This window comes from Nocardia sp. NPDC055050, from assembly GCF_053608345.1.
The window spans coordinates 1-111627 of record NZ_JBSGVG010000023.1; the positions used below are offsets into that span (position 1 = coordinate 1).

The following is a 111627-nucleotide window of genomic DNA, read 5'->3' on the forward strand; positions in this document are numbered from 1 at the left end:
GCGCCGTCTTCCGGCGCGACCGAGATCGCCGGGGCAGGTGGGGCGGCGGATTCGGTCCCGGATTCGGTGGGTGAGCCGCCGCAGGCCGCGACCAGCACCAGGAACCCGGCGGCTAGGCCGGCTCGGAAACGTCGTCCTGACATGCGCCCCTCCTGTGCTCGGTGCCGCTCAGCTCTGCAGGCCGACCTCGACGTCGAGCGAGAGGTTGATCTTGTCGCCGATCACGGCGCCGCCGTCGGCCATCGGGATGTCGGTGGTGAGGCCGAAATCGCGGCGGTTGATGGTGGCGGTCGCGGAGAAACCGGCGACCGGGGCATCGGCCATCCCGGGGCCGGTGCCGAGGAATTCGACCTCGAGGGTCACCGGGTGGGTGTTGCCGCGGATGGTGAAGTCGCCGGTGACGGAGAACTCGGTGCTGCGCGCCGTGAAACCGGTGGCCTTGAAGGTGGCGATCGGGTGGTTGGCGACGTCGAAGAAGTCGGCGCTGGCCAAGTGCCCGTCTCGTTGCGCGTTGTCGGTGGTGACCGAAGCCACCTTCATCTCGACATCGGCATCGGCGGAGCCGTCGGGATGAACCACGAGCGTGCCCGCGAAATCGGTGAATCGGCCGCGCACTTTGCTCACCATCAGATGGCGCACGGAGAACTGGAGCGTGGAATGCGCGGGGTCGATGACCCAGGTTCCAGCGGGTAGTCCGGTAGGGGCCGACATGGTCTCTCCTCACTTGGCGATCCGGCCGTGTGGGCCGACGGGCGTGAAGCGATAGCGCCAACCAGCGTAACCCCGTTCACCGCGGGCGGGTCAGTCCTCGCTGGTGGCGCGTTCGCCGAGAAACCGCAGGAGCGCGGGATCGGTGGAGGTGAAGCGGTCTGCTTCCTGCCCGCCGGTGCACTCGTAGAGGGCGATGGTCACGGAGTCGGGTCGGCGGCTGACGACCCGCCAGACCGCGCCGGAATCCTGCCAGCGGAGAAGGGTTTCGACGGGGTCGGTGCTCACTCGATCCACCGTAATGTGCCGCGATCGCGGATCGTCGGGTCGGCCGATGTGCTGGCCACGGTTTCAGCGGGACAGAGTTGCGCTCAGATCCGTTCGCGGTAGTTCGCGGCGACGAGCGCGAGGCAACCGGCGGCGATCGCGGCGGTGACCAGATACATGGCGGGGTAGCCGAAACCGAGGCCGCTGTGCAGGGACGACAGGACCGCGGGCACGCCGAAGCCGAGGTAGCTCACCGAGTAGAAGACCGCGTTCAAGCCCGCGAGGTCGCCGGGGCCCGCGAGACGTTCGATCTGCTGCAGCCCTGCGACGAGGCCGATGCCGTAGCCGCTGCCGAGCACCACGGCGGTCAGCAGCGTCACCCAGATGCTCAAAGTGGCCGCCGTCCACGCCGCCAGAACCATGCCGGTGGTGAGCAGCACGAGCGCGACCACCGCCGCGCGCGCGGTGCCGGGACGGTCGATGCGTCGCGCCACCGATTGGATGGTGAATCCGCAGCCGAGCGTCACCATGGTGACCAGGGCGGAGAAGGCGATCGGGGCCTGCTGCACGCGCGGCAGCATCAGCGTCGGCAGGACCGCGTAGGCGGTGGCGTTGGCGGTGAACAGCCACAGGGCGATCGGCACCGCCACCCGCAGGAATCGCCGGTGCCCGGCGGCGGGGATCTTCAAGTCGTCGCGCAGCCTGCCCGGATTCGCTCGGCGGGTCACGGTTTCCGGTGTTCGAGCCACCCAGAACGCGGTCGCGACGCAGAGCGCCGCGTTGACGAGATAGGCGGTCGAATCGGGCAGCGGACCCCACTGCGCGAGGGTGCCCGCCACACCCGCGCCGAGGGCGAACCCGGCGGTCAGGCTCATCGCGGATCGCCGGGCCCCCTTGCCTGTGGCAGCGGCGGCGAACGGAGGTTGCGACAGTTCCTTGAGCCAGCTGCCGCCGACCGCCATCGCCAGTCCGAGCGCGACACCGCACAGCATCCGCCCGGCCGCCAGCATCGGCACCGAGGCCGCGCCCACCGCGAGCAACAGCGAACCGGCCGCGGCGATCAGTGGGGCGGGCAGCATCAAGGGGCGGCGGCCGAACCGGTCGGACAGTGGGCCGCCGATGAGCAGGGCGGGCACGATGCCGAGGACGTAGTAGAACAGCAGCAGGTCGACCGCGGTCAGCGCAAGACCGTGGGCTTTGTACATCACCAGCAGCGGCGTGAACTCGTTGCCGCCCCACGCGATCGCCACCATGGCGGCGGACACGCCCAGCCAGGCGCGGGTGACGGAGACAGCACTGGGCCGCTCGGTGGTGAGAATCGCCATCACAGGCCCTTTCCGTTGTGCGCGCACCGGAATTCATGGATGTGGCGGTCGTACGGTCGCCGATCTGCTCGGCCGGACACCGCTACTCCCGCCGCCCGCGCACAGGGCGAACTGGTGGCAACCGGTCTCATTTTAGGGGCGGCCGGTCGCTGTATTACCGTCGGCCTGTGCGTGAGCTGCGGATGGGGTGTGCGATGTGGACGCATCCGCAGTGGCAGCAGCGGTTGCCCGCGCCGGGGGAGCGCCTGCGTGCCTACGCCGGGCACTGCGGTGCGGTCGAGGGCAACACCACGTTCTACGCGACGCCGTCCGCGTCCACCGTCGAGTCATGGGCCCGACAGACCGCGCCCGATTTCCGGTTCGTGCTCAAGCCGCCGAGGGCGGTGACGCACGAGCGCCGGCTAATCGACGCGGGCGCCGAACTCGGGGCGTTCCTCGACGTGATGGCACCGCTCGGGCCGCGGGTGCACGCGTTGTGGATCCAGTTGCCCGCCTCGTTCGGCCCGACCGATCTCGGCGCCCTCGCGCGCTTCCAGCGCGAGTTGCCCGGTGGACTGCGCTGCGCGGTGGAAGTGCGTCATCCAGCGTTCTTCGACGACGAGCGGGCCGCGGTGCAGCTGGAACGGGTGCTCGGGCGGATCGGGGCCGAATGGGTGCCGTTCGACACGACGGTCCTGTTCGACGGGCCACCGGGTGACCCCTCCGAATTCGAGGCACGGGCGAAGAAGCCTCGCGTTCCGCGCCGGATGCGGGCGCTCACCGAGTACCCGATCGTGCGCTACCACGGGCGCGCCGACACCGACCGCACCGTCGCGGGCTGGCAGCCGTGGGTGGAGACGGTCGCGGGTTGGCTGCGCGAAGGTCGCTCGCCGACGGTCTTCGTGCACACGCCCGACAATGCCGCGGCCCGTGGCCTGGCACGCCGTTTCCACGATGAGGTCCGCGCGATCGTCCCCGACCTGCCCGCCCAGCCGACACCCGAGTCCGACGAGCCGATGACGCTGTTCTGAGCGGATGTCCGGAATCCGGCCAGGTTCTCAGAGGCTGCTCCTATCGCGCGTTGTCGCTTCATGCCGACGTTGGCATGAAGGTTGACCGACACCCGATCCGCAAAGCCCGGGCTGTTCGAGAGAAACTCCGTTTCGCCGAGCGGCGCCCATCGTGGACACCTAGGGTTGGTTCGGGGGTGCCGGGGGGTTCGCACACGCCCGTGAGATCTACTTCGGAGTGACGAATTGACCGAGCACACAAGCGAACTCGACCAGGCGATCGCCGAACGACTCGAACCGTGGACCGCCCGGCTCGGCGCCGACCGCAAGGCCTATTTCCATCATGTGCTGCGGGTATTGCGCTCAGCCGATCTCCTGTTCGCCCGCAGCGGCGAGCCGGGGCCGCCGCCGAGTTCGCGGGAGGAGTTCCGCACCGCGGCGACCTTCCATGATCTCGGCATCTGGGCGGCATGCACCTTCGACTATCTCGAACCGTCGTGCGCGCTGGCGGGCGACTGGCTGATCACGCACGACCGGGAGGACATCGCCGAGCTCGTCGCCGAGATGATCCGCGACCACCATCGTGTGCGCCCGGCGGGCGCCGCGACCGATCCGGTGGAGCTGTTCCGGCGGGCCGATCTGATCGACGTGACGTTCGGCGCGCGCCGCTACGGACTGCCTTACGCGGCCTACTCCGCACTGATGCGGCGGTACCCGGACAGCGGCTTCCATCTCGAGCTGGTGGAGCTGACAGTCCGGCGCGCGCTCATCCATCCGTTCTCACCTTTACCGATGATGCGCTGGTGAGAGCCTATTTCGGCAGCACTATTGTCACGACGCCAATACTGCGGCACACTGGTGTCCGTAACCACCGGTCACGCCTGGGCCGGTGCTGTGCCGAGCCGAACAAGGAGACTCGATGGCCGCCAATCGGTCCAGCTGGATGAACGAGGACCTGGACGCCCTGCGTGACATGACCCGTGCGTTCATGGCCAAGGAACTTGTCCCCAACATCGACAAGTACCGCGAGCAGCACCACGTCGACCGCGACCTGTGGAACAAGGCGGGCGAAGTCGGCCTGCTGTGCATCTCGATCCCCGAGGAGTACGGCGGCGGTGGCGGCACCTTCGCGCACGAGGCCGTGCTCATGGAGGAGCAGGCCCGCGCGGTCGACACCTCGTGGGGAATCAGCCTGCACAACGGCATCGTGGCCCACTACCTCCTCGCCTACGGCACCGAGGAGCAGAAGAAGCACTGGCTGCCCAAGATGGCCAGCGGCGAGGTCGTCGGCGCCATCGCGATGACCGAGCCCGGCACCGGCTCCGACCTGCAGGCCGTCAAGGCCAAGGCGATCCGTGACGGCGACGAGTACGTCATCAACGGCTCCAAGACCTTCATCACCAACGGCGCACAGGCCGACCTGATCATCCTGGTCGCCAAGACCGACCCCACCCAGGGCGCCTCCGGCGTCTCGCTGGTCCTGGTCGAGGCCGATCGCGAAGGGTTCCGTCGCGGTCGTGTGCTCGACAAGATCGGCCAGAAGGGCCAGGACACCTCCGAGCTGTTCTTCGAGGACGTGCGCGTCCCGGTGACCAACCTGCTCGGTACCCAGGAGGGTCAGGGCTTCATCCAGCTGATGCAGCAGCTGCCCCAGGAGCGCTTGATCGTCTCGATGGGCGCGGTCGCGGGCATGGAGGTCGCCCTCGACCACACGCTGCGCTACACCAAGGAGCGCGAGGCGTTCGGCCGTCCGGTGTTCGGTTTCCAGAACACCAAGTTCAAGCTGGCCGAGGTCGCCACCGAGGCCCGCATCGCGCGCGTGTTCATCGACAACTGCGTCGAGAAGCACCTCCGCGGCGAACTCGACATCCCCACCGTCGCCATGGCGAAGTGGTGGACCACCGACAAGGCGATGCAGATCGCCGACACCTGTCTGCAGCTGTTCGGCGGCTACGGGTACATGAACGAGTACCCGATCGCCCGCATGTGGGTCGACAACCGCGTCCAGCTGATCTACGCGGGCACCAACGAGATCATGAAGGAAATCATCGCCCGGAGCCTGTGATACTCCAGCTCGATCGGTGATCGCGACCGGCCGTGAACTCTTGTTCGCGGCCGGTTTTCGCTGTTGGGGGGTCATTTCGTGACCTATCCGTCGTCCCCGCCGAGACGAATGTCCTTCGACAAGCGGTACAAAACCGACGACGGGGACGGTGCGGCAACAGTGGACACGGACGGCAGCGGTTCGACGGGACGACCCGGACCGGAACCGGTACTGCCGGACCGAGCACAGATGATGCAGGCGGTCTGCGGGGTCGCCGGTGCGAGTGATCCCGTCCTCTCCGCCGCGCACGAGCTGGCCACGCTGCACGAACGCCGCGAACAGCAGATTCCCGGCGATACCAGCGAGATCGACTGGGCGCGTGCGCGTCTGGTCTGCGAGATCGACCGCTGGGTGGTGATCCGCTCACCCACTCCGGCGACCTCCGCACCCATGCACACCGAGAGCATCGGCGCCGTCGTGGACCGCATGGCCCATTTCGCCGCGCTCACCTACCGCGCGCTGGCCTGCGGGGCCGAAGCCCAACTGCGTGCCGCGCAACTGCGCCTGCACGAATTGGCTTGTGGTTACGACGATCTCATCGCCGAGGTAGCCAGTGGGGCGCGGCGGCTACCCGACGGACTCGACGGCGACCCACCGCACAGCGATGGGACACAGCAGCTGCGGAAGATGCCGCGCGACGACTAGCGGCGGCGTCATCGCTTTCCGGTCGCTACCTGGGCGATCAACGTCCACATCACCGCCCACGGGTGTTCAGCCGGGCGCCGTACCGTCAGCGAGAGACGGCGAACGGAGCCCGGCATGCTCGATCCGCGACTGCACACCGCATGGTTGGTCAACGCCGCCTCGGGGGCGGCGGCGGCCACCGTGCGTGCGCCGATGGCGCGGCCGTATTCGTGGAGCGGCGTGCGTGATCGGCTCGTCGTCACCGATCTCGAGGTCGTCACGGTCACTCACGACACGGCGATCCTCACGTGGTCGACCCATCGACGTGATCGCGCGGGACAGCTTCGCCCGGCCGCGGCCGACACCGAAGTATTGCTCGCGCCCGCCGACAGCTCGGCCACACCGGTGACCCGCTACCTCGACGGCCGTCGCACCGCGCACCACTACGCGCAAGTGCGCGGTCTCGAGCCGGGCCGCCGATATCGCTTCCGGGCCTGCTCCGACGGCGAAACCGCTGTTCCCGGCCGTACCTGGGTGACTCGACGCCCTGGAACTCCGGAGGTCGCGGGCGTTTTCCTCACCGCGCCGCCACCGCCGGGGCGACTGCTGCGCACGATCGCCCTCGCCAACGACCTGCACTGGGGCGAGGACCGCAGCGGCTTGATCGTCGCCGGGCTGCCGCCGGGTCTGCGCCACGACGACGGCCACTACCCGCAGGTGATGACCGAGGCACTGCTGCACGACATCCGCCGACCCGAGCGCGCGGCCGATCATCTGGTGGTCGCGGGCGATCTCACCGATTGTGGCACCGCTGAACAGTGCGCGGGCATCGCGGCGCGTCTGGACGCCTGGGGCAGGGCGGGCAGCGACCACTTCGTCTGCCGTGGCAATCACGACGTTCCGCGCGGCGCGAATGATCACTGGGGCCAGGTGTTTCAGCCGTTCGGGCAACTCGCCTGCCATGAGCTGGGTGGCTTGCGTCTGATCGGTCTCGACACCACGCGCAGGCGTGGTTCCGGCGGCACGATCGGCGCCGGCCAACTCGCCGAGCTCCGCGCGACACTCGCCGCCGACCCCGACCGCCCGACGCTGATCTTCGGCCACCACCCCGCGACCCGCTATGCGGCACTGAGCAACCCCGGCGGCCCCGGTTTCGTTCTCGATCGTGCGAGCGTGGCCGCACTGCAAGCCTGCTACCGAACGGCCCCTGGCGTATTCCTGCACCACAGCGGCCACACCCACCGGAATCGCCGCAGCCGCCCCGATTCCGGCCGCGTCGAATACCTGGAGGTAGCTGCCGTGAAGGAGTACCCCGGGGGCTACGCCCTGCTGCGCATCTACGAACACGGCTACACCGTCCACTTCCACCGCATCGCCGCAGCGGCGGCGCTGGCCTGGACGAGCAGGACCCGCAGGCAATACTTCGGCCTTCACCCCGACCACGCTCTCGGCAGCCTTTCCGATCGCAATCACCGTGCACCCCATGACTTCTCGGGAGTCACCGCGCTGCGTTGAGGCAGTCGACGGACCTCGCTCAGGAGCTCGTCGAAATCGACTTCGGCATCCACGCTTCGACCGTCGGTGGCGATCAGAACATCCGCACCGCGACCAAGCGCCAGCTGTCCTTGGTCGACTCGATGCGGCCGGCGATAGCGAGAGTTCGCGGCCCACGCTGATACGAAGCGAAGACTTCGGCGGCACCCTCTTGTGTCGCGGTCAGTTTCACGCGGGTCAGGGTGGCGCTGCCCAAGCCCCGGCCGGGGACCAAGTCCTGCGCGAGCATGGTGTTGATGGCGGCGAGTACTCGCGCGTCTGTGTGAGCGCGCAGGTGAGTCGACGATCTGCGCCGATCGACCACCTCCAAGAGCAGCCGGAGCACCTGTTCGGCGAATCGCTTTGCGGTCGCGACAGATTCGCCGGTCGGCGCTGCCTGCGTGCAGGAGGCGCGTACCGCCCTGCGGATACTCGCCGGCGTTCCGCCCGCGGCCCTCGGTCGACCGGACCCAGTAACCCGGTGGGGCACAGCGGTATTCACGGCGCCAGAACGCGGCACCTCTTCCCCACCCTCCAACCGCGGCTCGCAATGCGGCGCGGGCGACAACACCGTTCCCTCCGTAGACATGCTCGTCCCCTTCGAGTCAGTCCACCCACTCCCCAGTGGTGGCGCACAGCATGACACGGAGCTCCGACAAGTGTTCGCGAAATCAACGCACGTCACCTCGAGATGTCCGCTCTGAGCGCACACCTGGAACTGTCCTGTGGCTGTGCGTTCAGTGTGGTGTCGGTGGCCTGTGTCACACTCGCTGATGATGAGCCGCCACACGACTGTCGAACGCGGTCCGCAATGTAAGCGGATCGGGGTTTCCCCGTTTCGAGAGTAAGGGCAAAACTGTCCCGTCGTTTCGGCTCCGCAGCATCCAGGCGAAAACCGGGCGGGCGTCTGTCCGGGTCGGTGACCACGACACAGCGCGGTCAGTGACTCTGCCCGGGTCAGCCTGACTACCGAATCGTCCGATCTGCATCCGGCGCACCGTCATGAGCCGCGCGAAGACAGTGATTGCCAGGGTTGGGTCGGGATCGACCGCGCCGCGTTGTGGTCACGATCTGCGCTGAACCCACACTCGCAGAGGAACACTCGATCCGCCAACGCCAGGGCCGCACTGATCGTTCCACAGGCAGAGCACCGTTTTGCGAGACAACGACTGCGCCAGGTGTCGTTCCTGACTCAGCCCAGCGGCCAACGGTTCAGGAGCGGTATCGAAGCGGGCGACCTCCACCCCGTCGGCAGTAGCGGCGACAGCAAATACTGTCAGCCCGACGACGCCCGAGAAGGGCGGTGCCTGAAAACTATCGGAGTTTCCAGACATGCTGTAAGAATGGTCCGTGCCGTTCACACCTGTGGTCACCTGCCTGCCTTCGCGCGCCCGGGGCGGTGGTCTGGCATGACGATCGAATCCGGTCTCGAGGACGACGTCAGCCAGCTCGCCCAGCGAGTCGAACGTGCCCGCGGGCGTCTCGCTTACCAATTCGATCCGGCCCTCACCGACGCGCTCTCCGAAGATGAGCTGCGCGCCGAACGCGAACTCGCCGAACGCATCCGTGAACAGGATCGCGAACAGCGTTGGAAGCACACCCAGGCGATGGCGTCCGCATCGGACCGCAGCCGACAGACCACCGAAGCGATCGAGAAGGCCGACATGCGAGATCTGCTGCTCGCCAGGAAGGCGATGGCGTCCCAGCGTCGCGAATCGAGCCCGCACGCGAAGCTCGCTTCGCTGTACCGGCACCGGTCGTGGTCGCTGAAGGCACTGGCCGGCGTAGTCGGCGCGGGCATGCTGTGGTCCGCGGTGAACGTGCAGCAGAACATCGCGCCCGGTGGGCCGAGCGATCCGCTGTTCTGGTTCAGCTATCTGCTCGAAGCGATGATCAGCGTGTGTCTGATCATCATCATGGTCGGCACGAACAAGGTCGCCGAGTGGGGCGTGATCGACAACCGCCGCCAGGTCGCGCTCGCCGAGCTCGCGCTGCTGGGGCTCACCGTCACCCTCAACACGTACCCCTACGTGCGAGAAGGGCGCTGGTACGACGTTGCCGTGCACGCGGTCGCGCCGGTGATGATCGGTGTCGCGCTACTGATCCACGACGCGGTCAGTGCCCGGTACGGCTTGGCCATCACCCGCGCGACCAGCCAGGTCAGGGACCTGCCCGACCCCGCCGACAACATCCTCGGCCGCCAGGCCACCGAGGGTATCCGCCTCACCTACACCCCGCCGATGACGGGCGCGGCTCGTGCCGAGGCGATCGCTGCCACCGAAACGGCCGCCACCACGCCGATCACCCGCGAACCCGCCTGGACCCCCACCGAGCCGGTTGCCAACGGCAACGGCCGCTCGCCGGAGAAGCGCAAGCGCTTCGGCATCGGCAAGCCGTCTTCCGCGGACAAGGCCACCGCCAAGAAGTCAGCTCCCGCGCCCGTGGTGGCACCGGAGCCCGCCAAGGAGCCGGCCAAGCCGGAGCCGGCCACCGATTCGGTTCCCGCCGCCCGCAAGAGCGCCATCTCCGACATCGAGGCCCGGGTCGAAAAGGCTTTCGCCGAAGCCAATTTCGGCTACGAGGCGATCGAGCCGACCAGCATCTACGACACCGGCCAGTTCCGCATCGCGGAGAGCCTGGAACAGGAACTCAACGACATGCGTGAGGCCCGCCGCCAAGCCCGCAAGGAGCGCGCGAACTAGCAGGAAGGACAGAAGGCCGATACCCGCGACTGCGCGGGTATCGGCCTTTTCCCTGTTCGGGTCAGCCGAAGATGCTGCCGCCGGTGCCAGCTTGCTGGCCGCCGCCGGTGCCGCCGATGAGGCCGCCCGGGGGAAGTTCGGAGGGCTGGACGATGACGAAGCCGCGGCCGGAGAACGCGAGGGTGCTCGCTTCGCCGGTGCTGCGGCCCATCAGGCGGCCGAGGCCGAAGGAGTCGTTGCGCTTGATGCCGGTCTGCAGGCTCGACGACCACGCTACGGCGGCGTTCGGGTCGGCGTAGGTGGCCTGGTCGACGGTGAGGACGACCGGGGTGCCGTGGGTGGTGATGGCGATGCGGCCGCGGCCGGTGAAGACGCAGTTGAACAGGCCCGCGTTGGAGGCGTAGCCCGCGGCGCCCTGGACGCGGCCGATGTCGTAGCGCAGCGTGGAGTCGAAGGCGAGGACGTTGGCGCCGTTGATGGTGAGCCCGTCGGTGCCGTCGAGGTCGATGATGTGCACGTCGGCGGCGCTGTTGGCCAGGAACAGGTCGCCGCGGCCGGTCACCTTCATCAGCGGCACGCCTTCACCGGTGAGATGCTGGCGGATGGCGCGGCCGATGCCGCCGGAGCCGAGCGCCTCGAACTTCAGGTCACCCTGGTAAGCCACCATGGACCCGGATCGCGCCATCACCTCCCCGTTCATGCCGACCTTCACCATCTTGCCGCCCTGCTTCTGGATACCGAGGCCGTTGACCTCGGCATGCGAGGGGTCGAACAGGTCGCTGTGCACGGGCTGGGCTCCTTGCTGAGATGCATACGTTGGCTGTTGAGCGGGTCCGCCGGGCTGTCCGTAGGCGGGTGGCGGGTAGGCCGGTGTGGGCGCGGCCGGGTAGGCAGGTGCGCCCGGCGGGGGTGCGGCCGGGTAGCCGGATGGCGTCCCCGGCTGACCCGGAACAGGGGGTGCCCCAGGGGGCGGCGCGAATTGACCGGGTGGCATCGGGGCGTGGGAACCGGGAGGGTGCGGCGGCAGGTGACCTGGGCCGGGTGCGCCTCGGGAGTCGCCGGCAGTGCCCGCCACGGCACCGGAATTACCCTGCGCCGCAGCGGGTTCGGGCTCGTCGTCGAGGTTCACACCATAAGCCGACGCGATGCCCGCGAGCCCGTCGTCGTAACCCTGACCGATCGCGCGGACCTTCCACGCGCCGTTGCGGCGATAGATCTCCACACACACCACACCACTCTCGGTGGTGAGTCCGGGGATCGAGAAAGTCAGTGCGGTGGAACCGGATTCGATGGTGGTGGTCAAGGTGCCGACGGCGGCGAACGTCGCGGGTCCACGACCGTCGAGGCTCGCGGTGACCACCACCTTGTCCACATCGGCGGGCAACGCCGAGGTCTGCACGCCCACCACATCGGGTCCGCCGTTGCCGTGCCGGTACACCACGCCCGGCCCGGTCGGCTGATTGAAGAAGACGAAGTCGGCGTCGGAGCGCACCTTGCCCGCCGCGTTCACCAGCAGGGCCGACACGTCGACCGACGCCGAACTCGCGACCGTGACGGTCAGTTGGTCACCGGGCGCGGGCCGGTTCTCGCCGGGAGCCAGCGCGGTCACGACACAGCACCCGAACGTCGCGCGATTCGCAAGTGTTCCACGCGTTCGATAGTGCCGTGTATGCCGTCACCGCGCCAGCAGGGAACCGTCAGACCGGCTGTTGATCGCCGCGATCCAGCGGAATCTCCAGGTGCACCGTCTGGAAGCCGCCGTGTGGCCCTCGGGCGTCGCACACGATGTGGCCGAAGGTCAGCCAGAATTCGAGCGCACCGGGTGTCCGGGCGTCGGTGTGCAGATACAGCCGCTCGAAAGCCGGGGTGGCGCGTACGTGCTCGACCGCCGCGGTGACGAGCCGGGTGGCCAGTCCGCGTCGATGGTGCTCGGGCCGCACATAGACCCGGAACAGCTGCGCGGTGGTCTCGTCGGGGTAGCGGCGCGCGAGCTCGGCCGGATGCGGGGGATGGGCGGGCCCCTGCGCCCGGATCGCGGTGGTGCCGACGATGACGCCCTCGTGCGCGGCGACCCACAGCCGGTGGCGCGGATGCCGCAGATACGCGGTGTCCGGGTCGATCACGTCCTGGTGATATTCGGGCAGATAGCCGATGCCGAACACCTGGTAGAAGGTGTCGAGCATGACGCTGCGCGCGCCCGCGAGATCCGCGGTGCCTGCCTCGCGGACGAGGTAGCCGGTGGTGGCGGCGGTCATCGCAGCTGCGCCAATTCGCGGTCGAGCACTTCCAGACCCTCGACGGCTACCGGTCCGGGCCCGGTGTAACCGAAGGGCGCCACGATGATCCGGTTCTCCCGAATCGCGCGCAGCCCGGCCAGTTCGGGACGTTGGCGCAGGGCGGTGCGCACCGAGTCGGGTGTCTGGTCGCCCTGGGTGAGCAGGATGATCACTTCGGGATCGGCGGCGATGAGTGTTTCGGTGTTGGCTTCGAAGTTGCGCTTGTCGATCTGGCCGTAGACATTGCCGAGGCCGAGGATCTTCAGCTGTTCGTGGACGGTGCTCTTGGCGCCATAGGCTTTGAGCTGGGCGCCGTCGCGCGACAGGATCAGTGCGGCGGCGGGACGGGGAGTCGTTGTGCCACTGTGCCGTTCGGTCACCGCCTGTACGCGCTGCTTCAGTGTGGTGACCTCGGTGTCGGCCGCGGTCTCGGTGCCGAAGAGCTTTCCGTAGAGGGCGATGTCGGCGAAGACGTCCTCGAAGGTGCCGGCCGCGTCGCGGCAGTAGCCGCGGGTCACGATCAGCGGAATGCCCACCTGGGCGAGGTCGTCGGGGGTCACTGAGAGACCTTCGACGCTCACGACCAGGTCGGGCGCCCGGCTGATGATCTCCTCGCGGGCGAGTTCGGCGGTGGGCGCGGTGATTTCGATGCCCTGCAATGCCTCGCCGTACTGGCCGGGGAAGGCGGCGGCTTCGAAGGTGCGGGTGACGATGCGGTCCGCGGCGCCCGCGGCCGCGATCAGCGGTGCGGCGATGGAACCGACCGTGACGACGCGCTGTGGGGGCGAGGAGAAGGTGACGTCGCGACCGCAGCTCGAGATCGTCAGCGGGAAACCGCTTGCCGAGGGTGCGGTGGCGGGAGCTGGTGTGCCGCAACCGGTAACGATCGCGCTGGTGAGGAGGGCGAGTACAGGAACGGCGGAGCGGCGGGCGGAGATGACACGGGTGAACACGGTGGTGGTCCTCATCGATCGGTGGGGGATTTCGCCCGGTCGTCGTGACCGGGACAGCGGGGGTGGAGTGCGGGTTTCAGGACTCGCCGGTGGCACGGAAGCGACGGATCAGGACGAGGAGCAGTGGGGCGCCGACGGCGGCGGTGACGATCCCGATGGGCAGTTCGCGTGGCGCGAAGACGGTGCGTGCCGCCACATCGGCGATCACGAGGAAGAGCGCGCCGATGAGCGCGCTCACCACGAGTAGGTGCCGATGTGTGCCACCGGTACACAGCCGGGCCACGTGCGGCACGATCAGCCCGACGAAGCCGATCGCCCCGGCGACGGCGACCACCGCGCCGACCGCGAGTGCGACGATCAGCAACGCCCACAGCCGAATGCGATTCGGTGCGATGCCGAGCGTGCGCGCGGTGTCGTCACCGGCGGCCAGTGCGTCCAGCCGGGGCGCCATCAACAGCACCGCGACCAGTGCCACCGCGACGACGGCGACGGTGGTCGCCACCGAGGACCAGGCGGCAGGCGCGAGCGAGCCGAGCAGCCAGAACAGCACGGTGCGCGCGCCTTCGGGCCGGTCGGAGGCGAAGATCAGGAAGCTGGTCGCGGCCGAGAAGATGTAGCCGATGGTCACCCCGCCGAGCAGCAGCCGCAGCGAGGTGAGCTGGCCGTTGATCCGCGAGATCACGAACAGCAGCGCGGTGGCGATCAGCGCGCCGATGAACGCGCTCGCCGCGAGGGCGGTGGCGGTGGTCGCCGCGGCGACCCCGAACAGCAGATACACCGCCGCGCCGGTCGACGCGCCCGAGGTGACGCCGAGGATGTGGGGGTCGGCGAGCACATTGCGCACGATGGTCTGCAAGACGGCACCGGTGATCGCCAGGGCGGCGCCCACGAGTGCGCCGAGCAGCACGCGCGGCACCCGCACCAACCAGACGATGGAGTCCTGGGCGGCGCTCCAATCGACGGATACCGGGTGACCGAAGACATGGTGGCCGATGATCCGCGCCACGGTGCCCGGCGGGACGGCGACCGGTCCGAGCCCGGCTGCGACCACCAGCGTGCAGGCGAGCGCGATGGTGAGCCCGGCTGTCAGCAGCACCGCGCGGTCGCGGTGGCGAGCGTGATCGAGGTCGTCGATGGCCGGATCGGCCACCAGGGTCGCGGTCATGTCGTGGCCGCCTCTCTGGTCTCGGACGGAAGTGTTGTGGCGGGGGGTTCGGTAGCCGGGCCGAAGAGGAGTTGGACGGCGCCGAAGGCCGACGTTCGGCGAACGGGGATCTTGTAGACGGGTTCGAGGATCCGCGGGGTCAGGACTTCGGCGACAGTGCCTGCGGCGGCGACGCGCCCCTGGTCGAGCAGGACTAGGCGGTCGCAGTAGCGGGCGGCCAGGTTCAGCTCGTGCAGCACCACGATCGTGGTGGTCGCGGTGAGACCGCGGACCAGGGTGAGCAATTCGTGCTGGTAGCGGATGTCGAGGTGGTTGGTGGGTTCGTCGAGGAGCAGGTGGTCGGCCTGCTGGGCGAGTGCTCTGGCGATCAGGACGCGCTGGCGTTCGCCGCCGGAGAGCGTCGCGAAACGGCGGTCGGCCAGCGCCCGAGCCCCCACGTGTTCGAGCGCGGCCGCGGCGGCGATCCGGTCGGCGCGCGAATACCCCTGGAACGCACCGACCCACGGCGACCTGCCGAGCAGCACGGTCTCGGCCACGGTGACCGGCGTATCCGGCGGCGCTTCCTGGGCGACGACGGCGAGGCGACTCGCGAGCTCGCGCCCGCGCAGCCGCTCCACCGGCACCGCGTCGACGACGACGGATCCGCCCGCCGGGCGCAGCGCCCGGTACATCAGCCGCAGCAGCGTGGACTTGCCCGAACCGTTGGGGCCGATCAGTCCGAGCGTGCTGCCGGGTGCCACACGAAAGCTGATGTCGTCGAGCGTGATTCGGCCGTCGTAGGCGAAGCGGATCTGGTCGACGGTGATCATCGCGGAGAGCTCTCTGTTCGGGGAATCGTCACCGGGTGTGGGTGATCGACGGTGGGAACGCGCTGTGTGCCGGGTCGCCACGAGTGATGCACCGCCACCGAGCAGGCGAAGGCGGCGCAGATCTCGTGCGCGGCGAGGACCTGCTCGCGCAGACGTGGATCGTTGTCGGCGAGCAGGATTCCGGTGGTCGTGCCGCTGTGGGCGACGACGACTCCGGCCGCGCCGATGGCGCGCGCCGCCCGGATGGTCGCGTCCAGATGCGGACGGTCACGCGATGCGGCGCTCAGCACGGCACTGCGGGTGGCCACCGCGCCGATCGCGGCGATGTCACCGTGGGTGATCGCCGGGCCGAGTTCGCCGAGCAGCCTGTCGAATTCGCGTTTGTCGGCGGCGCTGAAACCGGGTTCGCCCCGGTTGAATTCGACGGTGTCGACCGAGCCGCCCTCGTCGCCGGTGACGATCGTCAGTGCCGGGAGGGTGCCGAGGCGGGCGAGTAACCGCACCTCGCGATGGAAATAGGCGACGGTGCCCGGGTACATGACGCCGTCGGACGGTTCGATGGCGCGCAGGTCGGCTTCGAGTTCCGCGACGGGCACCGAGCGACCCTCTGCGTCGGCGACCGCGCGGGCGGTGGCGACGAGATCGGCGGTGGAGCTGGCCAGCCCCTTGCCTTCGGGAAGTTCGCTGTGCAGGGTGAGTCGCCCGCCACCCAGCACGCGCGACCTGCCGACCATCCCGCTCGCGAGTCGCGCCGCCTTCGACTTGCCCTCCGGCACAACATCTATGCGGTCGCCGCCCGGCTCGAAGACGGCCACCGTGCCGCGCCGAATGGGGAGCGTGACCAGGAAATGCCGATTCTGTTCGGTGACGCCCTGGAGCAGTTCGCCGCAGCTTCCGTAGGCGCGGCCGACACCGATTCCCGGCGTGGCGAGATCAATGGTCATCGGAGTCATCGCCTTTCGCTGGGGGTGTTGTCGTCGGCGACCGGTGCGAGTTCGGGCCGGATCGCTGCGGGGCCGGGCAGCAGGTGCCGGCGGTGTAGCCGCAGCAGCGCGAGGGCCGACAGCACACCGGCCGCGGCGCACAGCAGCGAGGGCGGCCAGCTCAGGGGGCCGCCGGTGTGGTCGAGGACGGCGCCGGTGATCGAGGTGGCGACGACCGTGAAAATGCCGGACGCCAGATAGAACGCGCCGAAATAGGTTCCGGTCAGCCGAGTTCCGGCGAAGCGGCCGATCGCCTCGTTGACGAAGGGTTGCACCGCGGTCACGCCGATCGCGAGCAGCACCGCGGCCGCGACCACCGGAGCAATCCGGATCACTGTGCCCACCACGCTGTTTCCCTCGAACGGCACCACCCCCGCGACGGCGGGAGGCAGGAGGAACGCGGCTCCCATGACGGCCATCCCGAGCGCCATCGCGGGCCCGCGCTGTGGTCTGCGCGCCAGCACCGTGGTGACCCGAACCTGGAGTGCCACCACGGCGATCGTCTCGACCACGAACAGCGCCGCCACCGCCGCCGGACCGTGCCCGGGCCCGGCACTGTCCTGCGCTTGGAGGGTGAACAGGAAGTAGATCTGGCTCTGCAAAGCGAACATCGGCATCAGCGCGAGGGTGAACGCCCAGAACCGGCGATCGGTGAACACCGTCGCGAAGTCGGTACCGACCCCACCCTCGTGCGCGGGCACCGGTCGCGCGGGCAGCAGCAGCCATTGCACCACGGCCAGCACCGCGAAGATCGCCGCCGCGACCAGGGCCGATATCCGGAAGCCCGCCGCTGTCAACACGGTGCCGAGTACCGGTCCGATCGCGGAGCCCGCATTGCCGAAGACGTTGAACAGCGCGAAGGCCTGCGCCGAATGCGCACCGCTGTCCCTGGCGATGAACGCGCGGACCGCCGGATTGAACAGTGCCCCAGCGAAACCGGTGAGCACCGAGGCCGCCAGCACCACCGGCAGCGAACCGCCGACGGCGAACAGCGAGAAGCCGAGTGCCCTGATCGCCAGGCCGACCATGATCACGCCGCGCGCGCCGAGCCGGTCGGCCGCCGAGCCGCCGACGAGGAACAGACCCTGCTGGCTGAGATTACGCACCCCGAGCACGATTCCGACAACGGCCGCCGACAGCGCGAGGTCGTCGAGGAGGTAGTCGGCCAGAAACGGTACGAGGAGATAGAAACCGATATGCCCCACAAGATGATTCACGAGCAGTAGCCGGACGGCCCCCGGTAGCGCGCGGAAGGTGTCGATGCCGTTCATCTGCCGGTTCCGGGCTGGAAAGCCGTTGCGGGGGTCACACGCTCACCTCGGCGGCAGGGTCGCGGACGATCGAACATCGGCCCCAGCCGAGCACTTCGGCGCTGTCCGGGGCGGCGATCGTGGTGGGTGCGGTGGCGGGCGCGCGGAAGAGACCGTTGGTTCGGCACCAGTCGTCGTTGTAGATGGTGCCCAGATAGCGGTGTGGCCCGTCGGGGAACACGGTCAGCACGCGGGCGTCGGGTTCGCGCTCGGCCACCCAGCCCGCGACCAGGGCGGCGGCGCCGGTGCTCCAGCCGCCCGCGATGCCGGTGGCCGCCGCGACCCGGCGACACGACGCGACCGCCTCGGCGGCGTCGACCCAGTGCACCTCGTCGAAGTCGGCGTAGGCGACATTGCGGGGCAGGATGCTGCTGCCGAGACCGCGCATGAGCCGGCGGCGATCTGGTTGGCCGAAGATCCGGGAGCCGACGGCGTCGACCCCGATCACCCGCAGCCGGGGCCACCGTGTGCGCAGAACCCGGGCGAGCCCGGCGCAGTGCCCGCCGGAACCGATCGAGGCGACCAGCACGTCGACGCCGTCGACCTGGGCGAGGATTTCCTCGCCCATCGCCTGATAGCCGCCCGCGTTGTCGGGGTTGTCGTACTGGTCGGGCCAGTACGCACCCGGTGTGGCGGTGAGCAAAGCGGCCAGCCGATCCAGCCGCGCCTGCTGCCAGCCGCCGGAGGGGTGTGGTGCGGTGACCACGTCGAGCGGGATCTGAAACGCCGAAAACAATGCGCGCAGATCGGGTTCCAGCTCGTCGTCGACCACCAGCAGCACCGGATGGCCCAGTGCCTTGCAGGCCAGCGCCAGGCCCAGTCCCAGTGTGCCGCTGGTGGATTCGATGATCGTCGCGCCCGGCGCGAGCTCACCTCTCGCCGCAGCGCCGCGCAACATCGACACTGCCGCACGGGCTTTCATGCCCGCTACGCTCGCTGCCTCGAGTTTCGCTGTGTACCAGCTGTTTCCGGACGGAATGGGCACGGCGGGCGTGCCGCCGATCAACTGCAGAAGCGCGGGTTGCGGGGGTGTCATGACAGCTCTCGGTAGGTGACGACGGCACTCGGCCCGCCGTCGAGGGAGAAGAACGGGTAGGGCTCGGCCGAGACCGCGTGCACGCCCGCGCCCAGGAACCAGGGCAGCACCGCGCTGCCGGTCTGGGCGAACAGCACCAGCGGCAGGCCGCGCCGGTTCGCCACGGCCCGGAATTCGTCGAATGTCTCGTTACCCAGCGACATTCCGGTAACCAGCAGCGCGTCGTAGTCCGACGGAGCGTCGGCGACCGACTCGAAGACCGGCTCACCCCATTCGGTGACGCCACCGGCGAGGTCGCACGGCAGATACGTGATGGCGCGCGCCCGCAGTTCGGCGAGCAGCGAACCGACGACGCCCACCACCAGTACCCGCGACACCCCGGCGGGCAGCAGGTCGACGACGGTGCTCGCCCGGCGGCGCGACTTCGTCAGCGAGGTCGGCCCCTCGATCACCACCTGTTCGCCCTGCACGCCGCCCGCGTACGGATGCGGACGCACGTGCATCAGATAGGCATCGAGCGCGGCGATCCGGACCGCGGGCATCGGATGCGCGAGCAGTTCGTCGATCGTCGCCGCGACACAGCTGTCGACCAGATCGTCGGTGGCAGAGCCGGGTTCGAGACCGCACGAGCCCACCGCCGCGCCGACCCGCAGGCTCAGCACCTCGTTGCGGTATCCGCGAGAGCGGCCCGCGTGCCGGGTGCCGTAGGCGGTGCGAAACGCCGTGGACGCGTGCAGGGTTGTGGGTTCGGGTCCGAGCCTGCCCCGGCGCGCCCACGTGATGAGCTCGGCGACGGAGTCGGGGCGCACGGCGGCGGCGATCATCGCGCAGCGTCGAGGTCGAAACGGAGATCGGCGATCAACCGCTGTGCGAGGTCGCCGGTGGTGCGGTGCGTGTCGTCCACCACCATGACGTGACCGAGATAGGTGTTGTTGTCGGTCGCGGGACGCACCTCGGTGCCGGGATCCGCCAGTTTGCGCTCCACGATCCTGGGGTCCGCCGCCCAGTTCTGTGCTCCGTCCACCGTGGTCAGCAGGCCGGTATCCGTCGGCACGGCGAACGCGACGGCCGCGCTGGCGATACCGGTCTCCCGGGGTGTGACGTCGGGCTCGCCGCCCGCGACAGCTTCGGCGTGCACGGCGGTGAGGTCGATTCCGGTGACCCGTCGCACCAGTTCGGTGATGCGATTCCCGGCGGGGCGGGGGTTCACCTCGATCAGGCGGGGGCCGTGCGCGCCGAGTTTGACCTCGGTGTGGGCGACGGTCGCGTCGAGACCGAGCGCGGTGATCGCCGCGACTGCCAGCTCGGCCACCGCGGCGGAATCGCCGGGCTCGAGGGCAGCGGGGAACATGTGGCCCGACTCGATGAAGGCGGGGGCACCGGTGATCCGTTTGTCGGTCACTCCGATCACCGTCGTCCGCCCGGCGACGGTGACGGTTTCCACGCTGAATTCCGGTCCGTCCATGCACTCTTCGAGCAGGACGAGTGGTGAGCGGTGCTGTCCTCGGGCGTTGATCGGGAATCCGGCGATGGCGTCCACCGCGACGCGCAACTCGGCCTCGTCGCCGACCCGGCGGACGAACATCCCGCCGCAGAGGTCGACCGGCTTGACCACCAGGGGATAGCCGAGTTCGGCTGCGGCGCCCACGATCTCATCCCATTCCCGCGCGACGGCGAAGGCGGGACCGGCGACACCGGCGGCACGGCAGATCAGCCTGGTCCGGTACTTGTCGCAGGCATCGGCCACCGCGGTCCGGCCGGGCCCGGGCAAGCCGAGATCGGCGGCGATCGCGGCGACGGTCGGCAGATAGTAGTCGCACGAGGTGAGCACGCCGTCGAAACTGAATGCCGCCTGCAGTTTTCGCACGTACGGCAGCAGTGTCGACTCGTCGTTGGTGTCGGCGGTGAACACGTTGGCCGCCCCGAGCAGGGGATGCGGCAGGGGTGTTCCCGGCCGCAGGTAATGCCCGAGATCTCGGGTCAGGAAGCTGAATTCGTGGCCACTGTCCTCGATTCCCGCCGGGAGCAAGGTGCTCATCGAACCGACCCAGCTCTCCACCATCAACAGGTGTCCCACATGTCCTCCAACCTCGAGCAAGATGCTAATGATAACCATTTTCAATAGAAATGCGATAGTCGAGAAGGGTCAGCAGGTTCGTTACTGCTGCGAAGGGACCCGGGCTCGCATTACGCTGCGGATATGAGCTCTGCCGTGCACGGATTCACCGACGATGCCCTGGGAACGCTGGACGCGGTCGGTGTCGCCGCGGCGTTGCGCGCGGGGGAGGTGAGCCGGTCGGAGGTTCTCGAGGCCGCGATCGCCAGGACGCGGCGGGTCGATCCGAGGCTGGACGCGGTGCAGGTGACGTGCTTCGATCGCGCGGCGTCGGCGCCCGAGACCGCGGGGGTCTTCGCCGGGGTGCCCGCGTTCGTGAAGGACAACACCGATATCGCGGGGCTGCCCAGCTGCCATGGCTCGGCCGCGTTCACGCCGCATCCGGCCACGGTGACCAGCGGTCCCGGCGCGCAGTTCCTGCACTCGGGCGTGATCGTGCTCGGTAAGTCGACGCTGCCGGAATTCGGGCTCACCGCGAGCACCGAATTCACCGATCGCGCGCCGACCCGCAATCCGTGGAATCCGGAGTACTCGGCGGGCGCCTCCTCGGGCGGTTCGGCGGCGCTCGTGGCGGCCGGGGTGGTGCCGATCGCGCATGCCAACGACGGTGGCGGCTCGATCCGTATTCCCGCCGCGGCCAACGGTCTCGTCGGCCTGAAAACCACCCGCAACCGCCTGCTCGACCAGCCCGGCGCCCGCAAACTGCCGGTGCATCTGGTCGCCGAGGGCGTGGTCACCCGCTCGGTCCGCGATACCGCGCACTACCTGGCCGCCGTGGAACGATTCGGCGCGAATCCGGCGCTGCCGCCGGTGGGGCTGGTCGAGGGGCCGAGTGCGCGACGGCTGCGGATCGGCCTGATCACCGCCGATGTCCTCGGCCGGCCGGTGCACGCCGACAACGGCGCGGTCCTGGCCTCGGCGGCGAAGGTACTCGAAGGTCTCGGCCACGAGATCGTCGAGATGCGGCTGGATGTGGATCCGCGCTTCGTCGAAGACTTCAAGCAGTACTGGGCGGTGATGGCCGCGGCGATGGCGCTGTCGTTCCGGCTGGGCCACCGCGGGTACTTCGATGCGCGCAAACTCGACCCGTTCACCACCGGTCTGATCGGGCTGGCCAAGCGCAATCCGCTCGCGGTGGCCGCGTCGACGTGGCGGTTGCGCGGGGGAGTCGCGGCCTATGACCGGCATTTCGCCGAGGTCGACGTGCTACTCACCCCGGTGCTCTCGCATCCCGCGCCGCGCATCGGCGAGCTCGCGCCCGGCCAGCCGTTCGACGCGCTGTTCGCCAAGCTCGCCGACTACGTCGGCTTCACCCCGCTCAACAACGTCGGCGGGGGACCCGGCATTTCGCTGCCGCACGGCCTGGTGCCCAGCGGTCTGCCCGGATCGATCCAGCTGGCCGCGCGCCGTGGTGACGAGCGGACGCTGCTCGACCTGGCCTACCAGCTGGAAGCGGCAAGCCCGTTCCCGCGGATCATCGATCGGGCTGCTGCCGCGGGTGCCGCCTGATCATGTGGTGCGCACCGCGCTGATCAGGCGCTCGTCACCGCGTTGATCAGTTGTTGCGCGCCGCGACGTTGATCGGGCGCAGCCGTCCCGGGCTGTCGGTGCCCGCGTCGAACGCCCAGTGCTCGCCGTCCCAGCCGGGGTAGTCGGCGCGCCATCGATCCACGAGGCGGGCGTCCTCGAGCGAGGCGACCACGCCGGCCGAACCGGTGTACTGCAGCCGCTCGTACTTGTGCCGAGTGACGGTGTCGACGGTGTGAACGGTGACCAGGGCTGACATTGACCCTCCGGGATCGAGACGAACGGTGACGTGACGAGTGCGCTACCCGGACCGTCGGCCCGGGTGCTGCGGTGGCGCGTCACCGCTCGATCCGAGAGTATGCCGCTCGCCGTGACACCGCGCAGGTTTTGAAAATCCAGTTCTTCGGATTGTTGGGTACCCGTTATGCACATCGTCGGTTTGCAAGATTTGGTTACGGCGGTGGTGGAGGTTCACCAGCTCGGGCGGACTCGCCCCGGGGTGACGACGCGACCCAGCGCCTTGCTGACCTGGGTGAGGGTGGTCGCGCCGAGGGTGTCCGACCAGGTCTGGGTGAACTCGGCCATGGCGGCGTCGGCGGCTCGCGTGCACGCCCAGCCGCGTTCGGTGAGGGTGATCAGGCGGGCGCGCGCATCGCGCGGGTGTGGATTGCGATCGGCATAGCCCTTGGTGACCAGCTCGTCGACCAGCTGACTGGCTGCCTGTTTGGTGACGCCGAGGTGGTCGGCGATCTCCCCGACCGTCGCGCCGTCGGGCGCCATGCGGACGAACGCGAAGCCGTGCGTCGGCCGGATGTCGGTGAATCCCGCCGCGGCGACCCTGGCGTGCACCGCCTCGGTGACCTCGGCCGCTGCCGCGAGCAACAGGAGGGGGAGGTCTGCGTTCACGGGCACGACAGTCATTCTGGCACTTGACACAATAGTCAATCTACTTGACTATATAGACAAGTTGCTTGACCTTATGGAGGTTTCGAATGCCGGTGATCCGTTCCGCAGACGCGCAGGTGCACGAGGTGCACAACGCCCGCTTCACGTCCCTCGTCCGACCCGGCACCGGCAGTGCCGAGCTGTGCGTCTGGCAGACCGAGGTTCGGGCCGATTCGGTCGGCGTGCCCCATCGCATCCTGGGCGAGGAGGCGTTCGTTGTGCTGTCGGGCGAGGTGACCATGACGATCGACGGCGAATCCGCGCCGATGAAACCCGGTGACGCGGCGGTCGCGCCCGCCGGTTCGATGATCGCCCTCGCGAACTCGGCCGACGAGATCGCCAGGCTGCTGGTGACTGTGCGGGTCGGCTTCGCGGCCGAGCTCCCCGACGGCTCTACCTTCACCCCGCCCTGGGCATCCTGAGCCGTCCTCGCGACTGTTTCTAGCCCTGAACTTGAAAGTTCGGCTACCCGAACAATATAATTCTGGAATGAGGGTTGGGTTCTACCGTTCGCCGGCGCGCCGCCGGGTGCTTGCGGCATGTGTTCTGAGTGTCATGGCGTTCGCGCTCACTGCCTGCGGTGGGATCACCTCCGATGACGACGGGAAGAAGGTGGTTCTCACCACCTTCACGGTCCTGGCCGACATGGCGCGGAATGTGGCAGGCGAGCATCTGCGGGTCGAATCGATTACCAAGGTGGGGGCAGAGATCCATGGGTACGAGCCGACGCCGGGCGATATCAAGAAGGCCGCCAAGGCTGATCTGATCCTGGACAACGGGCTGAACCTCGAGGCCTGGTTCACCCAGTTCGTCGCCGACCTCGATGTGCCGCACGCCGTGGTCAGCGAGGGGGTGGCGCCGATGGACATCAGCGAGGACGCCTACCGGGGCAAGCCCAATCCGCACGCCTGGATGTCGCCGGTGAACGCGCAGATCTACGTCGGCAACATGGTCCGCGCGTTCACCGATCTCGACCCCGAACACGCCGACGCCTACCGTGCCAACGGCGATGCCTACAAGACGCAGCTCGGCGCCGTGCGCGACGATCTCGTCGCCGCGGTGAACACCCTGCCCGCCGACCAGCGCGCCCTGGTCACCTGCGAGGGCGCGTTCTCCTACCTGGCTCGCGACGCGGGGCTGACCGAGAAGTACATCTGGCCGGTCAACGCCGAACAGCAGGCCACCCCGCAGCAGATCGGCTCGACCATCGACTTCGTTCGCCAGCGCGGCGTGCCCGCCGTGTTCTGTGAATCGACGGTGTCGGACGCGCCGATGCAACGCGTGGTCGAGGCGTCCGGTTCACGGTTCGGCGGCGTGCTCTATGTCGACTCGCTCTCCGAGGCCGACGGACCGGTCCCGACCTACTTGGACCTGATCCGCCACGACGCGAAGACCATCGCGACCGCACTCGCCGGAGTCTCGAAATGACCGCACCGGTAGTCGAAATCCAGGACGTGACAGTTCACTACGGTGATGTGCTCGCGCTCGACACTGTCGAACTGACCCTGAAATCGGGCCGGGTGTGCGGGCTGATCGGTATGAACGGCTCGGGCAAGTCGACGCTGTTCAAGACCGTGATGGGGCTGGTCACGCCCGATCGAGGCCGGGTGCTGATCAACGGCCGCCCCCCGGCTGCCGCGCGCAAGGCGGGCAGTCTCGGTTACGTGCCGCAGTCCGAGGACGTGGACTGGAGTTTCCCGCTGTCGGTGCGCGATGTGGTGATGACCGGGCGCTACGGGAAAATGGGTTTCACCCGCCGGGCGAGCAAGGCCGACCGTGCCGCCGTCGACGCCGCGCTGGCCCGCGTCGAGCTCACCGACCTGGCCGACCGGCAGATCGGGCAGCTGTCGGGTGGCCAGAAGAAGCGCACGTTCGTGGCTCGGGGCATCGCCCAGGAGGCCACGATCCTGCTGCTCGACGAGCCGTTCGCCGGTGTCGACAAGCGCTCCGAGGCGACCATCACCGCGCTGTTGCGTGAGCTCGCCGCCGACGGGGCCACCATCCTGGTGTCCACCCATGATCTGCACGCGTTGCCCCAATTGGCCGACGAGGCAGTGCTGTTGAACCGCCGGGTGCTCGAGCACGGCGACCCCGATGTGGTGTTGCGCCCCGAGAACCTGGCCAAGGCCTTCGGCCTGGATGTGGACGGAGACCGATGAGCCTCGAGGAATTCTTCATCGACCCGCTGCGCTACGAATTCATGGTGCGCGCGCTGGCCACCACGGTCACGGCCGCCGTGGTCTGTGCGGTGTTGTCGTGCTGGCTGGTGCTGATCGGCTGGTCGCTGATGGGTGACGCGGTGTCGCACGCGGTGCTGCCCGGTGTGGTGCTGGCCTACATCGTCGGCTGGCCGTTCGCTGTCGGCGCGGTGATCTTCGGGTTCCTCGCGGTGGCGTTGATCGGCGTGGTCCGCGATACGAGCCGGGTGAAGGAAGACGCCGCCATCGGCATCGTGTTCACCACCCTGTTCGCGTTCGGCTTGGTGCTGGTGTCGGTGACGCCGAGCCAGACCGACCTGAACCACATCGTCTTCGGCAACCTGCTCGGCGTGAGCCGCGGCGAGATGATCCAGATCATGATCCTGGCCGCCATCGTCCTGGTCGCCCTGGTCCTCAAACGCCGCGACTTCACCCTCTACGCCTTCGACGCCACCCACGCCCACGCCATCGGCCTCAACCCTCGCGTGCTCGGCACCGCCCTGCTGGCCCTGCTGGCCCTGACCTCGGTGGTCGCGTTGCAAGCGGTCGGCGTGGTGCTGGTGGTGGCCATGCTGATCATCCCCGGCGCCACCGCCTATCTCCTGACCGACCGCTTCTCCCGCATGCTCGTCATCGCCCCCACCATCTCGGTGCTGTGCGCGGTGACCGGCCTCTACATCAGCTACCACCTCGACACCGCCGCCGGCGGCATGGTCGTGGTGACCCAGGGCGTCGCCTTCACCTTCGTCTACCTCTTCGCCCCCCGCCACGGCGTGATCGGCCGCCGGATCACCGCCTCCCGCGCCAGGAAAACCGTCGCCACCCTCGGTGCCGTCGACTAGCGGTCCCGGTCCCGCGGCGATGGATCCGATCGTGTCGGTGTGTGGTGTCAGGATGTGGGCATGAATGTCACCGGGGAGGACGTCCGCGCCTTCGTGCTGTCGCTGCCGCAGACGACAGAGCATTTCGCCTGGGGCATGCCGATTTTCAAGGTCGCGGGCAAGCTGTTCCTCACCCTGCCCGAGGACGAGACCTCGATGGCGGTCCGCTGCCCGATTCTCGATCGCGACGAACTGGTCCTCGCCGAACCCGGCAAATTCTGGATCGCCTCGCACGAGTCCGGTAACCCCTGGGTCCGCGTCCGCCTGGCGTCACTCGACGATCGCGAGGAACTGGAAGCCATCGTCACCGACTCGTGGTGTCAGGCCGCCCCGCGGGCCTTGCTGGATGCGGATCAGTGAGCGCGAGACAACTCGTCGGCCGCGAGGTCGTTACAGCACCAGCGTGATCGTGGCCTCGATCGTCTGGATGGAGTCCACCGGGATGACGAAGGTCTCGGTGATCTCCACGGTGGTCAGGCGGATGTCGGCCACTCCGGCGTCGAGGAGGTAGTGGGTGGTGACCGTGTCGCCGGATTCGGACATGGTGAGGTCGCGAATGCCCTGGATCACGCGGTACTGGAGGCCGTTCTCCAAGTCGGCGCTCAGCTGGGGGCCCGAGTAGCCGGTTCGGATGCCGACCTCGACGCGGGTGGCGTCGGGGGCGAAGGGGACCGCGCTCGCGTCGTGGGACACCAGGGCGTCGAGGTAGGCGCGGGCAATGGCCTGACGGGGTGAGTCGGCCGCATTCGGTGCTGCCGCAACGGTTGCCGTGCCGAGTGCGAGGAAAACGGCGGCCAGAGCCGAAACGTGAGTGATTCTCATGTACAGATGCTGGCGGTCCGGACCGGTCAGCGCAACCGGGAGTGCGCGAGTAGTCGACGTCGCGGCCCGGTAGGGTCGGAGCTCCTATGGCACTCAGCGCAACACTGCACAACTTCGCCGTTCAGCTCGCCGATGTGGATCGGGGGGTGTACGAGGATCTCGAGTTGCGGGTTGCCCGGCACCCGTCGGAGACGGCCGAGTACATGATCACCCGGATCCTCGCGTACTGCTTGCAGTACGAGGAGGGGATCGTGTTCAGCGACGGCGGGATCTCGGCCACCGATGAGCCCGCGGTGCAGGTTCGGGATATGACCGGCCGGACGACCGCGTGGATCGAGGTCGGCGCGCCCGACGCGGACCGTATTCACCGCGGGAGCAAACTCGCTGGTCGGGCCGTGGTCTATACCCACCGCGACCCGGCGAAGGTGCTCGCGCAGTACGCGGGCAAGAAGATTCACAACGCGGCGCAGATTCCGCTGATCAGTTTCGATCGCGCGTTCATCGACGAGGCCGCGGGACTGGTCGACCGTCGCAATACCGCCACCCTCTCGGTCACCGAGGGCGTGCTCTATCTGGACCTCAACGGCACCAGCTTGCGCACCGATATCACCGAGCAGCCCCTCGGCTGAGGCCGGCACGGAGTAGCTTGGCTGGCACCGGTGACGCTCGGCCCGAGCGCTGTGGACCGCACCGGTCTCGTCGTCGAGTGGAGGTCGCGGTGCCCGGTGTGATGAGTCGGTTCGTGATTCCGGGCTTCCTGCGGGTCACCCGGCGCAACCGGAATTACGTCGATGCCGAGCTGGCCGCTGCGCACGTGCGCGAGCGCGCGCTGCGCCCCCTCGCCTACGGTCCGCCGCGCACACTCCGCGGTGTCGAGATCTCGGTGGAGCACGACCGTGGCTGGCCGATCTACACGCTGACCCCGTCGGACGGGATCTCCCGCGGTGGCCTCGTGTACGCGCACGGTGGCGGCTGGGTGGGCGAAATCGCTTCGCAACATTGGCAACTCGCGGCCAGGATCGCCGCTCGGACGCATCTCGTCGTGACGGTCCCGATCTATCCGCTGATTCCGTTCGGCACCGCGGCGGAGGTGATTCCCCGCGTCGCCGAACTGGTCACCGCGGCCGACGAGCGCTACGGTCCGACCTTCCTCGCCGGCGACTCCGCGGGCGGTCAGATCGCGCTGTCCACCGCGCTGCACCTGCGCGACGCGGGTCATATCGTCCCCCGCACGCTGCTGATCTCTCCTGCGCTCGACCTCACCCTCGAGAATCCTGAGATCGACGCGGTTCTGTTGCGTGACCCGTGGCTGGGTCGCGACGGTGGGCTGGTGTTCGGCCGGATGTGGAGCGGCGAACTCTCGATGAAGGACCCCCTGGTCAGCCCCCTGTTCGGCGACTTCGGCGGGCTGGGCCCGATCACCGTGTTCACCGGCACCGACGACATCCTGAACCCCGACGCCCGCCTGCTGGCGGCGAAGGCACGCGCGGCGGGCGTCGACCTCGACTATCAGGAAGAATCCGGACTCGTGCACGTCTACCCGTTGACGCCCAGCCCCGAAGGGGCGGCGGCCCGTCGCCGGATCATCGCCACCCTGCGCGCCGAACTCGATGCGGCACACAGCATCTCGTGAGACGGCTCACCGTTCGGTCAGGTGCACCTTGAACAGGATCGTCAGCTGAGTGACCGCCTGGTCGAACGGATGTGCGGACTTGAGCGCGCGGCTGTGCACGATCGTGCCCTCGATGGTGGTGAGCAGGAACCCGGCCAGCGACACCGCGGTCGATCGCTCGATCCCGGTGGCGACGATCCCGTCGGCGAGCCGGGCGGTCCATTCGGCGAACGCCTGGCCCGCGATGGACTGGACGGCGGGGTCGAGTTCGTCGAGAGCGGCCGCCATCATGAACGAGCCCGCGGTGTAGTCGGATTTCTCCAGCGGGGCGCGCCAGAAGGCGAGCAGGTCGGTGAGCCACTGCTGGGCCGACGGCGCGGTCTGCAGGGCGTCCGCCATGGCGCTCACATGTGAGTACACCAGGCGTGCCACGATCCGTGCCGCTGTCTGCACCAATTCGCCCTTTCCGGACGGGAAGTGCTGGTACAGCGAGTTGCGTGAGGTCCTGCTGCGCTCGAGTAGTTCGCTGAGGGAGGACGCGTGCACGCCGTGTTCCTGGACGGTGCTGATCGTGTGCTCGATGAGTCGGGCGCGTGGTCCGGCGGCCATCCGATCTTCTCCTACCCCTTGATTGAACCGATCGGTTCATGTTAGACCTATTCCTACGTGAACCGATCGGTTCATATGGAGAGGATGTCATGCCCACCCCCATTGCCACCGCGGTTCCGGTCACCCACGCGGGAATTCTCGGCCTCGGCGTGTACCGCCCGCGCCGTGTCGTGCCCAACTCCGAGATCGTCGACGCGATCGAGTCCTCGGACGAGTGGATCAAGACCCGTTCCGGGATCGCCGCCCGGCACTGGGCCGAGCCCGACGAGACGATCGTCTCGATGAGTGTCGCGGCTGCTCGGGACGCGCTCACGGCGTCGGGGGTGAGCGCCGAGCAGATCGACGCGGTGGTGCTGGCGACGTCGTCGCAGATGGTGCTCGGTCCGTCGGCGGGCGCGGTGGTGGCGACCGAACTCGGCATGCACGACACCGCCGCGTTCGACATCTCCGCGGGTTGCGCGGGCTTCTGCTACGCGTTGGCCGATGCGGCGAATCTGGTGCGCTCGGGTCAGGCGCGGCAGGTGCTGGTGATCGGTGTGGAGCGATTGTCGGATCTGCTCGACACCACCGATCGCGGGTGCGCGTTCATCTTCGCCGACGGTGCCGGTGCGGTCGTCGTCGGGCCGGCCGAGCAGGAGGGGATCGGCCCGGTCGCGTGGGGGTCGGATGGCGCGCGCACCTCGGCGATCAAGCAGGACAAGGACTTCCTGGAGTATTTCGCCGAAGTCGCCGCGGCGGAGGCCAGCGGTGGCACGTCGCAGCGTCCCTACATCCGGATGAACGGCACCGAGGTCTTCCGCTGGGCCGTCACATTTCTGGAGAAGGCGTGTCGTGACGCGCTCGACCTCGCGGGCCTCACGGCTCACGACCTCGACGCGTTCGTTCCACACCAGGCCAATATCCGCATCACCGACGCGCTGGTCCGCACCCTCGGCCTGCCCGAAACTGTCGCCGTCGCGCGCGACATCATCGAAACCGGCAACACCAGCGCCGCCTCCATTCCGATGGCCATGGAACAGCTGGTGCGCTCCGGCGCCGCCGACCCCGGCGACACCGCGCTGCTACTCGGCTTCGGCGCCGGTCTGGCCTACGCGGGCCAGGTCGTTCACCTGCCGCCGATCGCCTAGTTCTTCAGCGCACGCAGATATTGGCGGTAGACGCATTGTGCGACAAAGGAATTCTCTGCTCAGGTCGTCACGCGTTCGCCTTCTCGCGCAGCGACCGCTGGGTCACCGGTACCGCGTAGGCCGCGCCGTCGCGGATGCCGAATTCGAAGCGGCAGGGGAACAGCGAGGGTAGGCCGGTGGCGCGTAGGTCGAAGTTCGCGGCGAGGGTTTGCATGGCCCAGTTCTGCAGCGAATCCGGGAGCTGCAGGGTGGTGCCGTCGACGCAGCACACATAGGCGTGGGCCTGTTCGCCGTCGACGGGGAGGGGGTTGCGCAGACCGACCGCGCCGATTTCCAGAATTCGTCCGGCGTTGTGGGAAGTAGCGACGCTCGGCAAATCCAACTCGATGTCGTCCATGCGGAAAACCGTAGCGCAGCAACTATTCAGGGAACACCGAAATCGCGTGGTCTTGACGAACTTCGCCGATGTCGCAAAAGTGGGAAAGTGCGAGGTCTGTTCGCCGCGCCACGGCGGAGCTCGGCGCACTGCGCGCCGGGCCCTGCCGCCGCGACGTCAGCCGATCGCGAAGCGCAGCAACGCCTGGCGATCGCCCTGCTTGATCTTGCCCTTGCGGTCGAGGACCTCCAGCTGCCACACCGGACCGTTGCGGAAGGTCCGCGCGATCGCGTTGGCGTTCTCCGCGCCGAGCAGCGACGGCCAGATATCGGCGACAGGCTGGGTATCGCCCCCGGTCGCGTCGTAGATCTTGAACGAGACGTTGTTCGCCTTCTCGAAGGAACTGCCCTTCTTGAACGCGACGGCCACGAAGACGATGGAGTCGATCGCGGGGGGAACAGTGGCGAACGTGACGTGCACGGTCTCGTCGTCGCCCGCGGCCGCACCGGTCTGCTCGTCGCCGGTGTGCAGCACCGATCCGTTGCCGAGCGGATCGAGTGAATCCAGGCCGGCGAATCGCACCGGCTCAGCACCCTGGAACAGCACGGCGATCAGATCGAGGTCGACACCGCGCTTGCGCCGGGCCATTCCGAGAATTCCACCGCTGGAACCCGCCGACGGATCCCAGCTCACCCCCACGCTCATTTTGGTGATACCGGCGAGATCGGCCGCGCCGTCTTCCTTCTTGAGAGTAATCACGATTTTCAGGCTACGGACTTCGCTCGCCGCGTGCATGGCGACGGAATGCGCTCGTCAGCCGGAGTGGGTCGCGAGGTAGACGAGGGCCGTGACCGCCAGCGCGATCGCGCCGAGGATGCCGCCCGCGATCGTGTCGGCGCGGTTGGTGGCCACACCGTTCTCGATCCGATCCCAGCCGATGAACGCGGCGGCCACGGCGCCGATACCGGCTGGGGCGGCAACGAACTCGCTGACGACGGGAATGAACGAGACCGCGCAGGCGATGATGCCGAGCACCAACGACGCGAGGCCGACACCGTTGCGTGGCGGCGGAAGGGTCTCTGGACCGGGCATCGCCTGAGCGTAGTCCCGCCGCGGGATGGGTGCTGGTCGCGCCCGGTCACAAGCCCCTCGGTCACAGCTTCGTCATGGTTGATCGAGCAGGGGCCGGGTACTCCATGGAAATGGCAGCCCTGCAGGGATTCATTTCAGCGTCCCGGTTTCCGGGCTGTGGAGTTCGAGGAGGGATAAGGTTTGTCGATTTCAGCTGACGAATCGAAAAGTCGAAACCCGAACAAAGGTTATGTGGCCCTGCTGGGCTGGAGTCTGAATGCGGTCGAGGCGGTTGACCGGTTCGACCGCCGCTATATCGTAGTTGCGCCCGAATGGGCGGAAAGTTATTGCACGGAGCACGGCATACCCTATATCCCCTGGGATTTCGAGCGGCTCAACGATCGTTCGATGGAGATCGCCGAGACCCTGAAGAAAAAGGGAGTCGACGTCGCCATTCCGATCTTCGAGGAGACGGTGGAATGGGCCGGAGCGATCAACTCCGTCCTGCTCGACAATCCTCGCCTGCTCGGGCAGTCGATGCTCCTGCGTGACAAGTCGTTGATGAAGCGGCGCGCGCAGCTCGGCGGTATCCGGGTCGGGATTTTCGAAGAGGCGCACGAACGCGATGACGTGATCCGCTTCCTGAAGCGGGTCAATCAAACCCTGCTGAAACTCGACGGTGATCCCAACGATCCGATTCACCTCAAGGCGTTCGACAAGGCGGGCTGCCTCGGTCACCGGATCATCCGGACCCCCGACGAGGTGGACTTCATCCCCGACGACGAGTTCCCGATGCTGATGGAATCGCACCTGGACGGCTGGGAGTTCGCGGTCGAGGCCTGGGTCCACAACGGCCGCATCTGCTTCCTGAACATCTCGGAGTACGTGACGCTCGGATACTCGGTGTTCGTGCCCGCGACGCCGGAACTCGAGAAATATCGGCCCGAGATCACCCGGCAGGTCGAAAAACTGATCAAGACCTTCGACATCGAATTCGGCTTCATCCATCCGGAGTACTTCGTCACCAGCGACGGGGAAATGTATTTCGGCGAGGTCGCCTACCGGCCACCGGGTTTCAAGGTGTTCGAACTGCTGGAACGGACCTATGGTTTCAACGCCTACCACGCGCTGGTACTGGCGTTCGACCCGAAGTCCACCGACGAGGAGATCGACGCGTTCTTCCCGAAGGAAGTGGTGGATGCCACCGGCCACGCCGGGTGCTTCGGCGTGTATCCGCGTCGACGTGTGGTCAGTCGGCTGTCGGTGCCGCCCGAGACCGAGGATCATGATTACTTCGAGACGCACGAGCTCACCGCGCCGCAGGCCGAAAAGGTCACCAAACGCACCGCATTCGGTAATCACTGGGGTCTGCTCTATTTCTTCGGCGAGGACCCGTACACTCTGCGGGATCTGTTGAAGCGACAAGAAGAGCTCGACTTCTATATTTGATCCGTTGCCAGGGGCAGCGGAGTGCGAAGGGATCGGCGATTGAGTCCGGACGGCCACGACCCGGCGAGCTTGGACCGGCGTCTCGCCACGGTGGACCACGCCATACAGTCCCTCGCGGACGCGGGCGATTTCGGTAAGCAGGTCAAGCTGCCCAGGGTGATGGACTCGCTGCGGCGGGTGCTGCTGCTGCCCGGTGGTTGCGCGGCGGTGCGTGAACGGGCCGAAAAGCTGGAGACCGCGGGCCTTTTCCTCGGGACCGACTGGGCGCAGCCGCAGATCCTCATCCCGGCGCTGAGTACCGGCTCCTTGCGCAGCGCCAACGCCGACACCATGGTGTTGGAGGCGGTGAGTGATCTGCGATTGCTCGCGGTCGCCAAGGGCGAATATCAGCATGCGCTGGTGTCGGCCGAAGAGGCCGAGGATCACCTGTCGCAGGTGCTCGCGGTGAATCTGTCGCTGCTGTTCTCCCCGCCCACCGAGGCGGAGCGGGAACAGCAGGGGCGGATGGCGCAGGTCTCGCGCGAGCTGCTGCACTACCTCGTCGCCGAGGTCGGGTACGAGAAGGTGCTGGAGAACCTGGTCGACGAGATCTGGCGCATTCTGCGGCAGCGGCCCATCCAGGTCGACGGGGTCAAACGGATGATCACCCAGATCGCCGTCGCCCGGGCGAATCCCGACGTGGATCTCGGCGCCAGCGGCCTCGGCGCCGACCGGCTGATCAGCAGCCTCTACGGAACCACCGAGGGGTGCAGGGAAGACCCCGGGGTCGAGATCTACCGCACGCGGCTGGAATCGATGGACGACAGCGCGTTGCAGTACGAGGCAACGGGATTCGCGCGGTCCATGCACGACACCGGGCTGGTCTCGCCGTATCACGCTGTGCTGCTGCGCTTTCTGCTCACCAAGGGTGAGTATCTGCTCGGCGAGGCGATGGGCTTGTCCAGCACCGGCCGCGACAGCCTGCTCTGCTATCACGAACTCGTCCACAGCCTCATCGAGCAGGCTGTGCACGTCGAAACGGCGCAGTGCGTGTACGGACTCACTTTGCTGCTCGAACGCGGCATCCTCTATCAGCCGCCGGTCGCGCCCGCGCTGTGGCGCCAACTGGCACTGCGGCTTTCACCGCACTCGCGCCGGCGGCTGACCCAGGTGTTCGGGCCGACGCCGGAGCCGCGGGCGTGGCTGCTGTCGGGGATGCTGTCGGTTCTCGGCCTGCCGCTGGGAATCGGGCAGGGCGACAACCCCACCTGCCAATCGGCGCGAGCACTGTCGATGTGGGCCTACAACGACCCCGACTATCTGCTGCAGACGCTGGTGTGGGCCGCGCGCGACGACGAGATCGTGATGCACTTCGAAGGGCAGCCGATCTCCTCGCGCGAGACCGAGGACACGGAATCGACCGCGCTGCAACTGGATCTGGACCCGGTCTCGCTGCTGGTGGTACCGCACCTGGACCGGATCTACGCGCAGATGGGACGGCGCTGTATCGGCCGCGACGGCGACCCGCACCGCTGGATCAACCCGGAATTCCACGGCTGGTGGTCCGGCCGCGGCTTCCGGATCAATGTCGATGTCGCCACCGGCTTGCTGACCGACCTCGACGAGTTCCTGCGCCACTTCTACGCGGGCTATCACCCCTTCTACAACGGCAACCAGCCGGTGATCCACCCGCAGCCCGCCGGTATCGCCGTCACCGACAGCGCGGCCCGCTTCGTCGGCTGGCACGCGATCACCGTGCTGCGCGTCAGCCTCGACCCGCAGGACGTGATGCGGGTGTACTTCTACAACCCGAACAACGACAGCGGCCAGGACTGGGGCGACGGGGTCGTCGTCGGAACAGCCGGGCACGGTGAGCGTTTCGGCGAAGCGTCGCTGCCCTTCGAGCAATTCGCCTCGCGGCTCTACATCTTCCATTTCGACCCGCTCGAGCCGGGTGAGCTGGCCGCCGTCGAGCGCGCGGAGCTGGACCGGGTGATCGGCTATCTCCGGCGCAGTTGGGGCGCCGACCGCATGCCCGTGGAAACAGGTGCGGCCGAACAGGATTGATCACAGCAAACGTTCAGAGTCGAACGTTAGGGTGTGGTCGTCGGCGCGCTTCGTGCCGCGATGAGCAAGGGGATTCGATATGGGTGTCAGCTTGTCCAAGGGCGGCAATGTCTCACTGACCAAGGCGGCGCCGAACCTCACCGCCGTCGCGGTCGGCCTCGGCTGGGATCTGCGGACCACCACCGGCACGGACTTCGACCTCGACGCCAGCGCCATCGGCCTCGGCGCCGACAAGAAGGTGGTGTCGAGCGGGCACTTCGTCTTCTTCAACAACCTGAAGTCGCCCGAGGGCGCGATCGAGCACGCGGGCGACAACACCACCGGCGCCGGCGACGGTGACGACGAGACGATCAACGTCGACCTGGCCAACACCCCGGCCACGATCGACTCCATCGTGTTCCCGGTCTCGATCTACGACGCCGCCACCCGCAACCAGTCCTTCGGCCAGGTGCGCAACGCCTACATCCGCGTCCTCGACCGCAGCAACGGCGAGGAACTGGCGCGCTACGACCTCTCCGAGGACGCGTCCACCGAAACCGCCATGGTCTTCGGCGAGCTGTACCGCAACGGCGCCGAGTGGAAGTTCCGCGCCACCGGCCAGGGCTACGCCTCCGGCCTGGAAGGCATCGCCCGCGATTTCGGCGTCAACCTCTGAGGCACCAGCACTGCCGGTCAGCTGCGGGAACTCCCGAAATCTGGGTCGCCCACGCAGCTGACCAGCGCGCTATCTGTACGCCACGATGAGTTCGGCGCTGTCGACGATGCGCGTGTCGACGAGTTCTGCGAACGGGGGTGGTGTGCGAACCATTCTTTCCTGGTGAAGAATTCGCATCCATCGGTCGCTGGCCTCGGCGTCGATGCGCACAGTGTCCCAGGTTCGAGAATCCTTGATGCGCTCGCAGGAGCGAGCCAGGGTCGCCGGGGCGAGGTGGGGCCAGTGCTCTGCGAGCAGTGGCCCGAGCTCAGGGACCGTCGTCGTCCGCAACCGCCGCATCGACTCGCTCAGAGCCGAGGTGAAGCCGACGAGCCGGTCGAAGAGCTCCTCGACGCGGTCGGTCCGGCAGTAATAGACACTGTTCGGGCCGAGACCGCCGACTTCGGCGTAGTCGATCGCGATGGTGCCGGTTCCATTGTCCTGCAGCACTTGCGCGGTGGTCATGTCGAGGACGATCGCATCACCGAGCCCGGCCTCGAACAGTTCGACGAACATCGGGGTGGACAGATCACGCAGGAAGGTGATGCCCGCGGGGTCGACGCCTGACTCGCGGATCAGTCCCGCGGTGAAGGCGTACGGGGCGCTGCCGCCGATCCCCGGCGCGAGGACGGTGCGGCCGGTGAGATCGGCCCAGTCGATGGCACCGGTACCGGGACGGGTCACCAGCGCCTTGGGGAACTGGTGGTTGAGCTGGGCGAACACCGTGAGTTCGCGCGGAGTTCCCCAGTACATCCCGGGTACCCACAGCCCGCCAAGGGCGATATCCGCCGCTCCGCTGTCGAGATCGTCGAGCACCCCTGTCCAGGGATCCTTCGCTGTCGCAGTGACTTTCACGTTGCGCTCCGCGAACAGGCCGAGGTGATCGGCGTAGTACTCCGGCAGGTAGTTCAAGCCGTGTGCGGTCGCGGATATCGTCAGGTCGAGCATGGGGTCGGCTCCTCAGCGGGGTTGTTCGGTGACGGCTTCGAGTGACTTACCGAAAGTTTCGGGTCCGAATCGGGCGGCCACCACCAGCAGGGCGTACATGACCGCGATCATGAAGAACACGCCGGGCACGCCGGCGAGGTCGAAGAAGAACAGCGCGGCGAACGGCATGACAGCGCCGGCCACATTGCCGATGCCGTTGACCACCGAGGTGCCCATGGCCCGGACCGAAGTCGGGAACAGCTCCGGCGACCACACCGACAGCATGGTGTTGAGCATCATGGTGAAGAACTGGAAGATCATGCCCAGCACCAGGATCAGCGCGGTCGAGTTCGCGAAAGTGGCGAAGGCGATCGCGGAGACGCAGCCGAGCACCGCGGCGGACATCACCGTGCGGCGCCGTGGCGCCCGCCCCGCGAGATACGACGCCGCGCAGGCGCCCAACAGGCTGCCGACATTCATGATCATCGTGAAGGCCAGCGAGTCCGACAGCGAATATCCGCGCGATACCAGCAGGATCGGCATCAGGAACAGCAGTGTCACCTGCGCGCCGAACGACATCCAGGAGGCAGCGCCGATGGCCACGGTGTTGCGGAGATTGCGACCTCGGAAGACGGTGAGATAGGACGACTTCGTGGGAACCGGAATGTCGGCTTCGGTGACGTACGGGGTGACGACGCCGGGATGACGCAGTCCGGCGACACTGCCGCTGCCCAGCTTCGACAGGCTCACGTTCGCCGCGTGAATGTTGCCCTTCGACAGCAGGAACCGTGGCGATTCGGGCAGGTAGCGGCGGAAGAACACGACCAGCACGGCAGGCACGGCCAGGATCACGTAGGTCCAGCGCCAGGAGCTGTCGTTCCCGCCGAGGACGTTGTTCAACGGGCCGAGCACCAGCCAGAAGAACCCGAACGACGCGATGTTGCCGATGCCACCGGAGGAGATGTTGAGCGTCGCCAGCAGTGTGCCGCGATGACGCGTGGCCACGATCTCGGCGAGAATCGCCAACCCGACGGTGAATTCGCCACCCAGTCCGATGCCGACGACGAATCGGCTGGCGAGCAGCATCTCGTAGTTCACCGCGACCGCGCTGACCAGACCGCCGAGGGTGTAGACGAGCAGGTTCAGACTCAGCGCGGTGCGCCGGCCCCACCGGTCGGCGAGGTAGCCGCCGATGAGTCGACCGGCCAGGCCGCCGAGCACAGTGACGGTGTTGATCATGGTCAGCTGCGCGTTGTCGATGCCGAAGGATTCCTTCAGCAGCGGACCCATCGCACCGGTCGAATTCTGTTCCAGTGAATCGAAGAACAGGCCCGCCATCAGCAGCGAGATGACGACGATCTGTACTCGGCCGAAACCGATGCGGTCCAAGGCCGAGGACAACCCGGCGGAGACGCCGGGTTCGGTGGCAGGCGACGGAGAGGGGACGGTGACGGCGGTGAGTTCGCCGGGGGCGGTGTGGGACATGTCGGAACTCCGGGTACGGGAGTGTGACGCCGACAACGGTCGTATCGGCGAGCCGACTACAGCGTGGAACTGGAATCGCACTGCCTAATTTGTATACAGTTCCTGTGACGTACGAGTTTCGCTCCCCGTACTTCATGTTAAGCCATCGATATATTCGACTGGACTGTATACAACTAGTGGCAGTAGTTAACGATCGAACTCCGCCGAGAAGAATTGTTCGTCCCGGCGCAGGTGCTCGTCCATCAGATAGCCCGCCTGGACCGCCGCTCCGTTACGGATCGCGATCGCCACCGCGCGATGATCGTCGGCCGAGGTCTCCGGGTTGTGGCCGAGACTCCACTGCACCCGCTGGTTCAGCGTGGCGAGCATCTCGCGCAGCTGTTCGTTGCCCGAGGCGGTCGCGACCAGCTCGTGGAACGGCGTCTGCGTGTCCGTCTCGCCGTCGGCGACCCGCGAGATGTCGTCCGCGACCACGCCACCCCGTCCTTCCGCCGCGAGCTGTGCCGCCAGGACCTCGAGACCCCGCCGCACCTGAAGTAGCTCGCGACCGTCGTGGATCAACGACGACGACACCGTCGCACCGCGATGGCGGACGATGGTGACGAAACCTTCGGTCTGCAGCCGGGCCAGTGCCTCGCGTACCGGAATCCTCGACACCCCGAACCGTTTCGCCAGGGCTTCCTCGACCAGCCGTTCCCCGGCTACGAGCCGACCGGCCAGGATCTCCGCGCGCAACGCCCGCGCGATCGCGTCTCCCGACGAATTCTCAGCCGATACCGGATCTGCCACACCCGCAGCTTAGGCGGATGCTCGACACGACCCCGCCGTGGCGCCGCCGACCTCGCGTGCGCAATTCACCCGCTGCGGGTGAGGTGGCGAGCCTGCGGGACGCCGAGCATCGAGTCGACGCGTCGACCGAGCTGAGGAGCTGATTTGCGATGGCATTGGACTACGACGATCGCACCGATTTCGAGAATGCTGATCGCGGGTTCATCAAGACCCTGACGCCCATGCGGATCGCCAAGGCTGACGGCACGGTCGTTTTCGACACCAGCGGATACGGGTTCCTCGACGGGCCGTGTCCGGAAACGATCAACCCGAGTCTGTTCCGGCAGGCCCAGCTCTGTGTGAAGAACGGGCTGTACGAGGTCGTGGACGGCATCTATCAGATCCGTGGTTTCGACATCTCCAATATGACGATCGTCGAGGGCGATACGGGCATCATCGTGATCGATCCGCTCATCTCGGCCGAGTGCGCGGCGGCCGGGTTGGCGTTGTATCGCGAGGAGCGCGGCGACCGGCCCGTCACCGGTGTCATCTATACCCACTCCCACGGGGACCACTTCGGCGGTGTCGACGGCGTGCTGCCCGACGGCCGTGGTGACGTGCCGATTCTCGCGCCGGCCGGTTTCATGGCGGAGGCCGTCTCGGAGAACGTCTACGCGGGTGTCGCGATGACGCGGCGCGGCACCTACATGTACGGCATGGGGATGACGCCCGGACCCGAAGGCCAGTGCAGCACCGGGCTGGGCATCCAGGCCTCCCATGGCACGTTCGGGCTGATCCCGCCCACCGTCGACATCACGCGTACCGGCCAGCAGGAGACCGTCGACGGCGTGCCGATCGTCTTCCAGATGACCCCGGGCACCGAGGCTCCCGCGGAGATGAACTTCTATTTTCCCCGCCACCGCGCCCTCTGTCTCGCCGAGAACGCGACCCACAATCTGCACAACCTGCTGACCCTGCGCGGCGCGCAGGTGCGCGATCCGCGGATCTGGTCGCGCTACATCGACGAGGCGATCGAGATGTTCGCCGTCGACGCCGATGTCGCGTTCGCCTCGCACCACTGGCCCACCTGGGGTGCCGAGAACATCATGGGATTCCTGTCGGTGCAGCGCGACCTGTACATGTACCTGCACGACCAGACACTGCGGATGATGAACGAGGGACTCAACGGCCCGGAGATCGCCGAACAGTTCGAGTTGTCGCCGAACCTGGCCGACGCGTGGAGCGCCCGTGGCTATTACGGGTCGGTGAGCCACAACGTCAAGGCTGTGTACCAGCGCTATCTCGGCTGGTTCGACGGGAACCCGACCTCGCTCTGGGAGCACCCGCGTACGGCGAAAGCGGTCCGGTACGTCGAGACCATCGGCGGCATCGACGCGGTGATCGAGAAGGGACGTGCCTACGCCGACGCGGGCGATCTGCGCTTCGCCGCTGAGCTGCTCACCCATGCCGTGTTCGCCGAGCCGGACAACAAGGCCGCGAAAGACGCACTCGCCCAGACCTATCGAACACTCGGCTTCGGGGCCGAGAACGCCACCTGGCGCTGCTTCTACCTCACCGGCGACAACGAACTGCGGCACGGAATCCAACGGACCGAGCTCGACCTCGGCGGCGGGATGGCCGCGGCACTGTCGGTGGACCAGCTGTTCGACTCGATCGCCATCCGGGTGAACGGTCCACGCGCGGCGAAGGATTCGTTCCGGATCGAATGGCATTTCACCGACCAGGACTCCGTCGTGCGTCTCACCCTGTCCAACGGCGTCCTCATCCAGACGCCCGACCCACGGTCCAAGGCCGATATCGACCTCACCGTCACTCTCACCAAGCCGCAACTGCTCGGCATTCTCGCGGGCAAGGGCTTGGCCGGGATCGACCACACCGGCGACCCCGGCGTCCTCCAGCGACTGTTCGGTCTCCTGGACACCCCCGACCCGAATTTCGCGGTCGTGACACCGTAACCGTGCGTCGATGCGGCCGCCGCCGAAGCTGGGCGCGGCCGCATCGCCGGTCAGGGCCGCGGGCAGCGCGTTCCATTCGTCCAAGACCGCCGACCGCGCCCAGTCTTAGCGTTGCCGCATGGCAACAACACGAACTTCTTCCGGTCGCACGGTCGATGACCAACTCCTGGCCGTTCTGGACGAGTGGCAGGTGGCGATCGTCGCCAACGATGCGGACCGGATCGGCTCCTATATGGCCGACGAGTGGATCATGGTCTCCGAGAACGGCATGACCACCGCCGAACAGTTCCTGGCCTTCGTCCGATCGGGTGACCTCACACACTCGGCGATGGAGCGCGTCGGTGAGCCCAGAATCCGCTACCACGGCGAACTCGCCCTGCTGACGACCAGGGTCACCAATACCGCTCACTACCAGGGCATTCGATTCGACGCCGACGAATGGACCACCGACGCCTTCCGCCACACCGACGGCCGATGGCGCTGCGTGCTGACCCAGATCACCGCTACGAAGAGGTAGCCATCTCGGTCACGGGGACCACCTGCACGCTCAGGCCCGGTCGGGGGTTCCAGGTGGAGATGGCCCAGATGACGACGAGGTCGATGCCGATGATGATCACCGACCACCACGGGCAGTACGGCAGGGACAGGAAATTGGCGATGATCGAGAGGGCGGCCAGACAGTAGGCGGCGATGCGGGCCCAGGACGCGGTCAGAATCATCCCGACGGCGACGGCTACGAGGAGTACACCCAGCGCCAGGTGGATCCAGCCCCAGGCGCTGACGTCGAGCTGGTAGCTGTATTCGCTCGGGATCAGGAACAGCTCGTCCTCGGTGACGTCGGCGATACCGCGCAGGATGCTCAGTGTGCCTGCTACCAGGAGCATGATCACCGCGAGCATGGTGACGCCCGCCGCGAGACCCTGGCGGACGGGATGCGAGGTGATCGTCATGGATTCGACGGTAGGGGCTGTCGGGGACGATCCGGATCCCCCGTTATGGGTGAGGTCGAGCGGTGCGGACGGATTCACCCGATTCGGATGATGTGTGCGGGCAGGGGCTTCGCGACGATGGCGGCAAGGGTTGAACCGTAACCGCCGCCCGGTGGTCACGCATCACAGAAGTGAGGTCGAATCATGTCGTCGGTGTGGGACGTTCTCTGGGTCATCATTGTGAGCTTCTGCTTTGTCGCCTACCTGATGTTGATGTTCTACCTGCTCACCGATCTTTTCCGCGACCGGTCCACCTCGGGTTGGGTGAAAGCGGTGTGGGTGGTGTGTCTGATCCTGTTCCCGCTGATCACCGGACTGGTGTATCTGATCTTCCGCGGTAGCGGCATGGCGGAACGGACCGCCGAAGCGCAGAAGCAGGCACGCACGGAGACCGACGATTACATCAGGCAGGCCGCGGGCACCAATTCCGCCGCCCAGATCGCCGACGGGAAGAAGCTGCTCGACGCCGGCGCCATCACCGAGGCGGAATTCCAGCAACTCAAGGCCAAGGCTCTCTCCTGAAATCCGCGAACGACTGCGCGATCCGGCGTCGCTCACAGACAGGAACACCATCTGATGACCAGTCAGCAGGATGCCTCGGCCAGCGTCGAAGCCAACAACGAGACGTTGCTGCGCACGCTACCGTTCGATGACAACCAGGATTTCGCCGATGCCGAGCGTGGGTTCGTCGCGGCGCTGACGCCGGGGGTGGTGAAGAACGCCGCGGGCAAGGTGGTGTGGGACATCGACGCCTACTCGTTCCTCGACGGCGAGTGCCCGCCCACGGTGAATCCGAGTCTGTGGCGGCAGTCGCAACTGTGTGTGAAGCAAGGCCTGTACGAGGTCACCGACGGCATCTTCCAGATCCGCGGATTCGATCTGTCCAATATGACGCTGGTCGAAGGCGACGCCGGCGTGATCGTGATCGATCCGCTGATCTCGGAGGAGACCGCCGCCGCCGGGCTCGCGCTGTACCGCGCGCATCGCGGCGACCGCCCGGTGACCGGGGTGATCTATTCGCATTCCCATATCGACCATTTCGGCGGTGTGAAGGGGGTGACCACCGAAGAAGAGGTGGCGGCCGGGCATTGCCCGATCATCGCGCCGGTCGGTTTCACCGAACACGCGGTCGAGGAAAACGTGTACGCGGGCACCGCGATGGCGCGCCGGGCGGCCTATATGTACGGCGCCGCACTTCCCCGCGGACCGAAGGGGTCGGTCGGTGCCGGCCTCGGGCCGACGAATTCGCTCGGTACCCCGACCTTGATCTCGCCGACGGTCTACATCGACCACACCGGGCAGACCGTGACAGTAGACGGGGTGAGCATCGAATTCCAGATGACGCCGGGCACCGAGGCGCCATCGGAGATGAACTTCTACTTCCCCGACCGGCGGGCGCTGTGCATGGCCGAGAACGCCACCCACACCCTGCACAATCTGCTGACATTGCGCGGTGCGCTGGTTCGCGATCCGCACGTGTGGTCGAGTTACCTCACGCAGGCGATCAACCGATACGCCGCCCGCACCGATGTCGTGTTCGCCTCGCACCATTGGCCGACCTGGGGAACCGATCGGCTGACCGAATTCCTTTCGGTACAGCGCGATCTCTACGGCTATCTCCACGACCAGACTCTGCGGGCATTGAACAAGGGCTCCACCGGCATCGAGATCGCCGAGGACCTGCCCTTGCCGCCCGCCGTCGTGAACTCGTGGTCGACCCACGGCTATTACGGGTCGGTGAGCCACAATGTCAAAGCGATCTACCAGCGATACATGGGCTGGTTCGACGGCAATCCCGCCACGCTGTGGCAGCACCCGCCGGTCGCGAACGCCCGGCGCCATGTGGATTTCATGGGCGGTGCCGACGAAGCCGTCGCCAAGGCGCGAAAGTCCTACGACGAGGGCGACTTCCGCTGGGTGGCCCAGGTGCTCAACTACGTCATCTTCGCCGACCCCGATAATGCCGAGGCGAAAGCGCTACAGGCCGACACGCTCGAACAGCTCGGCTTCGGCGCGGAGAACGGCACCTGGCGCAACTTCTTCCTGATGGGCGCCTACGAATTGCGCAACGGCAATGTCGGTACTCCGCTGGCGACGTCGTCGGCCGATATTTCCGCCGCCCTCTCCGTGGAGCAGCTGTTCGACGCGATCGCGCTGCGCGTCGACGGCCCGCGCGCGTGGGACGCGAGGATCGTCATCGATTGGCGCATCACCGATTCCGGCACGGTGCACCGCACCGAGCTGCGCAACGGACTGCTCGTGCACTTCGACGTCGAAGGCGACCTCCCACCCGCCCAGGCGACGTTCACGCTCACCGAAGCGGACCTGCGCGCGGCACTGCTCGGTGGCCAGGATCTGGCGAAGATGATCGGCGACGGTCGCGTCACCGCCGAGGGTGATCCCACCAAGCTGGCCGAACTGGTCGGCTACCTCGACGCCCCCGACCCGGATTTCGCGATCGTCACCCCCTGATCCACCGGTCCGCCGTCGAAGGAGCTGCGATGGGCGCGAGGGCGACGGTGCGGCGGCGGACCGGTGACTGACATCGTGCGGCGGGTACGACGGTGGTTCGTGACCGAGCGCATGTCGAAAGCCGATGTCGTCGCGGGGATTCCGGGTGCGATCGGCGGGGTGCCGGACGGGATGGCGGCGGGTGTTCTCGCGGGGGTGAGTCCGGTGCACGGGCTCTACGCGAGCATGGCCGGGCGATTCTTCGGCGGGTTCGGTACCAGCACGCAGCTGATGGTGGTCACCACGACGAGTGCGTCCGCGTTGGCGGTGGGTTCGACCCTGACCGATGTCGAACCGGATCAGCGGTCGGGCGCCATCGTGATGTTGACGCTGGTCGCGGGCGCGATGATGATCGTCGCCGCGATGTTGCGGCTGGGCAAGTACACCCGGTTCGTCTCACACTCGGTGATGACCGGGTTCCTGCTCGGCATCTCGGCCAACATCCTGTTCGGCCAGTTGCCGAGTCTGCTCGGTGCGCCGGTGCGGGGGTCGATCGCGGCGGAGAAAGCGCTGCACGTGGTGCTGCATCCGTTGGACTTCGACTGGCGGGCAGCCGTTGTCGGCGTACTCGCGATGATGCTGCTCATCGGGTTGGCACACACGCGGCTGCGCACGGTCGCCGCCCTGTTCGCCTTGGTGGTGCCGATGATCGTCGTGCTCGCTTTCGGCTGGAGCGAAGTCGGCACGGTCGCCGACACAGGCGAGATTCCCACCGGGATTCCGCTGCCGCACCTGCCGGACTCGAGCACGCTGTCGCTGTCGTTGGTCGCCGGGGCGTTGGCGGTGACGCTGATCGTGCTGGTCCAGGGGGCGGGGGTTGCGGAGTCGGCACCCAACCTCGGCGGGACGCGAAGCTCGGTCGATCGTGATTTCACGGCGCAAGGCATCGGCAATGTCTTCGCCGGGTTGTTTCGTGGAATGCCGGTCGGTGGGTCGGTGGGGCAGACGGCGATCAACGTCTCCTCCGGTGCGCGTGGCCGCTGGGGCGGAATGTGGTCGGGGCTCTGGATTCTGGTGATCCTGGTCGCGCTGGCCGGGGCGGTGGGCAGGGTGCCGCTGCCCACGCTGGCCGCGATACTGATGGTCGCCGCAGCGCGGTCGATCGATCCGGACCGCCTCGTCGCCATCTGGAGCAGCGGCGCGATCTCACGGATCGCGCTGCTGGTGACCTTCTTCGCCACCCTGCTGTTGCCCGTGACGGCGGCAGTCGGTGTCGGGGTCGGGTTGTCGCTGCTGCTGCAGCTGAACCAGGAGGCCATCGATTTGAAGGTGGTGCGGTTACGGGTCGAGGGTGAGCATCTCGTCGAGGCGAAGGCCCCGACCTCGCTGTCCGACAACGAGGTCGTGATCCTGGATGTCTACGGCAGCCTGTTCTACGCGGGCGCGCGCACGCTGCAGGCCAAGCTGCCCGACCCCGACGGCGCGCACGAGCCCGTCGTCATTCTGCGCCTGCGAGGGCGCACGAGCGTGAGCGCGACCTTCCTGCACGTGGTCGGCGACTACGCGCGCCGGCTGGACTCGCTCGGTGGCCGCCTCTACCTCAGCGGTGTCGACCCGCACATTCGCGACGTCTGGACCGACGACCTGCTGCACGCACAGGGCCTGCACATCGAATTCTTCCCGGCGACAAGCACACTCGGCGAGTCGACACTGGCCGCCTACGCCGATGCCGAGGTTCGGATCCACCGAGAGCGGAGGGCGTGACGTGGGCGGACTGATGGCATTGCTGTTGCCGGAGATCGTGGGATTGATGGTCACGCCGGGCGCGGTGATCGGCTGTGTCCTGTTGCTGCGCTCGCGCGACCCGGTGCGCAACGCATCGATGTTCGGGCTCGGGTTCCTGGTCGTGTATTCGATCGTCGCGCTCGCCGCGTGCATCGGCGGTGCGCCGGACCCGGGAGCTACCACGGCCCAGACCTCCCACATCGCCGGACTCGTGGTCGGTCTGATCTTTCTGGCTCTCGGCGTCGTCATGCTGGTGCGGCCCCGCCGGAACACCGGCGAAAAGCCACGTGTGCTCGATGAACTCGCCACCGCGGGCCCCCGCAAGGCCTTCGCGATCGGGGTCGTACTCGGGGTGTTGAACCCGAATCTGTTCATCATGATGTCGGGGATGAGCGTGATCGCCAGCTCCGCCGTCGGCCTGGCCGACGCGCTGTTGGCGACCGCGATCCTGCTCGTCGCGGCGGTCGTCGACTTCCTGATTCCGATCGGGATCTATCTCGCGATGGGCGAACGGGCCGAGCACAGTCTGGCGGTCGCGCAGGCGTGGATGTTGAGCCACAGCCGGATGCTGACGTTGTCGGTACTGCTCGGATTCGGTGCCCTGTTCACCGCTCGCGGCATCGTCAACCTCGCCGGCTGAGGTGACTCTTCGGAAAGGACGCACCCGCGCTCGCCGGTGGCGCGTTCGTGCTGTTCGCGTCGAATGTGGTCGCGATGATCATCACGTCGACGATCGTGCTGCTCATCGCCGGGTACGCGGGCGAGGCCGATCCGGCGACGATGCGGCGGGGCCGGGCCTACCTGGTGCTCGGCGCGGCGCTGGTGCTGGTGGCGATCCCGATGGTGCTCAACTCGCTGTCGACGCTGTGGGCCGGTCAGATCGCCGACGCGGCCGGCGACTGGCTCCGGGACACTCCGGACGCGCAGGTCATGGACGTCACCCTGCACAGCGATATCGCGACCGTCTCGGTGCTGGGCCCCGCGCAGTTGCCGCCGCGCGAGGAGTTGCAGCGGAAGGTGGACGAGCTCGTGCCGTGGGACCCGAAGGTGGTCATCATCCACACGGTCGGTGGTCGTGTGCAGTGATCACAACCCGCCGCCCCCGGCACCGTGGCCGGGGGCGGCGTTCGCCGGAAACTCAGCTGAGCAGTTTGGCTTTCGCGGCGGCGAATTCGGCGTCCGACAGTGCGCCTGCGGAATGCAGCTCGGCCAATTTGCCGAGCTGGGCGACGGTGTCGTTGCCCGCGCTCGGGGCAGCGGGCGGCGGGGGAGCCTGTTGCGGCGGCGGAGGCGGTGCCTGCTGTTGGGCGTAGGCCTGTTGTTCGGCGGCCCGCTGCGCGCCGCGCCGGTTCATCGCGTTCGAGGTGGCGGTCGCGGTACCCGCGACGACCGCGGTTCTGGCGATGGTGCCGATCAGTCCCGGTCGCCCGACGCGACCCCGGCGAAGTGGCATATCGATTCCTTCCTAGGCGAGGGCGAGTGCGGCGTCGACGGCATCGCGCGGTACTTGCACGTGCAGCGCGACCTCACCGTCGGCCGCGCGCACCGCGCCTGCCAGGCGCAGCGCCCACGTTTCCTCGAAAACGATGACGACGGCGGTCGTTCCCGGTTCCATCGACGCCCGGACTACGTCGAGGTCGTCGTCGCTGACGAGGTCGATGTCGGCCGCCGTCAGACCCGTCAGACCCACCGCGGAGATGTCGTCGTCGATCTCGCGTTCGGTGATGGCGCCCGCGTCGTCCATGGACAGCACGATCAGATCGAGCAGCGTGACCGTGCCTTTCGCGACGATCTCGGCCAGTGCCGCGGACACGGATTCGTCGATCTCGGTGCCGGGAAAGGTGAGCACAAGGAATTCGACCGGTCCGAGCGTTGCTGGTGATCCCATGGGCAGATCGTGCCCCCGGCGAGTGCTGGGCCGCTTCACCCGATTCGGATGAAACAGCGAGCGCGCAGTTCACCCGGAAAGTGTGAGGCGCGCCGGGATCGGCCCGCTTAGCGTCGTGGCATGGGCTCAGTAATCGGCGGTCTCCTGCCACTGGCGGTGGGTGTGGCGGTCTCGCCGATCCCGATCATCGCCGCCATTCTGATGATCCTGTCGAAGAACGCGGGCGGTGCCGCGAAGGGCTTCGCCGTGGGGTGGGTGGCCGGCATCCTCGTCGTGACCGGCGTGATGACCATGCTCGCCGGGACACTGGGCGGCACGGACAGCGAACCGTCGACCGGCGCCTCGATCGTGAAGATCATTCTCGGCGTCGCGCTGGTGGTCCTGGCGGTGATCCAGTGGCAGGAACGGTCGCAGACCGAGGTGCCCGGCTGGATGAAGGCGATCGATACGCTCACACCGGTGAAGGCGCTGGGGCTGGGAGCGCTGCTGTCGGGCGTCAATCCGAAGAATCTGCTGCTGTGTGTGTCGGCGGGTGTCGCGATCGGGGCAGGCGGTCTGAGCGCGGGGGGCGACCTGGTCGCGATCGTGGTGTTCACCTTGCTCGCCTCGGTCACCGTGCTGGCCGTGGTCGTGGGATACATGCTCGCGGCCGACAAGCTCGGTCCGATGCTCGACAGCCTGCGGGAGTGGTTGCAGCTCAACAACCATGCGGTGATGGCGATCGTGCTGTTGATCATGGGCGCTGTGGTCGTCGGCAAGGGCATCGGCGGGCTGTAGCGGTGTCGATACCGGTGTTCGAGTCACTGCAGGGGTATCGGCGGGCGTGGCTGCGGCCGGATGTGATCGCCGGTCTCACGGTGTGGGCGGTGCTCGTGCCCGAAGCGCTGGCCTACGCGTCGATCGCCGGGGTGCCGCCGGTGGTCGGCCTGTACGCGGCGGTGCCGTCGCTGGTGCTCTACGCGCTGGCAGGCAGTTCGCGGCACCTGGTGGTCGGGCCGATGTCGGCGACCGCGGCACTGTCGGCGGCGATCATCGCCCCGCTCGCGGGCGCCGACAACGGCCGCTACATCGCGTTGACGGCCGCCCTCGCCATCGCGACCGGCTTGGTAGGTCTGCTCGCCGGTCTCATCCGGCTCGGCTTCATCGCCGCGTTCATCTCCGAACCGGTGCTCAAGGGCTTCATCGTCGGACTCGCCCTGGTCATCATCATCGGGCAGGTGCCCAAGTTGCTCGGCGTCGACAAACACGACGGCAACTTCTTCCGGCAGGCGTGGGGCATCATCACCGAGCTGGGCCATGCCCAGTGGCGCACCGTGACGGTCGGCCTGATCAGCCTCGCGCTGGTGCTCGCACTGCGCCGCTGGCTGCCGTTCGTTCCGGGCGCGTTGGTGGCGGTGGGGTTCGGCATCGTCGTCGTGACCGTGTTCGGACTCGACGACAAGGGTGTCTCGATTGTCGGTCATATCGACTCGGGACTGCCCACGCTCGGCCTGCCGTCGGGAGTGTCGTTCGGTGACTACCTCGATCTGCTCGGACCCGCCGTGGGGGTGTTGCTGATCGGCTTCGCCGAGGGCCTCGGCGCCGCGAAAACCTATGCGGCCAAGGCGGGTTACCCCATCGACGCGAATCGGGAGCTGTTCGGCCTCGGCGCCGCCAATCTCGGCTCGGGGCTGAGTTCGGGGATGGTCGTCAACGGCAGCTTGTCGAAGACGGCGGTCAACGGTGGCGCCGGGGCGAAGACCCAGCTCAGCGGGCTTGTCGTGGCCGGGCTCACCGTCGTCACGCTGCTGTTCCTGACCGGGTTGTTCGAGAAGCTGCCGGAGGCCACCTTGGCGGCGGTCGTGATCGCGGCCGTCATCGAGCTGGTCGACATCGCCGCCCTGCGCCGCCTCTACCGGGTCTGGACCCACATGCTCGCCAGCATCTACGGCAAGGCGGCACGTGCCGACTTCCTGGCCGCGATGGCCGCGATGCTGGGCGTGCTGATCTTCGATACGCTGCCCGGCCTGCTCATCGGTATCGGTGTGTCGATGCTGCTGCTGGTGTACCGGGCCTCGCAACCGCATGTGGCCGAGCTCGGTAAGGAAGGGTCGTTGTGGGTCGCCGCCGTCCGGCACCCGGACGCGGCGACGCGCCCCGATCTGCTGGTCGTCCGGGTCGAGTCGGGGCTGTTCTTCGCCAACTCCGGTTATGTGAAGGACCAGATCGAGGGGCTGTGCACCGACCGCACCCGGATGGTCGTCCTCGACGCCGAGACCTCGCCCTCGGTCGACGTGACCGCCGCGGCGATGCTGCTCGCCCTGCGTGACACGCTGGCCGCCCGGCGCATCGGGTTCGCGATCGCGCGACCGGTCGCCCAGTTCGGTGACGCCCTCGGCTCGGCCGAGCACGGTGACGTCCCGGTCCCGATCTATCCCACCGTCGCCGCCGCGGCCGCGGCACTGTCCGGCTCATGAACATGCTCGCCTGCCGAAAGGAACGCAGATGAACGGCATTCTGGTCGCGCTCGTCGGAGCGCTGTTGTGCTTCTACGGGATTCGCTCGGTCCACCTGGGCTTGCTCGCGATCGGGTTCGGTCTCGGCTGGCTGATCGCGGACCTGTTCAACGCGAGCTTCTGGTGGCTGTTGCTGGCCGCGCTGATCGGCGCGGTGTCGGTCTGGGTGGTCACCTCGCTGGTGTTCCGTTTCGCCTCCTATTTCATCGGCGGTCTGACCGGTGTGATGATCGGCACCAAGCTGGCGACGGTGTTGCAGCCCGGCGACAAGAACGTCGCCCTGAGCATGATCGTCGCGCTCGCGGTGGGCGTGTCAGGCGCGTTCCTGGCACAGAAGTTCCGGGCCCGCGCACTGCTGTGGTTGACCTCGATCGGCGGCGCGAGCATGATCTGCAGCGGTGTCGCGCTGTTCAGCGACTCGCTGTCGTTCCTGCGCGACCCCGAGCCCGGCTGGCAGCAGGTCACCGCCACCCTGGCCTGGGTGGGTCTGTCGATCCTCGGCTGGATCACCCAGCGCCACCTGTTCGCCGAGAAGCTCGGCATCCAGCACCTGGTCGGTGACGACGACGAGCCGGACATGAGCGACCGCAACGGCGGCTGGCCCACGAGGTGACCAGCCGGCGGGAGACACCACCGGCTGGTCGAACCCGGATCAGTGGGCGGTGCCGCCCGTGGCCGGGGTGCGGCCGTGCTTCATCACCAGGGCGAGGGTGAGGGCGACGGCCGAGGCCGCCGCGCAGACCCAGAAGCCCAGTTGGTAGCCACGATCACCGAACAGGTCGGGCAGCGGGGTGGCCGGTTGAGCCTGTCCGCCGACGCTCACCAGGGCGCTCATGCCGTTGCTGTGCAGGAAGGCAGTGACGATCGCGAGACCGATCGCGACACCCATGGACTGCATCACGCCGAGCATGCCCATGCTGACGCCCTGCTGTTCCTGCGGAACCGCCTCGACCAGCAGGATCGGCATACAGGCGTAGTACATACCGAAGCCGATGCTGAAGATCGAGTTCACGATCAGGAAGTTGGTGGCGGTCAGCGGCAGGACCGCGAACGCTACGGCCGCTGCGGCGAAGATGACCAGTGCCGCGACGAGCGGCAGCCGGGCACCGACCCGCCTGGCCAGCAGGCCCGCGACCGCGCCGAAGATCATCGTGACGACCGAACCGAGCAGCGCGATCCGGACGGCGAACTCGAGCAGGGTGTATCCACTGCCGTAGGTATAGCCGGGATCGAGGGTTACCTGCACGGCCTCGATCGGCAGCGCCTGACCCGTCAGCTGCTGGATCTGGGCCAGGGTGCCCTGCGCGACACCGTCGACGACGGTCGACTCCGGCGGGGTCTGGGACATGTAGGCGATGGCGTAGGACACGATGCCGATCTGCAGGGACGCGAAGAGCGCACCGGCGAGGACCAGCGCCACGCGCGGATGGAACAGCAGCTGCATGTCCATGATCGGTGTGGTGGCCCGCTTTTCGACGAGAACGAACAGCACGAGCAGCACGAGGCCCGCGATCAGCCAGGCCAGCGTGGTCGGCTTCGACCAACCCCAGTCGTGGCCCTTGTCGACGTAGATCAGGGTGAGTGCGGCACCACCGGCGAGCAGCGCGGCGCCGACGATGTCGATGCGCTCGGACACGCGGAGTTTGGACTCGGGCACGATGAACCACACCAGCGGCAGCATCACCACAGTGAATGCCCCCAGTACCCAGAAGATCGCACGCCAGCTGTGGTTGTCGACGAGGTAGCCGCCCAGCAGCGGGCCCGCGATGGAGGCGACGCCGAAGCCGGTCGCGGTGAGACCCAGCGCGAGCGGAACCATCTTGCGCGGCATCAGGTCCCGGATGAGGCCGTAGGCGATCACCGCGGTCGCGATGGCGGTGGCTTGCAGGCAGCGACCGAACAGGAACACACCCCAGTTCGAGGTGGTCGCGTCGAGTACGCAGCCGATCACGAACAGGGCGCCGCAGATGAGGAACATCCGCTTCTTGCCCCAGACATCACTCATCTTGCCGATCAACGGAGACGCGGCCGCGCCGATCAATCCGAAAACGATGATGGCCCAGTTGATGTTGGCGCCGACGCCGGGGAAGCTCGGGGCGATCTTCTGTAGCGCTGCCGCGACGATCGTGTACTGCATGGGTGCGATCTCGGAGAAGAGAACGATCACCGCTAGCACCGTGAAAATTCGTGCGCGCGAGGCGCCTTCGAGCCTTCCGGTGTCGTTGTCGGGCTGGATGGTGCTGGTGGACATGGCCACGCTCCGTTGTTCGAGCTGATAGAGATTTCGAGCTGGTAGATCCGCACGGCGAGCAGGGTTGTGCTCACGATCGTGGACGTTAGGTCCGTCCAGGGCAGGAGGAGCTCGGCCACGCCCCTTCTGCAGACAGTTGCAGACCCCGCACGCGGACCAGCACGGCGACGTACGCTTCCAACGATGATCGACCCGACTCATGCCGCGAGGCCGACCTCATGACCGAGGTCGGGCGCGCGCTGCGGGCCGCGCGCACGGCGGCGGGCCTGAGCCTGCAGGCGATGGCCGCGCGGACGAACTATTCGAAGCCATACCTGGGCCAGCTCGAAACCGGCGTGCGGATGGTGCGAGCCGAGCATGTCGCCGCGTACGAGTCCGTGCTGCACACGTCACTGTGGGACTTGCACGACCGGCTCGCCGTCGAATCGGTCGGCGTCGCGCGAGACCTGCCCGCCCAGTTGGCGCCGCTGCTGTCGTTGTTGCCCGACGCGGACCTGCCCGCGCAGTTCAGGCAATTGTTGCGGCAGCCGCCGCCGACCCGTTCGCGCGACGGGTTCGCGCCCGAGGACGTCGACGCGGCCGAGGAGCTGGCGCGGTGGGCTCGCGCCAGACAGTGGGACGACGAGTCACCGGCGCGAGCGCCGGTGACCGCTTGGTTGGCGATGAACATTCCTCGGTTACGACGCCTGTCGCCGGGAACCTCGAATGCGCCTGCGCTGCTCATCGGTGCCGAATTGGCCGATATCGCGGCCACCATGAGCTGGGATGTGGAGGACAACCGGGCCGCGCGGCGCTACTTCGTCACCGCCGCGCGGCTGGCGCACGCCGCCGGCGACCCGGCGCTGACCGGCGCCGTCCTCGCTGAGACAACCTGGCAGTGCCTCGACAACGGCTGCCCCGCGGAGGGGCTGGAGATCGTCCAGCTCGCGCAGTACATCGCGCGCCGCACCGCGACGCCACATCTGCGGTCGATCCTCGCCGAACTCGAGGCCTGCGCGCACGGCATCCTCGGTGACCGGGCCGCTTGCCTGCGGGCCAGCATCGTCGCCGCCGAATGTCGGGCAGAGGCGAACGAAGTGGTACGTGAGCCGGTCCCGGGCGATACCAGTCTCGCCGCCGTCGCGTTCAGCATGGTGCTCGGCCCACGCCGCGATTGGCCCGGTCCCGGTCGGCAGTCCCAATTACTCGGTCCGACCTACCGGGACCTTGCCGTCACCCGCCCGGATCTGGTTCGCACCGCCTCGGCCCATATTCGAGCACCGCGGCTCGACAGCTTCATCCCGGCCGCGATGGCATTGATCTTCTCGGCCAGACTCCAACTGATGCTCCGCGAACCAGAGCAGGCCGCCGCACAGATCGAGCAGGCACTGGCGACGCACGGGGCCGAGATGCCTGCCCGCACTACCGCCCGCCTGCGCGACTTCCATTACGAAGCAGCCGAATTCGCCGCGGTTCCCGCCGTGCGCGGGGTCCGTACGACCATCGCCGAACTGGCCACTCACCGTTGAGTTGCGGCGATGGCGCGCTCACTCGCGTTGCCGCCACTGCCGGGGGCTGACTCCATACCTGGCACTGAACCACCGCGAGAAGTTGCTCACCGACGAAAAGCCGAGCAGGTCACCTACTTCGGTGAGGGAGTGGCGGCGGTTGGCCACCATCCGCTCGGCCAGTGCCCCGCGGATCTCGTCGACCATCGAGGTGAACGTCGTGCCGTCCTGGGCGAGCTTGCGGTGGACCGTGCGCCGGTCGACCCCGAGGCTGCGCGCCACCTGTTCGACGGTGCACCGGCCCGTCGGCAACAGCAGTTCGACGAGTTCGCGGACCCGGTCGGCGACCGTGGCCTCCCGCGAGGGCGCCATCGCGCCGAGTAACTGCTGCGTGTAGGCGTGCAGCAGCGGGTCGGCCATCGCGTTCTCCGCGTCGAGATCGCTGCTGTAGGTGAGGATTCCGTCGAAATCCTGATCGAACTCGACATGCGGGCCGAACATCTTGAGGTAGGTGGTGCTCTCGCGCGGGGCGGGGTGGGAGAAGCACACCTGCATCGGCCGCCAGGTGGGTCCGACGAAACCGCGGAGCAATCCGTGCAGCACCCCGGTGGTGAGTTCGACGGCCTGCCGCACGGGCACCGCTCGGCCGACGTCCACGCTCACCCGAATGGTGGCCATGCCGTTCGCCTCGATGACCTCGGTGTGCAGCGCCTCGTTGTACATGTGCTCGTGGCGCGACAGCAACCGCAGCGCGCTGCGCACGTCCGGTTCCTCGCGGATGACCAGGCTCAACGGGCCGAGGTTGGAGAAGCGGCGCAGCTGCGCCAATCGCACACCGAAGTCCTCGCGGCCGGATTCGGCGGCCGAGCGTTCCAGTAGCTCGGCGACGGCTTCGGCCGGAATCCAGCGGTCCTGCGTGCCGAAACCGGCTGGGTCGAGTCCGCAATCGCGGATCAGCCGGGCCGGTTCGAGCCCGAGCGAGCGCGCCAGTTCGACGTAGTCGTTCAGTGACGCGTACCTGGACAACGGCTTCATCCGACATCCTCCTCGCTGTCCCGAAATGAATAGTTTTCTGTCCCGTGAGGGCAAATATCTCGGTGTGACCCACCCTACAGTTAGCTGCATCACACAGGAGGAGATGGCAGTGGCACACGCAATTCGATTCGCTGAAACCGGTGGTCCCGACGTGATGCGGTGGGAGTCCACCGAGGTCGGTGAGCCGGGGCCGGGCCAGGTCCGGATCCGGCACGAGGCGGTCGGTCTCAACTTCGCCGACACGTATTTCCGCACCGGTCTGTACCCGGCGGCGTTGCCTGCGGGCCTCGGCGTGGAGGGGGCGGGCGTCATCGAAGCCGTCGGCCCCGGCGTCGATTTCGCGCCCGGTGACCGCGTCACCTACACCGGCAGCCCGCTCGGCGCGTACAGCACCGAACGGATCATGCCCGCCGAGCACCTGATCGCCCTGCCCGATGCCATCGCGTTCGACACCGCGGCCGCGACCACCATGCGCGGCCTGACCACCGCCTACCTGTTGCGCCGCATCCATCCGCTGCGTGCGGGCGACACGGTGCTCCTGCACGCGGCGGCGGGTGGGGTCGGTCAGCTGTTCACCCAGTGGGCGAAACTGCTCGGGGTCAGTGTGATCGGCACCGTCTCCAGCGAGGAGAAGGCGGCGGTCGCCCGCGCCAACGGCTGCGACCATGTGGTGATCTACACCCGCGAGGACGTCGCGACCCGGGTCCGTGAAATCACCGACGGCGCGGGCGTTCCCGTGGTCTACGACAGCATCGGCAAGACCACCTACCAGTCCTCGATCGCCTCCCTCGCCCGGCGCGGGCTGCTGGTGTGCTTCGGCACCGCCTCGGGTCCGGTGCCGCCGATCGAGCCGATGCAGCTGGCCGTGAAGGGCTCGCTGTACGTCACCCGGCCCGCGCTCGCGGACTACATCGCCGACCCGGCCGAACGCGCCGAACTGGCCGGTGAACTGCACGACCACCTCACCGCGGGGCGCCTGCGGGTCGAGATCAATCAGCGCTACGAACTCCCGAACGCCGTCCAGGCCCATCGCGACCTCGAAGCGGGCCGCAGCGTCGGCGCGTCGGTCTTCGCGATCTGACGCGCCCACCGGAAAGGAACAAGCCAATGACCGTTCGAACCGCGATCCACGCGGTGCCGCTGACCGCGACCATCGGCGCGCAACTGCACGGGGTGAGCCTCGCCGAGGCCGCCGTCGACGACGCCCTGTTCGCCGAACTGCGCACCCTGCTGCTGCGCCACAAGGTGCTCTTCGTCCGCGACCAGGACATCACCCGCGCCGAACACGTCGCCCTCGCTGAACGTTTCGGCCCGCTCGAGGACCACCCGGCCCTCGGCAGCGATCCCGACCACCCTGGTCTCGTCCGCATCTACAAGGACCTCGACAGTGCGCCCGAGCACTACGAGAACGCCTACCACTGCGATGCCACCTGGCGGGTCAATCCGCCGATGGGCGCCGTGCTGCGCTGCGTGGAAACGCCGCCCGTCGGCGGCGACACCATCTGGGTGAACATGGTCGAGGCGTACAAGCGGCTGCCGCAGTCGGTGAAATCCCAGATCGCGCATCTGCGGGCCCGGCACAGTATCGAGGCGAGTTTCGGCGCTGCGCTCACCGAGGAGAAGCGGCTCGCCCTGCACGAGCGTTTCCCCGATGCCGAACATCCGGTGGTGCGCATTCACCCGGACACCGGCGAGGACATTCTGTTCGTCAATTCCTTCACGACGCATCTGGTCAATTACCACACGCCGGAGAACATCCGATTCGGCGCCGACTACGCGCCGGGCGCGAGCGAACTGCTCAATTACCTGATGCGCCAGGCGAGTATCCCCGAATACCAGGTGCGCTGGCGCTGGACCGAGAACAGCTTCGCGATCTGGGACAACCGGTGCACCCAGCACTACGCGGTCCAGGACTACTGGCCTGCCGTCCGCAAGATGGAACGTGCCGGGATCGTCGGCGACCGTCCCTTCTGACATTCCCTTTTTCGATAACCCCCGCAATTCCGATCGGAGTACCCCCATGCATTTTCACGACGACGCACTGTTCCCGGAGAACCAGGAAAAGCTGGTCATCACCGTCGCACCGTACGGCCCGGAATGGGAACTCGACGACTTCCGCGACGACCTGCCGCTGACCATGGACGAGCACGTCCAGGCGGCCGTGGACTGCTACGAAGCCGGCGCCACCGTGCTGCACATCCATGTGCGTGAACTCGATGGCAAGGGCTCCAAGCGCCTGTCGAAGTTCAACGAGCTGCTCGGCCGCCTGCGCGAGGCCGTGCCGGACATGATCCTGCAGGTGGGCGGCTCGATCTCGTTCTCGCCCGAAGGTGAAGGCGCCGACGCGAAATGGCTCACCGACGACGCCCGGCACATGCTGGCCGAGCTCGATCCCAAGCCCGATCAGGTCACCATCGCGATCAACACCAGTCAGATGAACATCGTCGAGCTGATGACCGAGGACGACATCGCGGGCACCTCCTTCGAGCGGCCCGAGGTGTACGAGGCCTATCGCGAGATGTTCGTCCCTGCGGGTCCGACCTGGGTCGCCGAACACCTGAAGCGATTGCAGGCCAACGGCATTCAGCCGCACTTCCAGCTGTCGAGCATCCCGCAGCTCGAGACCGTGGAGCGGCTGATCCGGCGCGGCGTCTACACCGGCCCGCTCATGCTCACCTGGGTCGGCATCGGCGGCGGCTTCGACGGGCCGAACCCCTACAACATGATGGAGTTCATCCGTCGCACCCCCGACGGTGCCGTGCTCACCCTGGAGACGCTGATGCGCAGCGTGCTGCCGGTGAACACGATGGCCATCGCCATGGGCCTGCACGCGCGCTGCGGCAACGAGGACACCCTGTGGGGTCGCAAGGGCGAGAAGATGACCTCGGTCCAGCAGGTCCAGCAGCTGGTCCGGATCGCCGGTGAGCTCGGCCGTGAGGTCGCCACCGGCAAGGAAGCGCGCGAGATCTACAAACTCGACGAGCACTACGCCGACGCCGACGAGACGCTCGCCAAGCTCGGGTTCGCCCCGAATCGCCAGCCGGGCCAGGTCGGGTTCACCCACCACGCCTGACCCTTCCCCTTCTCGACAACCCGGTGGACGTCAGCGACGACGTCCACCGGTTCGCAGGAGCACCCATGGACCTCACCACCACCGCCGCGAAGCCCGCGCCGGCGCCGAGCCGTTCCTCGACCATTCGCCGCAACTATCCCTGGCTGGTGTTCGCACTGGCTTTCGGCCTGCTACTGGCCGACTACATGTCCCGACAAGTGTTGAGCGCGGTCTTTCCGTTCCTGAAAACCGAATGGACGCTGTCGGATTCGCAGTTGGCGTCGCTGAGCAGTGTGGTCGCGCTGATGGTCGGGTTGCTCACCCTGCCGCTGTCGGTGCTGGCCGACCGGTGGGGCCGGGTCAAGAGCCTGGTGCTGATGGCCGTGGTGTGGAGTATCGCGACGCTGGTGTGCGCACTGGCCGACAACTATCCGCAGATGCTGGCCGCGCGTTTCTTCGTCGGCGTCGGGGAGGCCGCCTACGGCAGCGTCGGCATCGCGCTGGTGCTCAGCGTGTTCGCCGCGCGGCGGCATGCCGCGCTGAGCGGCGCGTTCATGGCCGGTGGTTCGTTCGGATCGGTGCTCGGTGTCGCCGCGGGTGGCGTGATCGCCGTGCACCTGGGGTGGCGGTGGTCGTTCGCGACGATGGCGGTGTTCGGGCTCGTGCTGGCCGTGGCGTTCTGGGTGGTGGTCAAGGAGCAGCGCAACGCCGAACACGCGGCCGAACCCACTCCCGAAGTCGCCTTCCGTGCGCCGATTTCGACCCTGTTCACCAATCCGGCGGTGCTGTGCGCCTATGTGGGCAGCGGGTTGCAGATGTTCACCGCCGCGGTGCTGCTGTCGTGGATGCCCAGCTTCTTCAACCGCTACTACGGGCTGGCCCCGGACCGGGCCGCGGGTCTGGCGGCCGTGATCGTGACACTCGTCGGCACCGGCATGGTGGTGTGCGGGGTGATCACCGACCGGGTCGGGCGTTCGGAGATGGCCCGCAAGTGGACCACCGCGATCGTGTTCTGCCTGACCTCGCTCGTCACCCTCGGCATCGGATTCAGCCTGAGTACCGGTGCGCCGCAACTGATTCTGCTCGGCATCGGCGCGTTCTTCGCCGGCGGCTCGGCCGGTCCCACCGTCGCCATGGTCGCCAACCTCACCCACCCTTCGGTTCGCGCTTCGGCGTTCGGCACCCTCACCCTCGCCAACAGTCTGCTCGGACTGGCGCTGGGCCCGTTCGTCGTCGGCGTGCTCGCCGATCATCTCGGGCTGCGGGACGCGCTGCGCATCACCCCGGTCGTGTCGGTGCTCGCCATCGCCGCCCTGCTCCTCGGCCGCCGGATGTACCCGATCGGTCTGCGCAAGCTCGCCTCCGTCCATGCGTCGGCTCCGCACTGATCCCGTCGAAAAGGATTACCGCACAAATGAATTCCCTCCCCGAACCCACCGTCGTGATCGTGCCCGGTCTGCGCGACCATGTCGCCGGCCACTGGCAGACGCTGCTCGCCGACACCCTCGACAAGGTGGCGATCGTGCCGCCGCTCGAGCGCGACGGGCTGAGCCTGGCCGCGCGGGTCGCCACACTCGAGGCAGTGCTCGCCGAGATCGACGGCCCTGTCGTCCTGGTCGCGCACAGCGCGGGCGTGATGATCACCGTCCACTGGGCTCAGCAGTCCGACCGGCCGGTGCGCGGCGCGCTGCTCGCGACACCGCCCGACTTCGAAACCCCGCTGCCACCGGGCTATCCGACCGCCGAGGAACTGGCGGCCAACGGCTGGACACCGATCCCGCGGCGGCAGTTGCCGTTCCCGAGCATCGTGGCCGCGAGCAGCACCGATCCCTTGGCCACGACGCGTCGCGTCGCGGGCCTGGCCGAGGTGTGGGGGAGCAGGCTGGTCGACCTCGGCGACGTCGGCCATCTGAATCCGGCGGCGGGCTACGGTCCGTGGCCGCGCGCCCAGGAACTGCTCGACGAACTCCTCGACCTCACCGGGGAGCTCACCCGATGACAACCGTGTTCGCCACGGCCGCCGCGGCGGTCGCCGATATCGGGTCCGGATCCTCGCTCGCCGTCGGCGGTTTCGGGGTGTGCGGCATTCCCGACGCACTCGTCGCCGCACTGGCGGCGGGCACGGCCGACGAGCTGGAGATCTTCTCGAACAACTGCGGCACCGACAGTCATGGGCTGGGGATCTTGCTGGCGCAGAAGCGTATCCGTCGGATCACCGCGTCCTATGTGGGGGAGAACGCCGAGTTCGCGCGCCAGTATCTGTCCGGTGAACTGGAAGTCGAACTGACACCGCAGGGCACCCTCGCCGAGAAGCTGCGCGCGGGCGGGACCGGGATTCCGGCCTTCTTCACCGCGGCGGGTGTCGGGACGCCGGTATCCGACGGGGGATTGCCGTGGCGATACCGGTCCGACGGGTCCGTCGCGATCTCCTCGCCCGCCAAAGAGGTCCGCACCTTCCATGGTCGCCGGTTCGTGCTCGAGGAATCCATCACCGCCGACTACGCGCTCGTGCACGCCCTGATCGGCGACACCGACGGAAATCTGGTGTTCAACAAGGCCGCCCGCAATTTCAACCCGCTCGCCGCGATGGCGGGCACGGTGTGTATCGCCCAGGTCGAGACGCTGGTGCCCGCCGGTTCCCTCGATCCGGCGCAGGTGCATCTGCCCGGCGTGTTCGTCGACCGGATCGTGCACACGGGGCCGCAGACCAAACTCATCGAAAGGCGGACCGTGTCATGACCGCATCGACGGTGGCGCTCGGCTGGACGCGTACCGAGATGGCCGCCCGCGCCGCGCGGGAACTACGGTCCGGCGAGTACGTCAACCTCGGTATCGGGCTGCCGACCCTGATCCCCAATTTCCTGCCCGAGGGTGTGGCGGTGACGCTGCATTCGGAGAACGGGATCCTCGGCACCGGTCCCTACCCCCGCGACGACGACGTCGACGCCGACCTGATCAACGCGGGCAAGGAAACCGTCACCGTCGCCGACGGCGCCTCGTTCTTCGATTCGTCGCTCAGTTTCGGCATGATCCGTGGTGGCCACATCGACACCGCGGTCCTCGGCGGCATGCAGGTCTCGGCCGCGGGCGACCTCGCCAACTGGATGGTGCCGGGTCAGCTGGTCAAAGGGATGGGTGGGGCGATGGACCTGGTCCACGGCGCCCGTCGCGTGATCGTGGTGATGACGCACACCGACAAGGCGGGTACCCCGAAAATCGTGCCGACCTGTACCTTGCCGCTCACCGGGGCGGGCGTCGTGCATCGGATCATCACCGACTTGGCTGTCATCGACGTCGAGCCGACGGGTCTGATCCTGCGCGAATGCGCACCGGGCGTGCGCGAGGAACACGTCCGGGCCGTGACCGCGGCGCCGCTCACGTCGGGCTGATCACCTTCTTGCGCTGGTGCCCGTAGACCACCGAGGTGCGGACGTTGGCGAGTTCCGGACGCGTCGTCAGCTTGTCCAGGACCACCCCGTGCAGATGGTCGGTGTCGCGGACGGCCACGTGCACGAGGAAATCGTCGTTGCCGGTGAGCACGAACAGCGAGATCACCTCGGGCATCTGCTCCAGGAACGCCTGGAAGCCCTCGATCACCGCGCGGGTCGGCGGGTGGACGCGCACGGCGATCACGGCCTGCAACCCGCGCCCGATCGCCGCGAGGTCCGCCTCCGCGTGGAACCCGGTCAGGATGCCGCGTTCGCGCAGCGATCTGATCCGCTCCAGACAGGTCGAGGGGGCGATGTCGAGCGCTTGGGCCATGTCGCGATTGGTGCGCCGACCATCCTGTTGGAGCATCCGTACCAACGCCGAATCTAGTTCGTCCACGCTCGCCTCTCTCCATCCATTTCCGAATCTAGTTCGGACTGTACGCATAGCTGCTGACTATGTTGCTAGCGTCTCGCCGGTCAGCTGATTTTCGTTCGGCTGCGATACTTCGGAAAGAGGTGCCTTCCGGTGCGTGAACGAGGGCCGAGCGTGGGGGCGGTGGGCGCGGTGGTCGCGGCCGCACTGTTGTGGAGCAGTTCCTACGCGGTGACGAAAGTGCTGTTGGCCGACCTCGGCCCGCTCAGTATCGGGGCCGCCCGATTCACCATGGCGGCATTGCTGCTCGCCGCGATGGTGCGGCTGGACCGCCACCGCGGCGACCGGCCGGATGCCGGGCAGCGGCGCCTGCTCTACCTGTGCGGATTGCTCGGCATCACCGTCTATTTCGTCCTCGAGAACGTCGGCGTGGATCTGTCCACAGCCTCCGACGCGGCTCTCATCGTGGCGACCTACCCGCTGATGACGATGCTGCTGGAGCTGGCCGTCCTGCGCGTCCGGCTGCCGCCGCTGCGGGTGACGGGCGTGCTGCTGGCCACCGCCGGTGCCGTTCTCGTGGTCCACGACGGTGCCCGGATCGGCGGCAGCGCACGGTGGCTGGGCGACATCATCCTGCTGCTCGGCGGACTGGCCTGGGCGGGCTACAACGTGCTCGGCAAGCGGGCGAGTGCCGGGCACGGCGCCCTGACCGTCACCTACTACCAGACCATGGCGGGGGCGGGCGGATTCCTCCTGATCGCGCTCCTGGAAGCCGACAGCTGGCGCATGCCCGACGTGACCACGTCGTCGCTGCTCGTCTACCTGGCCGTGGCGTGCTCGGTCGGCGGGTTCCTGCTCTACAACTACGGCCTGCGCAGGATGGCGCCGAGCGTCGCGGTGAACATCCTCAACCTGGTCCCGGTCTTCGGCGTGCTCAGCGCCGTGATCATCAACGGCGAACCGTTCCGGCTCGCCCAGGTGGCGGGCGGCGCGGTCATCGTCGCCGGCGTCGCACTGGGTTTGATCGAACGGCAATCGTCCGCCCCGGCCGAGCGGCCCAGCGAAGTCCTGGTTCGCCCCTGAGCTGGTGAAACCCCGGTCAGCGGAGGTCGTCGGGGTGCGGTCCGGTGCCGAACGGGTTCGGCTCGTCCTCGGCGAGGATGCCCACGAAAGGTTCGCCCTCGTCGGCGAAGGTGTACGCGCCGCCTTCGATGCGGTCGATCAGGCCGTGCGTCCAGGCTGCTTCGCTGTCGGCGGAGTGCACCCACATGTTCATGATCTCGCCGATGTGTCCGAGCTGCCCCGGACCCTGCTCCGGCGTGTAGTACTCGGTGACCGAGGCCCGCCACTGCTCGAGGCCGATCATTCGTTGCTTCAGGAGCGCGACGGCCTCGGCGCGCGGTAGGTCGACGATGAAACCGATGGCGGCCGAGATCATGTCCATCTGCTGGTCGTACGAGGTCAGGGCCTCGCGGAGCAGTGTGAGGAACTCCTCGGTGCCCTTGTCGGTGACCTCGTACTCGACGCGGGGCGGACCGCCGGCGGTGCTCGGGGCGACCTCGTGCGCGAGGAGCAGTCCCTGCTTGGCCATCTGCTTGAGCGCGTGGTAGATCGAGCCGGGCTTGGCGTTGGACCATTCGTGCGCGCCCCAGAATTCCAGGTCGTTGCGCACCTGATAACCGTGCGCTCGGCCGTGCTGACGGACCGCGCCGAGGACCAGCAACCGGATCGCTGACATGGACGTCTCCCTTCCGAGCGAGTGCGATCAAAATAGCAGTATTCAAGTTTGACTAACTGAACCGGCCCCGGTACCTTGGCCATCTAGTCAAATTTGATCACTGGTGATGGAGGGTGTTTTGACTGACCACGATCTCTCGATCGTCGTCGAAGGCCTGCGCAAGAAGTACGGGGCGAAGCAGGCCCTCGACGGACTCGATCTCGCTGTTCGGGCCGGTACCGTGCACGCGGTACTCGGCCCGAACGGCGCGGGAAAGACCACGGCCGTGCGCATCATGTCCACGTTGCTCCGGCCCGAGGAAGGGCGGGTCGAGGTGGCGGGCATCGATGTGCGCACGCGAGCCGACGAGGTGCGTTCACGCATCGGCCTGCTCGGCCAGAGCGCGGCTGTCGACGAGGAACTCAGCGGTCGGCAGAACCTGGAGATGTTCGGGCGTCTCTACCACCTGGGCGCGCGGCGCGCGGGTGTCAGGGCCGACGAACTCCTCGCGCGATTCGGTCTCGCGGACACCGGCAAGAAAGCGGTCAAGCAGTACAGCGGCGGTATGCGCCGGCGGCTCGACCTCGCGGCGTCGCTCATCTCCGCACCGCAGGTGCTGTTCCTGGACGAACCCACGACCGGGCTCGATCCCCGCGGTCGCGCCGAGGTGTGGAGTTCGGTGCGCTCCCTGGTCGACGGCGGCACCACCGTGCTGTTGACCACGCAATACCTGGAGGAGGCCGATCAATTGGCCGATCAGATCTCGGTGATCGACCACGGGAAGGTCATCGCGGCGGGCACCGCCGACCAGCTGAAATCCAAGACCGGCGGCGACCGCATCGACGTAGTCCTGCACGACTCCACCCAGCTGGCCCTCGCGGCCGCGCTCATCCCCGGCGAGGCGGTGGTGGACGAGGACCGGCGGATGGTCAGCGCCGCGGTCGGTGACCGGATGGCGGCACTCACCGAGACGGTCCGGGCGCTGGAGACCAACGGCATCGAGGCCGAGGACATCGCGATCAGACGGCCGACACTCGACGAAGTCTTCATGCAGCTGACCAAGGAGGACGCGGCGTGAGCGCGACATATTCGACGAACCGGACCCTGGGCACGGCGCTCACCGATTCCTGGACGATGACCAGGCGCGAGCTGGCGCACTGGGCCCGCCAGCCCGTCCAGGTGGTCGTCGGGCTGGTGTTCCCAGTGATGCTTTTGCTGATGTTCAGCTACCTGATCGGCGGCGGGCGCGGCATCGACGGTGACTTCAAGGACTACCTGGTCCCCGGAATCCTCACCATGACAATGGCCTTCGGTCTCGAGGCGACCATGCTCGCGGTGACCCAGGACCTCGGCAAGGGAGTCATCGATCGATTCCGCTCGATGCCGATGAACTCGGCCGCGGTCCTGGTGGGTCGCAGCGTCGCCGACATGCTGCAGTCGGCGGTCGGGCTGATCGTGATGATCGCGGTCGGGTACGCGATCGGCTGGCGCTGGCACGATGGTGCCGCCTCGTTCCTGGCGGCGGTAGGGCTGTTGTTGCTGTTCCGCTTCGCGATGTTGTGGATCGGCATCTACCTGGCGATGGTCGCGGGCAAGCCCGAGCTGGTGCAGGCGGTGCAGATCCTGGTCTGGCCGATCAGCTTCCTCTCCAATGCCATCGCCTCGCCCGAGTCGATGCCGTCCTGGCTGGGTGCGGTCGTCGAGTGGAACCCGATGTCGGCGACGGCCACGGCGGTGCGCGGTCTGCTGGGCAATCCGGGTGCGGTCGGCGACTCCTGGGCCGGGGCACACGCCGAAATGCTGGCGGTGGTGTGGCCGCTGGCGTTGATCGCGGTGTTCTTCCCGCTGGCAGTGAAGCGGTTCCGGGATCTGAGTCGCTAGCTCAGCGCGGCATCTCGGTGGTCCTGCTCCGCGCGAGCCGGGTAGCCCCATTCTCGGCACGCCGTCCTCAGCGCGTCCGGGATCGTCTCGTCGGTGGGCAGTGGCCGGGCAGGCTGGATGGCGCCGGAGCGGATGGTGTCGCTCCAGTCGCCGATGCCGCGAATGTAGCTGCCGTGGTCGAAACGGCCGTAGTCCAGCATCGAGGGCTGCCACTCGACGTCGAGGAACCGGCACAGGCCGCGCACGGTTTCCTCGGGGCGGTGGGTCAGGTCCTCGTAGCGGATCTCGTGGCCGTCCAGCGTCGCCCTGGCCTCGTTCATCGCCGCGACGAACTCCAGCGTCCGCCGCACCGGGTCGATCTCACGGCGATCCGCCCACGCGCGGCCCAGCGAGTCGGCGATCTGGACCGGGTGGCGCAACAGGAACACGTAGCGGGCGTCGGGCCAGCACGCGGCGATCCGTCGCCAGGTCAGCACGCTGCTCGTCGTCTTGTTGACCATCCGGTCCTTCCCGCTGCGTTCCAGCTCGTGGTGCAGCAGGCGGTCCCAGAGGAGATGTTCGAGCTCACGGATAGTCAGGCCGAGCGCGTCCAGCGAGATACTCGCGTAGCGCTCGGTGATGTCGTCGGCGGCCCACTCCAGTTCCTGGACGGTCAGCAGGTTCAGGTGGAGTTCGTGTGGGGCGTGGATGCGTGCGTGGCTGTCGAGGACCGACCGCAGCAGGGTCGACCCGGATCGGGGCGCGGACAGGATGAAGATCGGCGCGGGTACGAGGCGGTTCGCCGTCGTCTGTTTCACGGGCGTTGGCTCGGTAGCGCAGCGGTGATCAGGCCCCGGCGGATCAGGAGATCGAGGACGTGATCGGCGGATTCGGCGACCGGCTCGGCGGTGGTGTCTATCCGCAGAGCGGGCGACAGCGGTTCCTCGTAGGCCGCGTCGACCCCGGTGAGCTGGGTGAGCTCGCCTCTGGATCGGCGCCCGTACAGGCCCTTGACGTCGCGTTGTGTGCAGGTGGAAAGCGCTGTCGCGACGTGGACTTCGGCGAAGTCGAGGCCGGCGTCGTCGTGGCGCACCCGCATCAGCGCGCGATCGGCGGCGTACGGCGCGATGGCTGCCACGAGAACGAGCACGCCGTGCCCGGCCAGCATCAGCGCGAGGGTGGTGATCCGGCCGAGATTCTGTGTGCGGTTGTCGGGGGAGAGGCCGAGTTCGGGCCACAGCCGCCCGCGCACGTCGTCGCCGTCGAGTACCTCGACCCGATGCCCGGCGGCCGCCACCCGCTGCCGGGTGGCGGCTGCGATGGTGGATTTTCCCGAACTGGGCAGCCCGGTCAGCAGAACTGTCCCGCCCGGTCTGCAGGGCCCGTCATTCATCAGACATTTCTGACAGGGCGAAATTATCTGGGGGTATCGATTGTGCGATCGACGCGTAAACGCCTGCTGCCCAATAGAATTCGTCCTGGCACGATAAGGGAAACGGTGCCACTGATAATGATTCGGCGCATCTCTCGACTAGTTCCCGAAGACGAGACTGCGCAGAACCAGGAACCGCAAACCGCCGACCGCGGCCATGACGGCGATCACCGCACCCGCCTGCGCGACCTCCCCGAGATCCGGCGCCAGGAAATCCAGCCCGGCCAGCGCCGCCGTGCTGATGCCGAGGCCGAGCAGCGCCAGTCCGCCGCCCTCCCACTGCGCGGTGAATCCGCCGACCCTGCTTCCCGCCCGGAAGGTGAGCTGGCGGTGCAATTCGTTGGCGATCACGGTGCTCACCATCGACCCGGCGACATTGGCGACCAGTGGACCGCTGTCGTGCATGGTCATGAACAACAGCACATAGGCGATGTTGCTGGCACCGCCGACCAGAGCGAACCGGATCAGCTGAGCGAGGGCGTGATCGCCGCGCAGGAATCGCAGCACGCGGATGGGGTCGACGTGCGACGCAGAGCCGACCCACGGTGCGTAGGTGCTGGTGGGCAGCATTCCGGGGCGGGTGATCTGCGAGACGGTCATGTTCGTTCCGATCGAGCGTGCGGACCCGGCGGTGCTGCCGGACAACGCTTGTGACTATACGTAGAAGTATACGTATAAACAAGTGTCGCGGCGGCACGACAACCGTGATCGGCAAGATCGGCATTGGCACCCGCGGCACAGTCGGCGGACACTGGAGGAATGGTTGACAGGGAGCAACGCACACCCTTCTACGGGGTGGTGCTGATTCTCGCAGCGTTGGGCGCGTCGATGGCGGTCAGTTACTACGGGCCGACCTGGTTTCGCGTCACCGTCTACATCCTCACGGCGGTGGTAGTCCTGGTCGGCGGTGTCATGACCTTCCGCGACTACTCGCACTGACGCAGCGAAACTCGCGCGTCGCACCCTGGCCTGTCAGGGGGCGTGATGGGTTGTGCTGGTGCAGTATGGGTCCCGGCCAGCTCGCCGGGCTGCACCCGGCCGTACCCGCTGAGGAGTTCGCCGTGGCTTACATCGTGGATTTCGAGACCGTTTCGACCCGGGGATTGGAGTCGTCGCCGGTCGCCGACGCGCTCGCGGGATTGCGGGCGAACGAGGCCAGGTATTTCAAGAACAAATACGATCATGTCTTCACCGTGGAGCCCGCGAGCGAGGCGACATCGGCTGTCGACCGGGTGAGCCGGATACTCGCCGAAGAACGTGACATCGTCATCGCCTCGCGCCCGCTCGAAGCTACCGCTTTCCAGGTCGAGAACATTCGTATGGCCTATGTCTTCTATGAAAGCGGCCTGTCGATCAACGTGATGTACTCGATCGACGATGCGAAGAAGCGGGCGGTCGGGTTCAAGCTCAGCGACGGAATGGAAGTACCCGCCGAGCTCGACTCGTTCAAGTTCGCCCGGCAGAAGTCGAAGCTCGCAGGCACCATTCGCGGTTCCTACTTCGTCATCAAGGGTGAGTACTGACCGGTCCGGCGCTGGATTCATCGTGCGGCAAACCCTGTTGGGAGTGCGGCTGCGGCGAGGACCCTGTGGTGGTTCGAGTATTCCCGCTCGCTGCCGCAAGGAGACTCTCATGACCGTCGAAGCCAGTACCCGACTCAACAACGTGGATATCGACGCCGTCGGTGGTCTCGTGGCGGCTGTTCGAGCCGATCCGGCCAAGGGGCAGACCACCTGGGCGGCGCATGTCGGGTGGAAGGGCGGGTTCGCCTCGGAGGCGCGCGTCCGCAAGTTCGCGCCGATCCCGTCGGACGAGCCGTCGGCGCTCGGCGGCGCCGACACCGCCCCCAACCCCGTCGAACAACTGCTCGCGGCCCTGGGCAACTGCCTCGCGGTCGGCTACGCGGCCAACGCCACGATCGCCGGCATCCGCATCGACGATCTGCGCATCGACGTGAAGGGCGACCTCGACCTGCACGTTTTCCTCGGGCTCGCCCAGGGACACGCCGGCTTCGAGTCCATCACCGCGACAGTGTCGATCGATTCGGACGCTTCCCGGGAGCAGCTCGAGGACCTGCACACGAAGGTGCTGTCCAGCTCGCCGGTGGGGCACACAGTGCGCACCGCGGTGCCCGTCGACATCACCCTCGCCTAGGCGGGGCCTCCCCGCCACGCGCGGCTCCGTCGTTCGAATTCGTTGCACTGTCGAGAATTTCGGCCGTAAACAGAACAGTCCCCGGTAGTCTCCATCGAAACCATGAGCTCAGTCGTCGCTGACAACTCCGGTATTCGATTGGCTTGCCGGGGGCTTAGCCAGATCCTGAAATGTCGTCACTACCGTCGGCGAACGTCTTCGTCGGCAGTGCGGCTCATTCCGGTATTCCGGTGTATATCCAGTCTTCTCCGGATCTGCTCGATGTCAATACCTTCGCGCTGTCGAATATTGCCTGATTTCGAACGTGGTGACGACGGCCGTCGCATTGTGTGGACGGTCTTTTCGGAGGACAGTGGATATGTCCGGTGGCGCCCGCCGGGGCGCCGCCCTTCCTGGAGTAGGAGGTGGCCCGTGTACGCACGTTCCAGCACATTCGCTGCCCAGCGGTCGTCGATCGACCGTGGTATCGCATACCTCCACAATGCGGTGATGCCGAATATGCCCGAAATCGACGGGTGGGTCGGTATGTCACTGATGGTGGACAGGGCGACAGGCCGATGCATCGCCACGACCGCGTGGGAATCGGAGGACGCCCTGCACGACAGCAGGATGCGCGTCCGATCGCTGCGCGACGGTCTGGCCGAAGCGCTCAACGGACAGGTCGAGCACATCGAGGAATGGGAAGTCGCGGTCATGCACCGCGATCACCTGGCCGGCGCGAGTGCCTGCACCCGATGCACCTGGATCCAGGTCGACCCGACGGCAGTCGACTTGGCGATCCACACATTCAAGTCCAGCTTGCTGCCGGAATTCGAGAAGATCGATGGATTCCGCAGCGCCAGCCTGTTCGTCGACCGGGACACCGGCCGAGGGGTGGGATCCACGGTCTGGGCAAGCCGAGAGGAATTGGACAACAGCCGCCCCCTGGTGGATCGCATGCGCGCCGAAGCGGTCCGCACCATGGGAGCCGAGGTCCTCGAGGTGGCGGAGTTCCGACTCGGCTTCGCCCATCTGCGCGTCCCCGAGTTGGTCTGAACGACGAGACATCCGGCCGCGGAGCGGCAACTCCCGGCCGGCCTTCGGGCTGTATCGGAGGAGCATTGTGAATGCCTCGAGCGGAGCCGACGAACCACTCGACGCGGCTGAGCGCGCGGAACTACAGCGCCTGCGACAGGAACTGACCGAACTTCGTCGCGCCCGCGATGAGAAATCGCCGAACGCTGCTCCGGCCGAGGACCGACGTCCCTCCGGTCACCGGAAATTGCGCTGGACGGGTGCGGCGGTCCTGCTCGTGCTGGTCGCCGTCCTGTCCTTTTCCGCGGTCCTCGCCCGCTACGCCCACAGCGAGGTCCTCGACACCGACCGCTATGTCCGGACAATGGCCGCGCTGGGGTCGGACCCGGTGCTGCAGGGCGAACTCACCGATCAGATCACCGATGAGGTCATGACGCGCCTCGATGTCGAGGCGATCACCGCCGACGCGCTGCGGTCGATCGCCGACGACGCTCCCCGCGTGCCGCCCGCCGTGGTCGGGCTGGCGCCGGTGATCGCCGATCAGGCCGAGTCGTTCGTGCACCGCACGGTGGCATCGTTCGTGGCCTCCGACCAGTTCGAAGCCCTGTGGATCCAGGCCAACGAGCAGGCGCATCAGGCGCTGGTCGCGGTGCTGACCGGGCAGACCCGGCCTGGCGTCGATGTCAGCGATCAGGGCGTGGTCAGCATCTCGCTGGCCCCGATCATCGACCGGGTTCGGGCAGCGCTGATCGATCGGGGGTTCGCGTTCGCGGACAAGGTCCCCACGGTCGACAAGTCGTTCGTGCTGTTCGAATCGCCCGAACTCGTCAAGGCGCAGCGGGCGACCTCGGCATTGGACAAGGCCTCCGCGGTGCTGCCCTGGCTGACCCTGCTGGCCGCCGTCGGTGCCGTGTGGGTGGCGCCGAACGGCGCACGCCGACGCGCCGTTGCGCTGGTCGGAGTCAGCATCGCGATCGCGATGGCGCTGCTGGCCGTGGCGATCGCCCTCGGCCGGTCGTGGTATCTGGGGGCCGTCCCTGCGGACGTGCTCTCCGCGCAGGCGGCCACGGTGCTGATCGACACCGTGCTGGTTCCGCTGCGCACCGCGTTGCGGGCGGTGTTCGTGCTGGCCGTGGTGATCGCGGTCGTCGGATACCTCACCGGATCGTCGGGATCGGCGGCCGCGGTCCGTGGCGCTGGTACTCGGGCGCTCGACGCGCTGCGCCCCGAGCACGGGCGGGCCCCGAATCCGATCGAATCCGCGGTCGCGCGGTTCCGCATCCCGCTGCGGGTGGTCATCATCGTGATCGCGGTGACGACCCTGGTGTTCTGGCCGTACCCGTCGGGCGTGGTCGTGGTGGTGACCGTGCTCGTCGCGGTGGCAGCCCTGCTGGTGGTGGAACTGGTGGCACGGCCCGCGCTGGTCGAACGCGACTCACCGGTCACAGAGGCGGTGCCGGCTCGGGACGGGTGAGTGTCGCTCGGATCAGGCCTTCTCGTCGAGGTCACGGCGTCGTCGGTCCGACGTTCACGGTGAATTCCGTGTTGCAATGGATTCCGGTCATAGCAAACAGCAGAAGTACGTCACGACTGCCGGGATGGTGAGCGTCGATGAGCAACGATTCGGCTGGGCAGACGGGCGGCACACAGCGACTGCTGGCGGTGTTGCTGGCGATGGCGATGTTCGTGCTCGTCGTCGATACATCGCTGATGAACGTGTCGATCTCGGCGGTGGTGCGAGATCTCGACACGACCGTCAGCGGGGTCCAAGCGGCGATCGCGTTGGAAGCGCTGGTTTCGGCCGCATTCATTCTGATCGGCGGAAAAGCAGGTGACCTGATCGGACGCAAGCGGGCCTATGCGCTGGGATTGATCGGCTACGCGATCGGGGCGACGGCGATGGCGTTCGCGCAGAGCCTGATCGCGATCGTCATCTTCTGGGCGGTGCTCGGCGGGATCGGCGCATCGCTGCTGTTGCCCGCCATGCAATCGCTGATCCACGGCAACTTCGAAGGCGTGGCGCAGAAGAAGGTCTATGCCCTGGTCGGCGCGGCGGCCGCGATCGCGGCCGCGATCGGCCCACTGCTCGGCGGATTCATCACCACCTACCTGTCGTGGCGCGTCGGGTTCGTGTTGGAGGTCGTCGTTATCGCGATCGTGCTGTCCGGGATGGGCATCGTCCGCGATGTGTCCTATACCGGCCCACGCAGCGTCGACCTGGTCGGGGCGGTGCTGTCGGTACTCGGTATGGGCGGAATCGTGCTGGGAATCCTGGTGTGGCAGGAAGGCGGCGAAGCGGTCGGCGCCCTCCTGGCCCTCGGGGCCGTCGCGCTGGCCGGCCTCGCCTATTGGCTCGTTCGGCGCAAGCGTGCGGGCAAATCGATACTGCTCGACCCGGACCTGTTCCGTTCCAAGGCCTTCCGGCTGGGCATCTCGGGACAGATGCTGCAGCAGATCGCCCTCGGCGGCACGATGATCGCCCTGCCGATCTACCTGCAGATGGTGCTCGAGTACAACGCGATGCAAGCAGGACTGTCCATCGCGCCCCTGTCGTTGAGCATGTTCGCCGTAGCGCTGCTCACCGGCAGATACGCGGGCGATCGGCCCGCGAGCACCATCATCCGGTGGGGATTCGTGCTCCTGACGGTCGGGACGGTGGTACTCGTTCCGATCGTGCCCCGCGCGGAATTCGGCTGGGGGCTCATCATTCCCCTCATCATCGCGGGCTCAGGGCTGGGTCTGCTGGTGTCCCAGCTCAACAACTACACACTGGCCCCGATCGAGGAGGAGCGGATCAGCGAAGCCGCCGGCGTCAATTCGGCGGCCGGGTCGTTCGGGTTGTCCTTCGGGCTGGCGTTCGCCGGCGCCATCATGCTGGCGACGTTGTCGATCACCTTCACGAGCATGGCGGAATCGAGCACGGTGCTCCCGCAGGCACAGCAACAACAGGTGGCGCAGGTGCTGGAGGACGACGCCGAGATCATGAGCAACACCCAGCTCGATCAGCTGCTCGTCGACCAACCGCCGCAGATCCGCGACGAGATCGTTCGCATCAACACCGAGGCTCGGCCCTTAGCTCTGCAGGTGGCACTACTGGTTCCGCTGCTGGCCGGTCTCGTCGGGTTGTTCACCTCGTTCCGGATGAGACGCATCCCGGAAGCCGTGCCGAAGCCGTCCTGATCCCGGTCGCGATATCGGCGGGGCATTCGGCCCTGCCGGCAACAAGGTGGCGATCAGCCACACCTGGGGTCCCTGGTGTGGAGTGCGGCTCCGGACGATGGTTTACCTATGAGTGGCGCGAAATCGACTACCGAGGTGTGGCGGGAGAAGTTCCGGGCCCGCCGCCGGACCAGGTTCGTCGTGGCGTTCGGAGTGCTCCTCGCGGGACTGAGCACGGCTGCCGTAGTCGTCGTGCCCCGACTTGCGTCCGCGATGTCCGGCACGGATGTCTCGACCATGCTGATCTGGCTGGCGATTCCGGTCTTCCTTGTCGCCGTTGTGGCGGAGTTCGTGTACATCAAGCGTCACGGCAAGCCCTACGACTACCGTGACTCAGCTACCTCCATCGCCGCCGGTGTGGGGTATCAAGTGCTCAACATTCCCTGGGCGCTGGCGGAGCTCGCGATCTTCGCAACTGTTTCCTCGCTGGTGCCGTGGCACCTCGAGGGCTGGGTTGCGTGGGCCGTCGCGCTGATCGGGGTCGACTTCGCCTACTACTGGTTTCATCGCGCACACCACGAAATCCGGGTGTTCTGGTCGGTCCACGTCGTGCATCACTCGAGCGAGAACTTCAACCTCACCACAGCACTGCGTACGCCATGGCTGGTTGTCACGTCCCTGCCCTTCCTGGCACCGCTGGCGCTGTCGGGAATCGATGGCAAGATCATCGCCGCCTCCTACGCGATCAACCTGCTGTACCAGTTCGGCATCCACACCGAGGCCATCGGCAAACTCTGGGCGCCTATCGAATTCGTGTTCAACACACCGAGCCACCACCGCGTGCACCACGGCTCCAACACTGAATACCTCGACCGCAACTACGGTGGCGTGCTCATCATCTGGGACCGCGTCTTCGGCTCCTTCGAACCGGAGGGCGAGCAGGCGATCTACGGCCTCACCAAGAACGTCGACACCTACAACATCGCAAAGATCAACGCCCGCGAGATAGTCGCGATCTGGCAGGACGTGCAGAACGCGGCAAAATTCTCGGACAAGCTCGGGTTCCTGTTCCGAGGTCCCGGTTGGCAGCCACAGCCGACCTGAGCGAGCAGCTCTTCGAGTTCGAGCCACCCGTGACGTCATCATGGGCAGGCAGGGACCGCGATCGGCAGCGGCAGCCTGGCCGCGCTATTCGGTGAAGTCGACCTTGGTGCCGTCGATCCAGCCCGGCAGGCTCTCCGCGACGAAGTCGGACATGTCGCCGCCCGCGTCGATCGTCGATTCGACGTCGGCGAGGTAGGTGGCCATCGCGCGTTTGGCCGACGGCGTGGACGCCGCGGTGAGGAAGTGGGCGCGTTCGATGTGCAGGCCCTTCTCGAGTGAGGTCGAACCACCCTGGTAGACAGCGTGTTTGATACCACGGACCGCCGTGGGGGAGCGCTTCGCCAACCTGGCAGCCGTCGCCTGCGCCTCGGTCAGCAGCTCGTCGGCGTCGATCAATCTGTGCACGAGCCCGATCTCCAGCGCCCGGCTCGGGGTGATCGGAGCGCCCTCGAGACACAATTCGAGCGCACGCCCCGCGCCGAGCACGCGAGTGAGCATCTGGGTGCCACCGCCGCCGGGGATGATGCCGACCAGGATCTCGGGCTGCCCGATTTCGAAGGGACCGTCGGCCATCAGGCGCAGGTCGCAAGCCAGCGACAGCTCGCAACCGCCACCCAGCGCGCGGCCGTTGAGCGCGGCGATGAAGACGGTGCTGGACTCCCGCATCAGTCGGCACACCTCGTGATAGCGGCGGAGATTCGCGACACCGCCCGCACCGACCCGGGCCAAGCCCGACGGCCCGCCGGGAACATGGTCGGCCAAGGAACTCATCCGCAGCGCTGCGCCCGCCGTGCGCGCGTTCAGCGCCAGCGGTGCGGCCTCGACGCCCTCCAGGATCTCCGACACCGAGTAATGGCTGACGAAGACCCCGTCGACGGCGCTGGTGAGCACGACCGCACGGACTCCGTCGTCACCGTCGACGGCGCGCAGGAGGTCGAGTAGTTCACCCATCACGGCATCGGTGAGGAAGTTGTAGGGCGGGTTGTTCAACCAGATGGTTTGAACGGGGCCGTTCCGGTCGGTGCGGAGAAACTCCATGCCATTGCCTTTCGTTGTCGCTATTGCCCGTAGGCACGTTCGAGTTCGGCCAGCGCGTCACCGCAGTACGGTGCGACCCGTTGGACATGGGGCAGTGCGGTCGCGCACGCGGTCACACACAGGTTGAGGCGATTCGCGTAGGACAGGATCGTCAGGTTGAGTGCTTGACCGTCGAGCGGGATCGATACCGCGTGCCACTCCTCCAGGGTCATACCGTTGTAGTGCAATTGCCGGCTCGGCCCCGGCATATTGGAGATGACGACATTGAACATCGGCGTGATCCGGCTGCTCACGCCGAGTACCAGACTCGCGCCGAAGGGCGCCATGAGCATCGCCGTGTACGCCATGACCGCCGCGCCCGACATCCGGCTCATGTGTTCCTTGGCAGCGACCGTCGAGGCGACGATCGCCGAGACGCGTTCCCGCACATCGGTGATGTCGGTCGCGAGGGTGGCCAGCGCCATGGTCGTCGCGTTGCCCTCGGCGTCGTCGCTGTCCTTGGGGCGGAACGACATCGGCATGCCGGCGATCAGTGAGTCCGCGGGCAGCGCGTCGATCTCGGCGAGGTAGCGGCGCAGGCCGCCCGCGCAGATCGCGAGGATGACGTCGTTGATCGTTCCCCCGCATCGCTGAGCGAGCGCGGTGATGCGCGCCAGATCGAACGACTGGGTGGCTATCCGGCGTTCGGCGGTGATCGCGCCGTTGAGGATCGATGCCGGCGCGGAATACGGCTTGACCAGGGCCGCGTCGGATTCGAACAGCCCGCCGTACATGCGTGAGATCGCCTGCACACCCGTGAGCTGATCGGCGATTCCCCGGATCGGAGCTTTCATCAGTCGCCGGAGCGAGGAGACCGGGCTCGCGCCCGCACCTGCCGAATCCGGGGTGGGGCGGGGCCGGGGCTTCCGGGTTTCCCGATAGGCCCAGATCGCAGGCCTGCCACGTTCGTCGGGATCGTTCGACATCACTTTGCGGGCGAGCCGCACGGTGGCGACGCCGTCGAGCAGGGCGTGGTGTCCCTTGACGTAGAGCGCCAGCCGTCCGTCGTCGAGGCCCTCGATGACGTGCAGTTGCCACAGGGGGTGCGACCGATCCATCGGTACACCGTGCAGGCGCGAGACGAGGGCGCCGAGCTCACGCTGTCCGCCCGGCGCGGGCAGTACATGGTGCTGGAGGTGGTAGTCGAGGTCCGGCGCTTCGACGCTGACCCATTGTGGGAGCACGCGAGCGATCAGCGCGGAGTCGATGCGGCGGTCGAAGGGGCTGGTCGCACCGGTGTAGGTCCGTAGGTCGTCGAGCAGGTCCGCGACGAAGTCCGGGCCCGCGTCCGGTGGCAGCCGGAAGATGTCGAGGTGTGCGATGTTCATCAGGTTGGAGTCGGTTTCCCCCCAGAGGAAGGCGACATCGATCGGGTTCAGCGTGGTGGTCGACATGGGGTGGTGGCCTCCGGCGAGAAATCTGTAGTGGACGCGGCTCGCAACGGTGCTCGCCCGTCAGTGGCGGTGTCGGTCATACGTCGTCCTCGGTGCGCGCGGTAGGCAGTACTGCCGTCAGCCATGCGGTGAGTTCGGCATCTACCCGATCCAGGGCTGTGGTCGATCGCTGCGCCTTGGCGACCAGGATCGCGCCCTCGATCGCCGCGATCGCGGTGGTCGACAGCGATTGGGCGCGTGGCATCGGTACCCCTTGTTGCCACAGCGCGACGGTGATCAGCGACTCCCAGGACGCGAAGGCCTCGCCCGCGGCGTTCTTCGCCTCGGCGAAATCGCCGCTTTCCAGCGCGCCCGCGGCGATGGGGCAGCCTGCCGCGAAATCGGTGTCGTGGAGCTGGCGCCGGAAGAGGTCGACGATGTGCGACAGCGTCGCGGTGGGGCCACTCGTGGCCAGATCGTTGAGGATCATCGACGCCATCAGCGCCCCGGCGTGCCGGGTGGCCTCCTCGGCCAGCTGTGCCTTCCCGCCGGGGAAGTGGTGATAGATCGAGCCCCGGGGCGCCTGCGAGCGGGCGATCACGTCGGCGAAGGAGGTGCCCTCGATGCCCTTCTCCCGGAAAAGCAGGGCGGCGCCGATCAGCATCTTGTCGCGGGCCGACGCTGTCACTCCGGCCGCGCTGTTCTCTGCGGTCACCGCGTCACCATCCTATGTCAATCATCATATCCAGATTCTGCCACGATCGCGTTCGCGCACCATTTCCACCCGAGTTACACAGGTAGAAACACATTCGCCATTGACTGTAACACGCAGTTACGGCTACATTGCTGTCATCCCACTATGTAGCGCGTCATAGACGACGAGCTCGTTCGGATCACCGATGATCCGAGGCAGAAGGGCATTCGCAGATGAGCTTCCCCATCGAGACGACCGACGGACATCGCCTGGTCGTCACCACGGCCGGCGACCTCGCCCGGCCCACTGTCGTGCTGGTACACGGCTTCCCCGACGACCAGACGGTCTGGAACGGCGTCGCGCGCGTGCTGTCGGACCGGTTCCACACCGTGACGTTCGACGTGCGTGGCAGCGGCGAATCGGACAAACCCCGGGCGGTCTCCGCCTATCGCAAGGATCAGCTCGCCGCCGATATCGGCGCGGTAGCCGCGGCGGTCTCCCCGGACCGGCCGGTGCACCTGGTCGGCCACGACTGGGGCGCGGTGCAGGCCTGGCACGCCGCCGCGGCCCCGGCGACGCGCTCGGCGATCGCCTCCCTGACCTCGATCTCCGGGCCCTGTCTGGACGGTGTCCCGCACTGGTTGCGCAGCAGCCTCGCCGCCGGACCGGCCGGATGGCGTGCGGTCGCCACGATGTGGAAGTCCCCGCTCTACATGGGCGCGCTGGCCACCCCCGTGCTCGGCGCGCTGCTGTGCAGGCTCGGCCTCGTCGACGCCGCGATCGGGCTCGCGCACCGACTGGAAGCCGGTGTGGCACCGAATATTTCGCCGCATCGGGCGCGCGACAACCGCGCCGGTCTCAAGATCTACAGCGCCAATCTGGTACCGACGCTGCTCCGTCCCCACCTGCGCAGGGTCGGTGTACCGGTGCAGGTGCTCGCCCCGCGTCGCGACATCTTCATCACGCCCGCCGCACAGCGCGACGTGGCCCACGTCGCCGACCAGTGGCAGGTCCACGACGTCGACGGCGGCCACTGGGCCCCGGCGTTCAACCCCGCCGAGATCGCCGACCGCATCCGCGCGTTCGTCGACGCCGTCGAAGCAGCCACCACCGCAACCCAGGCAGGAGAACCCCGTGAGCACTCTGCGTGATCAAGACAAAGTCGCACTCAAAGCACGTGCCGTGGAATGGGATTGGACCGGTCTGCCGTTCCACTACGTCTACGACGACCCGTTCTCGACTCATGTGATCAACAGCTTCAACATGCTGCTGCCCGAGGGCGAGGTGTTCTTCGTCCAGGTCTTCCAGCAGGCGTTGCCGCTGATCACCGATCCCGCGGTCCACGAGGACGTCGTGGGTTTCATCGGGCAGGAGGCCACGCACTCGTCCGCGCATCAGAGCCTGGTCGACTACCTCGACCTGCACGGGCTCGACTCCACCCGGTTCACCGACCAGATCCGGTGGTTCTTCCGCGCTCTGCTCGGCGAGCGCGAACTGACCGACCGGCGTGCGCACAACTGGCTGCTCGAACGCGTCGCCGTTGTCGCGGCGCTCGAGCACTTCACGTCGTACCTGGGCGACTGGGCGCTCAACGCCGACGCGTGGCGCCGAGGCACCATCGAGCCGCGGGTGCTCGACCTGGTGCTGTGGCACCTTGCCGAGGAAGTCGAACATCGGCACGTCGCCTACGACCTGTTCACGCATCTGGACGGCAGCTATTGGCATCGCATCAGGGCCTATCTGGTCGCGATGCCCACCTTCGCCTTGCTGCACTCGCGCGGAATGCGGCTGCTGCTCAACGACGATCCGGTCGCCGAACGCGGACTGTTCGCGACAGTGCGGGCCGCGCGCCGCGCCTGGCGCGCGGGGATGGTGCCGTCACCCGGCAGCCTCGCGAAGATGTCCATCGAGTACTTCAGGCCGTCCTACCATCCCCGCAATTACGGCTCGACCTCGCAGGCGGTCGCCTACCTCGCGGCCTCTCCCGCCGCACTGGCCGCGTCATGAGCGAGATCCGGACCACCGCGGACCGGGTCGGCGTCGTGCTCGACCGTCGCCGCATCCCACCGTCTTTCACCGATCCGAACCGGCCCGACCGGGTCATGCGGGCCTACCGTTCCCTGCTGCGCTTCTACAGTGCGCTCAGCAACATGCGCCTGCCCGCGACCGGGCCCGCGGTCGTGGAGCGTGGCATCGCGGTCCGGGTCGTGGAGAAGACGACCGAGGCGCTGGGCGTGGTGAGCCTGACGCTGCGATCCTGTGCCGGAACCGAGCTGCCGCGCTGGCATCCCGGCTCGCACATCGATGTCACATTGCCGTCGGGGACGGTCCGCCAGTACTCGTTGTGCGGCGATCCCGACGACCGGACGACGTACCGGATCGCGGTGCGCTGGATCGACGGCGGAACGGCGTCGACCGAGATCCACGACGATGTACGCGCAGGCTCGATCCTGTCGATTCGTGGGCCGCGCAATGCTTTTCCGTTCGCTGACCCGGGGCTGTCGAAGGCCGGCGTCGACAACATCGCCTTCGTCGCCGGCGGGATCGGCATCACCGCCCTGCTGCCCATGATCGGCCACGCCCACCGCTCCGGCCTCGACTGGACCCTCACCTACTTCGGCCGCAACGAAGCGACCCTGCCGTTCCTGGCAGAGCTCGCCGCCACGGACCGGAACCGGGTCCGCGTGCTGACCACCGAGCGCAACGGCCGCCCCGACCCTGCCGAGCTGCTTGCCGACGTCCGCGCCGGGTCGTCGATCTACTACTGCGGTCCGCCCGTGCTGCACGATGCTTTTCGTGGGTTCCTACCCGAAATGGGCGCGGCGGGACTGCATTTCGAACGCTTCTCGGCACCGCTGGTGATCGGCGGCGACCAGTTCCGAATCCGTTTGGCGCGCACCGATACCGAGGTCGAGGTCGCCGCGGACCAGTCCGCCCTGTCCGCGGTGCGCGCGACCCGGCCGGGCACCGCCTACTCGTGTCAGCAAGGTTTCTGCGGCACTTGCCGGGTCAAGGTGCTCGCCGGTGCCGTCGAGAGCCGAGGGACCGCGCGGTTCCTCGACGAGCCCGACACGATGCTGCTGTGCACCGACCGCGCGCGAGGACGCCGAGTCACCGTCGACCTGTGATCAGCGAACTTGTGGCCATCGGTCGTCTCGCATACGAGAATCAGTCGATTCTCTCGGCGCGACACTGCCAGCCGCTGCCCGGTAGCCATCCCAGCGCCAAGAGCGCCACGCGTTCGGTGACACGGCCCGCATCACCTACGACCGCGATGCCGTCGATGATCTCCGGGGACGGTTGCGGGAGATGAAGCGCACCGGCAGCGGGCCGTGGATGCGTTCCTGAAGCGGGGCATGCGGCGGGATGACCAGCGCTCACCGCACCTTGCGTTTTGAAAGTAGCACTCGTGGACGGTGCAATCGGCCAGTAGCCTGCTGGCCAATTGCCATGGGGTGGCACATTATCGAACTGATCCTTCTAAGTTCAGGGCTGCGCCAGCAGCTCGCGTCGGAGCGTCATCGATCCGGTTCGGTCATGGTGGTGGCAGAAGAACTCCATGGGAAGAATCCTCGCCGACCACCACCACGTAACCGAGCAACCGCTGAACATCAATGCAGCGACAGTCCTTGAATCACGAGGCAATTCTCAGACCGTGTAAGTCTGGTCCTGACGAACGATCTCGGCGACGGCGGCGGGTCGGCTGGCGGCGACTTCGTGTCCGGCGTCAGGGAGTTCGTGCAGCGCGGACCCTGGAAGCATCTGCAGTAGAGCGACGGCGAGATCGTGGCTGGAGAGGCGGTCGTCGGCGCCGCGGATCATGACGATCGGGGCGCTGATCTTCCGGATGTCCTCGCCGGGGTATCCGGTCGCATTGGTGTCGTCGATCCACATGGTCACGTTCTCCCTGACCAGCCGTTCGAAGTCAGGCTCCGGGTTCTTCGCGGTGTAGGCCGCCTCGGAGTACGGGCCATTCTGGTTGCGGTCGCGCCACCCTTGCGGGGTGACCTGCGACAGGAACGCGCGGCTCGCCTCTGGCAAGGTCCAGTCCGAACCGATCGTGAACAGCATCCCGACCCTTTCCGGGTGATGCGCGGCGAGTCGGAGCCCTGCGATGCCTCCGTCACTGAATCCCATCACGTCGGCACGCGCGACGCCGAGCTCGTCCAGGACAGCGAGCGCATCCCACTCGAGGCGCTGATAGCTCAACGGCACGTCGCCCAGGGTGGAGCGTCCGTGTCCGCGACTGTCCAGGCAGATCACCCGGCGGTCATGTGCAAGGAGGGGCACGAGCTCGGCGAAATCGGCGGTGCTCCCCATTCCGCCGTGGAGGAGCAGAAGCGGGGGCAACGTCTTTCGCCCGGAAAGTTCAACGGATAGCGAGGCACCTGCGACAACGACGGTTCGTACATCCATAGCGACAACTGTTCCAGCCCCCACTGACATTCATCCCCAACCAAGCAACACGGATCGGCGGGCAAGACCCGCCGGTCCGTGTTGCTTTAGGTCTCAGGCGTAGCAATGCCTTTCAGATGGTCCGGTGGCCGAGTTCGACAGTCGCAGCCGGGTGCCCGACACCGCGCGCAAGCGGGTGCGGCTCGCCGGTGAGTACCGCGAGCGCGGCAGCGACTTCGTGCAAGTACGACTTGACGTAGGTGTCGGTAGTGCCGGAACTCTTACCACGGTGTCCGGCGAAAGCACGGGCCACGGCATAGCTGAAAGTTCGTTCGACCCAGGTCAACGTGGTGTGACGCAGCCAGTGGGCGGTAACACCTTGCGTGGCCACCCAGGGCAGTGACTCGCTGACCCGTCCCCAGATGTAGTCGTCGCGGTCGGTGACACGGCCCGCATCACCCACGACAGCGAAGCCGTAGATGATCTCCGGGTCGGTTGTGCGGGGGATGAAACGCACCGGCAGCGGGCCGTGGATGCGTTCCTGGAGCGGGGTCTGCGGCGAAACGACGGGCTCGATCCCCGGCGTTCACCGCACCCGGCACAGAGGGCGCCGAACAGGCTGGAAAGTGGCATAGATGCCACAAATCTGTGCGCGAGAGGGGACTTGAACCCCTACGTCCGTGGACACCAGAACCTAAATCTGGCGCGTCTGCCAATTTCGCCACTCGCGCTTGGATGTGTACGACCGTCCAAACTCTACCGGGCGAATCGGGCTTCGCGAAGCGTTGGGGCGGCGTGGCGTACTCGTGGGTAACACGACCTGGGGTTATAACGATTCGGTAACTCTCAATGTGAGGGGCACTCATGTTTGAGAACTCGGGTAACAGGCCGGACCTGCGCGTTCAAACATGAGGCTGCGTCATGTTTCAGAAGATTTCGGTACGGGCGTGCAGAAATACTGGGGAGTAGCCCGCTACCGGGCCGGAAACGTGAGGCTTTCCTCATGATTTTGTGCGATTGTGGCTCTCAACAGGCCCGAGGGGCTGCCGGAAACGTGTGCGTGCCGTCGGTGGGCGACACGCCAGGAGAAGGAAGTCGAGCGTCTTGACGATCAACGAGAGCACCGAAATCGGCATGGGAGCGACCGCGAGCGCCAATGGTCGTGGCCAGGCGAGAGGTGTCCGCGCGGCGCTGCTGGAGCAGCTGCGCAACGGGGCGGGATACGCGTTGGCGTTCGGTGGACAGGGTGCGCAGTGGCTGCGCGAGCTCGAGGAGATCGGGCGCGACAGCGCGCTGGAGCCCGAGCTGACCGCGCTGGTCAACGACGCGGCCGTGCTGCTCGAGCCGGTTGCGACGCAGTTGCTGGTGGTGCGCCCCGGCGGTTTCGACCCGATGGGCTGGGTGCTCGAGAGCGAGCTCGACGAGCCGGAGGAGCCGTCCTCGGCGCCCTCGGACGCGGTGCTGCGCTCGGTGGCTGTGTCCATGCCCGGCGTACTGCTGGCCCAGCTCGCCGCGACCAGGGCATTGCGCTTGCAGGGCCTGGACCCGGTCGAGCACGCTCCCGTCGCCATCGTCGGACACTCGCAGGGGCTGTTCGCCGCCGCCGCGGTCGAAGCGGGCGGCACGCGTGACGCGGAGCTGCTGGCCATCGCCCAGCTCGTCGGCGCCGCTGCCGGGCTCGTCGCGCGCAGGCGCGGACTGATGCCGGTGGGCGAGCGCTCGCCGATGGTGGCGGTGTCGAACGTGGATCCCGAACAGCTGCGGGCGATCGTTGCCGAGGTGGCCGACGGAGTCGACCCCGCGGTCGCCGCGGTCGTGTCGATCCGCAACGGGCGCAAGCGCGTCGTGCTCTCGGGTGCGCCCGCGCAGATCGATCGAGTGCGCACGCGTTGCGCGCAGCTGCACGACGAGCAGACCCGTGAGCGCGAGAGCAAGGCCCGCGGTGGTGCGGTCTTCGCGCCCGTGTTCGAGGACATCGCCGTCGACGTCGCCTTCCACCACCCGGCACTCGCCGAGACGGTCGAACTGGTCGCGGGCTGGGCCCGTCAGTGCGAGATCGACGCCGACCTCGCCGCCGCTCTGACCCAGCAGGTGCTCGTCGACCCGATCGACTGGGTCGCCACCGTCGACGCCGTGGTCGACGCGGGCGCGCAGTGGATCCTGGACCTGGGCCCCGGCGACCTGCTCTCGCGGGTGACCGGCGGCTCGCTCAAGGGCACCGGTGTCGGTGTGGTCGCCGCCGCCACCCGCGCCGGTCAGCGCAGCCTGCTCACCCCGGGCGCCGCGCCCGAGGCGTCGACGCCGTGGTCGGCGTTCGCGCCGAAGCCGGTGCGTCTGCCCAACGGCCGCATCGTCGTCGAGACCGCGTTCACCAAGCTCACCGGTCGCTCGCCGATCCTGCTGGCAGGCATGACCCCGACCACCGTCGACGCGAAAATCGTCGCGGCCGCGGCCAACGCAGGCCACTGGGCCGAGCTGGCCGGTGGCGGACAGGTCACCGAGCAGATCTTCGCCGACCGGGTGAGCGAGCTGCGTCAGCTGCTGCAACCGGGCCGCGCGGTGCAGTTCAACTCGCTGTTCCTCGACCCCTACCTGTGGAAGCTGCAGCTCGGCGGCAAGCGCCTGGTACAGAAGGCGCGGGCCGCGGGTGCGCCGATCGACGGCGTGATCGTCACCGCGGGCATCCCCGAACTCGACGAGGCCGTCGCGCTGATCGGCGAGCTGTCCGAGGCCGGCATCAGCCACGTCGCGTTCAAGCCGGGCACCGTCGCCCAGATCAAGGCCGTGCTGCGCATCGCCGACGCTGTCCCGGACTACCCGGTGATCATGCACATCGAAGGCGGCAAGGCGGGTGGGCACCACTCCTGGGAAGACCTCGACGACCTGCTGCTGGCGACCTATGCCCAGCTGCGCAGCCAGGCCAATGTGGTGATCTGCGTCGGCGGCGGCATCGGCACCCCCGAACGCGCCACCGACTACCTCACCGGCACCTGGTCCACCGGCCACGGCTACCCGCTCATGCCCCTCGACGGTGTGCTCGTCGGCACCGCGGCCATGGCGACCCTGGAAGCCACCACCGCCCCCGCGGTGAAGCAGCTGCTGGTCGATACCCCCGGCACCCCCGATTGGGTCGGTGCGGGCACCGCCAGCGGCGGAATGGCCTCCGGGCGCAGCCAGCTGGGCGCCGACATCCACGAGATCGACAACGCCGCCTCGCGCACCGGTCGCCTGCTCGACGAGGTCGCGGGCGATGCAGAGGCCGTGGCGAGCCGTCGCGCCGAGATCATCGCGGCGCTCGACGCCACCGCCAAGCCCTACTTCGGCGACATCGCCACCATGACCTACCAGCAGTGGCTGGAACGCTACGTCTCGCTGGCTGTGTCGAGCGAGGTGCCGATCTCGTTCGACTGCGGCAGCGATATCGGTGACGCGATCCGCGACGCCACCCGCTCGGACTGGCTCGACATCAGCTGGCGCGACCGGTTCGCGGAGATGATGCGCCGCACCGAATCCCGGCTCAACCCGGCCGACAGCGGCGAGATCGAAACCCTGTTCGCCGACAACGACGCCTTCGAGCACCCCGTGCAGGCGTTGTGCGAGCTGAAGAAGCAGTACCCGACCGTCGCGGACACCGTGCTGCACCCGGCCGACGTGCCGTTCTTCGTCTCCCTGTGCAAGACGCCGGGCAAGCCGGTGAATTTCGTGCCCGTCGTCGACGCCGATGTGCGCCGCTGGTGGCGTTCGGACTCGCTGTGGCAGGCCCATGATCCGCGCTACTCGGCCGATCAGGTGTGCGTCATCCCCGGCACCGTCGCTGTCGCCGGCATCACCCGCGTGGACGAGCCGGTCGGCGAACTGCTCGACCGCTTCGAACAGGACACCGCGTACAGCCTGGTCAGGGCCGGTGTCGTCCCCGAGCCGGTGGACGCGCGTCGCGTCGCCGGTGTGGTGGCGGGAGCGATCGACACCGTGCTCGCCGCCCCCGATGTGCAGTGGGCCGGTCGCACCACCGTCAACCCGGTGCACCGCCTGGGTGACGTCTCGGAGTGGACCGTCGAGCAGGGGAGCGCGGTGCATCAGAGCACCGGTGCCACGCTGACCGAAACCACCGGGCCCGAAAGCGAATTCAGCTACGTGGAGCTTTCGGTGCCGCTGGCCCGCGACTCCGTGCGGATCCGCATCACCGTGCCGGCGAGCGTGTACTCCGGTGGCGCGCCGGTGATCACCGACGCCGACGCCGAAATCGCGATGTCGGCACTGCTCGGCGTTGCCGCCGGGAAGTCGCTGCCCGAGGTGAAAGCCGGTGTGGCGCACCTCAATCTGGCGTGGATGCCGGACCTGATCGCCGACCACGCCGGTGTCACCGGCTCCGGCCTGCCCGACACCCTCAGCACCCTCGGTCGCACCGCCCCCGATGTGCTCGTCGGCGCCTGCTGGCCCGCGGTCTTCGCGGTGCTCGGCGCGGCTCGCACCCCGGTCGGTGGCTGCGTCATCGAGGGCATGCTCGACCTGGTCCACCTCGATCACCAGGTCGAACTGCTGAACGAATTGCCCTCCGAGACGAGCATTCTTGTCGTTCGCGCCGAAGGTGGCGCGGTGGTCGACACCGACATGGGCCGCGTGGTCGAGGTCGTGGTGAACATCGGCCTGATCCTGGATCAGGGACTCGACGCCACCCCGCTGGCCCGACTCGTCGAACGCTTCGCCATCCGCGGCCGCAACGGCGCGGGCGAGCTCACCGATCCGCCGCGTGCGGCCGGTGCGGTGTCCGGCACCGCCACCGACACCCCGCGCCGCCGTCGCCGCGACGTGCAGATGGCCGCCCCGCGCGCCATGCACGCCTTCGCCGCGGTCTCCGGTGACCACAACCCGATCCACACCTCCGAGGCCGCCGCCAAGCTGGCCGGCCTCGGCAGCCCGATCGTGCACGGTATGTGGCTCTCGGCCGCCGCCCAGCACGCGGTGGTCGCCGTGGATCCCGAAAGCTCCGTTCCCGCACGCACTCTCACGGCATGGACCACCCGGTTCCTCGGCATGGTGCGCCCCGGCGCGACCGTGGACGTGCGGGTGGAGCGGATCGCGGTGGACGCGGGCGCCGAGATCGTCGAGGTCTCCTGCCGCGTCGACGGTGACCTGGTCATGACCGCGACCGGGCGCACCGCCGCCCCGAAGACCGTGTACGCCTTCCCGGGCCAGGGCATCCAGCGCAAGGGGATGGGCCTGGACGCGCTGACCCGCTCGAAGGCGGCCAAGCGGGTGTGGGAGCGTGCCGACGCGCACACCCGCGAAGCCCTCGGTTTCTCGATCCTGGCGGTGGTGCGCGACAACCCGACCTACCTCAAGGCGCGCGGTGTCGAACATCGGCACCCGGACGGCGTGCTGCACCTGACCCAGTTCACCCAGGTCGCCATGGCCACCCTCGGTGTCGCCCAGGTCGCCGAACTGCGGGAAGCGGGCGCGTTCGTCGAAGGCGCGATGCTGGCCGGTCACTCGGTCGGCGAGTACAACGCCCTCGCCGCCGTCGCCGGTGTGCTGCCGCTGGAGGCCGTGCTCGAGGTGGTGTTCCAGCGTGGCTCGGCCATGCACGAGCTCGTGCCGCGTGACGCGCAGGGCCGCAGTGACTATCGGATGGCCGCCATCCGCCCGTCGCAGATCGGCCTGCCCGACGCCGAGGTGATCGACTTCGTCGACGGCATCGGCGCCGAGACCGGCGAGTTCCTCGAGGTGGTGAACCTGAACCTGCGCGGCTCCCAGTACGCCATCGCGGGCACGGTCGCCGGGCTCGAAGCGCTCGAGACCGAAATCGATCGCCGCCGTGCGGAATTCGGTGGCAAGCGGGCCTTCATCCTGGTGCCCGGCATCGACGTGCCGTTCCACTCCTCGGTGCTGCGCGACGGTGTGCCGGAGTTCCGGCACAAGCTCGAGCAGCTGCTGCCCGCCGAGGTGCACCCGGAAGTCCTGGTCGGACGCTACATTCCGAACCTGGTGCCACGCCCGTTCTCCCTGGATCGCGCGTTCCTCGCCGAGATCGCCGAACTCGTGCCCTCGGAGCCGCTCGTAGCCGTGCTGGCCGACTTCGACAGCTGGGCCACGCGCGATGCCGAGCTGTGCCGGGTGGTGCTGATCGAGCTGCTGGCCTGGCAGTTCGCCAGCCCGGTGCGCTGGATCGAGACCCAGGATCTGCTGTTCACCGACACCGCGCACGGCGGTCTCGGGGTCGAGCGCTTCGTCGAAATCGGCCTCGGCGCCACCCCGACGGTGGCGAACCTGGCCTCGCAGACGCTGAAGCTGCCCGCGTTCGGCGGGGCGACCGTGGAGGTCGTCAACGTCGAACGTGACGCCGCGGTCGTCTACTCCACCGATACCGATCCGGCCCCGGTCGACGACATCGACGAGACCCCGGTCGAAGCCGCGGCCGCACCGGCCACGGCGGCACCCGTCGCCGCCGCCGCTCCGGTGGCGACCGGCGGCCCGCGCCCCGACGACATCGCCTTCAGCGCCGCCGACGCCACCCGTGTGCTCATCGCGCTGTGGACGAAGCTGCGGATGGACCAGATCGGCCCGGTCGACACCATCGAGGGCCTGTGCGACGGTGTCTCCTCGCGCCGCAACCAGCTGCTCGTCGACCTCGGCGCCGAACTGTCCCTCGGCGCCATCGACGGTGCCGCCGACGCCGACATGGGCGCGCTGGCGGCCACGGTCGAACGCCTGGCCCGCACCTACAAGCCGTTCGGCAGCGTGCTCACCGACTCCATCGGCGACCACCTGCGCAAGGTCTTCGGCCCGTCGGGCAAGCGGCCCGCCGCCATCGCCGACCGGGTCAAGAAGGTCTGGGAGCTCGGCGACGGCTGGGCGAGCCACGTCACCGCGGAGGTCTCGCTCGGCACCCGCGAAGGCGCCAGCGTGCGCGGTGGTGACCTCGGCGGTCTCGCCGGTGGTGCGCTCGGTGACGCCGCATCGGTCGACGCCGCCATCGACGCGGCCGTGCAGGCCGTGGCGGCACGGCGCGGTGTCTCGGTCTCGTTGCCCTCGGCGGGTGGCGCGGCAGGCGGCACCGTCGACGCGGCGGCGCTCGGCGAGTTCACCGAGCAGATCACCGGACGCGACGGCGTGCTCGCCACCGCGGCGCGGGTGGTACTCGAACAACTCGGCCTCAGCGAGAAGATCAGCGCTCCCGAGGCGACTGCCGACACTCTCGCGGACCTCGTCTCGGCCGAATTGGGTTCGGATTGGCCGCGTCTGGTCGCGCCCGCGTTCGACGCCCGCAAGGCCGTTCTCATCGACGACCGGTGGGCCACCGCCCGCGAGGATCTCGCGAAGATGTGGCTCGGCGACGACGCCACCACCGCGGAACAGTCGATCGACGGATTCGCCGGCGCCGGTGAAGCCGTTGCCGCCCAGGCGAACTGGTGGCGGCAGCGGGCCATGCACGAGGCCCGTTCGGTGCTGGCCGGGGTGTACGCGCAGATCGCGAAGACCGCGCTCGACACCACCGAGCCAGGTTTGTGGTCCGACGACCTCGCCGTGATCACCGGCGCCAGCAAGGGTTCCATCGCGGCAGCGGTCACCGGCAAGCTGCTGTCCGGCGGCGCGACCGTGGTGGTCACCACGTCGGGTCTCAACGACGAGCGGCTGCGGTTCTACCGCTCGCTCTACCGCGACAACGCCCGCCACGGTGCGGCGCTGTGGGTGGTCCCGGCCAACATGGCCTCCTACCAGGACCTCGACGCGCTGATCGACTGGGTCGGCACCGAACAGGTCGACAACGCGGGCGGCGCCAAGATCAAGGTCAAGGACGCGATGACCCCGACGATGCTGCTGCCGTTCGCGGCGCCGCGCGTCGCCGGCGACCTCGCCGACGCGGGCGCTCGGGCCGAAATGGAAATGCGCGTGCTGCTGTGGTCGGTGGAACGGCTGATCGGCGGCCTGTCCGCCCTCGGCGCCGACCACGACGTCGACGCGAAACTGCATGTGGTGCTGCCGGGTTCGCCCAACCGTGGCCTGTTCGGCGGCGACGGCGCGTACGGCGAGTCCAAGGCCGCCCTCGACGCGGTGGTCTTGAAGTGGAAGGCCGAGAAGTCCTGGGCCGAACGCGTCACCCTGGTGCACGCGCTGATCGGCTGGGTGCGCGGCACCGGGCTGATGGGCCACAACGACCCCATGGTCGAGGCCGTCGAGAAGGCGGGTGTGCACACCTGGTCGACCGACGAGATGGCCGACGAACTGCTCAAGTGGTGCACCTCGCGTGCCCGCCAGGTGACCATCACCGGTCCGCAGCAGATCGACCTCACCGGTGGTCTGGCGCGTGCCAAGCTCGACCTGCCCGCGCTCGCCAAGCAGGCGCAGGAGGCCGCGGCCGAGAAGGTCGAAGAAGCCGCCACCGTCGCGACGATCGCCGCACTGCCCGCACCGCCGACCCTGAGTTCGGCACTGCCGGTGCCGGAATGGGCCCCGGTCACCGCGGAGCTGAGCGACATGGTCGTGATCGTCGGCGCCGGTGAGCTCGGGCCGTACGGCTCCTCGCGCACCCGCTTCGAGATGGAGGTCGAAGACGAACTGTCGGCCGCCGGCGTGCTCGAGCTGGCCTGGACCACCGGTCTGATCCGCTGGGAGAACGAACCGAAGCCCGGCTGGTACGACACCGAATCCGGCGACTTCGTGCCGGAATCGGAGGTCGCGCAGCGCTACCACGACACCGTGGTCGAACGCTGCGGTGTGCGCCGCTACGAAGACGACGGCGCGATGCTCGACAACGCGGCCCCGCTCCTCACCTCGGTGTTCCTCGATCAGGACCTGTCGTTCACCGTCGCCGGCGAGGCGGAGGCACGCGCCTTCCACACCGCCGATCCCGAGCACACCGTCATCGCGCCGGTCGCCGATTCCAGCGACTGGACCGTGACTCGTCAGGCGGGCACCGAGATCCGGGTGCCGCGCAAGGCGAAGCTGTCGCGTGTGGTCGGCGGTCAGATCCCGACCGGCTGGGATCCCACCATCTGGGGCGTCTCGGCCGACATGGCCGCCTCGATCGACCGGGTCGCGCTGTGGAACATCGTCTGCACCGTCGACGCGTTCGTCGGCGCGGGCTTCAGCCCCGACGAGCTGATGAGCTGGGTGCACCCGAGCCTGGTGGCCAACACCCAGGGCACCGGCATGGGCGGCATGTCCTCGATGCGCTCGCTCTACGTCGACAACCTGCTCGGCGAACCGCGCCCGAACGACATCCTGCAGGAAGCACTGCCCAACGTCGCCCTGGCGCACGTGGTGCAGTCCTACGTCGGCAGCTACGGCGCCATGGTGCATCCGGTCGCGGCGTGCGCCACGGCGGCGGTCTCGGTCGAGGAAGGCGTCGACAAGATCCGGCTCGGCAAGGCCGAGGTCGTGGTCGCCGGTGGCTTCGACGACCTGGGTATCGAAGGCATCGTCGGCTTCGGTGACATGTCGGCCACCGCCGACTCGGCGAGCATGCGCGCCAAGGGAATCAGCGACCGCTACTTCTCCCGCGCCAACGATCGCCGCCGCGGCGGGTTCGTGGAATCGCAGGGTGGCGGCACCGTGCTGCTGGCCCGTGGTGACGTGGCCGTGCAGATGGGTCTGCCGGTGCTCGGCGTCGTCGCCTTCGCCCAGTCCTTCGCCGACGGCGTGCACACCTCCATCCCGGCGCCGGGTCTCGGCGCATTGGGTGCGGGGCGCGGCGGCAGCGAGTCGCGACTGGCGGCCGAACTGCGCAAGCTCGGTGTGACCCCCGACGACATCGCGGTGATCTCCAAGCACGACACCTCCACCGCGGCCAACGACCCCAACGAGTCGGAGCTGCACGAGCGGCTCGCGGGCGCGCTGGGTCGTACCGAGGGCGCACCGCTGTTCGTGGTCTCGCAGAAGAGCCTCACCGGACATGCCAAGGGCGGCGCGGCGGCGTTCCAGCTCATCGGCCTGTGCCAGGTGCTGGAAAACGGTGTGGTGCCGCCGAACCGGAGCCTGGACTGCGTCGACGAGAAGATGGCGGGCTACCCGCACCTGGTGTGGGCGCGTGAGCCGCTGCGCTTCGGCGAGAAGTTCGCGCTGAAGGCGGGTCTGGTGACCTCGCTCGGCTTCGGTCACGTGTCCGGTCTGCTCGCGGTGGTGCATCCGCAGGCGTTCCTGGCCGCCATCGAACCGGCCGCGCGGGCGGAGTACCAGGAGCGGGCGCAGACGCGTCAGCTCGCGGGCAGGCAGCGGTTCGCCGAGGCCATGTGCGGCGGGTCGGCACTGTACGAGAAGCCCGCTGATCGTCGACTGGGCGCCGACGGCACGCCGGCCAAGCAGATCCGTCAGCTCGAGGCCGACATGTTGCTCTCGCCGCAGGCGCGTCTGGACAGCGACGGCGTCTACAGCGCGAGCGGATGGGGTTGCGGCACCGGGCAAATCACCCCGCAGCCGACCGAAGCGTCGTAGGCTGCCGCTTTGTGACGATTCTCGGTATCGGCTTGGACTTGGTGACCATCTCCGAGTTCGCCGAACAGCTGCAACGGCCCGGGTCGACCATGCTCAGGGAGACATTCACCGCTGGTGAGCGTCGCTACTGCCAGAGCAAGCAGACCGACCCGGACCGCAGCTTCGCCGCACGCTGGGCCGCGAAGGAGGCGGTGCTCAAAGCCTGGGCATCGTCTCGTTTCGCCCGCAGTCCGCAGATCGGCGACAACCCGTATCCGCTCATCGAAGTCGTCAACGACGCGTGGGGCAGGCCCAGCATCAAACTCCACGGCCTCGCCGCGGAATTCCTGCCCCGCGTCCGAGTGCACCTGTCCCTGACCCACGACGGTGATACCGCCGCGGCGATGGTGGTGCTGGAAGACCCGGGCGAACTGGCCGATCTGATCGACGGCCGGGGCTAGAAATCGCGAACCGCTAGTGTTCCTCGGCGGTTCGCGATTCTTTTTCCGCCACCAGTAGATACGCCACCATGAGGCGCTTGAGTTCGGCGACCGCGTCGGTATTCGACTGGTTTTCCTGTACCGAGAAATTCAGCATCGAATACACGACGTGCACCAGCACTTCGGCCATCATCGTGCGCCGGGCGCGCGGGGTGCGCGGGGTCAGCGGCCGCAGCATCTGCGAGACGACCGCGGCGAATTCCTTTTCGTGCAACGCGCCTGTCGCGCGTGTGGACGGGGTCGACTGCATCGCCAGCCACACTTCGCGTCGTGACGGGTCGGTGGTCCACAGGTTCGCCATGTGGTCGACGAACTGGTTCATGTGCCGCAACCAGTCCAGTGAGGGCACTTCACCGTGGAAGTCGGCCAGCTCGCGGGAAACCGCAACCAGGTCTTGCCGATTGAGTTCACAGACGATCACGTACTTGTTGGCGAAGAACTGATACAGCGTGCCGATGGGCACCTCGGCGCGCTGGGCGACCTCTTCACAGGTGAACGACTCGAAACCCACCTCGACCAGCAACTCGCGCGAGGACGCCAGCAGCGCGTCGAATTTGCGCTTGCTGCGCTCCTGCGTCGGCCGCTTGCGCGGCATCAACTCCTGGGGGTCGTCCTGCAATTCCAGCGCAGGGTCCGGACGGCTCTGCGGTGACCGGGCCTGCGCGTGTACTTCCACCCATCCAGGCTAGCGGTATACACAGATCCGCGACACGCCTCTACCGACAGCGTGTCAACAACTGGCTGAAATCCCGACCCATCCATGCCCTGACCGGTGACGAATCATCAGATAAGTGTGCGTCTATCTGCACGCTTATTCGCGGCTAGCCAGCTCACGCCGCACCAGACCTACCGCGAAGTGACGGACCCTGCGTGGTCCCGTCCCGCACCGTTTCGCACAGGGGAAGGCAAGACTTGTGGCAGCAGGATCTGTGGTAACCCTCGGCGTCAGCACCGAACGGGGAGCCGTGCACGCGGTGGCGTTCGCCGAATCGGGCGTCACTCTCACGGATCGGATGCTGCTGCGGCGCACCGTCCGTGCCAACGGAGACGGTAAGGCCGAAGTGGCGGCAGCGGTACACACCGCCCTCGACGCGATCGCGACCGAGCTCGACGACGAGCACGAGATCGCCGGGGTGGCAGTGAGTTACCGCGACGCCGTCGAACGGCGCGCGATCGTGACCCGCCTGGCGGAGACCCAATGGCGCACGGCCTCGCTGGTTTCGGCGAAATCGTCGCATCTGTTCGTCGCGGGCGCGATGACCTGGCTCGACGAGTTCGACAATCTGCTCGTCTACGAGGCGGTGCCGGGCTACCAGGCGATGACACTGATCGACCAGGGTCGGCACCGTGTGCTCGCCGCCTACTCGCAGACCGGCGCACCCACACCCGACGCATTGCGCGCCGGAGTGTCGGCGGGGTGGGATCAGTTCGAGGCGGCGTCGGTGAAGCCGGCCGCGGTGGTGCTGGTCGGCTCGTCGTCGGACGCACCCGCGGTGCGCGACGCGGTCGCCGGATTCGGGGTGCCGGTGCTGCCGTGCCGGTTGGCGCCGTTCGCGCCCGCCGCCGGTGCCGCGCTGGTCGCGCTCGGCGATACCGTCGTGGTGCCGATCTCGACCGGGTCGCGGTCCAAGCGTGGGACGGCGATGGTCGCCGCGGCGGCGAGTGTGCTCGCGGGCGGGCTCGTGGCGGGTGGTTCGTACGCGGTGATCAACAGCGGACCGCCCGCGGTCGACAACACGGCCGTGTCGTCGGAGCCCGGTGCCGCGTCGGCGCCGGTCATTCCGCAAGCCCCCCAGACACATGAAGCCGCCTCGGTGGAGTCCGGGTCGAGCGGCGGTGTGGGTTCCGGTAGCGGGTTGCAGGTGAGCCCGGTGGAAGAATCGCCCACGTCGCCGTACGAAACGGTGTCGCCGAATCCGCAACTGGTGAACCCGGGCGAGTTCCCGCTCGACTACCCGACCCAGCTGTACGGGGACGCGCCACAGGAAGACCCGCTTCCGCTCGAACCCGCTGTTCCCGGGGTTCCGCAGATTCCCGCCGCCGCACCGACCCTGCCCGGCACCGGCATTCCGCTCGGGATGCAGCCCGCGCAGGCGCCCATGCCGCAGGGCCCGCACACGGCGTCCGCCGACTGATCGTCTCCACCACGAAGGGGCAGCGCACGCGCTGCCCCTTCGTGGTTCTCAGACGTTGCTCTGCCGACGGAACAGCGCCCCCGCGGCGATGTACCCGACGAGCCCGATGCCGGCACACCACAGCACCGCGAGTACCCAGCTGTTGCCGATCGGCGTGCCCATCGACAACCCGCGCAGCGTCTCGATCACCGGGGTCACCGGCTGATTCTCGGCGTACCAGTGCAGCCACGTCGGCATCGACGAGGTCGGCACGAACGCCGAACTCACATAGGGCAGGAACATGAACACGAAGGTGAAGCCGTTGGCCGCCTCCGGGTTCGGGGCGAGCAGGCCCAACGCGGCCGCCAACCACGACAGCGCGAACACGAACATCGCCAGCACCCCGAAAACACCCAGCCAGCGCAGTGGATCGGTGGTCGGGCGGAAACCGAGCACCACCGCCACCCCGATCACGATCGCGGAGGTGATCAGATTGCGGATCACGCTCTCGGCGACGTGCCCGGTGAGTACCGCCGACCGGGCGATGGCCATGGTGCGGAACCGGTCGATGATGCCCTCGGCCACGTCGGTGGACAGCGCGAGCGCCGTGGTGGACGCCCCGAAACTCGCACACAGCAGGATGATTCCGGGTACCACGTAGTCGATGTAGGCGCCGGGACCCACATCCATCGCGCCACCGAAGACGAATACGAACATCAGCAGGATCATCACCGGCAGCACGACCGTCATGATCATGGTGTCGGGGCTGCGCAGCGTGTGGCGGATATTGCGGTCCAGCATGGTGGCCGAATCCTGCAGTGTGCGCGTGGCGTTCATGCCGCGACCTCGCTTCGTCCGGGCTGACCGGTCAACGCGAAGAACACGTCGTCGAGGTCGGGGGTGTGGACAGTGAGCTGCTCGATCGCGATATCGAGTTCGGCGAAACGGTCGAGTAGCCGCTTGATCTCGACGGCGCTGCCGTCCGAGGGCACCTGCAGGGTCAGCTGTTCGGGATCGGGGTGGGCGCCGGTCGCGGTGTCGAGCGCGTCGGTCGCGGCGGTCAGCAGTCCGCGATCGGCGAAGCGGAACCGGATGTGGCCGCCCGGCACGAGGCGTTTGAGTTCGGCCGGGGTGCCATCGGCGACGATCCGGCCGTGGTCGAGTACGGCGATCCGGTCGGCGAGCTGATCGGCTTCCTCCAGGTACTGGGTGGTGAGCAGGATGGTTGTCCCCTCGGCCGCCAATTCCCTGATGGCGGACCACAGATCGCGTCGGCTCCGTGGGTCGAGGCCGGTGGTGGGTTCGTCGAGGAAGACCATGCGTGGCTCACCCATCAGGCTCATCGCGAGGTCGAGCCTGCGCCGCATGCCGCCCGAGTAGGAGGCGACCGGTTTGTCGGCGGCGTCGACCAGGTCGAAGCGTTCCAGGAGTACGTCGCCACGGCGTCGGGTCTCGTCCTTGCCGAGGTGCAGCAGCCTGCCGGTGAGGCGCAGGTTCTCGGCGCCGGTGAGTACCCCGTCGACGGCGGCGTACTGACCGGTGACGCCGATCAGGCGCCGGATCGTATCGGGGGCTTGCGCCAGGTCGTGTTCGAAGAGCCTGACGTCGCCGCGATCGGGCTTGCTGAGGGTGGCCAGGATGCGGACCAGCGTGGTCTTGCCCGCACCGTTGGGTCCGAGCAGGGCGAAGACGGTGCCCGCGGTGATGTCCAGGTCGAGGTCGTCCAGGACGACATGGGAGCCGTAGGTCTTGTGCAATCGGCGGATCGAGAGTGCGGGCGGTGGTGGCGATGTCATGAGTTCTCTCCGATCGAGAAACTGTTTATGTAATAAACACAGTTTATAGGCTAAACAGTTCTTGAGCGCAAGAGCGCGCGGGTTAGAGTCGAGGCGAGCAGAGGAGGCAGATGGCGACGTCCGGCGACATGGCGCTACCGAAAGCGGTCGAGCTGATGTGGGGGCGCGAGCAACCCGGCGGCAGGGGGCCCAAACGCGGGCTCACCCTGGATCAGATCCTCGACGCCGCGACCGAAGTGGCCGATGCGGAGGGTTTCGCGGCGCTGTCGATGAATCGGGTCGCCAAGCAGCTCGGCTTCACCGCGATGTCGCTGTATCGGTACGTCGACAGCAAGAACACGCTGGTCGACCTGCTGATGGATCGCGTGGTGGGGGCCCCGCCCGAGATCGCCGCGGGAACGCCGTGGCGGGTGGGTCTCGAGCGGTGGGCGCTGGCCGAGTTCGAGCGGCTCGGCCGTCATCTGTGGTGGTTGGACATCCCGCTGAGCAGGCCGCCGATGGGGCCGAACAACATGGCCTGGCTCGAAACCGCGTTGCAGGTTCTCGCCGAGGCGGCCGTGCCGGAGCCGATCAAGCTCCAGCTGGTGATGAACGTGTCGATGTTCGTGGTCGGTAAACGGCGGTTCCTCCGGGATCTACAGGAGGAAGAGGGCGGCGACTTCGCCTCGGTGATGGCCAGGGTGCTCGACCCGCAGCGCTTCCCCTCGGTGTCGGCCGCCCTCTCTCATGCCGCGTTCGACGATGACGATATCGACTGGGAGAGGGCCGACTTCGAGTTCGGCCTCGCCCGTTTGCTCGACGGTTACGAGGTCTTCATCGCCACCTTCGGCGACTAGACCGACAGGTCGCGGCGCAACTTCGCGACGTGCCCGGTGGCGCGGACGTTGTACTGGGCAACCTCGATCTTGCCCTTCTCGTCGACCACGAACGTCGAGCGGATCACACCCGTCACGGTCTTGCCGTACATCATCTTCTCGCCGAAGGCGCCCCATTCTTTGAGCACCTCGCGCTCGGGGTCCGAGAGCAGCGGGAAGGTCAGGTTCTCGTTGTCGCGGAACTTGGCCAGCTTGGCGGGCTTGTCGGGAGAGATGCCGAGCACCTCGAGGCCCGCGCCGCCCAGCTCGGCCAGATTGTCGCGGAAGTCGCAGGCCTGCTTGGTGCAGCCGGGGGTGCTGGCGGCGGGGTAGAAGTAGACGATCACCTTGCGGCCGCGGTAATCCGACAGCGACACGTCCTTGCCGTCGGCGTCGGGCAGCGTGAATTCGGGGGCGGTGTCTCCGGGGGAGAGGCGATGGTTGTCGGTCACCACCGCACGGTAACCGACCGGGTCCGCGAGGCGCATGGATAGACTCGGTGACGAGCAGCAAGACATATACCTGGAGGTGACGGTGGCCAAGGACGACACCGACCGGATCGAACGCGAGATCGAGATCGCGCGTACCCGGTTGGCGACCACGCTCGACGAACTGGCGGTGCGCGCGGATCCGCAACGGATCGCGGAAGACACCAAGACGATGGTGGTCGCCAAGTTGAACGAGCCGAAGGTCAAATACACGCTGATCGGAGCGGGCGCCCTTGTGGCCGGCCTGGTGCTGATCAAGATCTTCCGCCGCTGAATCAGCAGGCCGGACAACAAAAAACACCCGATGTGCCAACGAGTCACATCGGGTGTTTTTTGTGGCTTTACTGCGTGGGGCAGGCCAGGCCGTCGCCATCGGGGTCGAGGTGCGGGGAGTAGCCCGGCTCGCCACGGAACAGCGGCGCGCGGCCTGCGGCCATCGCGTCGTCGCAGCTGCGGAACGCGCCACCGGCCGAACCGGACTGGACCAGGTTGGCCGAGCCGGTCGCTCCGAGGATGGAGTCGAAGCTGGACGAACCGGTACCCGCCGAGCCCGATACCGGGTCGGCGTGGGAGACGGGAGCGGCGATCAGGGCGAGCCCTACGGCGGCAAGGCTGACGGTGAGCCGACGAACGTTCATGAATTCCTCTATGTCTGCTGCGGTTCGGGTGTGGTCACGGCCACGATGTGGCCGGTAGCCCCGTCCACCTTTGTGACGGGGCGACCGATTGTCAACCGCACGCGACCCGAGGATTCGCCGGGAGTCTCGGTCGGTTATTCACCCAGTCTGCGCCCGGTCAGGTGTTCGGCCGGGATGGTGCCCATGCGACCCGCGTTGAAATCCTCCATCGCCTCGATGATTTCCTCGCGAGTGTTCATCACGAACGGACCGTATTGAATCACCGGTTCGCGCAACGGAGTTCCGCCGAGTAGCAGGACCTCGAGATCGCCGGTGGTGCTGTGCTGGGTGAGATCGGCGGTCAGGGTCAGGGCGTCGCCCTTGCCGAAGACCACCAGCTGCCCGGCGCTGATCGGCCTGCGATCGACGCCGACCGTGCCGCTGCCCGACAGCACATAGGCCATCGCGGTGAAGTCCTTCGGCCACGGCGTCTCCAGCTGGGCGCCGGGGACGAGCGAGGCGTGCGCGTAGGCGATCGGGGTGTAGGTGGAGCCGGGGCCGGAGAAACCGGCGAACTCACCGGCGATGACGCGCACGAGCGCGCCGCCGTCGTGCGAGCTCACCAGGGTCAGTTCGCTCGCGCGCAGGTCCTGGTAGCGCGGGGTGGCGAATTTGTTCGCCCGCGGCAGGTTCACCCACAGCTGGATTCCGTGGAACGTGCCGCCGGAGATGACGAGCTTCTCCTCGGGCAGTTCGTCGTGCAGCATGCCCGAGCCCGCGGTCATCCACTGGGTGTCGCCCTCGCCGATGACGCCGCCGCCACCTTGGGAATCGTGGTGGACCATGGTGCCGTCGAGCATGTAGGTGACGGTTTCGAAGCCACGGTGCGGGTGCCACGGCGCGCCCTTGGCCGCATACGGCTCGTAGGCGACCGGGCCCATCTGGTCGAGCAGGATGAACGGGTCGGCCGAGCGTAGGTCGACGCTGGGGAACGGCCGGGTCACCTCGAAGCCGGCGCCCTCCTGCTGGCGCGCGGCGGTGACGATCTGGCGAACCGGGCGCTGGGTCTCGGTGACATCGGGGCGGGGCAGCCGGGGCAGCACCATGATGTCGTCGACGGTGATAGCTGGCATGGGGTGCCTCCTGGGAGCTTCGTCAAGCTGTTGGTTTCCATGTCAACCAACAGAGTTCTAGAATCATTCCCGTGCCCAGATGGTTGTCCGAAGAAGAGCAGCAGACATGGCAGTCCTACATCCTCATGCGTCAGCGACTCGACGCCGTCCTGGCCGCGGGTCTGGGCGAATACGGACTATCGATGGCCGACTACGAGCTGCTGGTCCCGCTGTCGGCGGCACCCGACGGATGCCTGCGGGCCAAGGAGCTGGCCGCCCAGGTCTGCTGGGACAAGTCCCGGTTGTCCAAGCATGTGGCCCGCATGGCCGCTCGCGGACTCGTCGATCGAGTGCAGGCCGAGGACGACGCGCGCGGAATCGTCGTGTCGCTGACCGAGGCCGGCCGCACGGTGTTGCGCGAGGCCGCACCCGAGCATGTCGAATTGGTGCGGGAGGTGTTCGTCGACCGGATGACCGACGCGGAGAGCACGGCGATCCGCTCGCTGGCAGGCAAAGTGATCGCGGCGAGTGAGGCCCGAAGCGATTCGGCCGGTTAACGATTCGGGCCACCGACCCGATGCGCAGTAGACAGGGCTCGAACTTCGCACGCAGGGGTGGTGGCATGAAGACAGCCGGATACATCGTTTCGATGGGCATGCTGTGTGCGTTGTCGGTCGCGGGGTGCTCGACCGAAGACGGCACCGCGCAACCGGCGACGACGACCGCTCGCGGTGGCTCCTGGGGTTCTGGTGCGCCCGCCACCGAACTGCCCGGTGCGGGCGGTCCGACGACCGCGCCGGATCGGTCGCCGGTGATCACCGTCGTTCCGACGACGCCGGGCCCTCGCCCGACCGGTCAGGGCGCACCGAGCAGCCTCCCCGGCACCACCGCGCCACAGCCGCCGGTCGCGACCGACGTCGTCTCGCTGGTCGCCGTCGACGCCGCGGGTCAGCCGTCCAACGGTTTCACCGTGTCCGGCTCCACTCCGGTCGGCGTCCTCGACTGCTCCCACATGTCGCCGAGCCGCTCGGCCACCACCGCGGGCATCTACGAATGCGGTGCTTCCGCCGACTCGGCCAACGTGTGCTGGGCGGCTCCCGACAAGGCCTCCCTGCTGTGCGCGAACGATCCGTGGCAGCGCGGACTGCGCCGGTACACCGTCGACCCGCCGGTCGCCGATATCGGCAAAACCGCGTCGCCCGAGCCGTGGGCACTCGAACTCGCCGACGGCCGCCACTGCCGCATCCGCGTCGGCGGCGCCTGGGGCGGCCGCTCCGACGGCCTGGTCGGCGCCTACTCCTGCGACGGCGGCAACGACGTCGTCCTCCAGCCGTCCACCGCCCGCACCGCCATCGACACCTCGACCAGCACCTGGCAGGTCAGGATCGGGCCACTCGGATCCGGCGCACCCGACTTCCCCGCGCCCGCGACTGTCGCCGTTCGCACCGCCTATTTCGCCGCGGTGAGCTGAGGCAGGTGCGTGGCTGTCCTCGATGTCGAGCCCGCCCTGTCGTGGCGGTACGTTGAGATATGCCCATCGCCTCGCTCAACGGCATCCAGCTCAGCTACGACGTCACCGGTTCGGGACCGCTTGTCCTGCTCGTGATGGGTAGTGGGAGTCCTGGACGTGTCTGGCGCACCTATCAGGTGCCCGCCCTGGTCAAGGCGGGGTTCACCGTCGCCACTGTCGACAATCGGGGGATCGCGCCGTCGTCGGAGTCGGCTTCGGGGATCACCATGGCGCAGCTGGTCGGTGATACCGCCGCGCTGATCGAGCACCTCGGGGCTCCGGCGCATGTGGTCGGCACCTCGATGGGCTCGCGGATCGTCGCCGAACTCGCGCTGGCCCGGCCGGAGTTGCTGCGCCGGGCGGTCATGTTCGCCGCCACCGCGCGGCCGTATCCGGTGACGAGCACCCTCAGCAAGGGCGAGCAGGCGTTGTTCGACAAGGGGATTCAGCTACCGCCGGAATACGCGGCCGCCGTCAAGGCGATGATCAATCTGTCGCCACACACTCTGGCCGATCCGGCCAAGGCGCAGGAGTGGCTCGATATCTTCGAATTCACCTCGGGGAAGGGAACCCCCGGCACTCGGGCGCAAGCGGCAATGGATCGGTCGCAGGACCGGCGGCAGGCTTATCGGGGGATCTCGGTGCCCAGCTTGGTGGTCGGGTTCGCCGATGATCAGATGGTGCCGCCGCGGTTCTGCCGGGAGGTCGCCGAGGCGATCCCGACCGCCACCTATACCGAGATCGAACGGTGCGGGCACTACGGATATCTGGAGCGGCCCGACGAGGTCAACCGCATCCTGATCGAATTCCTCTCCGCTGCTCGATAATTCACCACTCACAAGGATCTTCGATGACCGATTCGCCGAACTGCCCCGCCTGTGACGACACGTTCACCTATCGGGAGATGAACGGGACGTGGGTGTGTACCAACTGCGCCAATCAGTGGGGACTGCGCCTGGTCCCGGATCTCGACGACGCCTGAGCCGAGGGCCGGTCAGCTCGTGGTCAGCGCCGACGCGGCGGCCGCGGCGATCGCGGTGGCGACGGCGGCGAGGGCGGGGGAGTGCAGCTTCCACTGCTGCCAGTACAGCGGGACATCGATGTGGGAATCACCGTCGATGTTGACCAAAGTGCCTGCGGTGCGGTCTTTCCCGGTTTGCAGGTCGGGCAGCATGCCCCAGCCGAGGCCGAGCCGCACCGCATCGGCGAACGCGCTCGACGAGGGCACGTAGTGACCCGGCGGATCGACCTGGCGACGGGTGCGCCGGCGTAGCTGGCGGAGCTGGAGATCGTCTTTGCGATCGAAGTGCACGACGGGCGCGTGGGCATACGCGGCGGAGGTCGGGCCGTCGGGGAACCAGGTGCGGACGAACCGCGGTGTCGCCGTGGGGCGGTAGCGCATCGCCCCCAGCGGGGTCACGGTGCAGCCCTGCACCGGTGTGGCGGTGGCGGTGATCGCGGCGGTCACCGTGCCGTCGCGCAGCAACCGGGTGGTGTGTTCCTCGTCTTCGCGGTGCAGGTCGAAGGAGATCCCGGCGGGCACGCTCGCGAGCGCGGGCATGACCCACGATTCGAGGGAGTCGGCGTTGACGGCGATCGGGATGCGGATCGGCCGGTCGGCGGGGCGGTCGGCATCGCCGAGTTCGCGCGCGGTGTCGCCCGCGAGCAATTCCACCTGCCGGGCCAGACGCAGCACCGCGAGCCCGGATTCGGTGGGGCGCACCGGTTTCGAGCGTTGCACCAGCACACGTCCCGCCGATTCCTCTAGCGCTTTGATTCGCTGGCTGATGGCCGACGGGGTGAGGTCGAGCCGACGGGCGGCCGCGTCGAACGTGCCCTCGGTGAGGACGGCGTTGAGAGCGCGCAACTGGTCCAGTTGGAAATCCACTGAAGCAACTCTAATGGTAGTGAAGAATCATTAGCTGGACTGTAAATTGACTGACTCTTAACGTCGAGAGCTGTGACGGCATCATCGGCGGCGTCGGCCGCCCTCTCCGGATTGGGCTTCGGGCTCTCGCTCATCGTGGCCATCGGCGCGCAGAACGCGTTCGTGCTGCGTCAGGGGGTGCGTGGGCAGCACGTGTTGCCGGTGATCGCGGTGTGCGCGGTGTCCGACATCGTGTTGATCGGCGCGGGCGTGGCCGGGTTCGGGGCGGTCGTCGAGTCGTTTCCGGCGGTGCTGACCGTCGCCCGGTACGCGGGGGCGGCCTTTCTGGTCGGCTACGCACTGCTGGCGGCTCGGCGCGCCCTCGGTTCGTCGACCCTGATCACCGACGCGGCGGGTGCCTCGGTGGCCGTCGGTGCGTCCGTGCTCACCTGTCTGGCGCTGACCTGGCTCAATCCGCACGTGTATCTCGACACGCTGGTCCTGCTCGGTTCCTTCGCCAGCACCTACGCGGCGCCCGACCGCTGGTTCCTCGCCGCCGGGGCCATGCTCGCCAGCGTCCTGTGGTTCGGCGCCCTCGGCTACGGTGCTCGCCGGCTCGGTCCGCTCTTCGCGCGCCCGAGCGCGTGGCGTGTCCTGGATTCGCTGATCGCCGTGGTCATGCTCGCGCTGGCCGTCGGCCTGCTGCTCGCCTGAGGCGCAGTGTTAGGACTCCCACGGCTTCACCGGGGGCTTGACCCACAGCAGCTTCTCGTCGGCGTGGGTGCGCACCGCGGCGGCGTGCCCGGGGTTGCGGGCCGCCCAGGCGTCCTTCTGGTCGAGGAGGTCGGCGACCACCTGCCAGGTTTCGCCGGTGCTCGGCGGATTGGTGTCGGCGGCGCGGGCCAGCTTGCGCAGGGTGGCCGCGGGCAGGGCGAGCAGTTCGGCGCTGCGGATATCGCGTGACCAGACGTAGGCGGCCATGCGGCGGGCCTTGGCGACGCGGCTGGCGGTGGCCGCGTCGGAATGCGCGTGATCGGGTGCCTGATCGGCGCTGTCTGGCACGACGGCGATTCTACGACGGAACGCCCGCGCTCCGGTCGGCGATGACCGGGGCGCGGGCGTTCACCCGTCAGGTTGCTCAGTAAGCGGAGTTGACGTTGTCCATGGAGCCGTAGCGCTGCGCCGCGTAGTTGCAGGCCGCGACGATGTTGGCCACGGGGTTCCAGACGTCGAAGGGGGTGCCCTCGACGTGGTAGGTCGCGAAGGTGGGGTCGATCACCTGGAGCAGGCCCTTGGAGGGGATGCCCATCGCGGCGTTGGAGTCCCACAGGTTGATCGCCTGGGGGTTGCCGGTCGACTCGCGCATGATGTTGCGGTGGATGCCCTCGTAGCTGCCGGGGATGCCCTTGGCGGCCATGATGTCGAGCGCTTCGGTGATCCAGCCGTGCAGGTTGTCCTCGTAGGACTTCACCTCGGGCATCGGGGCCGGGGCGGCCTCGGGAGCCGGGGCGGCCTCCGGTGCCGGGGCGGGGGCGGCCTGCGGCGCGGGCGCCGGGATGGCCTGGATGGCGGGGGCGGCGCCGACGGCGGGGATGTTCTCCGCCTGCTCGACGACCATGGCGGCACGCTCGGGAACGCTGTCGTCGGCGAACGAGACGGCGGAGGACGCGGCTACGGCGACCAGGCCGACCGCGGCGACTGCCACGGTGAACGCCTCACGGCGCGAGCGACGGCCGATAACGGTGCTGAGCTTGTCTTTGTTGAGCATGGCTTTTCTGTTCCTTCATCTCTGTCTGGCGACGCAGGCCCTGCATCAGGGCGCGATGGATCGCGCAGCGCGCACGGGAGTACACGCCGGTCAGGCGATGCGTTGTTTCTGTCTGTATGGGAAGGTGCGACACTGTCGGGGGACGAACGCTCGATGGCAGTTCATCGCTGGCGCCGCACGGTGCTCCACAGCTGGCTGCGGGGAGACCACGCGCTGTTCGGTGCTATCGGAGGTTGGATACTTCCGGGCTAACCAAACCGCAGGTCCGTTTGTGACCTGATGACAGAATGGTCACGACGGGTTAACGCAAGGTGAACGAAACCTGAACGGCAAACGCTGCCGATCTTGGTTCATTGCCGGGCAGTTGCAGAATCGTTATCTATGCAGGAGGTTTGCGACTCTGATCTGCGTGGCGGCCGTCACAGAAAAAGTTTGCCCGAATCAGGTTTTGCGGGGGTTTGCGCAGCTAGAGCGAGTCCGAATCGGGCTCTGAGCGCTAGCACGCCGGATTGTCCATGGCAGTCCGATAACGACATCGTGACCGTTGCCCGGCAACTGCGGCTACCACCTCTCGCAGACCGGCCATGCGGGGCTCGTCCGTCTCGCTCGAACGCCATACGATGCCGAAAGTGCAGTCGGCAAGTGCGTCGACCGGCACGAAGCGCAGGTCGGGGCGTGGGTACAACTGTGCGGCAGAGGCGGGGACGAAGGCGACCGCGCCGGTCAGTGCGACGGTCGCGAGCATCGACTCGAACGTCGTGCCCATGGCCGTGGCATAGCGAACGGCTCGGCCGTCGGGCCGCGGGTCGGCGGCCCAGTACGCACGTCCCTCCGGGAACGACTCGGGCACCATCGTGACGACCGCGTGGTGTGCGAGATCGGCCAGGCGCAGCGACTCTCGTCGCGCCAGCGGATCCGTCGCGGCCAGGCACGCGACCCGGCGCTCGACCACGAGTGGAACGACGTGCAGATGCGACGGAACAGGCACATGGACGAACGCCGCATGGATTTCACCACGCTCCAGCGCGGCCAGCTGCTCGGTGAACGTGTCGATCACCTGCACACGAGGGCCCAGTTCCGGAAAACGTGTCGATATTCCATCGATGATCTGGCGGGTCGGGCCGAGTGCCGTAAAACTCTCGCACACCCCGATCTGCAATATTCTCGCCTCTGTCGAGGCGTGATTCGCCATTTCTCTCAACTGCTCCGAGGAATCCACTATCGAACGAGCCAGTGGTAGCAATTTCAGCGCGATAGGAGTGAGTTCTACCCGTCTGCTGGTTCGATCGAAGAGCCGAACTCCCAATCGTTGCTCCAGTGCCCGGATTTGCTGGCTGAGTGCGGGCTGAGTCAGGTACACGCGGCGCGCTGCCCGGCCGAAATGCAGCTCCTCGGCGAGAACCAGCAGCAGGCGGAGTTGGTGGGGTGTGGGGTCGTCGCCCTGCAAGCTCGAGCCTGTCCCATCCATAACCCACACTCTATCGATGACGGCGAGATCCTGATAGTTACACCGTTGTGAGGCATCGCCCGGGCTGGCAAGGTTTATTTCGCTGCCGCCACGGATCGACCAGCAGGAATAGGAATCATGCGACAAAGTCTCGCCGCACTCGTATTGTGCGTCTTCGGTATTACGACCGGTGAATTCGTGATCGCGGGAATCCTTCCCGATGTCGCGGCTGAATTCGGCGTCTCTATTTCGGCGGCCGGGCTTCTGGTGACCGCTTATGCCGTCGGAATGATCTTCGGTGGACCGGTCGTCACCGCGCTCACTGCGCGCTACTCGCGCAAACCGTTGATCAGTGTGCTGCTCTTGATCGCGGTGGCAGGCAACGTCGCCTCCGCGCTGGCGCCCTCCTATGAGTTCCTCTTCGTTGCCCGCGTTGTCACCGCGCTGGTCACCTCCACGTTCTTCGCGAACGCGATCGTCATCGCGACCGCGACCTCGCCGCCGGACAAGCAGGCGTCCACGGTCTCGAAGCTGGTCTTCGGGATGAACATCGCAATGGTGCTGGGTGCACCGATCGGGACGCTGCTGGGCAATCGGTTCGATTGGCGTACAACGTTTTTCGCGATTGCGGCGGTATGCGCTCTCGGCTTGGTGCTCGTTCTGCGCTCGGTCCCGGAGGTGGCGAACTCCGGCGGGTCGGCGTGGTCGGAATTGCGGGTGTTCGGCGATCGCGACGTTCAGCTGGCCATTGCCGTCACGGCGATCGGCAGTGCGGGCGTGCTGATGGTGTTCGTTTATTTCGCGCCGTTGCTGACCGAGGTCGCGACGTTCGCCTCCAGCGCTGTGGCGGTGATGCTCCTCGTCTACGGCCTCGGCGCCACAGTGGGCAACGTCGTCGGCGGCAGACTGTCCGACCGCTCACCGAAACGTGCGCAGCTCGGTCTGCTCGTGTTGCTGGCCTGTGCGTTGCTGCTGATGTGGGCGGTGAGCGGCCAGACCGTGCTCATCGGCGTGATGGTGTTCCTGGTGGGTGCACTCGGCTTCGCGGTGATCCCGGGGATGCAGGCCCGTGTCCTGAACACCGCGAGGCGGGCCCCGACGCTCGCTATCGCGGTCAACGCCTCGGCGTACCAGCTCGCCGCGGCCTTCGCGGGCTGGTTCGGCGGGCAGGTGATCGACTCTGCCGGACTGCGCGTCGTGTACCTGGTCGCCGCCGCTGTCACTGTTCTCGGTATCGCTGTCAGTGCTGCCGCATGGCACCGTGACACTGCCGAGAGCAAGCGCGTCGCGCCAGTGGCCAACTCTGCCCCTCGTGAGCGAGATCACTGAACGGTGACGGCCTATCCGGCGGCCGAAACGAACGAAGCCCCTGACCATGAGACCTGGTCAGGGGCTTCGTTATGGTGCGCCATCAGGGACTTGAACCCCGAACCCGCTGATTAAGAGTCAGCTGCTCTGCCAATTGAGCTAATGGCGCATGTCTTTGTTCTTTGCCCCGTCTCCGGTGCGGAACAAACATTAGCAGGCCGTGGGGCGGAAAGTGAAATCGGGCGCTGACCAGCAACAATGCGGCACATCCGGCGTTGTTAACGCCGACGACCTCCGGACCTATCTAACGATTGTGACTTGGTCGTGTCGCGGGGGCTTTCCCGTTGGAACCGGCCGGGTCAGCTGGCAGAATGGGCGAGACGTCGAGTTCGTAACGCCCCCCGCCTACACGGATGGCTCTAGCGATTCGGGTCGGTGGGATCTGCGGCGCACTGTAATCGCGTCGGTACGGAAACGGGGTTGACATGGGTAAGAAGCGGGGGCGACCTCGGTCGCTACGGACGATCGTTCCGATGGTGCTGTTGGCGGTGTTCGCGCTCGGCGCGTCGGCCTGCTCGGCCGCCGAGGGCACCGGGGTGGAGGTGGCGATCGATCGCAACCCCCTCGCCGAGCTCATCAAGCCGAAGCTCGTCTCGACCATCAAGGACGGGCAGGTCGGCGTCTCGCCCGGCATGCCCATGGCCTTCCAGGTCGAGGACGGCAAGTTCACCGACGTCACGCTGACCAACCAGCAGGGCGCCGCGGTAGCGGGTCAGCTGGCCGCGGACGGGCGCTCCTGGTCGACCGCCGAGGTGCTCGGCTACGGCAAGACCTACAAGCTCACGGCCTCGGCCATCGGGCTCGGTGGCGCGAACTCCTCGACGCTGAGCTTCACCACCAGCTCGCCGAAGAGCCAGACCAAGCCGTACCTGCTGCCCGGCGAGGGCGAAGTGGTGGGCATCGGTCAGCCGGTCGCGATCCAGTTCGACGAGAACATCCCCGATCGCCGTGCCGCCCAAGAGGCCATCAAGATCACCACCGAGCCCGCCGTCGAGGGCGCCTTCTACTGGGTGAACAATCGCGAAGTGCGGTGGCGCCCAGAGCACTACTGGACACCGGGCACCAAGGTGACCATCGATGTGAACGTCTACGGCAAGGACCTGGGCAAGGGTCTGTACGGCCAGGACAACATCCATTCGTTCTTCACCATCGGTGACGCGGTGGTCTTCACCGCCGACGACAACACCAAGCAGGTGGTGGTGGAGAAGAACGGTCAGGTGATCATGACCATGCCCACCTCGATGGGTAAGGACAGCACGCCCACCGACAACGGCGTCTACATCGTCAGCGACCGGCACGAGAAGATCATCATGGACTCCTCGACCTACGGTGTGGCGGTGAACTCGTCCGACGGGTACCGCACGCCGGTCGACTACGCGACGCGAATCTCCTACAGCGGCATCTTCTTCCACTCGGCACCGTGGTCGGTGGGGCAGCAGGGCTACTCCAACTCCAGTCACGGCTGCCTGAACCTGAGTCCGGCGAACGCGCGCTGGGTGTACGAGAACGCCAAGCGCGGTGACATCACCGTCATCAAGAACACGGTCGGCGGCACCCTGTCCGGTGTCGACGGGCTGGGTGACTGGAACATCGCGTGGCCGGAATGGAAGGCGGGCAACGCCGACGCTCCGTAGGCGCGCGACAGACGAAAAACGAAGGGGCACCGGAGTTCCGGTGCCCCTTCGTTGTGTCTGTGGACCGCTCAGAGCGGGGTGGGAAGTTCGCTGCAGTCCATCATCGCCTCGCCCGCGACCGCGAGCGCGCTACCGAAGGCGCCGCACAGAATGCGGCCGCCGAACAGCAGGCGGTCGAGGTTGGGCAGGCCGGCCGAGCCGGTCCCGGAGGACCCGGTGGTTTCGACGCCGGTGGTGGAGCCGCTCTGCGCCGAACCGGATTCGGGCTGATCGCTCGGCAGGCCGAAGTCGCCGATGGGGGTCTCCGCCGTGAAGTCGGTGAGGGGCAGGCCGGGCGAGGCCGCGGCGGTCCCGGCGACGGGGCCGAGCACGGTGACGGCCGCGAGGACGGCGACGACGGTGGAACGCTTCATCAAGGGGTCTTTCCGGTCGAGCGCTGACGCGATGGCGAGATCTGCCCCACATCTGGGCAGCGGTCCAAAGTGTAGCGGTCAAACGTGATGTTCGTCATGGTGGTGCGAGTTATCCGGCGGCGGCCAGGCCCGGTTCGTCGCGATGGATCTCGGACGCGACGCTCAACTGGTCGACGACCACCCTGCGCGCGCCGCAGCGGCAGCGTTGGTAGGCCACGACGCCCTCGCTGGTCCGGTGGCGTGACTCGATCTGCCAGGTGTGTGCGGGGTGGCTGTTCATGGTTCGAGTCTGATGTAATGGCATTGTGCATTACAACCATTACGGGCGTGAGCCGGTGCTCCTGGGCGTCGACCTGCTCAACGATCCGTGTTCGAACGCCGCGGAGTTGGCGCGACGCTGCGCGGCGGTGGGCTTGGTGCTGTCCACGCCGGTGTCCGACGGCGATCTGACGTCGGTAACGGCCTTCCTGGGGCGCTGGCGGGGCGTGGTGGAGTGCGCGGACCGCGCCGAACGTGCGGCCCGGCTCAATGTGCTGCTGGCCGAATACGCCTCCGCGCCCCGCTTGACCGACCATGTGGGCGACGGCTGGCATCTGCATTTCCGTGACCCGGGGGTGGCGACGGACCGCCAGATCGCGGCGCTGATCACCGTCGGCACCGCATTGCACCTCACCGGGCTGGGGATGGACCGTCTCGGCGTCTGCGCGGCGGACGGGTGCTCACAGGTGTACGCCGACACCTCGCGCAACGGCAGGCAGCGTTTCTGTAGCCCGGCGTGCGCGAACCGGTCGGCCGTTCGACGGCACCGGGCGAGCCGCGCCGAAAGCGGTGCCGCCCAGGTCGGTCCGTAGCCGCGGGGTGCGGAGACAGCAAAGAAGGCCCGGTCCTTGTGGACCGGGCCTTCTCTTCGGGGTGACCGACGGGACTCGAACCCGCGACATCCAGGATCACAACCTGGTGCTCTACCAACTGAACTACGGTCACCATCACCGGTGAATCACCGGCGCCGTCGATATTAGCGTGTGTGTAGTGTCAACCCCTAATCCGCTGGTAGATGACTCGAACCGGTGACATCCACGGCCTCGGTAGCCTCCTGGGCA

Annotated in this window: 114 protein-coding genes, 3 tRNA genes and 1 pseudogene (1 of these 118 only partly in view); 62 read left to right on the plus strand and 56 right to left on the minus strand. The window is 67.6% G+C overall.

Annotated features, from left to right (window positions below):
- Positions 1–168: 168 nt before the first annotated feature.
- From ACWGCN_RS22740 to ACWGCN_RS22750, 3 genes are all read right to left on the minus strand, one after another.
- On the minus strand, positions 169–711 hold the full coding sequence (locus tag ACWGCN_RS22740) for a YceI family protein (protein WP_378994759.1): 543 nt from the start codon (positions 709–711) through the stop codon (positions 169–171).
- 90 nt (positions 712–801) lie between these two features.
- Positions 802–996 carry a hypothetical protein gene (locus ACWGCN_RS22745; protein WP_378994757.1) on the minus strand — a complete coding sequence of 65 codons (195 nt, stop codon included), beginning with the start codon at positions 994–996 and terminating at the stop codon, positions 802–804.
- 83 nt (positions 997–1079) lie between these two features.
- The gene (locus ACWGCN_RS22750; protein ID WP_378639341.1) at positions 1080–2300 is read right to left on the minus strand and encodes an MFS transporter; all 1221 of its coding nucleotides are present in this window, start codon (positions 2298–2300) and stop codon (positions 1080–1082) included.
- A gap of 167 nt (positions 2301–2467) precedes the next feature.
- Between ACWGCN_RS22750 and ACWGCN_RS22755 the strand changes: the two genes are divergently transcribed.
- The 5 genes from ACWGCN_RS22755 (at position 2468) to ACWGCN_RS22775 (ending at position 7532) form a co-directional block, all read left to right on the plus strand.
- Positions 2468–3310 carry a DUF72 domain-containing protein gene (locus ACWGCN_RS22755; protein WP_452460289.1) on the plus strand — a complete coding sequence of 281 codons (843 nt, stop codon included), beginning with the start codon at positions 2468–2470 and terminating at the stop codon, positions 3308–3310.
- A gap of 225 nt (positions 3311–3535) precedes the next feature.
- The gene (locus ACWGCN_RS22760; protein WP_452460290.1) at positions 3536–4096 is read left to right on the plus strand and encodes a hypothetical protein; all 561 of its coding nucleotides are present in this window, start codon (positions 3536–3538) and stop codon (positions 4094–4096) included.
- Between the two features lie 112 nt (positions 4097–4208).
- Entirely contained in the window at positions 4209–5354 is a 1146-nt protein-coding gene (locus ACWGCN_RS22765; protein WP_452460291.1) for an acyl-CoA dehydrogenase family protein, read from the plus strand.
- A gap of 228 nt (positions 5355–5582) precedes the next feature.
- Complete coding sequence (locus ACWGCN_RS22770) at positions 5583–6038, plus strand: DUF4254 domain-containing protein (protein WP_378994749.1); 456 nt, start codon at positions 5583–5585, stop codon at positions 6036–6038.
- A gap of 114 nt (positions 6039–6152) precedes the next feature.
- Complete coding sequence (locus ACWGCN_RS22775; protein WP_452460292.1) at positions 6153–7532, plus strand: metallophosphoesterase; 1380 nt, start codon at positions 6153–6155, stop codon at positions 7530–7532.
- Between the two features lie 73 nt (positions 7533–7605).
- On the opposite strand, the gene ACWGCN_RS22780 is transcribed toward ACWGCN_RS22775, so the two are convergent.
- Together ACWGCN_RS22780 and ACWGCN_RS22785 are read right to left on the minus strand one after the other, a co-directional pair.
- Positions 7606–8139 (minus strand): Rv3235 family protein, encoded by a 534-nt coding sequence (locus ACWGCN_RS22780; RefSeq protein ID WP_452460293.1) that lies wholly within the window; start codon positions 8137–8139, stop codon positions 7606–7608.
- 411 nt (positions 8140–8550) lie between these two features.
- Positions 8551–8694: pseudogene (locus tag ACWGCN_RS22785) on the minus strand (zinc ribbon domain-containing protein); the annotation flags it as partial.
- Positions 8695–8959: 265 nt separating this feature from the next.
- Here ACWGCN_RS22785 and ACWGCN_RS22790 point away from each other — a divergent pair.
- A complete protein-coding gene (locus tag ACWGCN_RS22790) occupies positions 8960–10252 on the plus strand; it encodes a hypothetical protein (protein ID WP_378994743.1) in 1293 nt (430 codons plus the stop codon).
- 61 nt (positions 10253–10313) lie between these two features.
- On the opposite strand, the gene ACWGCN_RS22795 is transcribed toward ACWGCN_RS22790, so the two are convergent.
- The 10 genes from ACWGCN_RS22795 to ACWGCN_RS22840 form a co-directional block, all read right to left on the minus strand.
- Positions 10314–11861 carry an AIM24 family protein gene (locus ACWGCN_RS22795; protein WP_452459178.1) on the minus strand — a complete coding sequence of 516 codons (1548 nt, stop codon included), beginning with the start codon at positions 11859–11861 and terminating at the stop codon, positions 10314–10316.
- Between the two features lie 88 nt (positions 11862–11949).
- Positions 11950–12507 carry a GNAT family N-acetyltransferase gene (locus ACWGCN_RS22800; protein ID WP_452459179.1) on the minus strand — a complete coding sequence of 186 codons (558 nt, stop codon included), beginning with the start codon at positions 12505–12507 and terminating at the stop codon, positions 11950–11952.
- Positions 12504–13481 carry an ABC transporter substrate-binding protein gene (locus ACWGCN_RS22805; RefSeq protein WP_452459180.1) on the minus strand — a complete coding sequence of 326 codons (978 nt, stop codon included), beginning with the start codon at positions 13479–13481 and terminating at the stop codon, positions 12504–12506. Before ACWGCN_RS22805 ends, ACWGCN_RS22800 begins: the two co-directional genes overlap by 4 nt.
- Before the next feature lie 76 nt (positions 13482–13557).
- Positions 13558–14646, minus strand: coding sequence for a FecCD family ABC transporter permease (locus ACWGCN_RS22810; RefSeq protein ID WP_452459181.1), 1089 nt, complete (start codon positions 14644–14646; stop codon positions 13558–13560).
- Positions 14643–15455, minus strand: coding sequence for an ABC transporter ATP-binding protein (locus tag ACWGCN_RS22815; RefSeq protein WP_452459182.1), 813 nt, complete (start codon positions 15453–15455; stop codon positions 14643–14645). The genes ACWGCN_RS22810 and ACWGCN_RS22815 overlap by 4 nt, the downstream gene beginning before the upstream one ends.
- Positions 15452–16399 (minus strand): GHMP family kinase ATP-binding protein, encoded by a 948-nt coding sequence (locus ACWGCN_RS22820; RefSeq protein ID WP_387445338.1) that lies wholly within the window; start codon positions 16397–16399, stop codon positions 15452–15454. The genes ACWGCN_RS22815 and ACWGCN_RS22820 overlap by 4 nt, the downstream gene beginning before the upstream one ends.
- Positions 16400–16404: 5 nt before the next feature.
- Positions 16405–17709, minus strand: coding sequence for an MFS transporter (locus ACWGCN_RS22825; RefSeq protein ID WP_452459183.1), 1305 nt, complete (start codon positions 17707–17709; stop codon positions 16405–16407).
- 34 nt (positions 17710–17743) lie between these two features.
- Positions 17744–18784, minus strand: a complete 1041-nt coding sequence (locus ACWGCN_RS22830; RefSeq protein WP_452459184.1) for a PLP-dependent cysteine synthase family protein — start codon at positions 18782–18784, stop codon at positions 17744–17746.
- A complete protein-coding gene (locus ACWGCN_RS22835) occupies positions 18781–19608 on the minus strand; it encodes a hypothetical protein (protein ID WP_452459185.1) in 828 nt (275 codons plus the stop codon). The genes ACWGCN_RS22830 and ACWGCN_RS22835 overlap by 4 nt, the downstream gene beginning before the upstream one ends.
- Positions 19605–20882 carry an ATP-grasp domain-containing protein gene (locus ACWGCN_RS22840; RefSeq protein WP_452459186.1) on the minus strand — a complete coding sequence of 426 codons (1278 nt, stop codon included), beginning with the start codon at positions 20880–20882 and terminating at the stop codon, positions 19605–19607. Before ACWGCN_RS22840 ends, ACWGCN_RS22835 begins: the two co-directional genes overlap by 4 nt.
- 102 nt (positions 20883–20984) lie before the next feature.
- Here ACWGCN_RS22840 and ACWGCN_RS22845 point away from each other — a divergent pair, with 102 nt between their 5' ends.
- Positions 20985–22409: an amidase gene (locus ACWGCN_RS22845; RefSeq protein WP_378994719.1), complete on the plus strand. Its 1425-nt coding sequence runs from the start codon at positions 20985–20987 to the stop codon at positions 22407–22409.
- Between the two features lie 46 nt (positions 22410–22455).
- Here ACWGCN_RS22845 and ACWGCN_RS22850 read toward each other — a convergent pair whose 3' ends face one another.
- Both ACWGCN_RS22850 and ACWGCN_RS22855 read right to left on the minus strand, forming a co-directional pair.
- Positions 22456–22686 (minus strand): hypothetical protein, encoded by a 231-nt coding sequence (locus ACWGCN_RS22850; protein WP_378994717.1) that lies wholly within the window; start codon positions 22684–22686, stop codon positions 22456–22458.
- Between the two features lie 212 nt (positions 22687–22898).
- A complete protein-coding gene (locus ACWGCN_RS22855) occupies positions 22899–23339 on the minus strand; it encodes a MarR family winged helix-turn-helix transcriptional regulator (RefSeq protein ID WP_379315229.1) in 441 nt (146 codons plus the stop codon).
- An 80-nt stretch (positions 23340–23419) separates the two neighbouring features.
- Between ACWGCN_RS22855 and ACWGCN_RS22860 the strand changes: the two genes are divergently transcribed.
- From ACWGCN_RS22860 to ACWGCN_RS22880, 5 genes are all read left to right on the plus strand, one after another.
- Positions 23420–23794: a cupin domain-containing protein gene (locus ACWGCN_RS22860; RefSeq protein ID WP_378994713.1), complete on the plus strand. Its 375-nt coding sequence runs from the start codon at positions 23420–23422 to the stop codon at positions 23792–23794.
- 133 nt (positions 23795–23927) lie between these two features.
- Positions 23928–24800: a metal ABC transporter substrate-binding protein gene (locus tag ACWGCN_RS22865; protein WP_379317876.1), complete on the plus strand. Its 873-nt coding sequence runs from the start codon at positions 23928–23930 to the stop codon at positions 24798–24800.
- The gene (locus tag ACWGCN_RS22870) at positions 24797–25531 is read left to right on the plus strand and encodes a metal ABC transporter ATP-binding protein (protein ID WP_358116468.1); all 735 of its coding nucleotides are present in this window, start codon (positions 24797–24799) and stop codon (positions 25529–25531) included. The genes ACWGCN_RS22865 and ACWGCN_RS22870 overlap by 4 nt, the downstream gene beginning before the upstream one ends.
- A complete protein-coding gene (locus ACWGCN_RS22875; protein WP_378994708.1) occupies positions 25528–26412 on the plus strand; it encodes a metal ABC transporter permease in 885 nt (294 codons plus the stop codon). Before ACWGCN_RS22870 ends, ACWGCN_RS22875 begins: the two co-directional genes overlap by 4 nt.
- Before the next feature lie 60 nt (positions 26413–26472).
- On the plus strand, positions 26473–26811 hold the full coding sequence (locus ACWGCN_RS22880) for an MmcQ/YjbR family DNA-binding protein (protein WP_378994706.1): 339 nt from the start codon (positions 26473–26475) through the stop codon (positions 26809–26811).
- Positions 26812–26841: 30 nt separating this feature from the next.
- Here ACWGCN_RS22880 and ACWGCN_RS22885 read toward each other — a convergent pair whose 3' ends face one another.
- Positions 26842–27273, minus strand: a complete 432-nt coding sequence (locus ACWGCN_RS22885) for a hypothetical protein (RefSeq protein ID WP_452459187.1) — start codon at positions 27271–27273, stop codon at positions 26842–26844.
- Positions 27274–27359: 86 nt separating this feature from the next.
- Between ACWGCN_RS22885 and ACWGCN_RS22890 the strand changes: the two genes are divergently transcribed.
- On the plus strand, positions 27360–27902 hold the full coding sequence (locus ACWGCN_RS22890; RefSeq protein ID WP_449969899.1) for a YaeQ family protein: 543 nt from the start codon (positions 27360–27362) through the stop codon (positions 27900–27902).
- Between the two features lie 101 nt (positions 27903–28003).
- A complete protein-coding gene (locus ACWGCN_RS22895; protein WP_379314682.1) occupies positions 28004–28906 on the plus strand; it encodes an alpha/beta hydrolase fold domain-containing protein in 903 nt (300 codons plus the stop codon).
- Positions 28907–28912: 6 nt separating this feature from the next.
- Here the strand turns inward: ACWGCN_RS22895 and ACWGCN_RS22900 are convergent, their stop codons facing one another.
- Positions 28913–29494: a TetR/AcrR family transcriptional regulator gene (locus ACWGCN_RS22900; RefSeq protein ID WP_378663813.1), complete on the minus strand. Its 582-nt coding sequence runs from the start codon at positions 29492–29494 to the stop codon at positions 28913–28915.
- An 89-nt stretch (positions 29495–29583) separates the two neighbouring features.
- Here ACWGCN_RS22900 and ACWGCN_RS22905 point away from each other — a divergent pair, with 89 nt between their 5' ends.
- Positions 29584–30621, plus strand: coding sequence for a beta-ketoacyl-ACP synthase III (locus tag ACWGCN_RS22905; RefSeq protein ID WP_378994695.1), 1038 nt, complete (start codon positions 29584–29586; stop codon positions 30619–30621).
- 67 nt (positions 30622–30688) lie between these two features.
- Here the strand turns inward: ACWGCN_RS22905 and ACWGCN_RS22910 are convergent, their stop codons facing one another.
- The 3 genes from ACWGCN_RS22910 to ACWGCN_RS22920 form a co-directional block, all read right to left on the minus strand.
- On the minus strand, positions 30689–31018 hold the full coding sequence (locus tag ACWGCN_RS22910) for a hypothetical protein (RefSeq protein WP_378994692.1): 330 nt from the start codon (positions 31016–31018) through the stop codon (positions 30689–30691).
- A gap of 156 nt (positions 31019–31174) precedes the next feature.
- The gene (locus tag ACWGCN_RS22915; RefSeq protein WP_101464103.1) at positions 31175–31756 is read right to left on the minus strand and encodes a TerD family protein; all 582 of its coding nucleotides are present in this window, start codon (positions 31754–31756) and stop codon (positions 31175–31177) included.
- A 54-nt stretch (positions 31757–31810) separates the two neighbouring features.
- Entirely contained in the window at positions 31811–32089 is a 279-nt protein-coding gene (locus ACWGCN_RS22920; protein ID WP_378994690.1) for a hypothetical protein, read from the minus strand.
- Positions 32090–32476: 387 nt separating this feature from the next.
- On the opposite strand from ACWGCN_RS22920, the gene ACWGCN_RS22925 reads away from it, so the two are divergent.
- From ACWGCN_RS22925 to ACWGCN_RS22935, 3 genes are all read left to right on the plus strand, one after another.
- Positions 32477–33517, plus strand: a complete 1041-nt coding sequence (locus ACWGCN_RS22925) for an ATP-grasp domain-containing protein (protein WP_378994688.1) — start codon at positions 32477–32479, stop codon at positions 33515–33517.
- Between the two features lie 39 nt (positions 33518–33556).
- Positions 33557–35563: a hypothetical protein gene (locus ACWGCN_RS22930; RefSeq protein ID WP_378994686.1), complete on the plus strand. Its 2007-nt coding sequence runs from the start codon at positions 33557–33559 to the stop codon at positions 35561–35563.
- Positions 35564–35642: 79 nt separating this feature from the next.
- Complete coding sequence (locus ACWGCN_RS22935; protein ID WP_067457219.1) at positions 35643–36218, plus strand: TerD family protein; 576 nt, start codon at positions 35643–35645, stop codon at positions 36216–36218.
- 69 nt (positions 36219–36287) lie between these two features.
- Here the strand turns inward: ACWGCN_RS22935 and ACWGCN_RS22940 are convergent, their stop codons facing one another.
- From ACWGCN_RS22940 to ACWGCN_RS22950, 3 genes are all read right to left on the minus strand, one after another.
- Entirely contained in the window at positions 36288–37205 is a 918-nt protein-coding gene (locus ACWGCN_RS22940) for an ABC transporter substrate-binding protein (protein WP_452459188.1), read from the minus strand.
- Between the two features lie 12 nt (positions 37206–37217).
- Positions 37218–38669 (minus strand): MFS transporter, encoded by a 1452-nt coding sequence (locus ACWGCN_RS22945; protein ID WP_452459189.1) that lies wholly within the window; start codon positions 38667–38669, stop codon positions 37218–37220.
- Between the two features lie 186 nt (positions 38670–38855).
- Positions 38856–39458, minus strand: a complete 603-nt coding sequence (locus tag ACWGCN_RS22950; RefSeq protein WP_449969879.1) for a GntR family transcriptional regulator — start codon at positions 39456–39458, stop codon at positions 38856–38858.
- Positions 39459–39607: 149 nt separating this feature from the next.
- Between ACWGCN_RS22950 and ACWGCN_RS22955 the strand changes: the two genes are divergently transcribed.
- Complete coding sequence (locus tag ACWGCN_RS22955) at positions 39608–41413, plus strand: alkyl/aryl-sulfatase (protein ID WP_449969876.1); 1806 nt, start codon at positions 39608–39610, stop codon at positions 41411–41413.
- A 118-nt stretch (positions 41414–41531) separates the two neighbouring features.
- Complete coding sequence (locus ACWGCN_RS22960) at positions 41532–41930, plus strand: nuclear transport factor 2 family protein (RefSeq protein ID WP_452459190.1); 399 nt, start codon at positions 41532–41534, stop codon at positions 41928–41930.
- On the opposite strand, the gene ACWGCN_RS22965 is transcribed toward ACWGCN_RS22960, so the two are convergent.
- The gene (locus ACWGCN_RS22965; protein WP_452459191.1) at positions 41917–42363 is read right to left on the minus strand and encodes a DUF7144 family membrane protein; all 447 of its coding nucleotides are present in this window, start codon (positions 42361–42363) and stop codon (positions 41917–41919) included. The two genes, ACWGCN_RS22960 and ACWGCN_RS22965, sit on opposite strands and share 14 nt — an antisense overlap.
- Positions 42364–42546: 183 nt before the next feature.
- On the opposite strand from ACWGCN_RS22965, the gene ACWGCN_RS22970 reads away from it, so the two are divergent.
- The 5 genes from ACWGCN_RS22970 (at position 42547) to ACWGCN_RS22990 (ending at position 47724) form a co-directional block, all read left to right on the plus strand.
- The gene (locus tag ACWGCN_RS22970; RefSeq protein WP_378994671.1) at positions 42547–42924 is read left to right on the plus strand and encodes an SHOCT domain-containing protein; all 378 of its coding nucleotides are present in this window, start codon (positions 42547–42549) and stop codon (positions 42922–42924) included.
- Positions 42925–42978: 54 nt separating this feature from the next.
- Positions 42979–44874 carry an alkyl/aryl-sulfatase gene (locus tag ACWGCN_RS22975; RefSeq protein WP_452459192.1) on the plus strand — a complete coding sequence of 632 codons (1896 nt, stop codon included), beginning with the start codon at positions 42979–42981 and terminating at the stop codon, positions 44872–44874.
- Between the two features lie 99 nt (positions 44875–44973).
- Positions 44974–46617, plus strand: a complete 1644-nt coding sequence (locus ACWGCN_RS22980) for a SulP family inorganic anion transporter (RefSeq protein WP_452459193.1) — start codon at positions 44974–44976, stop codon at positions 46615–46617.
- 1 nt (position 46618) lies between these two features.
- Positions 46619–47278: a GAP family protein gene (locus ACWGCN_RS22985; RefSeq protein ID WP_449969861.1), complete on the plus strand. Its 660-nt coding sequence runs from the start codon at positions 46619–46621 to the stop codon at positions 47276–47278.
- Between the two features lie 47 nt (positions 47279–47325).
- Entirely contained in the window at positions 47326–47724 is a 399-nt protein-coding gene (locus ACWGCN_RS22990) for a hypothetical protein (RefSeq protein ID WP_378994663.1), read from the plus strand.
- Between the two features lie 52 nt (positions 47725–47776).
- Here ACWGCN_RS22990 and ACWGCN_RS22995 read toward each other — a convergent pair whose 3' ends face one another.
- Positions 47777–48091 carry an SHOCT domain-containing protein gene (locus ACWGCN_RS22995; RefSeq protein ID WP_452460419.1) on the minus strand — a complete coding sequence of 105 codons (315 nt, stop codon included), beginning with the start codon at positions 48089–48091 and terminating at the stop codon, positions 47777–47779.
- 12 nt (positions 48092–48103) lie between these two features.
- Complete coding sequence (locus ACWGCN_RS23000; RefSeq protein ID WP_378994659.1) at positions 48104–48526, minus strand: DUF6325 family protein; 423 nt, start codon at positions 48524–48526, stop codon at positions 48104–48106.
- 120 nt (positions 48527–48646) lie between these two features.
- On the opposite strand from ACWGCN_RS23000, the gene ACWGCN_RS23005 reads away from it, so the two are divergent.
- Genes ACWGCN_RS23005 through ACWGCN_RS23015 form a run of 3 tightly spaced genes read left to right on the plus strand, consistent with a single transcriptional unit; the run spans position 48647 to position 51634 of the window.
- Positions 48647–49303 (plus strand): GAP family protein, encoded by a 657-nt coding sequence (locus tag ACWGCN_RS23005; RefSeq protein ID WP_378994656.1) that lies wholly within the window; start codon positions 48647–48649, stop codon positions 49301–49303.
- Between the two features lie 14 nt (positions 49304–49317).
- A complete protein-coding gene (locus tag ACWGCN_RS23010) occupies positions 49318–50982 on the plus strand; it encodes a SulP family inorganic anion transporter (RefSeq protein ID WP_452460420.1) in 1665 nt (554 codons plus the stop codon).
- Between the two features lie 28 nt (positions 50983–51010).
- Positions 51011–51634, plus strand: coding sequence for a DUF4203 domain-containing protein (locus tag ACWGCN_RS23015; protein WP_378994651.1), 624 nt, complete (start codon positions 51011–51013; stop codon positions 51632–51634).
- Between the two features lie 39 nt (positions 51635–51673).
- Here the strand turns inward: ACWGCN_RS23015 and ACWGCN_RS23020 are convergent, their stop codons facing one another.
- The gene (locus ACWGCN_RS23020) at positions 51674–53272 is read right to left on the minus strand and encodes an MFS transporter (protein WP_452460421.1); all 1599 of its coding nucleotides are present in this window, start codon (positions 53270–53272) and stop codon (positions 51674–51676) included.
- 218 nt (positions 53273–53490) lie between these two features.
- On the opposite strand from ACWGCN_RS23020, the gene ACWGCN_RS23025 reads away from it, so the two are divergent.
- A complete protein-coding gene (locus tag ACWGCN_RS23025; protein WP_452529097.1) occupies positions 53491–54780 on the plus strand; it encodes a helix-turn-helix domain-containing protein in 1290 nt (429 codons plus the stop codon).
- An 18-nt stretch (positions 54781–54798) separates the two neighbouring features.
- Here ACWGCN_RS23025 and ACWGCN_RS23030 read toward each other — a convergent pair whose 3' ends face one another.
- Positions 54799–55794, minus strand: coding sequence for an AraC family transcriptional regulator (locus ACWGCN_RS23030; protein ID WP_387445303.1), 996 nt, complete (start codon positions 55792–55794; stop codon positions 54799–54801).
- Positions 55795–55903: 109 nt separating this feature from the next.
- On the opposite strand from ACWGCN_RS23030, the gene ACWGCN_RS23035 reads away from it, so the two are divergent.
- From ACWGCN_RS23035 to ACWGCN_RS23065, 7 genes are all read left to right on the plus strand, one after another.
- A complete protein-coding gene (locus ACWGCN_RS23035) occupies positions 55904–56875 on the plus strand; it encodes a quinone oxidoreductase family protein (protein WP_452458721.1) in 972 nt (323 codons plus the stop codon).
- A 26-nt stretch (positions 56876–56901) separates the two neighbouring features.
- Positions 56902–57768, plus strand: coding sequence for a TauD/TfdA dioxygenase family protein (locus ACWGCN_RS23040; RefSeq protein ID WP_387445302.1), 867 nt, complete (start codon positions 56902–56904; stop codon positions 57766–57768).
- 46 nt (positions 57769–57814) lie between these two features.
- Positions 57815–58867 carry a BKACE family enzyme gene (locus tag ACWGCN_RS23045; RefSeq protein ID WP_387445301.1) on the plus strand — a complete coding sequence of 351 codons (1053 nt, stop codon included), beginning with the start codon at positions 57815–57817 and terminating at the stop codon, positions 58865–58867.
- 65 nt (positions 58868–58932) lie between these two features.
- Entirely contained in the window at positions 58933–60234 is a 1302-nt protein-coding gene (locus ACWGCN_RS23050) for an MFS transporter (protein WP_387445300.1), read from the plus strand.
- A gap of 26 nt (positions 60235–60260) precedes the next feature.
- Positions 60261–60845: an RBBP9/YdeN family alpha/beta hydrolase gene (locus ACWGCN_RS23055; RefSeq protein WP_452458722.1), complete on the plus strand. Its 585-nt coding sequence runs from the start codon at positions 60261–60263 to the stop codon at positions 60843–60845.
- Positions 60842–61585: a CoA transferase subunit A gene (locus ACWGCN_RS23060; protein ID WP_452458723.1), complete on the plus strand. Its 744-nt coding sequence runs from the start codon at positions 60842–60844 to the stop codon at positions 61583–61585. Before ACWGCN_RS23055 ends, ACWGCN_RS23060 begins: the two co-directional genes overlap by 4 nt.
- Complete coding sequence (locus ACWGCN_RS23065) at positions 61582–62235, plus strand: CoA transferase subunit B (protein WP_452458724.1); 654 nt, start codon at positions 61582–61584, stop codon at positions 62233–62235. Before ACWGCN_RS23060 ends, ACWGCN_RS23065 begins: the two co-directional genes overlap by 4 nt.
- Here the strand turns inward: ACWGCN_RS23065 and ACWGCN_RS23070 are convergent.
- The gene (locus ACWGCN_RS23070) at positions 62222–62674 is read right to left on the minus strand and encodes an Lrp/AsnC family transcriptional regulator (RefSeq protein ID WP_378994618.1); all 453 of its coding nucleotides are present in this window, start codon (positions 62672–62674) and stop codon (positions 62222–62224) included. The two genes, ACWGCN_RS23065 and ACWGCN_RS23070, sit on opposite strands and share 14 nt — an antisense overlap.
- A 129-nt stretch (positions 62675–62803) precedes the next feature.
- Here ACWGCN_RS23070 and ACWGCN_RS23075 point away from each other — a divergent pair, with 129 nt between their 5' ends.
- On the plus strand, positions 62804–63733 hold the full coding sequence (locus ACWGCN_RS23075; RefSeq protein ID WP_452458725.1) for a DMT family transporter: 930 nt from the start codon (positions 62804–62806) through the stop codon (positions 63731–63733).
- A gap of 16 nt (positions 63734–63749) precedes the next feature.
- Here ACWGCN_RS23075 and ACWGCN_RS23080 read toward each other — a convergent pair whose 3' ends face one another.
- A complete protein-coding gene (locus ACWGCN_RS23080) occupies positions 63750–64388 on the minus strand; it encodes a PadR family transcriptional regulator (RefSeq protein WP_379312540.1) in 639 nt (212 codons plus the stop codon).
- 118 nt (positions 64389–64506) lie between these two features.
- Here ACWGCN_RS23080 and ACWGCN_RS23085 point away from each other — a divergent pair, with 118 nt between their 5' ends.
- Together ACWGCN_RS23085 and ACWGCN_RS23090 are read left to right on the plus strand one after the other, a co-directional pair.
- Entirely contained in the window at positions 64507–65445 is a 939-nt protein-coding gene (locus ACWGCN_RS23085; RefSeq protein WP_378994609.1) for an ATP-binding cassette domain-containing protein, read from the plus strand.
- Positions 65442–66248 carry an ABC transporter permease gene (locus tag ACWGCN_RS23090; protein ID WP_452458726.1) on the plus strand — a complete coding sequence of 269 codons (807 nt, stop codon included), beginning with the start codon at positions 65442–65444 and terminating at the stop codon, positions 66246–66248. The genes ACWGCN_RS23085 and ACWGCN_RS23090 overlap by 4 nt, the downstream gene beginning before the upstream one ends.
- Here the strand turns inward: ACWGCN_RS23090 and ACWGCN_RS23095 are convergent.
- From ACWGCN_RS23095 to ACWGCN_RS23105, 3 genes are all read right to left on the minus strand, one after another.
- The gene (locus ACWGCN_RS23095) at positions 66245–67045 is read right to left on the minus strand and encodes a sulfotransferase family protein (RefSeq protein ID WP_452458727.1); all 801 of its coding nucleotides are present in this window, start codon (positions 67043–67045) and stop codon (positions 66245–66247) included. The two genes, ACWGCN_RS23090 and ACWGCN_RS23095, sit on opposite strands and share 4 nt — an antisense overlap.
- A complete protein-coding gene (cysC, locus tag ACWGCN_RS23100; protein ID WP_452458728.1) occupies positions 67042–67620 on the minus strand; it encodes an adenylyl-sulfate kinase in 579 nt (192 codons plus the stop codon). Before cysC ends, ACWGCN_RS23095 begins: the two co-directional genes overlap by 4 nt.
- A gap of 138 nt (positions 67621–67758) precedes the next feature.
- Positions 67759–68259 (minus strand): GtrA family protein, encoded by a 501-nt coding sequence (locus ACWGCN_RS23105; RefSeq protein ID WP_452458729.1) that lies wholly within the window; start codon positions 68257–68259, stop codon positions 67759–67761.
- A 159-nt stretch (positions 68260–68418) separates the two neighbouring features.
- Here ACWGCN_RS23105 and ACWGCN_RS23110 point away from each other — a divergent pair, with 159 nt between their 5' ends.
- The 7 genes from ACWGCN_RS23110 to ACWGCN_RS23140 all read left to right on the plus strand — a co-directional run bounded on the left by ACWGCN_RS23110 (position 68419) and on the right by ACWGCN_RS23140 (position 75090).
- Positions 68419–68598 carry a hypothetical protein gene (locus tag ACWGCN_RS23110; protein WP_358068566.1) on the plus strand — a complete coding sequence of 60 codons (180 nt, stop codon included), beginning with the start codon at positions 68419–68421 and terminating at the stop codon, positions 68596–68598.
- A 122-nt stretch (positions 68599–68720) separates the two neighbouring features.
- Positions 68721–69182 (plus strand): phage tail protein, encoded by a 462-nt coding sequence (locus tag ACWGCN_RS23115; protein ID WP_387445282.1) that lies wholly within the window; start codon positions 68721–68723, stop codon positions 69180–69182.
- Between the two features lie 109 nt (positions 69183–69291).
- Complete coding sequence (locus ACWGCN_RS23120) at positions 69292–69813, plus strand: OsmC family protein (RefSeq protein ID WP_378994593.1); 522 nt, start codon at positions 69292–69294, stop codon at positions 69811–69813.
- Between the two features lie 489 nt (positions 69814–70302).
- A complete protein-coding gene (locus ACWGCN_RS23125; protein ID WP_378994591.1) occupies positions 70303–70848 on the plus strand; it encodes a hypothetical protein in 546 nt (181 codons plus the stop codon).
- 67 nt (positions 70849–70915) lie between these two features.
- Complete coding sequence (locus ACWGCN_RS23130; protein ID WP_452458730.1) at positions 70916–72301, plus strand: hypothetical protein; 1386 nt, start codon at positions 70916–70918, stop codon at positions 72299–72301.
- Between the two features lie 137 nt (positions 72302–72438).
- Entirely contained in the window at positions 72439–74007 is a 1569-nt protein-coding gene (locus ACWGCN_RS23135; protein ID WP_452458731.1) for an MFS transporter, read from the plus strand.
- 108 nt (positions 74008–74115) lie between these two features.
- Positions 74116–75090 carry a sterol desaturase family protein gene (locus ACWGCN_RS23140; RefSeq protein ID WP_378994584.1) on the plus strand — a complete coding sequence of 325 codons (975 nt, stop codon included), beginning with the start codon at positions 74116–74118 and terminating at the stop codon, positions 75088–75090.
- 84 nt (positions 75091–75174) lie between these two features.
- Here the strand turns inward: ACWGCN_RS23140 and ACWGCN_RS23145 are convergent, their stop codons facing one another.
- The 3 genes from ACWGCN_RS23145 to ACWGCN_RS23155 all read right to left on the minus strand — a co-directional run bounded on the left by ACWGCN_RS23145 (position 75175) and on the right by ACWGCN_RS23155 (position 78255).
- Positions 75175–76128 (minus strand): enoyl-CoA hydratase/isomerase family protein, encoded by a 954-nt coding sequence (locus ACWGCN_RS23145; RefSeq protein WP_452458732.1) that lies wholly within the window; start codon positions 76126–76128, stop codon positions 75175–75177.
- A gap of 20 nt (positions 76129–76148) precedes the next feature.
- The gene (locus tag ACWGCN_RS23150; protein WP_452458733.1) at positions 76149–77561 is read right to left on the minus strand and encodes a WS/DGAT/MGAT family O-acyltransferase; all 1413 of its coding nucleotides are present in this window, start codon (positions 77559–77561) and stop codon (positions 76149–76151) included.
- 76 nt (positions 77562–77637) lie between these two features.
- Complete coding sequence (locus ACWGCN_RS23155) at positions 77638–78255, minus strand: TetR/AcrR family transcriptional regulator (RefSeq protein WP_452458734.1); 618 nt, start codon at positions 78253–78255, stop codon at positions 77638–77640.
- A gap of 212 nt (positions 78256–78467) precedes the next feature.
- Between ACWGCN_RS23155 and ACWGCN_RS23160 the strand changes: the two genes are divergently transcribed.
- From ACWGCN_RS23160 to ACWGCN_RS23170, 3 genes are read left to right on the plus strand one after another with little or no spacing between them, the layout of a single operon-like run.
- Positions 78468–79385: an alpha/beta fold hydrolase gene (locus tag ACWGCN_RS23160; protein ID WP_452458735.1), complete on the plus strand. Its 918-nt coding sequence runs from the start codon at positions 78468–78470 to the stop codon at positions 79383–79385.
- Positions 79369–80241 (plus strand): metal-dependent hydrolase, encoded by an 873-nt coding sequence (locus ACWGCN_RS23165; protein ID WP_452458736.1) that lies wholly within the window; start codon positions 79369–79371, stop codon positions 80239–80241. Before ACWGCN_RS23160 ends, ACWGCN_RS23165 begins: the two co-directional genes overlap by 17 nt.
- Positions 80238–81362 (plus strand): PDR/VanB family oxidoreductase, encoded by a 1125-nt coding sequence (locus tag ACWGCN_RS23170; protein ID WP_452458737.1) that lies wholly within the window; start codon positions 80238–80240, stop codon positions 81360–81362. The genes ACWGCN_RS23165 and ACWGCN_RS23170 overlap by 4 nt, the downstream gene beginning before the upstream one ends.
- 520 nt (positions 81363–81882) lie before the next feature.
- Here ACWGCN_RS23170 and ACWGCN_RS23175 read toward each other — a convergent pair.
- From ACWGCN_RS23175 to ACWGCN_RS23185, 3 genes are all read right to left on the minus strand, one after another.
- Positions 81883–82650 carry an alpha/beta fold hydrolase gene (locus ACWGCN_RS23175; RefSeq protein ID WP_452458738.1) on the minus strand — a complete coding sequence of 256 codons (768 nt, stop codon included), beginning with the start codon at positions 82648–82650 and terminating at the stop codon, positions 81883–81885.
- Between the two features lie 112 nt (positions 82651–82762).
- The gene (locus ACWGCN_RS23180; protein ID WP_452458739.1) at positions 82763–83146 is read right to left on the minus strand and encodes a hypothetical protein; all 384 of its coding nucleotides are present in this window, start codon (positions 83144–83146) and stop codon (positions 82763–82765) included.
- Between the two features lie 132 nt (positions 83147–83278).
- A tRNA-Leu gene (locus ACWGCN_RS23185) sits at positions 83279–83360 on the minus strand.
- 373 nt (positions 83361–83733) lie between these two features.
- Here ACWGCN_RS23185 and ACWGCN_RS23190 point away from each other — a divergent pair.
- Together ACWGCN_RS23190 and acpS are read left to right on the plus strand one after the other, a co-directional pair.
- The gene (locus tag ACWGCN_RS23190; protein ID WP_452458740.1) at positions 83734–93060 is read left to right on the plus strand and encodes a fatty acid synthase subunit beta domain-containing protein; all 9327 of its coding nucleotides are present in this window, start codon (positions 83734–83736) and stop codon (positions 93058–93060) included.
- Positions 93061–93071: 11 nt separating this feature from the next.
- Positions 93072–93500: a holo-ACP synthase AcpS gene (acpS, locus tag ACWGCN_RS23195; protein WP_378994563.1), complete on the plus strand. Its 429-nt coding sequence runs from the start codon at positions 93072–93074 to the stop codon at positions 93498–93500.
- Positions 93501–93513: 13 nt separating this feature from the next.
- On the opposite strand, the gene ACWGCN_RS23200 is transcribed toward acpS, so the two are convergent.
- Positions 93514–94134, minus strand: a complete 621-nt coding sequence (locus ACWGCN_RS23200) for a TetR family transcriptional regulator (protein ID WP_378994773.1) — start codon at positions 94132–94134, stop codon at positions 93514–93516.
- Positions 94135–94453: 319 nt separating this feature from the next.
- Between ACWGCN_RS23200 and ACWGCN_RS23205 the strand changes: the two genes are divergently transcribed.
- Complete coding sequence (locus ACWGCN_RS23205; protein WP_452458741.1) at positions 94454–95674, plus strand: hypothetical protein; 1221 nt, start codon at positions 94454–94456, stop codon at positions 95672–95674.
- A gap of 48 nt (positions 95675–95722) precedes the next feature.
- On the opposite strand, the gene ACWGCN_RS23210 is transcribed toward ACWGCN_RS23205, so the two are convergent.
- Both ACWGCN_RS23210 and ACWGCN_RS23215 read right to left on the minus strand, forming a co-directional pair.
- Positions 95723–96490, minus strand: a complete 768-nt coding sequence (locus tag ACWGCN_RS23210; RefSeq protein ID WP_379313851.1) for an ABC transporter permease — start codon at positions 96488–96490, stop codon at positions 95723–95725.
- A complete protein-coding gene (locus ACWGCN_RS23215) occupies positions 96487–97449 on the minus strand; it encodes an ATP-binding cassette domain-containing protein (RefSeq protein ID WP_452458742.1) in 963 nt (320 codons plus the stop codon). Before ACWGCN_RS23215 ends, ACWGCN_RS23210 begins: the two co-directional genes overlap by 4 nt.
- A gap of 110 nt (positions 97450–97559) precedes the next feature.
- Here ACWGCN_RS23215 and ACWGCN_RS23220 point away from each other — a divergent pair, with 110 nt between their 5' ends.
- A complete protein-coding gene (locus ACWGCN_RS23220) occupies positions 97560–98285 on the plus strand; it encodes a TetR/AcrR family transcriptional regulator (protein ID WP_452458743.1) in 726 nt (241 codons plus the stop codon).
- On the opposite strand, the gene bcp is transcribed toward ACWGCN_RS23220, so the two are convergent.
- A complete protein-coding gene (gene bcp, locus ACWGCN_RS23225) occupies positions 98282–98755 on the minus strand; it encodes a thioredoxin-dependent thiol peroxidase (protein WP_378994552.1) in 474 nt (157 codons plus the stop codon). The two genes, ACWGCN_RS23220 and bcp, sit on opposite strands and share 4 nt — an antisense overlap.
- A gap of 34 nt (positions 98756–98789) precedes the next feature.
- Between bcp and ACWGCN_RS23230 the strand changes: the two genes are divergently transcribed.
- Complete coding sequence (locus ACWGCN_RS23230) at positions 98790–99065, plus strand: DUF3618 domain-containing protein (RefSeq protein ID WP_379313854.1); 276 nt, start codon at positions 98790–98792, stop codon at positions 99063–99065.
- Between the two features lie 67 nt (positions 99066–99132).
- Here ACWGCN_RS23230 and ACWGCN_RS23235 read toward each other — a convergent pair whose 3' ends face one another.
- Positions 99133–99429 (minus strand): excalibur calcium-binding domain-containing protein, encoded by a 297-nt coding sequence (locus ACWGCN_RS23235; protein ID WP_378629849.1) that lies wholly within the window; start codon positions 99427–99429, stop codon positions 99133–99135.
- Positions 99430–99563: 134 nt separating this feature from the next.
- A complete protein-coding gene (locus ACWGCN_RS23240) occupies positions 99564–100541 on the minus strand; it encodes a pirin family protein (RefSeq protein WP_378629850.1) in 978 nt (325 codons plus the stop codon).
- A 71-nt stretch (positions 100542–100612) separates the two neighbouring features.
- Here ACWGCN_RS23240 and ACWGCN_RS23245 point away from each other — a divergent pair, with 71 nt between their 5' ends.
- The 4 genes from ACWGCN_RS23245 to ACWGCN_RS23260 all read left to right on the plus strand — a co-directional run bounded on the left by ACWGCN_RS23245 (position 100613) and on the right by ACWGCN_RS23260 (position 103012).
- A complete protein-coding gene (locus ACWGCN_RS23245; RefSeq protein ID WP_378994548.1) occupies positions 100613–101077 on the plus strand; it encodes a MarR family winged helix-turn-helix transcriptional regulator in 465 nt (154 codons plus the stop codon).
- Positions 101078–101142: 65 nt separating this feature from the next.
- Positions 101143–101991: a hypothetical protein gene (locus ACWGCN_RS23250; protein ID WP_378994546.1), complete on the plus strand. Its 849-nt coding sequence runs from the start codon at positions 101143–101145 to the stop codon at positions 101989–101991.
- A gap of 59 nt (positions 101992–102050) precedes the next feature.
- A complete protein-coding gene (locus ACWGCN_RS23255) occupies positions 102051–102857 on the plus strand; it encodes an alpha/beta fold hydrolase (RefSeq protein WP_378994544.1) in 807 nt (268 codons plus the stop codon).
- A gap of 23 nt (positions 102858–102880) precedes the next feature.
- Positions 102881–103012, plus strand: a complete 132-nt coding sequence (locus tag ACWGCN_RS23260; RefSeq protein ID WP_378994542.1) for a hypothetical protein — start codon at positions 102881–102883, stop codon at positions 103010–103012.
- A gap of 12 nt (positions 103013–103024) precedes the next feature.
- On the opposite strand, the gene ACWGCN_RS23265 is transcribed toward ACWGCN_RS23260, so the two are convergent.
- Positions 103025–103918, minus strand: coding sequence for a LysR family transcriptional regulator ArgP (locus ACWGCN_RS23265; RefSeq protein WP_452458744.1), 894 nt, complete (start codon positions 103916–103918; stop codon positions 103025–103027).
- 72 nt (positions 103919–103990) lie between these two features.
- On the opposite strand from ACWGCN_RS23265, the gene ACWGCN_RS23270 reads away from it, so the two are divergent.
- Entirely contained in the window at positions 103991–104611 is a 621-nt protein-coding gene (locus tag ACWGCN_RS23270) for a LysE/ArgO family amino acid transporter (protein WP_379313857.1), read from the plus strand.
- A gap of 9 nt (positions 104612–104620) precedes the next feature.
- Here ACWGCN_RS23270 and ACWGCN_RS23275 read toward each other — a convergent pair whose 3' ends face one another.
- The 3 genes from ACWGCN_RS23275 to ACWGCN_RS23285 all read right to left on the minus strand — a co-directional run bounded on the left by ACWGCN_RS23275 (position 104621) and on the right by ACWGCN_RS23285 (position 107259).
- On the minus strand, positions 104621–104959 hold the full coding sequence (locus ACWGCN_RS23275; RefSeq protein ID WP_378994536.1) for a hypothetical protein: 339 nt from the start codon (positions 104957–104959) through the stop codon (positions 104621–104623).
- Between the two features lie 76 nt (positions 104960–105035).
- Positions 105036–105665, minus strand: a complete 630-nt coding sequence (locus tag ACWGCN_RS23280; protein ID WP_378659547.1) for a transglycosylase SLT domain-containing protein — start codon at positions 105663–105665, stop codon at positions 105036–105038.
- 496 nt (positions 105666–106161) lie between these two features.
- Complete coding sequence (locus ACWGCN_RS23285; RefSeq protein WP_452460416.1) at positions 106162–107259, minus strand: LysR family transcriptional regulator; 1098 nt, start codon at positions 107257–107259, stop codon at positions 106162–106164.
- On the opposite strand from ACWGCN_RS23285, the gene ACWGCN_RS23290 reads away from it, so the two are divergent.
- The gene (locus tag ACWGCN_RS23290) at positions 107251–108441 is read left to right on the plus strand and encodes an MFS transporter (RefSeq protein WP_452460417.1); all 1191 of its coding nucleotides are present in this window, start codon (positions 107251–107253) and stop codon (positions 108439–108441) included. The two genes, ACWGCN_RS23285 and ACWGCN_RS23290, sit on opposite strands and share 9 nt — an antisense overlap.
- A gap of 72 nt (positions 108442–108513) precedes the next feature.
- Here ACWGCN_RS23290 and ACWGCN_RS23295 read toward each other — a convergent pair.
- Positions 108514–108589, minus strand: a tRNA-Lys gene (locus ACWGCN_RS23295).
- A gap of 316 nt (positions 108590–108905) precedes the next feature.
- Here ACWGCN_RS23295 and ACWGCN_RS23300 point away from each other — a divergent pair.
- A complete protein-coding gene (locus tag ACWGCN_RS23300) occupies positions 108906–110114 on the plus strand; it encodes a L,D-transpeptidase (RefSeq protein ID WP_378994530.1) in 1209 nt (402 codons plus the stop codon).
- 68 nt (positions 110115–110182) lie between these two features.
- Here the strand turns inward: ACWGCN_RS23300 and ACWGCN_RS23305 are convergent, their stop codons facing one another.
- Positions 110183–110527 (minus strand): hypothetical protein, encoded by a 345-nt coding sequence (locus ACWGCN_RS23305; protein ID WP_378629871.1) that lies wholly within the window; start codon positions 110525–110527, stop codon positions 110183–110185.
- A 109-nt stretch (positions 110528–110636) separates the two neighbouring features.
- Positions 110637–110807: a hypothetical protein gene (locus ACWGCN_RS23310; protein ID WP_378994526.1), complete on the minus strand. Its 171-nt coding sequence runs from the start codon at positions 110805–110807 to the stop codon at positions 110637–110639.
- A 25-nt stretch (positions 110808–110832) separates the two neighbouring features.
- Between ACWGCN_RS23310 and ACWGCN_RS23315 the strand changes: the two genes are divergently transcribed.
- Positions 110833–111378 carry a CGNR zinc finger domain-containing protein gene (locus ACWGCN_RS23315; RefSeq protein ID WP_452460418.1) on the plus strand — a complete coding sequence of 182 codons (546 nt, stop codon included), beginning with the start codon at positions 110833–110835 and terminating at the stop codon, positions 111376–111378.
- Between the two features lie 60 nt (positions 111379–111438).
- Here the strand turns inward: ACWGCN_RS23315 and ACWGCN_RS23320 are convergent.
- A tRNA-His gene (locus tag ACWGCN_RS23320) sits at positions 111439–111511 on the minus strand.
- Positions 111512–111566: 55 nt separating this feature from the next.
- Positions 111567–111627: the final stretch of an oligoribonuclease gene (gene orn, locus ACWGCN_RS23325; RefSeq protein WP_378994520.1), read on the minus strand. The gene runs 578 nt beyond the window's last position; only the last 61 of its 639 coding nucleotides appear in the window; its start codon lies beyond the right edge, outside the window; it ends in the stop codon at positions 111567–111569.

What these genes read in the sequence shown, in the direction of transcription:
- ACWGCN_RS23040 (WP_387445302.1), top strand. Translation starts at nt 56,902, where the DNA reads ATGACCGTTCGAACCGCGATCCACGCGGTGCCGCTGACCGCGACCATC.
- ACWGCN_RS23255 (WP_378994544.1), top strand. Translation starts at nt 102,051, where the DNA reads ATGCCCATCGCCTCGCTCAACGGCATCCAGCTCAGCTACGACGTCACC.
- ACWGCN_RS22850 (WP_378994717.1), bottom strand. Translation starts at nt 22,686, where the DNA reads ATGTCAGCCCTGGTCACCGTTCACACCGTCGACACCGTCACTCGGCAC.
- ACWGCN_RS23025 (WP_452529097.1), top strand. Translation starts at nt 53,491, where the DNA reads ATGACCGAGGTCGGGCGCGCGCTGCGGGCCGCGCGCACGGCGGCGGGC.
- ACWGCN_RS23045 (WP_387445301.1), top strand. Translation starts at nt 57,815, where the DNA reads ATGCATTTTCACGACGACGCACTGTTCCCGGAGAACCAGGAAAAGCTG.
- ACWGCN_RS22740 (WP_378994759.1), bottom strand. Translation starts at nt 711, where the DNA reads ATGTCGGCCCCTACCGGACTACCCGCTGGAACCTGGGTCATCGACCCC.
- ACWGCN_RS22780 (WP_452460293.1), bottom strand. Translation starts at nt 8,139, where the DNA reads ATGTCTACGGAGGGAACGGTGTTGTCGCCCGCGCCGCATTGCGAGCCG.
- ACWGCN_RS23300 (WP_378994530.1), top strand. Translation starts at nt 108,906, where the DNA reads ATGGGTAAGAAGCGGGGGCGACCTCGGTCGCTACGGACGATCGTTCCG.
- ACWGCN_RS22885 (WP_452459187.1), bottom strand. Translation starts at nt 27,273, where the DNA reads ATGAGAATCACTCACGTTTCGGCTCTGGCCGCCGTTTTCCTCGCACTC.
- ACWGCN_RS23050 (WP_387445300.1), top strand. Translation starts at nt 58,933, where the DNA reads ATGGACCTCACCACCACCGCCGCGAAGCCCGCGCCGGCGCCGAGCCGT.
- ACWGCN_RS22940 (WP_452459188.1), bottom strand. Translation starts at nt 37,205, where the DNA reads ATGCTCGACCTGACGATATCCGCGACCGCACACGGCTTGAACTACCTG.
- cysC (WP_452458728.1), bottom strand. Translation starts at nt 67,620, where the DNA reads ATGAATGACGGGCCCTGCAGACCGGGCGGGACAGTTCTGCTGACCGGG.
- ACWGCN_RS23305 (WP_378629871.1), bottom strand. Translation starts at nt 110,527, where the DNA reads ATGAAGCGTTCCACCGTCGTCGCCGTCCTCGCGGCCGTCACCGTGCTC.
- ACWGCN_RS22800 (WP_452459179.1), bottom strand. Translation starts at nt 12,507, where the DNA reads ATGACCGCCGCCACCACCGGCTACCTCGTCCGCGAGGCAGGCACCGCG.
- ACWGCN_RS22995 (WP_452460419.1), bottom strand. Translation starts at nt 48,091, where the DNA reads ATGCCACTTCGCCGGGGTCGCGTCGGGCGACCGGGACTGATCGGCACC.
- ACWGCN_RS22790 (WP_378994743.1), top strand. Translation starts at nt 8,960, where the DNA reads ATGACGATCGAATCCGGTCTCGAGGACGACGTCAGCCAGCTCGCCCAG.
- ACWGCN_RS23065 (WP_452458724.1), top strand. Translation starts at nt 61,582, where the DNA reads ATGACCGCATCGACGGTGGCGCTCGGCTGGACGCGTACCGAGATGGCC.
- ACWGCN_RS23000 (WP_378994659.1), bottom strand. Translation starts at nt 48,526, where the DNA reads ATGGGATCACCAGCAACGCTCGGACCGGTCGAATTCCTTGTGCTCACC.
- ACWGCN_RS23280 (WP_378659547.1), bottom strand. Translation starts at nt 105,665, where the DNA reads ATGCTCAACAAAGACAAGCTCAGCACCGTTATCGGCCGTCGCTCGCGC.
- ACWGCN_RS22865 (WP_379317876.1), top strand. Translation starts at nt 23,928, where the DNA reads ATGGCGTTCGCGCTCACTGCCTGCGGTGGGATCACCTCCGATGACGAC.
- ACWGCN_RS22920 (WP_378994690.1), bottom strand. Translation starts at nt 32,089, where the DNA reads ATGCCCGGTCCAGAGACCCTTCCGCCGCCACGCAACGGTGTCGGCCTC.
- ACWGCN_RS23135 (WP_452458731.1), top strand. Translation starts at nt 72,439, where the DNA reads ATGAGCAACGATTCGGCTGGGCAGACGGGCGGCACACAGCGACTGCTG.
- ACWGCN_RS22810 (WP_452459181.1), bottom strand. Translation starts at nt 14,646, where the DNA reads ATGACCGCGACCCTGGTGGCCGATCCGGCCATCGACGACCTCGATCAC.
- ACWGCN_RS22750 (WP_378639341.1), bottom strand. Translation starts at nt 2,300, where the DNA reads ATGGCGATTCTCACCACCGAGCGGCCCAGTGCTGTCTCCGTCACCCGC.
- ACWGCN_RS22870 (WP_358116468.1), top strand. Translation starts at nt 24,797, where the DNA reads ATGACCGCACCGGTAGTCGAAATCCAGGACGTGACAGTTCACTACGGT.
- ACWGCN_RS22975 (WP_452459192.1), top strand. Translation starts at nt 42,979, where the DNA reads ATGACCAGTCAGCAGGATGCCTCGGCCAGCGTCGAAGCCAACAACGAG.
- ACWGCN_RS23290 (WP_452460417.1), top strand. Translation starts at nt 107,251, where the DNA reads ATGCGACAAAGTCTCGCCGCACTCGTATTGTGCGTCTTCGGTATTACG.
- ACWGCN_RS23240 (WP_378629850.1), bottom strand. Translation starts at nt 100,541, where the DNA reads ATGCCAGCTATCACCGTCGACGACATCATGGTGCTGCCCCGGCTGCCC.
- ACWGCN_RS22770 (WP_378994749.1), top strand. Translation starts at nt 5,583, where the DNA reads ATGATGCAGGCGGTCTGCGGGGTCGCCGGTGCGAGTGATCCCGTCCTC.
- ACWGCN_RS22765 (WP_452460291.1), top strand. Translation starts at nt 4,209, where the DNA reads ATGGCCGCCAATCGGTCCAGCTGGATGAACGAGGACCTGGACGCCCTG.
- ACWGCN_RS22945 (WP_452459189.1), bottom strand. Translation starts at nt 38,669, where the DNA reads ATGTCCCACACCGCCCCCGGCGAACTCACCGCCGTCACCGTCCCCTCT.
- ACWGCN_RS22825 (WP_452459183.1), bottom strand. Translation starts at nt 17,709, where the DNA reads ATGAACGGCATCGACACCTTCCGCGCGCTACCGGGGGCCGTCCGGCTA.
- ACWGCN_RS22935 (WP_067457219.1), top strand. Translation starts at nt 35,643, where the DNA reads ATGGGTGTCAGCTTGTCCAAGGGCGGCAATGTCTCACTGACCAAGGCG.
- ACWGCN_RS22970 (WP_378994671.1), top strand. Translation starts at nt 42,547, where the DNA reads ATGTCGTCGGTGTGGGACGTTCTCTGGGTCATCATTGTGAGCTTCTGC.
- ACWGCN_RS23200 (WP_378994773.1), bottom strand. Translation starts at nt 94,134, where the DNA reads ATGCCGCGCAAGCGGCCGACGCAGGAGCGCAGCAAGCGCAAATTCGAC.
- ACWGCN_RS23250 (WP_378994546.1), top strand. Translation starts at nt 101,143, where the DNA reads ATGAAGACAGCCGGATACATCGTTTCGATGGGCATGCTGTGTGCGTTG.
- ACWGCN_RS23215 (WP_452458742.1), bottom strand. Translation starts at nt 97,449, where the DNA reads ATGACATCGCCACCACCGCCCGCACTCTCGATCCGCCGATTGCACAAG.
- ACWGCN_RS22775 (WP_452460292.1), top strand. Translation starts at nt 6,153, where the DNA reads ATGCTCGATCCGCGACTGCACACCGCATGGTTGGTCAACGCCGCCTCG.
- ACWGCN_RS22965 (WP_452459191.1), bottom strand. Translation starts at nt 42,363, where the DNA reads ATGACGATCACCTCGCATCCCGTCCGCCAGGGTCTCGCGGCGGGCGTC.
- ACWGCN_RS22880 (WP_378994706.1), top strand. Translation starts at nt 26,473, where the DNA reads ATGAATGTCACCGGGGAGGACGTCCGCGCCTTCGTGCTGTCGCTGCCG.
- ACWGCN_RS23235 (WP_378629849.1), bottom strand. Translation starts at nt 99,429, where the DNA reads ATGAACGTTCGTCGGCTCACCGTCAGCCTTGCCGCCGTAGGGCTCGCC.
- ACWGCN_RS23125 (WP_378994591.1), top strand. Translation starts at nt 70,303, where the DNA reads ATGCCGAATATGCCCGAAATCGACGGGTGGGTCGGTATGTCACTGATG.
- ACWGCN_RS22830 (WP_452459184.1), bottom strand. Translation starts at nt 18,784, where the DNA reads ATGACACCCCCGCAACCCGCGCTTCTGCAGTTGATCGGCGGCACGCCC.
- ACWGCN_RS23055 (WP_452458722.1), top strand. Translation starts at nt 60,261, where the DNA reads ATGAATTCCCTCCCCGAACCCACCGTCGTGATCGTGCCCGGTCTGCGC.
- ACWGCN_RS23220 (WP_452458743.1), top strand. Translation starts at nt 97,560, where the DNA reads ATGGCGACGTCCGGCGACATGGCGCTACCGAAAGCGGTCGAGCTGATG.
- ACWGCN_RS22835 (WP_452459185.1), bottom strand. Translation starts at nt 19,608, where the DNA reads ATGATCGCCGCCGCCGTGCGCCCCGACTCCGTCGCCGAGCTCATCACG.
- ACWGCN_RS22925 (WP_378994688.1), top strand. Translation starts at nt 32,477, where the DNA reads ATGGAGATCGCCGAGACCCTGAAGAAAAAGGGAGTCGACGTCGCCATT.
- ACWGCN_RS23310 (WP_378994526.1), bottom strand. Translation starts at nt 110,807, where the DNA reads ATGAACAGCCACCCCGCACACACCTGGCAGATCGAGTCACGCCACCGG.
- ACWGCN_RS23170 (WP_452458737.1), top strand. Translation starts at nt 80,238, where the DNA reads ATGAGCGAGATCCGGACCACCGCGGACCGGGTCGGCGTCGTGCTCGAC.
- ACWGCN_RS23005 (WP_378994656.1), top strand. Translation starts at nt 48,647, where the DNA reads ATGGGCTCAGTAATCGGCGGTCTCCTGCCACTGGCGGTGGGTGTGGCG.
- ACWGCN_RS22955 (WP_449969876.1), top strand. Translation starts at nt 39,608, where the DNA reads ATGGCATTGGACTACGACGATCGCACCGATTTCGAGAATGCTGATCGC.
- ACWGCN_RS23175 (WP_452458738.1), bottom strand. Translation starts at nt 82,650, where the DNA reads ATGGATGTACGAACCGTCGTTGTCGCAGGTGCCTCGCTATCCGTTGAA.
- ACWGCN_RS23140 (WP_378994584.1), top strand. Translation starts at nt 74,116, where the DNA reads ATGAGTGGCGCGAAATCGACTACCGAGGTGTGGCGGGAGAAGTTCCGG.
- ACWGCN_RS23030 (WP_387445303.1), bottom strand. Translation starts at nt 55,794, where the DNA reads ATGAAGCCGTTGTCCAGGTACGCGTCACTGAACGACTACGTCGAACTG.
- ACWGCN_RS23160 (WP_452458735.1), top strand. Translation starts at nt 78,468, where the DNA reads ATGAGCTTCCCCATCGAGACGACCGACGGACATCGCCTGGTCGTCACC.
- ACWGCN_RS23105 (WP_452458729.1), bottom strand. Translation starts at nt 68,259, where the DNA reads ATGACCGTCTCGCAGATCACCCGCCCCGGAATGCTGCCCACCAGCACC.
- ACWGCN_RS22860 (WP_378994713.1), top strand. Translation starts at nt 23,420, where the DNA reads ATGCCGGTGATCCGTTCCGCAGACGCGCAGGTGCACGAGGTGCACAAC.
- ACWGCN_RS23120 (WP_378994593.1), top strand. Translation starts at nt 69,292, where the DNA reads ATGACCGTCGAAGCCAGTACCCGACTCAACAACGTGGATATCGACGCC.
- ACWGCN_RS23080 (WP_379312540.1), bottom strand. Translation starts at nt 64,388, where the DNA reads ATGTCAGCGATCCGGTTGCTGGTCCTCGGCGCGGTCCGTCAGCACGGC.
- ACWGCN_RS23260 (WP_378994542.1), top strand. Translation starts at nt 102,881, where the DNA reads ATGACCGATTCGCCGAACTGCCCCGCCTGTGACGACACGTTCACCTAT.
- ACWGCN_RS22820 (WP_387445338.1), bottom strand. Translation starts at nt 16,399, where the DNA reads ATGACCATTGATCTCGCCACGCCGGGAATCGGTGTCGGCCGCGCCTAC.
- ACWGCN_RS22895 (WP_379314682.1), top strand. Translation starts at nt 28,004, where the DNA reads ATGAGTCGGTTCGTGATTCCGGGCTTCCTGCGGGTCACCCGGCGCAAC.
- ACWGCN_RS22890 (WP_449969899.1), top strand. Translation starts at nt 27,360, where the DNA reads ATGGCACTCAGCGCAACACTGCACAACTTCGCCGTTCAGCTCGCCGAT.
- ACWGCN_RS23015 (WP_378994651.1), top strand. Translation starts at nt 51,011, where the DNA reads ATGAACGGCATTCTGGTCGCGCTCGTCGGAGCGCTGTTGTGCTTCTAC.
- ACWGCN_RS23230 (WP_379313854.1), top strand. Translation starts at nt 98,790, where the DNA reads ATGGATAGACTCGGTGACGAGCAGCAAGACATATACCTGGAGGTGACG.
- ACWGCN_RS23110 (WP_358068566.1), top strand. Translation starts at nt 68,419, where the DNA reads ATGGTTGACAGGGAGCAACGCACACCCTTCTACGGGGTGGTGCTGATT.
- ACWGCN_RS23150 (WP_452458733.1), bottom strand. Translation starts at nt 77,561, where the DNA reads ATGTCGACCACCACGCTGAACCCGATCGATGTCGCCTTCCTCTGGGGG.
- ACWGCN_RS23060 (WP_452458723.1), top strand. Translation starts at nt 60,842, where the DNA reads ATGACAACCGTGTTCGCCACGGCCGCCGCGGCGGTCGCCGATATCGGG.
- ACWGCN_RS22815 (WP_452459182.1), bottom strand. Translation starts at nt 15,455, where the DNA reads ATGATCACCGTCGACCAGATCCGCTTCGCCTACGACGGCCGAATCACG.
- ACWGCN_RS23210 (WP_379313851.1), bottom strand. Translation starts at nt 96,490, where the DNA reads ATGAACGCCACGCGCACACTGCAGGATTCGGCCACCATGCTGGACCGC.
- ACWGCN_RS23145 (WP_452458732.1), bottom strand. Translation starts at nt 76,128, where the DNA reads ATGGAGTTTCTCCGCACCGACCGGAACGGCCCCGTTCAAACCATCTGG.
- ACWGCN_RS22875 (WP_378994708.1), top strand. Translation starts at nt 25,528, where the DNA reads ATGAGCCTCGAGGAATTCTTCATCGACCCGCTGCGCTACGAATTCATG.
- ACWGCN_RS22960 (WP_452459190.1), top strand. Translation starts at nt 41,532, where the DNA reads ATGGCAACAACACGAACTTCTTCCGGTCGCACGGTCGATGACCAACTC.
- ACWGCN_RS23020 (WP_452460421.1), bottom strand. Translation starts at nt 53,272, where the DNA reads ATGTCCACCAGCACCATCCAGCCCGACAACGACACCGGAAGGCTCGAA.
- ACWGCN_RS22845 (WP_378994719.1), top strand. Translation starts at nt 20,985, where the DNA reads ATGAGCTCTGCCGTGCACGGATTCACCGACGATGCCCTGGGAACGCTG.
- ACWGCN_RS22910 (WP_378994692.1), bottom strand. Translation starts at nt 31,018, where the DNA reads ATGGACGACATCGAGTTGGATTTGCCGAGCGTCGCTACTTCCCACAAC.
- ACWGCN_RS22900 (WP_378663813.1), bottom strand. Translation starts at nt 29,494, where the DNA reads ATGGCCGCCGGACCACGCGCCCGACTCATCGAGCACACGATCAGCACC.
- ACWGCN_RS22905 (WP_378994695.1), top strand. Translation starts at nt 29,584, where the DNA reads ATGCCCACCCCCATTGCCACCGCGGTTCCGGTCACCCACGCGGGAATT.